This window comes from Rathayibacter sp. Leaf296 (assembly GCF_001423045.1).
GTDB lineage: Bacteria > Actinomycetota > Actinomycetes > Actinomycetales > Microbacteriaceae > Rathayibacter > Rathayibacter caricis.
In genome coordinates this window covers 1-102,581 of the sequence record NZ_LMNR01000002.1, presented here as the reverse complement: position 1 = coordinate 102,581, position 102,581 = coordinate 1, and the positions used below count along the sequence as shown (strand labels likewise).

Below are 102,581 nucleotides of genomic sequence, written 5' to 3'. Positions count from 1 at the left end.
GACGTTCCCGCGACGGCCGCGTTCACCTCGCCGTCACCTCCGCGGGTGATCCTCGAGGGCATGTCGATGGCAGAGCCGTTCCTCCCGTCCTCCCGACCCGCCCGCGACGCCGAGCAGGCCGAGCGCGATCTCGACGTCGAGGCCGCCCCCGAGACCGCCGAGCCCGAGGTCGAGCTCCCGCCCGCCGGGCCGTTCCGGACGCCCGCTCCCGGCGACCGGCTGAGCGCGGACGAGCTCGCGGCCGAGATCGGCGACGGCGAGCCCGCCGACTGCGACTGAGTCAGGAGCGCGTGCCGACCGCCACCGCGACGGCGAGAGCGGCCGCGACGGCACGGATGCTGTTCCACGCCGTCCAGGTGCGGGCGTACGAGGTCCAGGAGCCGGGTTCGCGCTCGAGTCGCCGATTCAGCGGCACGTTCACCGTCACCGTGATCGCGGTGCTCGCGAGGGACGCGGCGGCGACCGCTCCGTCGGCGGGGTCGGAGCGGACGAGCGCCGAGACTCCGAGCGCTGCCGCGGCGACGGCCGCCCCGCCGAAGAGCATCAGGAACGGACCGCGCTCGGCGACCCGGTTGATCCCGACCATGAGGGCGGCGGCCTCGCGCGGGCCCTGGCGGCGCAGCGCGGGGATCACCATCGTGCTGAAGGCGGTGTAGACGCCGGCGAGCAGTCCTGCTCCGACGACGGCGGTGGTGGCGAGGGCGTGAGCGGTTGCGGTCATGTCCCCATCCCATCGCGGCGGTCATGGACGGAGAAGGGGCGCGACACTCGCATCCCTCGGTGATCGTCTACGGTGAGGCCGTGGATCCGCTCGATCACCTCCTCGCCGGCCCTCGCGCGTCTCGGGCGTTCGCCCTGCTCGTGCAGATGGGATCGCCGTGGGCGCTCGACGTCCGCGACGGTTCGGCCCTGACCGTGATCGCCGTGACGGCGGGAGCGGCGCGGATCGACGGCCGACTGCTCGAGGCCGGTGACGTCGCCCTCGTGATCGGGCCCGAGCCGTACATCGTCAGCGACGCGGACGGCAGCGCTCCCACCGTCGTCATCGAGCCCGGCCAGCTCTGCCGCAGCCTCGACGGCCGCGACCTCACCGACGAGCTGCGGCGCGGGATCCGCCGCTGGGGCAATCGGGTCGACGGCGGGACGACGGTGCTGGTGGGTGCGTACGACCGGGCGGACGATCTCGGCGGACTCGTCCTGCGAGCACTGCCGCGACTGGTCGTGGTGCCCTGCGCCGACGACGCGGTCGTCCCTCTGCTCGCCCGCGAGCTGCAAGGCAGCGGAGCCGCGGCCGGGGTCGTCGTCGACCGGCTGCTCGACGTCCTGGTGGTCTCGACGGTCCGCCGCTGGGCGGCGGAGGCCGACGTCGACGCCTGGCTCTCGTGCCGCGATCCGGTCGTCGCCGCCGCACTCGAGCTCCTGCACGCGGAACCTGCGGCACCGTGGACGGTCGCCGAGCTGGCCCGGCGCGTGAGCGTCTCGCGCGCGTCCCTCGCCGCCCGCTTCCGCACTGCGGCGGGGACGCCTCCGATGACCTACCTCACGCGCTGGCGGTTGACGCTCGCGGGGGATCTGCTGCTGGATCCGACCACGACGGTGGCGGAGGTGGCGCGGGCCGTCGGCTACGAGGATCCGTTCGCCTTCAGCTCGGCGTTCCGGCGCCGCACGGGAGCGACACCCACCGAGTACCGCAGGCGCACGCCCCGGCTCGTGTGAGGAACGGCGGGCGCGTCAGCCGTCGATCCGCTCGGCCAGGGCGACGATGATCCCCTCGGGACCCCGGACGTAGGCCATCCGCCAGACGCCCTCGTGCTCGCCGACACCGCCGACGAGCCCGAAGCCGTCGGCGGCGAGACGCGAGAGCACCGCCGCCAGGTCCTCGACCACGAACGCGAGGCTCCGGAGCCCGGGCTCGGTCGCCCCGACCGGCGGAGGCACAGGAGGCGACGGGGGCCGGACGAAGCGCGAGAGCTCGACGGCCGTCCCGCCTCCCGGAGGCCGGAGCATCACGATCTCGGTTCGCGCGCCGGTCAGGCCGATGACCGTGTCGAGGAACTCGCCCTCGACGGGGGTGCTGCCCTCGATCTCGAGGCCGAGCCCGACGAAGAACGCCGTCGCCGCCTCGAGATCGACGACCGTCACTCCGATGTGGTCGAACCCCGTGATTCCCGCCATGAGCGCCTCCTCGCTTCGGATCCAGTCAGGCACCGCCGCGGGGCCGTGTCAACGCACGGGGTCCCGCACTCCTGCGGCGGCACGGCTCGCCGGAGCGAGCCCTCCTCCGGCGGCGTCCGATCGTGCTTGTCCGCGGCGCTCGACCGCGGCTACGGTCGTCGCACACCGCCGACGACGAGGACTGCGAGGCGCCCCTTGGGACAGCTCATCTACTCCATGATCACCTCGCTCGACGGCTACGCCATCGACGCCGAGGGCGGCTCCGACTTCCTCGACGTCGGGAAGGAGGCGCACGACTTCTTCGCCGAGCAGCTCCGCTCCGTCGGCACCTTCCTCTACGGCCGCCGCATGTACGAGACGATGCTGTTCTGGGAGACGGCGCACCTGGATCCGGACCACCCGGAGTTCGTCGTCGACTTCGCCCGTGCCTGGCAGGCGGCCGACAAGGTCGTCTACTCGACGACGCTGCAGGAGGTGTCGAGCGAGCGGACACGGATCGAGCGCTCCTTCGATCCCGCCGCGGTCCGCGCGCTCAAGGACGCGTCGACGCGCGACCTCACCGTCGACGGCCCCGAGCTCGCCTCGCACGCCGTGTGCGCCGGGCTGGTCGACGAGTACCAGCCGATCCTCGGTCCTGTGGCGGTCGGCGGAGGCACGCCGTTCTTCCCGCCGGGGAGACGGCTGGACCTGCGGCTGCTCGACCAGCACCGCTTCTCCTCCGGTGGCCTGTGGCTGCGCTACGCCGCGGCACCGCCCCCGTCCTGACCCCGCGCCGCTCGGGCGGCCGACGAGCCCCGGTCTCCTGCTCGCTGGGCAGGCTCACACGCGTCCGGCGTGCGCCGTCGCGCGCCGCCGCCCCCGCGCGACGAGCCAGAACAGGTACGCCCCGCCGACCGCTCCGGTCACCAGGCCGACCGGCAGCTGGAGCGGAGCGAGCACCCGCTGCGCCAGCACGTCCGACGCCAGCAGGAGGGTCGCCCCGATCGCCGCCGACGCGGTCAGCGGGATCCCCGCCGAGCCCGTCGCGCGGCGGGCGAGCTGCGGCGCCGCGAGCGCGACGAAGCCGATCGGACCGCTGACCGCGGTCGCCGTCCCGGTCAGCCCCGCGGCGAGCAGGAGCAGCACCAGCCGGGTCCGCCGCACCGGCACCCCGAGCCCCGTCGCCAGCTCGTCGCCCAGCTCGAGCAGCCGCAGCCGCTCGCGCTGCGTCGCGAGCAGCAGTGCGAGCACTCCGCCGGCGACCGCGAGCAGCGCTGTGTCTCCCCAGTCGGTCGCCGAGAGCGACCCGAAGAGCCAGATCGTCGCCGAGCGCGCCACCTCGGTCGGCGCGCGGGTGAGGAGGAACTCGTTCGCCGCCGAGAGCAGGGCCGCGAGGGCGATCCCCGCCAGGATCGTCCGCTCGCTCGCCAGGCCCGCTCCGCGGGTGAGGAAGAGGACGACGAGCACCGCGCCGACCCCGCCGGCCCACGCGCCGAGGGCCGGGTCGGCGGGCGGGGTCAGCAGCACCAGGCAGACCAGGGCGCCCGAGGCGGAGCCGGCGCTGAAGCCCACGATGTCGGGACTGCCGAGCGGGTTCCGCGAGAGCGTCTGGAAGACGGCGCCCGCGACTCCGAGGGCTGCTCCGACGAGGAGTCCGGCGAGGACGCGGGGGAGGCGCAGGTCGACGACGATCAGGCTGGTCCGCGCCGACGCCGTGCCGAGGACGGCGTCGCGCACGTCGGCGAGCGTCGTCTCGTAGGAGCCTCCGACGATCCCCGCGACGGCCGCCGCGAGCGCCAGCACCGCGGTGACGGCGAGCACACGGCTGCGGCGCGCCGACCGGCGCTCGGCGAGCGTCATCGCGCGTTCCTCCGAGTCGCCAGGTGGAACAGGAGCGGCGCTCCCAGCAGGGCAGTCACGATGCCGACCTCCACCTCGCCCGGAGCGGCGATCAGCCGGCCGAGCACGTCGCCGACGACGACCAGGACGGCCCCGCCGAGGACCGCCAGCGGGAGTCCCGAGCGCAGATCCGGCCCGGCGAGGCGCAGCACGAGGTGCGCGACGAGGAGCCCCACGAAGGCGAGCGGTCCGGCGGCGGCGGTCGCCGCTCCGCAGAGCAGGGTGATCGCGGCGCCCGCGCCGAGGATCACGGCGCCGGGGCGCACCCCGAGGGAGCGCGCGACGTCGTGCCCGAGCGCCAGCTGGTTCAACCCCGGCGCGACGAGCGCGGCGACGACGAGCCCGAGCGCGACGAACGGAGCGAGCTGCGCCGCGGTGCCGAGCTCGCGCCGCTCGAGGGAGCCCACGACCCAGAACCGGTACGACTCGAACGTCTCGGTGTCGAGCAGCGTGACGATGCCTACCAGCGCGCTCAGGCACGCGCCCAGCGCGACTCCGGCGAGCACGGTGCCGATCGGGTCGCGGCCGTCGCCGCCGCCGACGAGGTGCACGAGCACCGCGGCGACCGCCGCACCGCCGAAGGCGAACCAGACGTAGTCGCCCGCGCTCGAGACGCCGAGGAACCCGATGGCGACGACGACCGCCGCGGAGGCGCCCGCGTTCACTCCGAGCAGCCCCGGGTCGGCGAGGCGGTTGCGCGTCACCGCCTGCATCAGCAGCCCGGCCGCTCCGAGTGCGGCGCCGACGAGCAGGCCGGTGGCGGTGCGGGGGATCCGCAGCTCCCGCACGATCAACGCGTCGGCGGTGGCGCCGCCGTGCAGCAGCGCGTCCAGCGCGGCCCCGACCGGGACGGGTCGGGAGCCGACCGCGAGACTCGCCGTGCAGGCGAGCAGGAGCAGCACGGCGAGCAGCAGTCCCGCGCCGAGCGTCCGCCCGAGCGGTCGCCGAGGGGCGAGGGGACCCGCGGCGGGCTCCGGAGGCGCGGAAGGCGCAGGGGTGCGGTCGATCATTCAGGCAAGGCTATCCTTACCGGCGTGAACTCCTCGACCCGCACCGTCCCCGTCCGTCCGTCCCGCCTCCTCGCCGTGCCGGCGCTCGCCGGAGCAGCCCTGCTCGCCCTGGCCGGCTGCTCGGGCTCCGCCTCGACCGCCGAGCTGCCCGACGCCGAGGCCGCCGCCGTCGGCGACTGGACCGTCTCGCGCACGATGGGCGAGGGCATGGGCGCCCCGGAGGAGGACGGCGTGTTCCCGCGCACCGTGGCGCACTACGCCGGGTCGACCGAGCTCGCCGCGGCTCCGGAGCGGGTCGCCGTCGTCTCGACCGGCCAGCTCGACGCGCTGCTCGCGCTCGACGTCGTGCCCGCCGCCGCCACCCGCGCCGAGAACAGCGGCCTCGTGCCCGAGTACCTCGCCGACCGCGTCGGCTCCGGCGCCGGGATCGCCGACATCGGCGAGCGCACCGAGCCCGACGTCGAGGCGATCGCCCAGGCCGATCCCGACCTCATCCTGATCAACTCCGTCCGCGGAGCCGAGCTCTACGACCAGCTCAGCGCGATCGCCCCCACCGTGGTGACGCTCGGCAACGGCGTGAACTGGAAGAGCGACCTCCTCCTGCTCGCCGACGCGCTGGGCCGCGAGGGCGACGCGCAGGAGATGCTCGACGCGCTGCACGAGGACGCCGACGCGTTCGCCGCGACGCTGCCCGATCCGGCGCCGACGGTCTCGTTCCTCCAGTCCACCGGCGACCGCACCCGCATCCAGGGCGTTCCGTCCTTCGTCGGCGGTCTCGCCGAGGATCTCGGCCTCGACCGGCCCGAGTCCCAGCGCTTCGACGACACCGCCCAGGAGATCAGCGCGGAGCAGCTCGAGCTCGCCGACGCCGACTTCGTGTTCTACGCCGGGCTCGGCGACGGCCTCGCGCTGATCGAGGACGCGGCGCTCTGGCCCACGCTGACGGCGGTCGAGGGAGGCACGGCCGTCGAGGTCCCGATGGAGCCGTTCTTCCTGAACGCCGGACCCCTCGCCGCGCGCCTCGTCGTCGACTCCGTCACCTCGACGATCGGCTGACACCGCACCGCTCTCCCTCGGCGGGCTCCGGTAGGCTGGAGCGCTTCGCAGTCGAGAGTGGAGCGGTCGCGGAGGAACCATGGGCAAGAAGCGCAATCAGGGACGATCCGGCGGCGGCCGTTCGGGTGGTCAGGGCGGATCCGGCGGCGGGCGCACCGCCGAGACGGCGATGATGGTGCGGTTCCGCAGCTGGTACCGCGCGCACCTCGCCGAGGTCGGCGTCCTGCACGAGCACCTCGACGTCGACGAGGCCGTCGAGGTCCTCACCGACCTCTTCGCCATGACGCGCGACCTGCGCCCCCGCGGCTCCTTCGCCCAGCCCGACGCCGAGCTCCTCGAGGCGGTCTTCGACCAGATCGAGACCGACCTGTCGGGGGAGGAGAGCGAGGCCGATCTCGACGACACGCTCTTCACCGTCGCCGAGGTCATCGAGCACTTCCTCGACTTCCTGACCGACGAGGACCTCTGGACGGGCACCGACGAGGAGCTCGACGACTGCCAGGCGGTCCTCGACGAGGTCCTCGACCTCGCCGGCTCGTTCGTCGAGGCCGTCCTCGAGGATCTGACCGCCGTCGAGGACGTCCCCGCCCCCGAGCAGCTCTCGGCCGTGCGGGCCACCGCTCTCGTGCACGCGGCGGACGTCGTGGTCGAGCACCTCGCCGGCGCCGACGACGCGTCCCTCTCCGAGCGCGCGGCGCGCGAGATCGCGGTCGAGGCCGGCATCCCCTCCGCCGGGTCGACGCCGAGCGACGACGCCGTGCGGATCCCTGTCTCGGCCTGGTGGGACGCGCTCGTCGCCTCCTCCGTCCTCGAGACCGAGGGGTCCGTCGCGGTCCTCGGCGAGGCGGCTCCGCTCTGGCGCAGCTCCGACGCCCTCGAAGCCGCCGCCGAGCGCGTCGCGTACGTGGCCCGCTTCCTCGAGCAGTGGATCGTGAGCGCGCAGGCCGCGCTCGCCTCCTCCGACACCGAGAACGGGGCGTTCTCGCCGCGCGAGCGCGCCGTCACCACGACCGACGCGGTGCTCCTGCGCATCGCCGTCGCCTGCCAGTCGCAGATCCACCCCGGTCTCGTCGTCGGCGAGCTCGTCGACGAGCTCGCGGCCGACTCCGACGTCGCCCTCGAGGAGGCGCTCGACGAGCGCGAGCGCATGGTGGGCGCGGCCGAGCGGATGCTCGACGACGCCGCCGAGCTCGGACTGCTCCTGCACTCGCCCGAGTTCGGCTACGTGGTGCCCGAGGGTCTGCAGCCGGTGCTCGCCTCGGTCGTCCGCGCGAGCATCGTGCTGCTCGGCGAGCGCGACGCGTCGCGCCTCGAGATCCTCGACGAGGCGACGCAGGACACCGCCTCGGCCTACACCCTGAAGGTGGCGCTGCTGGGCACCAAGCCCGTGGTCTGGCGCCGCCTCGAACTGTCGTCGGAGTCGTCGCTGCGCGATCTGCATCTCGCGCTCCAGCTCTCGCTGGGCTGGACCGACGCGCAGCCGCACTACTTCAGCGTCGGCGTGCCCGACGAGGACGGCACCCGCATCGGCTCGCCCGCCGACGCCGAGGAGCTCGGGGCCGATCTGGTCGACGAGGCCTCCGTCGCGCTGGCCGAGGTGCTCGAGAACGTCCAGGACGAGCTGTTCTACGTCTACGACCTCGAGGACGAGTGGCGCCACGTCATCCGGCTCGAGGCGGTGTCGCCGCTCGGGGCGGCGCTGCCGCGCTGCACCGGGGCGCGCGGCGCGGCTCCGATCGACGCGCCCGGCGGCCCGGCGGCCTGGGCCGACACGGTCCGCGCCGCCACCGACCCGTCCTCGGCGGACTACGCCGAGGCGCTCGAGGCGCTCGGCCTCGCGGAGGGCGCCTCGTTCGACCCGGCCTCGGTCGACGTCGACGGCATCAACCGCTCGCTCGGGCTGCTCCGCTCGGGAGTCTGAGCCCGGGTTCCCTGCATCGGCCGGGAGTGCCCGTCAGCCGCGACGACCGCTGACGGGTGCTCCAGGCCGAGGTTCTGCGCGTCGCCGACCGGTCACGGCGTGAGCAGCAGCTTGCCGATGTGGCCCGACGCGCGCATCCGCTCGTGCGCCCGCTCGGCCTCGGCCAGGGGCACGACCTCGTCGATCACCGGGCGGATGCCGCCGTCGGCGACCAGGGGCCAGAGCTTCTCGCGCACCTGCGCGATGATCGCCCGCCGCTCCTCGAGCGGCCTCGCCCGCAGTGTGGTCGCGTGCACCGCGCCGCGCTTGCGCATCAGCAGCCCGATGTCGAGCGCGCCCTCCGTCCCGGACTGGTTGCCGATGAACACGATGCGCCCGCCCGTCGCCAGAGCCTCCACGTCGCGCGCGAGGTAGTCGCCGCCGATCGGATCCAGGACCACGTCGACCCCGCGGCCGTCGGTCTCCTCGCGGATCCGGGCGACGAAGTCCTCCTCGCGGTAGTCGATCAGGATGTCCGCTCCCAGCGCGCGGCACGCGTCGAGCTTGCGCGGGCTCCCGGCCGTCACCGCGACCCGCGCGCCGACCGCGAGCGCGATCTGGATCGCCGCGGTGCCGATGCCGCTCCCTCCGCCGTGGATCAGGACCGTCTCTCCCGCCCGCAGGCCCGCCACCATCACGAGGTTCGACCACACCGTCGCCATCGCCTCGGGCAGCGCCGCCGCCGAGACGAGCCCGACCGAGGCGGGGACCGGCAGCAGCAGTCCCGCGTCGACCGCCACGTACTCGGCGTAGCCCCCGCCCGACAGCAGCGCGCAGACCTCGTCGCCCACCGTGACGCCCGAGACGCCGGGCCCCACCTCGACGACCGAACCCGACACCTCCATCCCGAGGATCTCGGAGGCACCGGGCGGCGGCGGGTACACCCCGGCCCGCTGGCCGAGATCGGCGCGGTTCACTCCGGCGGCCGCCACGTGCAGCAGCACCTCGCCCTCGCGGGGAGTCGGGGTCGGCACCTCCTCGAGCACGAGACGGGAGTCGGGTCCTGGTGCGACGACGCGGAGGGCATGCATGGCGCGATGCTACGCCTGCACCCCGCGAGCGGTCAGGGGTGCTCCGCGAGGAACGCGAGCACCGCCTCCTTGAACGCGCGGGCGGGCACCGTGCTCGTGTGATCGCGGCCGGGCACCTCGACGAAGCGGGCGCCGGCCGCGGCGGCGAGCCGGGCGCCGTCGGGGGCGATCGGATCGGCTCCGCCCGTCACGAGGAGCAGCGGGGCCGCCGGGTGCTCGCCTGCCACGGGGTGCGCGCCGCCGCGCACGCCGTCGGCCACGGCGACGAGCGCCGCGAGGTCGTTGCCGGCGACGCCCTCGGCCATGCCGATGAACGCGCGGGTGAAGCGGTCGTCGATCTCCCCTCCGCTCGCCACGCGCGCCCGGGCCGCCCCGGCGTCGAAGCGGGTGAGCGGCTCGCCGACGGTGAGCCCGCCGAGACTGAGCGTCGCGACGAGCCCGGGGTGCCGGAGGCCCAGGACCCAGCTCATCCGCGACCCCAGCGAGTAGCCGAGCACGTGGGGTGCGACCAGGTCGTACGACTCGATCACCCGGACGAGGTCCTCGACCATGACGTCGACCCCGTACGCGCCGGTGCGGTGCGGCTTCTCGCTCGCGCCGTGCCCGCGCTGGTCGAGCGCGACGACCCGGTACCCGGCACGGACGAGCGTGCGGAGCCAGCCCGCCGTCTCCCAGTTGAGGACGGCGTTCGACGCGAAGCCGTGCACAGCGAGAACGGTCGGCGCGCCCTCGTCGCCGATGGAGTAGGTGGCCAGTCGGGTGCCGTCGTCCGCGACGACGAAGACGGGGGAGGGGAACGCGATCGGGGTCACCGCTCCACCCTGCCGCATCCGCTGCCGAGCTCAGCGCAGCGGGCGGGAGGAGCGGACGAACGGCACCGCGATCGGCAGGCGCACCGCCTTGCCGCGTCCGGAGCGGATCCCGAGCACGATGCACAGCACGAGGTTGAGCACCGCGAGCGCGAGGATCGCCGTGATCGTGACGACCGGCCAGTCGGCGCTGAGGGTGTCGCGCACCGAGACCAGCGCCAGGTGGAGGGGCACCAGCATCAGCTGCAGGGCGAGGTAGGTGAGCTGCCAGTTCACGGCGACGACGCCGTTGCGGTCGCTGAGGCCGCCGATCCGCCGCTTCGCCCCCCAGGTCATCACCGTCGCGGTGAGCGAGATCAGCGGAGAGAGGAGCACGAAGCCGGCGATCGCGCTCAGCCCGGCGAACCAGACGGCGCGGGCACCGCGGTTGTCGCGGGTCCGGTGCCGGATCTCGTCGTCGGTCATCGGTCACCGCCTCCTTGCGCGCCCGGCGGAGCGCCGGTCGTCCCAGTCTCGCACCCGCCCCCTCCCGCGAGCGGGGGCTTCCCCCCGTCGGCGGGGGGTTCACCGGATGGGGCGGCGCGAGCCGCCTCCGTAGCGTGGAGGCATCGCCGGAGACACCGGCCCACCCACGACGACCAGGAGCATCAGCCATGTCCAGCGACGAGACCACCCCCCTCAGCAGCACCGCCTCCGAGCAGCCGACCGAGGACCTCGGGATGCGCGCCACCGCGGTGCTCCCGGACCCGGTGGTCGAGGAGCGCGACACGCTCCGCATCGAAGGGTCGTCGCAGCGCGACGAGCAGGTGCGCCCCGAGCAGGTGCGTGCCGAGCAGGTGCGTGCCGAGGACGCGCGCGCGTCCTACCCCGCGCCGTACGGGACCCCGAGCGTCCCGCCGCACACCGTCGCCGCCGCTCCGTCGACGCCGTTCTCACTCACCAGCCTGATCCTCGGCGTCACCTCGGTCTTCTTCGGCCTGACGGTGATCGCCCCCGTCGCCGGCCTCGTCTTCGGCCTCCTGGGGCTCCGTCGCGAGCCCACCGGGCGCACGCTGGCCATCTGGGGGATCGTCCTCAACGCGGTGATGATCGGGCTCGTCGGCCTGTTCGTCGCGTTCCTGATCTTCGCCGGGCTGCTGCTGCCGCTCGTCGCGGTCGCGACCGGCGACTACCGCTGACCCGGCGGCGCCGACCGGTCGTCTGACGGGTCCCTGACCGGTCCCGAAGCCCGGTTCGCGTCCACTCGCCGCGCGACTCCGCCGCGAGTGGACCCGAGCCGGGCCTCGGCGTGTCCGCGGGGCCCGTTCCGCGCCGACTCGCGGCGCCCGGCGTCGGCCGCGGGGCTACGCCTGCGGGGGCATCGGATGCGGCGGGTCGTTCTCGAAGACGGTCCCGTTCTCCGATCCCACGCTGGTCACGGTGTAGGGATCGAGGTTCAGAGTGTCCCCGGCGAAGAGCGTCGCCGCACCGTTGCGCCGGACTTGGTTGAGAGCGGTGAAGTAGTCGACGTGGAGGCAGAACCGCTCGGCGACCACGGTCCACACGTCGTCGGGGGCGACGAGGTAGGCGACCGGTCGGCCGGCGTCGTCGAGGACCGCGTCCCCGCTCGCGTGCTCGACCGGGCCCTGATCGACCGGGATCCGCATCCGACTGCTTCCGAGCGTGGCCACGATCGGAGTCGCGGGCGACCACGGCTCGTACAGCTCGATGGGGGAGCAGGCCGCGACAGTGGGAGCGGGCGAGGCCGATCCGTCCGCTTCGGTGGAGGCGCGGGGCGTGCCCGCCGCGGTCGGCGCTGACGCGGACGGTCCGGTGCTGGCGCCGGCTGCGGAGCCCGGCGAACCGGAGGGCGAACTCGACAACGTCTCGGGCGTGCAGCCTGCGAGGGCGATCGCCAGGACGAGTGCGGGAGCGACGAGTCGCGCGATCCGGCTGGTCATGAGGCGAGCGTACCCATCCGTCGTCCGGCGGCTCAGCGCTCGGCCGCGCGGTCGCGGTGCTCGCGGGCCGCGGCGACGAGGCCGCGGAAGAGGCGGTCGTCGGCGGAGTCCTCCTCCGGGTGCCACTGCACGCCGAGGGCGAAGCGCCGGGCCGGCAGCTCGACGGCCTCGATCGTGCCGTCGGCCGTCCGCGCGGTGACGACGAGCCCCTCCGCCACCCGGTCGACCGCCTGGTGGTGGTGCACCTTCGCGATGAGGGACCGGACGCCGAGCAGATGCTCCAGTCGGGACCGGGGAGCGATGGCGACGTCGACGTGCGAGAAGACGCCGCCGGCCGCCTGGTAGCGGGTGTCGCCGACGACCTCGGGCAGGTGCTGGTGCAGGGTGCCGCCGAGGGCGACGTTGAGCAGCTGCGCTCCGCGGCAGACCCCCAGCAGGGGCAGGTCGGCCTCGAGGGCGGCCGTCAGCAGGGCGTCCTCCCACGCGTCGCGGTCCGGGCGGGGGAGGTCGGTCTCGGGATGCGGCTCCTGATCGTAGAGGGCCGGATCGATGTCGAGACCGCCCGTGATCACCAGGGCGTCGAGGCGGTCGACGACGGCCCGGGCCACGTCGGGGGAGGCGGGCTGCGGCGGCAGGAGCAGCGCGACTCCGCCGGCCCGGGTGACGGAGTCGAGGTAGCTCGCGGGGAGGTACGGCGCCTCGAGGTCCCAGACGTCCGACACGATGCGCTCGCGGTAGGTGGTCAGGCCGATCATCGGGCCGGGCGCGGTCGTCTGCTGCATGGGATCCTCCGATCGCGGCTCCCGTCGCGGCCGTGCGGAAGCCCTGGCGACGATGAAACCACGGCGCGGCAGCGGAAGACGGACTCTTCCCGCGCTCTCCGCCGCCGCGGGCGGACCGCGCGGGCCCCTGCAGATCGTGCGCGCCGCCGCCGCCGCTCCGCTCCTGCAGCCCCGACCCGCCTCCGGCGTAGGCTGGCGGCGCAGACCGCGGACCCCCTGCACCCCCGGGGCCGCACGACGACAGCAACGGAGCTGACGTGACCCTCTCATCGAGCACCCTCCCCGAGAGCGACCAGGAAGGACCCGCCGTGACCCGCACCGAGAGCGACTCCCTCGGCTCGCTCGAGATCCCGGACGACGCCTACTGGGGCATCCACACCGCCCGGGCCCTCGAGAACTTCCCGATCTCGAAGCGCCCGATCTCGATCTACCCGGATCTGGTCAGGGCGCTGGCGACGGTCAAGCTCGCCGCGGCGCGCGCGAACACCGAGCTCGGCACCCTCCCCGCGCACAAGGCGGAGTTGATCGAGGCCGCGTGCCGCCGGATCATCGACGGCGAGTTCCACGACCAGTTCGTGGTCGGAGTGATCCAGGGCGGCGCCGGCACGTCCACCAACATGAACGCGAACGAGGTCGTCGCGAACGTGGCGCTCGAGATCGCCGGGCGCCCCAAGGGCGACTACGGCACCCTCCATCCGCTCGACGACGTCAACCGGAGCCAGTCGACCAACGACGTGTACCCGACGGCGATCAAGATGGCCATGACCTGGTCGCTGCGCCGACTGCTGGACGAGCTGGCGCTGCTCCGCGGGTCGTTCTCGCAGAAGGCGGTCGAGTTCGGCGGCGTGCTGAAGGTCGGGCGCACCCAGCTGCAGGACGCGGTGCCGATGACGCTCGGCCAGGAGTTCCACGGCTTCGCCACGACCCTCGGCGAGGACCACGCTCGGCTGTCCGAGACGATCTGGCTGCTCGCCGAGGTGAACATCGGAGCGACCGCCATCGGCACCGGCATCACCGCCGATCCCCGCTACGGCGCCGCGGCGGTGCGCCACCTGAACGACATCACCGACCTCGACCTCGAGATGGCGCAGGACCTCGTCGAGGCGACGAGCGACACCGGAGTCTTCATGTCGTTCTCGAGCGCGCTGAAGCGCTCGGCGATCAAGCTGTCGAAGATCTGCAACGACCTGCGCCTGCTCTCCTCCGGGCCTCAGGCGGGCTTCGGGGAGATCAACCTGCCGCCGCGGCAGGCCGGCTCGAGCATCATGCCCGGCAAGGTGAACCCCGTGATCCCCGAGGTGGTGAACCAGGTCGCGTACTCGGTCGCGGGAGCGGACGTCACGGTGACCATGGCGGCCGAGGCGGGGCAGCTGCAGCTCAACGCCTTCGAGCCGGTGATCGCGCACTCGCTCCTGCAGAGCATCACCTGGATGACCCAGGCCTGCCTCACCCTCCGCGTCAACTGCATCGACGGCATCACCGCGAACACTGCCCGGCTCGAGGCGATGGTGGCGTCGAGCGTCGGCGTCGTGACCGCGCTCACGCCGAGCATCGGCTACACGGCGTCGGCGGCGATCGCCAAGGCGGCCCTCGCGACCGGGCGCAACGTCGCCGATCTCGTCGTCGAGGCGGGGCTGATGTCGCGGGAGGAGGTGCTGCGGCTGATCTCGCCCGCGCGCCTCTCCGGCATCGAGGCGATGACGGCGGCCCTGCCGATCATCCCGCCCGCCGCGAACCAGTAGCTCGCGGCGAACCCGCGGCCGCGCGCCGCAGGTGCTCCCCGGCGTAGCTGCGCCAGGGGGCCCAGCGGCGTCCGGCCGCGGCGAGCACGAGGGGAGCACCGCCGAGCCCGATCGCGATCGCTCCGCGTCGCACGCCCCTGTCCCCGGTCTGCAGGACGTCGGGGTCGCCGGTCACGCGCATCGCCACGGCCACCGCGGTCCGGGCCGAGACGCCCGGGACCGCGAGCAGTCGCTCCGACAGCTCCTCGCGGCTCGCGCCGGCGTCGAGCCCCAGAGAACCGTCGGCGAGCAGGGCGCAGACCCGGCGGACGGTCTCGGCCGACCGACCCAGCACCGCGTCTCCGTCGGCCGCGATCACGGCGGGGGAGGGGAAGGTGCGCGAGACGCCCGCGCCGGCGAGGGCCGGGGGCAGCGGATCGCCGAGCAGCGCGACCAGCCGGGCCAGTACGGCGGGGCGCCCGTCGAGCAGGGCCCGCACGAGGGTCTCGGCGGGGTCGACGGAGCCGGGCAGTCGGATTCCCGGGGTCGCCGCGACGAGCGGGGCGAGCACCGGATCCGCGCAGAGCGCCTCGTCGATCGCCCGCGCGTCGGCGTCGAGGTCGAGCAGTCGGCGCACCCGCGAGACGAGCGGCGCGATGTCGGCGACGGAGGCGAGGGCCGTCGTGCAGCGCACCGCGGCTCCGTCGACCTCGAGGCGGACGACGGCCGGCCCGCCCGGCAGCAGGAGCGAGCGCGTGTGACGGCCGCGGCCCCCCTCTTCCAGCCCCGGGATCGCCGACGCCGCGAGCGCGTCGAGGACGCCGGAGTCGAACGGCGCGCGCACGGGCAGCCGCAGCTCGAGCGTCGTCGCGCCGGGCTGCACGGCGACCCCGGTGCGGCCGCCGCGGGCCGAGGCTCGCAGCTCGCTCGGCGTCCGCTCGTACACCTCGGCGATCGTCGCGTTGAACTGGCGGATGCTCGCGAAGCCGGCCGCGAAGGCCACCTCCGACACGGGAAGCTCCGTCCCGGTGAGCAGCAGGCGCGCGGTCTGCGCGCGCTGGGCGCGGGCGAGGGCGAGCGGTGGCGCGCCCAGCTCCTCGCGCAGGATCCGGCCGAGGTGGCGCGCTCCGTAGCCGAGTCGCGACGCCAGGCCCTCGACACCCTCCCGGTCGACGACGCCGTCGGCGATGAGGCGCATGGCGCGGGCGGCCGTGTCGTCGCGCAGGTTCCACTCCGGCGACCCGGGCACGGCGTCGGGCAGGCAGCGCTTGCAGGCGCGCAGCCCGGCCTCGTGCGCCGCGGCGGCCGTGGGGTAGAAGCGCACGTTCGCGGCGCGGGGCGTCGTGGCGGGGCAGCTCGGCCGGCAGTAGATGCCGGTCGAGTGCACGCCGGTGATGAAGCGGCCGTCGAAGCGGGCGTCGCGGGAGGCGACGGCGCGGTAGCGCTCCTCGAAGAGCGGATCGGAGACGGGCACGACTCGAGCCTGTCACGCCGACGGCTTCCGCGGTCGCGGGAATCGGACACGGCTGGCCCGTGCCGTCCTGTCAACCGCCGGAGGCGCTCGCCGCCCGTGCCCTACTGTCGGTCCCCATGAGCGCCTATCCGCCGCCGGCTCCCGCCCGCCCCTCGATCGTCCCGACCGTGCTCGGCGCCCTCGGGGTCGCTCTGCTGGGGGTCCTGCTGCTGCTCGTGCTCGCCTACGTGGTGCTGGGGCTCGGAGTGAGCGCCGCGGCGGTCTGCGCGGTCGTCGCGCTCGTGCCGCTGCTCGTCGTGCTCTCGGGAGTGCGCTGGGTCGACCGCTGGGAGCCGGAGGCCCCGCTGGGGCTGTGGTTCGCGTTCCTGTGGGGCGCGGCGGGATCGGTCGCGATCTCGCTGCTGGTCGACCTGGGCGTGCAGATCGCGGTCTACGCCTCGGGGGAGCAGCCGAGCGGATCCGACTTCGTCGGCGCTGTGATCCAGGCGCCGCTCGTCGAGGAGAGCGCCAAGGGCCTCGGCGTGCTGCTGATCCTGCTGATCTGGCGCCGCACCTTCGACGGACCCGTCGACGGCATCGTCTACGCGGCGGTCGTGGCCTCGGGCTTCGCCTTCGTCGAGAACATCCTCTACTTCGGCAGCGCCCTCGTGGAGGGCGGGCTCGGCTCGCTCGCGGTCACGTTCTTCCTCCGCGGGGTGCTCTCGCCGTTCGCCCACGTGCTCTTCACCTCGTGCACCGGAGCGGCGCTGGGCTTCGCCGTGTCGCGGCGCGCGGGTGCGGCCGTGCCGATCGCGCTGCTCGGCCTCGCCGCGGCCGTGTTCCTGCACGCGCTCTGGAACGGCTCGTCGTTCCTGGTCGCCGACTGGTTCGGCTTCTACGGAGTGGTGCAGGTGCCGCTGTTCGTCGTCGCGGTCGTGGTGGTCGTGCTGCTGCGGCGGCAGGAGCGCCGGGTCACCCTCGAGCGCCTCGGCGACTACGCAGCGGCCGGCTGGCTCTCGCCCGCCGAGGTCCGCATGATCGGCACGGCGGAGGGGCGCCGGACGGCGATGCGCTGGGCGCGGACCGCGGGCGGCGACCGGCCGCGGGCGATGAGCGCGTTCCTCCGCTCGGCCACCCGCCTGGCCCACCTGCGTCAGCAGCAGGTGGCGGGGCGCGGCGGTCGCACCGGCGCGGTCGACGAGCGCGTGCTGCTCGAGGAGCTCGTCGTGCGGCGGACGGCGCTCACCGGCCGCTAGGCGCACACCGACCGCCAGGCGCTCACCACGCCCTAGGCGCTCGCGGGCCGCACCGCGATCCGGCGCCGTCGCAGATCCAGCAGGGCGACCACTCCGGCCGCCACGCACAGCAGGGCGACCACGGGGGCGACGAGATCCAGAGCGAGCTCGAGTCCCAGCGACGTCGCCAGCGCTCCGGCGGCGACCGCCGTGACGGCCTGGCCGAGGTAGCTGACGAGGTACACCGCCGAGATCATCGAGCCGCGGTGCTCGGCCGGCGCCGCCCGGCCGACGAGCGAGAGCCCGCCCGAGAAGCTCAGGGAGTAGCCGACTCCGCTGACGACGCTGAAGGCGAGGAAGAGGGCGAAGGAGCCGCTGGACGCGGCCCACTCCATCAGTGCGAGCCCGGCGATCGCCGAGCCGGCGCCGGTGACGATCAGCGTGTGCGCCGGGACGCGCTGGATCGCGAGGGCCGTCACTCCGATCACGACCGAGGACAGGGCGAGGGCCGAGCCGATCACGAGCAGGTCGGTCGCGCCGGTCAGCTCACGGGCCATCTGCGCGCCCAGCGAGAGCACGAGAGCCCCCGTGGCGTAGGCGACCGAGACGGCGAGCGTCGCGCCGACGTAGACCGTGCCCAGCCCCGGAGCGACGTGCGGGAGCCGCGGGCGCCAGCGGCCCGCGCCCTCGGGGCGGTCGTCGCGGCTGAGGGCGAGCATCACGATCGTGAGGAGTCCGACCGGGGCGAGCACCCAGTAGCTCAACTGCAGGGGCAGCGGCGCGTACTGCGCCAGCGCGCCCGAGACCAGGAGCGAGAGGGTGAGTCCCGTGGAGGTCGAGACGGTGGTCAGCGAGGACGGCAGCCGCGGGTTCGCCGAGACGTTGTTGTCGACGAGGGAGGCGCTCGCCGCGCTCAGGGCGAGGGCCGTGCCGACGCCCTGCAGCGCCCGGCCGACGTAGAGCAGTGCGACTCCGCCCGCCAGCGAGAAGACGATCGCCGAGACCGCGATCAGCGCGATCCCCAGCAGCATCGTGCGCCGGCGGCCGATGACGTCCGACAGGTCGCCGACGACCAGGAGGCTCAGGAGAAGCGCCGCGGGGTACGCCGCGAAGACCGAGGTGACGACGACCGACGACAGGCCCCACTCCTGCGCGTACGTCGGGTAGAGCACCGACGGGGCGCCGCTGGACCAGAGGCACAGCGCCAGCACCAGGGTGGACACCCAGAAGCTGCCGCGACGGCCGAAGCGGCTCATCGGAGCGCGCGATGTCGCGGGCGGCTCATGCGGCGGCCGCGCGCAGCACCCGGCGCTCGCCGGCGGTCACCGGCACGCCGAGCCGGTTCTGCGCCGGCGGCAGCGGGCAGTTGTAGTGCGGCGAGAAGCCGCAGGGCGGGATGTACGCGCGGTTGAAGTCGAGCAGGACCGGGCCGGGCGTGCCGGCGTCCGCCGCGCCGCCCAGGCGCTGCACCACGAGGAACCGGCCCACGGGGTAGCTCTGCAGGTCCGGGTCGTCCGAGCGGTTCGTCGGATCGCCGAACGGCACCAGCAGCGTGCCTCCGTCGTCGAACGCGGCGACGGTGTACTCGTGGGCGCGGCCGTCGTCGACCAGCGAGAAGGTGATGTCGCCGGGCACGACGAGCTCGCGGGTCGCCCCGTTGTCGCGCAGATGCTCGAACGGGATCGTCCGCTCCCCGTCGACCGGCTCGAACCAGGCCTCGAGCACCCAGGCGGCGTCGAAGGGGAAGGTCTCGATGGCGTCGAACGTGCGGACGCCCTCCGAGGCGGCGTCCCAGACGCGGTAGCCGTACTCCTCCTCGCCGGTCTCGAGGTTCGGGCGGCGCATCCGCGAGAGGGTCGCGGTGGGTCCGTACCCGGCGAGCGCCGTCTCGTCGTCGACGCTCTCGCCGGGCTCGAGCCAGCGGGTCTCGACCAGGGCGAGGTCGCCGCGGGGGCCGGTGACGCGCTCGGCGCGGCGCGCGAGCCACGACTCCCAGCCGGCTCGCGCCGACTCGGTGGTGTCGATCGAGGCGCGGGAGGGGGCGGTGGTGCTGCTGCTCGTCGAAGGCATGCAGCGTGCAACGCGGGAGGCGTCCGAACTGTTCCCGGCGAGGAGCGCGCAGATGAGACGCCTCTCATCCTCGTCTCACACCCGCCTTACGCCGCGTCACGAGGCTGTGAGCACGGGTCGAGGATCCGCCGCGGCCCCGGCCGCGACCGCCGCTGAGGGGAACGCCATGGTCATCCGCATCGCCCTGTACTCGCACGACTCCGTGGGGCTGGGACACGTCCGGCGCAACGTCGCTCTCGCGCACGCCCTGAACACCGCGCTGCCCGAGCTTCTCGGCGAGGAGGTGACCGGCCTCCTCGTGACGGGTCAGTCCTCGGCCACCGCGTTCGCCGCTCCGGACGGCTGGGACTGGCTCGCGCTGCCGGGCGTCACCACCGGCGAGCAGGGCTACCGCTCGCGGCACCTCGACGTCGAGCTGCGCACCCTGACGAGCCTGCGCGGAGGAGTGGTCCGGGCCGGACTCGCGGCCTTCGCCCCCGACATGGTGATCGTCGACCGGCACGCGTTCGGCGTGCACGGCGAGCTCGAGCCGGCGCTGCGGGCGGTCCGCGCGGCGAACCCCGCCGCCGTCGTGGTGCTCGGGCTGCGCGACGTGCTCGACCGCCGCTCGGCGACCACGGCCGAGTGGAAGGCCGTCGGGGGAGCGGCCGCCGTCCGCGAGCTCTACGACGCGGTCTGGGTCTACGGCGACCCGGGCGTCCACGACCTCGCGGCCACGGGGGAGATCCCGCCCGGGCTGCACGACCTCGTGGCCCACACCGGCTTCCTCGCGAACGGGCGCCTGGGCACCGGCCACTCCGTCGTCGACGAGCCCTTCGTGCTCACCACGGTCGGTGGAGGGTCGGACGGGCGCGCGATCGCCGAGGCGGCCGTCGCGGCCGAGGTGCCGACCGGCTACCGCCACGTCGTCGTGACCGGCCCGCAGATGCCCGCCGAGCACCGGCGCGCCATCCGCGCCGCCGCCGGCCCCGCGACCACCGTCGTCCGCTCGGTGCCGGATGCGCTCGCGCTGCTGCGCCGCGCCTCCGCCGTCGTCAGCATGGGCGGCTACAACACGGTCTGCGAGGTGATGAGCACCACCGTCCCCTCGCTCGTCGTGCCCCGCACGCACCGCCGCCAGGAGCAGCGGCTGCGCGCCGACGCGCTCGCCGCCCGCGGAGCCGTCGAAGTGCTCGACCCCGCCGACGTCACCGCCGAGCGGCTCGGCGCCTGGTTCGCCGCGAGTGTCGGCACCGAGGTGCACCGCACGGGGATCGACCTCGACGGCCTCGCCGCCGTCGGCCCGCTCGCCGCCCGCCTCGTCGCCGCGGCCCGCGGCACCGCTCAGGAGGAGGCCGACCGTGCCGTCTGACCCGTCCCCGTCCGAGACCCCGCCCACCGGAGGAATCCCGATGCCCCGCACCGCCTACGTCCTGAAGGTCTACCCCCGCTTCTCCGAGACCTTCGTCGTCTCCGAGATCCTGGCCCGCGAGGCCGCGGGCGAGGACCTCGTGATCTTCTCGCTCCGAGCGCCCGACGACCCCCGCTTCCACCCCGAGCTCGCCCGGGTGAGGGCGCCCGTGCGCTACCTCGACAAGCCGCTGAAGGCGTCCGCTCTCTGGCAGGGCCTGCGGACCGCCGAGCAGTCGCCGGAGCTCCTGGCCGCGGTCGGCCGCCTGCTGCCCGAGCTGCTGCGCGCGAGCCCCGAGGACGCCGTGCAGGCCGTGCAGCTGGCCGCCGCCGTGCAGCGCGAAGGAGTGACGCACCTGCACGCGCACTTCGCCTCCAGCGCCACGACCGTCGCCCGGCTCGCGTCGCTGCTGACCGGGGTGCCCTACTCCTTCACCGCCCACGCGAAGGACCTGTTCCACGAGTCGGTCGACTCCGCCGACCTGGCCCGCAAGCTCTCCGATGCGAGCTTCGCCGCGACCGTCAGCGACTACAACGTGCTGCACCTCGCGGCGCGCTTCCCCGAGGCCTCCGACCGTGTCCGCCGCGTCTACAACGGGCTCGAGCTGGAACGGTTCGCCTTCTCGGCGCGTCCCGAGCGCGCGAGAGTGCTGCGCGTCGCCGCCGTCGGCCGTCTCGTCGAGAAGAAGGGCTTCGCGCTGCTCGTCGACGCGGTCGCGATGCTCGCCGCGGGCGGCCAGGACGTCGAGGTCGAGATCGCGGGCGGCGGGGAGCTGCACGGCTCCCTCGCCGGGCGGATCCGCGCCGCGGGGCTGGAGTCGAGCATCCGGCTCCTCGGGCCGGTGCCGCAGAACGAGGTGGCCGCTCTGCTGCGCCGCTCCGACGTCTTCGTCGCACCCTGCGTCGTCGGTGCCGACGGCAACGCGGACGGGCTGCCGACCGTGCTGCTGGAGGCCATGGCCACCGGGGTGCCGTGCATCTCGACGGCCGTCACGGGGATCCCGGAGGTGGTCCGCGACGGCGACACCGGTCTGCTCTGCCGGCCGGGCCGCGTCGACGACCTGGCCCGAGCGCTCCAGCGCCTGGCCGACCCGGCCTTCGACACCGCAGGAGTCACCGCCCGCGCCCGCGCCCTCGTCGAGCGCGAGTTCGATTCCCGCGTGCAGGCGCGGACCCTCGCGGCGCTGACCCGCGAGGCCGCCCGGACGGCGGTGGCGTGATGCGCGTCGCCGTCGTCTGCGCCGATCCCGGGGTCCCCGTCTTCGGGAGCAAGGGCTCCTCCGTCCACGTCCAGGAGATCCTCCGGGCCCTCCGCTCCCGCGGTGACGAGGTCCGCGTCTACTGCGCCCGTGCCGGCGACAGCGTCCCGGCCGATCTCGCCGATGTCCCGGTGCTCGAGCACCGCACGCGCGTGCAGGACCCGGCCGAGCGCGAGCGCGCGATCGCCGAGGCCGCCGTGCACCTCGCCGAGGCCGTGGTGCTCGACGGCTGCGACCTCGTCTACGAGCGCTACTCCCTCTTCAGCCGCGCCTCCGCTCTCGTCTCGCGCGCCCTCGGCGTGCCCGCGGTGCTCGAGGTGAACTCGCCGCTCGTCGAGGAGCAGCGCGAGCATCGCGTGCTCCTCGACGAGGAGGGCGCGCTCGACGCGACCCGCGCGGTCCTGTCCTCGGCCGCGGTCGTCGCGTGCGTCTCCGCTCCCGTCGCGCGCTGGGCGTCGGAGCACGGCGCGGTCGCTCCGCTCGTCGTGCCCAACGGGGTCAACACCCGCCGCATCGTGCCGGGACCCGTTCGCGGCGACGGCACGCTCACCGTCGGCTTCGTCGGCACCCTGAAGCCCTGGCACGGAGTCGGCGCCCTGCTCGACGCGGTCGCCCGGCTGGATCCGGCCCTCGTCCGGCTGCTCGTGGTGGGCGACGGACCGGAGGGCCCCGCGCTCCGCGAGCAGGCGCGGCGCCTCGGCCTCGACGTCGAGTTCACCGGTGCCGTAGCGCCCGAGGACATGCCCGCGCAGCTCGCCCGCCTCGACATCGGAGTCGCCCCCTACCCGGCGCGCGCCGCCGAGGACTACTTCTCACCGTTGAAGGTCTACGAGTACCTGGCCGCGGGGCTCCCGGTCGTCGCGACGGGCGTCGGGCAGATCCCGTCGATCCTCCGCCACGGCGTCACCGGCCTCGTCATCGAACCGGGTCGGCCGGAGGCGCTCGCCGCGGCGATCGCGTCCCTCGCCGACGATCCCGCCCGCCGTCGCGCGATGGGGCGGGCAGCCCGGTCCGCCGCTGTGGCCGAGCACGACTGGTCTCAGGTGCTCGAGCGGATCCTCGCGGCGCTGCCCCGCACCGAGGAGGCCGCCGCGTGAGCCGCACCAGCCGCACCACCCCCGACCCCGGAGCCCTGCGCCGCAGCCTCCACATCGTCCGCCCGCACCTGCGCGAGCACCGGACGCTGATGCTCGGCGGTCTCGTCGCCCTGCTGGCCGAGGTGATCCTCCGCGTCCTCGAGCCGTGGCCGCTCAAGATCGTGATCGACAGCGTCAGCGCGAGCCTGGGCGCCACCGCGGGTGCGAACGCCGGCACCCCGCCGGCGACCATCGGCCTGCTCGTGGCGTGCGGCGCGATCCTGCTGGGCCTCGTGGGCCTGCGCGCGATCACCGCCTACCTCTCCACGATCGCCTTCGCCCTGGTCGGCTCACGGGTCGCGACCTCGCTCCGGGCCCGGGTCTTCGCCCACGTGCAGGCCCTGTCGCTGCGGTACCACACGGTGTCCTCGGCGGGCGACACGGTGCAGCGCCTGGTCGGCGACATCGGCCGACTGCAGGAGGTCGCGGTCACGGCGGGCCTGCCGCTGGTCGGCAACATCATCACCCTGGTCGTGCTGACCGTCGTGATGCTGTGGCTGGATCCGCTGCTCACGCTGGTCGTGGTCGCCGCCGCGGTCGTCTACCTCGTCTCGTCCCGGCGCAGCTCGACCTCGATCACGAGCGCCTCGCGCTCCACCCGCAAGGGCGAGGGCGCCCTGGCCGACACCGCCCAGCAGACCCTCGGCGCGATCCGCGTCGTGCAGGCCTACGGACTCGAGAAGGAGGTCGGCGGAGCGTTCGACCGCGGCAACGCGACCGCCCTGCACCAGGGTGTGAAGGCCCGGCGCCTCGCCGCCGCGCTCGAGCGCCGCACCGACGTCATCGTCGGAGCCGCGACCGCGCTGGTGCTCGTCGGCGGCGGCTGGCGCGTACTCGAGGGCGTCATGACTCCCGGCGACCTCGTCGTCTTCACGATGTACCTCAAGATCGCCATGCGCCCGCTGAAGGACCTGGCGAAGTACACCGGCCGCATCGCGCGCGCGGCCGCCTCGGGCGAGCGCGTCGCCGATCTGCTCGACGAGCGGATCGAGGTGCAGGACCGCCCGGACGCGCGCGACCTCGTCACGACGGTCGGCGCGGTCTCGTTCCGGTCGATCGGAGTCGACGACGGCTACGGCCGTCCCCTCTTCTCCGGTCTCTCGCTGGAGATCCGCGGGGGCGAGAACGTCTGCCTCCTGGGTGCGTCCGGCGCGGGCAAGTCGACGCTCGTGAGCCTGCTCGTGCGCGCCTCCGATCCGCGCAGCGGCTCCCTCGCGATCGACGGCACGGATCTGCGCGACGCCACCCTGTCGAGCCTGCGCTCGAGCATCTCGCTGCTGCTGCAGGACTCGGTGCTCTTCGCGACGAGCGTGCGCGAGAACATCCGCTACGGCCGGCTCGACGCGACCGACGCCGAGGTCGAGGAGGCGGCGCGCCGCGCGAACGCGCTCGAGTTCGTCGTCGCGCTGCCCGAGGGCTTCGAGACGGTGCTCGGCGAGCGCGGCGGCACCCTCTCGGGCGGCCAGCGCCAGCGCATCGCCATCGCCCGCGCTCTCCTGCGCAACGCCCCGGTCGTCGTGCTCGACGAGGCGACGACGGGGCTCGACCCGGAGGCGCGTGCGCAGGTAGCGCAGTCGCTCGCCGAGCTCACCCGCGGGCGCACCACGATCTCGATCACGCACGATCCCGCCGCGATCGCGGGTGCCGACCGCCTGCTCTGGCTCGAGGACGGCCGCATCGTCGAGGACGGCAGCCCCCAGGAGCTGCTGGGCAGCGACTCCCGCGTCGCCGCCTGGTTCCGCCGGGCGGAGGTCTCCTCGACCGTGGGGGAGGTGCGCGCATGACCCCCGCCACCTCGGCCGCCGTCGCCGATCTCGTCCGCCGCGATCCGTCGCTCCCCGCGCTCGCCGACCTCCTCGACCCCACGCGGCTCGCCGAGGCGCTCGGCCACCCCGCCCTCGTGACCCGCCGCCGCTGGAAGCGCGGAGCGGACGTGGTCGTCGCCTTCGACGCGCCCGACGGCCCGTCCTGGATCGCCGCCTACGCCGATCCGGCCAAGCTCGAGAAGACCCGCGAGCGCGCCGCCCGCATCGGAGTCGTCCTGCGCGAGCACCCCGGGCTCGGCGCGCTCAGCGGTCCCGTGCGCGCCGACCGCGAGCTCTCGCCGACCCTCCGCCGGCTCGCCCGCCGCGAGCCGGCCCTGCTCGACGACGCCCGCGTGCTCCGGCACAACCCGCACCGCCGACTGGTGCTGGCCGACGGCTCCCGCGTCGTCAAGATCGTGGCTCCCGGAGCCGCGTCCCGCGTCGAGGACGTCGCCCGCATGCAGGCCGCCCTGGCCGCGCACGGCGTGCCGGTCCTCGTTCCGACGGTGATTCGCGCCGGAGCGTCCGCCACCGCCTGGTGGGGCGACGGCGACCTCGCCGAGCGCCCCTCCGAGAGCGCCGCGGCGGCCGCCGGAGCCGCGCTCGCCCGGCTCCACTCCGTGCACGGCGTGCCCGTGCCGGACGGCCCGGACGACGAGACGGCCGTCGCGGTCCGCGCGCTCGCCGACCTCGTCCCTGCCCTCGCGGCGCGCCTCGAGCGCCTCGCCGCGGCGCTCCCGGCGGACGGACGGCGCCGCTGCGTCGTGCACGGCGACTTCTCCGCCGATCAGGTCCTCGTCGGCGACGGCATCCGCCTGATCGACTTCGACCGCGTCAGGATCGACGAGCCCGAGCGCGACCTCGGCGGCCTCCTCGCCGCCGAGCCCCGCGGATCCGCCCTCGGCCCCGCGCTGCTCGACGCCTACCGCCGCGCCGGGGGAGCCGTCGACCCCGAGGCCCTCCGCCGCCGCACCGTTTCGAGCCTGCTGCTGCGCGCCGTCGAGCCCTTCCGCACCGCCCGGCCCGACTGGCGCGAGAGCGTCGAGGCCGCCGTCGCCCGCGCCGAAGGGGTGCTCGCATGCTGAGCGGCGTGCCGTCAGCGGTGATCGAGGACGGAGTGACGTGGACCGTCTCGCGCGCGTGGCCCGCTCCCGACGGCGCCGATCTCGAGGCGTCCGCCGAGGGGTCCTCCGATGTCCGCGGGGGTCACTGGAGCGCCGACCGCGGAGTGGAGCTGCTGCCCGCGGGGACCGACCGCCGCCTCCCCGCCCTCGCGCACGCCCGCCTCGAGGGAGCGGTCGTCGTGCACCGACCGCGGCGGCGCGCGGTGATCCGGGCGGCCGACGGTGGCAGCTTCCTGAAGGTGCTCCGACCGCACGCCGCTCCCGCGGTCGTGGCGGCCCACGCGAGCGCCGAGGCGTTCGCCGCCGGCTTCGACCTGCCCCGGGTGCTGCACCGCGACGACGACCCGGAGGGTCTCGTCCGCTTCTCGGCGCTGCCCGGCCGCACCGTGCTCGAGGTCGGCGCCGACCCCCGCACCGCCCCGGAGCAGTGGCGCGCGGTCTGGGAGCGCTGGGCCGAGGGCTGGGCGCTCCTGCCGGAGGCCGGCTCCGATCTGCCGGTGCACGGCCCCGAGGCGGAGGCCGCGGTCGTCGCGACGTGGGCGGCCCACGCCGCGACCCTCCTCCCGCCCCAGCGCCGGGCCGACGTCCTCGCCGCCGCCGACCGCGCCGCCGGCGCCCTCCTCTCCGGCCCCGCCGAGCCGCTGGTCCTCGCGCACCGCGACCTGCACGACAAGCAGCTGCTCGCCTCCGACGACGGGCGACTGGCGCTGCTCGACCTCGACACCGCGGCGCGGGCCGAGGCCGCCCTCGACCTCGGCAACCTGCGCGCGCATCTGCGACTGCGGACCGCCCAGGGGCTGCTGCCCGCCGTGTCCGCCGCGGCGGCGACCGCCGTCGTCGACCGCGCCGCCGAGCGCGCCGGAGTGCCTGCGCACCGCCTCGAGGCGTACGAGAGCGCCGCGCGGCTCCGCCTCGCCTGCCTCTACCTCTTCCGGCCGGCGTGGCGCTCGCTCGCCGCCCGGTCGCTCGCCCGCACCACCGAGAGGATCCTCGCCCCGTGAGACGATCGATCACGTCCCTGTTCCGTCCGACGACCGACACCGGCCCCACCGGTCAGGAGAAGCCCATGACCCGACGCGGTCCCGTCCTGCTCGCCGTCGGCGCGGCCGTCTGCCTCGCCGCGATCGCCGGGGGCGTCGTGACGGTCGCCGGCGCGATGCAGCAGCCGCAGCAGGTGACCGAGATCGGCTCGACGCCGGTCGTCGGCCCGAGCCGCGCGCCCGGCGCGGAGGAGACCCCCGGGAGCACGGCGCCCGCCACGGACCCGGCGGCCACGGATCCCGCAGCGCCGACCGCCCCCACCGAGCAGGTCCCGCCGGCCGAGCAGAGCGGAGGCACCGCGCCCGTCCCGGTGGTCCCCGTCCCGGCGCCCGCGCCCGCCGACCCCGACGACGACGGGGACGACGAGGACACCGACGACCCGGACGACGACGTCGACGACGACCTCGACGACTAGGGCCGGACCCCCCCTCAGCCCACCATCCGGTAGCCCATGCCGCGCACCGTCTCGATCCGGTCGGCGCCGATCTTGCCGCGCAGGTAGCGCACGTACACGTCGACGACGTTCGAGCCCGGGTCGAAGTCGTACCCCCACACGCGGCTGAGCAGCTGCTCGCGGCTGAGCACCTGCTCGGGGTGGCGGAGGAACTCCTCGGCCAGGGCGAACTCGCGCGCCGAGAGGTCCACGGTCCCGCCCTCCACGGTGGCGCGGCGCGAGCGCAGGTCCAGCGCCACTCCGCCGTGCACGAGGATGCCGTCGTCCGCACCGGACCCTGCCGCGGCGGACTCGCGGAGCCGCAGCCGGATGCGCGCGAGCAGCTCGTCGAAGCGGAACGGCTTCGCGAGGTAGTCGTTGGCGCCGAGATCGAGCCCCTCGACCGTGTCGGTCACCGAGCTCCGCGCCGTCAGCATGATCACGGGGAGCGACTCCCCTTCGGCGCGGAGCGCCCGCAGCACCGCGAAGCCGTCCATCCCCGGCAGGCCCACGTCCAGCAGCACCAGATCGAAGCCGCCGCTGCGGAGGTAGGCGAGCGCGTCGTCGCCGCGGGTGGCGCGCGTGGTGGTGTAGCCCGCGGAGCGCAGGCCCTTCTCGACGAAGGCGGCGATGCGCTCCTCGTCCTCGGCGATGAGGATGGTGCTCACTCGGCGCCTCCTGTCCTGTCGTGGTCGTCGGTGTCGTCGTGCGTGGGGGGCCGGAGGGGGAGCGAGAGGGCGAAGCGGGTGCCGCGGCCGGGGACGGAGTCGAGCTCCACCCGTCCGCCGTGCGCCCGGGCGATGGCCGAGACGATCGCGAGCCCGAGCCCGGAGCCGCGGATCCCGCGCCCGTCGTCGACCCGCCCGAAGCGCTCGAAGATCCGCTCCCGCGCCGCGGCCGGGATCCCCGGGCCCTCGTCGGTGACGAACAGCTCCACCCGGTCGCCGCGCCGCTCGCTGCCCACGACGATGCGGGACCCCTCCGGGCTGTACTTCGCCGCGTTGTCGGCGAGCTGCAGCCAGGCCTGGGTGAGCCGGGCCGGATCCGCGTGCACCCGGACCTCGGCCACCGGCCCCGCCTGCCACTCGCGCCCCGGGATCACGGACACCTTGGCGAGCACCTGGCGCGTGAGCTCGCCGATCTCCGTCGGCTGCGGGTCGAGGCGGTCCTCGCGCTCCGCCTCCGACAGCTCGGCGATGTCGCCCAGCAGGTGCCCCATGCGGTCCAGCTCGTCGAGGGCGATCGTGCGCGTCGACTCGACGTCGGCGGCGTCGTGCGGATCGACGAGCTCGAGGTGCCCGCGCACGATCGTGATCGGCGTGCCGAGCTCGTGCCGCACGTCGGCCAGCAGCCGTCGCTGGGCCTCGAACGAGCCCTCCAGCCGGCCGATCATGTCGTTCACCGTGCGGGTGAGATCCGAGACGTCGTCGTCGCCGCCGACCGGGATCCGCTCACCGAGGTCCGTCGCCGTGATCCGCGAGGCCGTCCGCCGCAGCTCGCGGATGGGAGCGAGGAGGCGGCCGGCGACGAACCAGCCGACGAGCCCGGTCGCCGCCAGGGCCACCAGCGCGATCACCGCGTAGCTGAGCGACACGTCGCCGAGGTCCGCGAGGCGGGCATCGGTGTCGATCGCGGTCACGTACACGCCCTCGGCGTCCGAGCCTTCGACGCGGAGGGGCACCGCGGCGTAGCGGAGGGTGCCGTCGTCGGTCTCGCCCCAGCCCAGCACCGTCGCTCCGGCGCCGGTCTCCTCCGACACCCGCGTCAGGAACTCGGGGTCGTCGTCCAGCAGGAAGCTGAGCGCGTACGGCTGCGGCTCCCACCGGGCCACGCCGTCGACGAGCCCGACGGTGCTGCCGTCCAGCCGGGGGAGCACCTGACCGAGCACCGTCCGCAGCAGCGCGTCGATGTCCGAGAATCCGGAGCCGTCGGTCGGAGCCGCGGTGAGCGGGGCGCCGTCCGGTTCCACGATCGCCGCTTCCCCGGGCGACTCGACGATCGTGCGCACGCTCTCGACCTGCTGCCGCAGCTCTTCGTCGATCGACGCCAGGATGCGGTCGCGCTGGAGGAGGAACGACGCGCCGCCCGAGACGAGCAGCCCCAGCGCCGTCACGACCAGGATCGCCGCGAGGATCCGCACCCGCACCGAGCGCAGCCGCCGCACGGGCGCGGAGGCGGGCGTCGGAGTCATGGGGCTCCCGGAGGACGGGGCCGATCGACGGCCGGTCGGGCGGGAGCGCGGCTGGTCCCTCCGCCATCATCGCAGGAGCGCGCCGGGCGGTTCCTGGAGGGCGGGGCTCCTGCCGGGCCCGGACAGAGATCGACCCCCGACGGCAGGGGCGGGGCCGCCTGCTCGGACCGGGGGTCGAACTCTTCTTGGGCAGAAGCCTCCTCCCGGAGGCGCCGTTCGTCAAGACCCCCGGGATCGCCGCCCGCGCCGACCGGACCCTGCGCGGTCGTTAGACTGGACCGCCTGTTTTTCTGCGGCCCCCGGAGTGCGATCCGCCTCCCGGCCGCGACGGCGATGCACGGGAAGGGCGCACGATGACGGACCAGAACACGATCCTCGAGTCCGAGCTCTCGCGCGAGCGCGAGTACGTGGCAGGGCTCTACGCCCGGCTGGACGAGCTGGTCGCGCAGGCGCGCGAGGCGCTCGACCGGGTCCGGATCCAGAGCGTGGGCGGCAACCACCAGAGCCGCTCCGAGCGCGACGCGTACGCCCGGCTCTACGAGGACCGCATCCAGACGCTCTCCGGAGCCGACGACCGTCTCGCCTTCGGGCGGCTCACCCTCGCCGATCAGGAGGCGGAGCACCGCTACATCGGCCGCATCGGCCTCCGCGACGAGGAGCAGGACACCCTGCTGCTCGACTGGCGCGCCCCGCAGTCCGCCGCCTTCTACCAGGCGACCGCGGCCCGCCCGATGGGCACGCGCGCCCGCCGCCACCTCACCACCCGCGGCCGCGAGGTCGTCCGCTTCGAGGACGAGGTCTTCGACGAGGAACTGCTGCGCGAGGGCACGGCGCTCCAGGGCGAGGGGGCGCTGATGGCGGCGCTGGGCGCCGAGCGCACGGGCCGGATGCACGACATCGTCGCGACGATCCAGGGCGAGCAGGACCGCATCATCCGCTCCGACCTCCGCGGGGTCCTCGTCGTGCAGGGCGGTCCCGGCACCGGCAAGACGGCGGTGGCGCTGCACCGCGCCGCCTACCTCCTCTACTCCTACCGCGATCGCATCGCCTCGTCCGGTGTGCTGGTCGTCGGCCCGTCCCGCTCGTTCCTGCGCTACATCGAGGCGGTCCTGCCCTCCCTCGGCGAGACGGGCGTCGTGCTCTCGACCCTCGGGCAGCTCTACCCGGGCCTCGACCTCGTCGACGAGGACGACCCGGCCGTCGCCCGCGTGAAGGGCTCCGCTCGCATGGCGGAGCTGCTGCGCCGGGCCGTCCGCTCGCGCCAGATCGTGCCGGCCGAGACGCAGATCCTCGACGTCAACGGCGAGAAGCTCCGCCTCGAGCCGCACGACGTCGAGCGCGCGATCACCCGTGCCCGCGAGTCGCGCAAGCCGCACAACGAGGCGCGCGTGGGCTTCGTGAAGACCATGATCCGCGACCTCACGAAGCAGCTCGCCGATCAGCTGCGCAGCCACGGCAACACGGTCGACGAGGCCGACGAGGCGGTGCTCCGCGAGGACGTCCGCACCGCGAACGACGTGCGCATCGCCCTCAACACCGCGTGGATCCCGCTCACCCCCGAGAAGCTGATCCAGGACCTCTACGCCCGGCCGAACTGGTTCGCCACCCTCACCCCGCGCTGGACGCCCGAGCAGCGTGCGCTGCTGCGCCGGGGCCGCGACGAGCCCTTCACGGTCTCGGACGTGCCGCTGCTCGACGAGGCTGCCGAGCTCCTCGGCGCCTACGACGACCACGCCGACGCGCAGAAGAAGGCCGAGAAGGAGCAGCGCCGCCGCGACGTCGAGAACGCCGAGCAGGCCATCCGCAACATGGGCGTCGACGGCCTCGTCAACGCGAAGGACCTCGCCGCCGGATTCGCGGAGCGCACGAGCCAGGGCACGACGGCCGAGCGCGCCGCCGCCGATCGCTCGTGGACCTACGGCCACGTCGTGGTCGACGAGGCGCAGGAGCTCTCGCCGATGCAGTGGCGCGTGCTGATCCGCCGCTGCCCGATGCGCTCGTTCACGATCGTGGGCGACACCGCGCAGGCGTCCGGAGCCTCGGCCGCGTCGAGCTGGGACGCCGCGCTGCGCGACGCCTTCGGCCGCCAGGGCCGGGACGGCGAGCCGCCGGTGTGGCGCATCGAGGAGCTGACCGTCAACTACCGCACTCCCGCGCAGATCGTGGCGTTCGCCGAGCGGACGGCGCGCGGTAACGGACTCGAGATCACCCCGAGCCGCTCGGTCCGGTCGACGGAGTGGCCCGTCCGCACGATCCGCGACCGCGGCGACGCGGCGCTGCCCGAGCGCGTGCTCGGCGCGATCCGCGAGGACCGCGCGATCTCGACGGAGGGAACCCTCGCCGTCATCGCGCCCGACGCCGATCTCGACGCCGTCACCGCGCGGCTCGAGGACGAGTTCGGCCGCGCCGTCGGCCGAGGCTCCACGGGCCTCGACCGCGCGATCGCCGTCCTCTCGACCACCGAGGCCAAGGGCCTCGAGTTCGACTCCGTCGTCATCGCCCGCCCCCGCCTGATCGCCGCCGCCGGCGAGCGCGGCGCCGCCGCCCTCTACGTCGCCATGACCCGCCCCACCCAGCGCCTCACCCTCGTCGAGTGACCACCGAGGGAACCCCGACCCGTCGAGGGCGCCGGCAGCACCGGGCTCCCTCGACGCCCCCGGGTTCCCTCACCCACCCACGCCCACCTTGCTGATCGAGTAGCCCGCGCAGCGGGCGTCTCGAGATCCACCGTCTCCCGGCCCACCCCCTGCGCACACCCCGCTCCCGGCCGCCCCGCTCTAAGATCGATGACCATGAGCAGCGAGAACCTGACCAAGCCCGAGGTCGACGCCCCCGACGGCCCGGCCCCCGACTCCCTCGTCGTCGAGGACGTCGTCGTCGGCGACGGCGCCGAGGCGCAGCCCGGCTCGACCGTCGAGGTGCACTACCTCGGCGTCGAGTACGACACCGGCGAGGAGTTCGACTCCTCGTGGAGCCGCAACCAGTCGATCAACTTCCCCCTGAACAACCTGATCCGCGCCTGGCAGCAGGGCATCCCCGGCATGAAGGTCGGCGGCCGCCGCAAGCTGATCTGCCCGCCGGCTCTGGCCTACGGTCCCGCGGGCGGCGGGCACCCGCTGTCCGGCAAGACCCTGATCTTCGTGATCGACCTGCTCGGCACGAAGTAGTCCCTCCGCACCGACGACGAAGGCGCAGCACCCGTGAGGGGCTGCGCCTTCGTCGTGTCCGGGGTCGGAGAGTCAGCTCGGCTGCGCCTTGCGCACCCGATCGACCAGCTCCCGCCAGGCCCCGTCGAGCTCGGTCTCGCCGAGCCGCACGTGGTGGGTCTGCACCTGGATCTCGTACACGAAGCGATCCGGGCGACCCGGGGCGGCGGGGGAGGCGGAGGCCTGCGGTTCGTCGTCCGCCTCCCACGGCAGGGACCCCAGCAGCTCCCGCCACGCGCGCTCGTCCGGCTGCTCCTCCACGTCGACCCGCCACACGCGCCGGAGTCCGGCGAATCCTCCGCTGCGCGACACGATGACGTCCATGCGCGCGATGGTACTCGCCCGCCCTCCGAGGGGGAGGGGCCGGCGCCCGCTCAGGCGGGCAGCTCGACTCCGACCGTGCTCCAGCCGGTGCGCACCGCCGTCTCGACGTCCGACCCGGCACCGTAGCGCTCGGCCGCCGCGGCGATCGTGAGCCCCGCGAACCCCGTGAAGTCGGCGGTCGCGGTGAGCACCCCGCCGGTCAGCACGTCGTACCAGACCTGGCCTGCGCGCTCCCACGCCTTCCCGCCGAGCTCGATCGCGGCCACCGCGAAGGCCCGGTTCGGGATCCCGGAGTTGATGTGCACGCCGCCGTTGTCGTCCTCGGTGTCGACGTAGTCGTCCATCGAGCCGGGCTGCGGGTCCTTCCCGAGCACGTCGTCGTCGTAGGCGGTGCCGGGCGCGATCATCGAGCGCAGGGCCGTGCCCTCCACCTCGTCGGTGAAGAGCCCCTCGCCGATCAGCCAGCTCGCCTCCTCGGCGCTCTGCCCGGCGCCGAACTGCTCGAGCAGCGCTCCGAAGACGTCCGAGATCGACTCGTTGAGCGCGCCCGACTGCCCCCGGTAGACGAGGTTCGCGGTGTACTCGGTCATCCCGTGCGCGAGCTCGTGCCCGATCACGCTCGGCGAGATCGTGAAGCGGCGGAACACCTGCCCGTCGCCGTCGCCGAAGACCATCCGGGAGCCGTCCCAGAACGCGTTGTCGTAGTCGTCGCCGAAGTGCACGGTCGCGTCCAGCGGCAGCCAGGCGTCGTCGATGGAGTCGCGGCCGTACGCCTGCTGGAGGAACGCGGACATCGCTCCCAGCCCGTCGTACGCCTCGTCCACCGCGATGTCGCCGTTCGAGGGCTGCCCCTCGGTGCGCACGGTGACACCGGGGAGCGTCTCGGTCGTCTGCGCGTCCGAGATGGTGCGCTGCAGGGCGGCGACCCGGTTGCGGGGCGTCGGAGTGGCGGTGGCGGTCGGGCCCGGCGTCCTGCGGCCGGGAGACGGCTCGCCCGGGCGCACGCGCCGGAACGGCACGTCCTGCTCGAGGGAGCGGCTCGCGGCCCGGGCGGCCCGCGCGAACGCGGGATCGTCGAGTCGGGCGATGCGGACGAGGAGGTACGGCGGCACGACGGTTCGTCTCATGCGCCGATCCTCGCACTCACCGCCGACACCGGCTCGGGCTCGCCCGAGTGCCCGCGATGGAGTAGCGCCGCGCCGCCGCGATAGCCTGACGATCGACGAGCGGTTTCCACCGAGCCGGGGCGCTGCCCCGAGGACGACGAGGGCGGACATGGGCATCATCACGCGGGGCTTCTTCGGCAAGCGCGCCGAGAATCCGGACATCCCGCCCGGGCAGTACCTCGAGACCGGCTTCCCCGTCCTCTCCATCGGGCCGACGCCGAACATCCACGAGTGGAGCTTCTCGATCGACGCGGGCCCCGCCGGCGTCCGGAGCTGGACCTGGGACGAGTTCCAGGCCCTGCCGCAGGAGGACGTGCACACCGACATCCACTGCGTCACCCGCTGGTCGAAGCTCGGCACGACCTGGCGCGGCGTCTCGGTCGACACCCTCCTCGAGGGGGTCGAGAGCGACGCCGGCTACGTCATGGCGCAGAGCTTCGGCGGCTACACCACCAACCTGCCGCTGGCCGAGATCCGCGGAGGCAAGGCCTGGGTGGCCACCACGTTCGAGGGCGAGCCCCTCGCCGCCGAGCACGGCGGACCTGCGCGACTGCTGGTGCCGCACCTCTACTTCTGGAAGAGCGCCAAGTGGGTGAGGAGCCTCCGCTTGATGCCCGGCGACGAGCCCGGCTTCTGGGAGCAGAACGGCTACCACATGCACGGCGACCCGTGGAAAGAGGAGCGCTACCGGTGATCTGGCAGGAGTCGACCGCCGAGGCGGTCGCCCCGCTCACTCCGACGTCCCGGCTGATCACCCTGCGCGTGCCCGGCTGGCCCGGTCACCTCGCCGGGCAGCACCTCGACGTCCGGCTCACGGCCCCCGACGGCTACCAGGCCAGCCGCTCCTACTCGATCGGCGCGCCCGCCGACGGCGAGCACGGCGAGCACGTCGAGCTGGCCGTCGAGCGGCTGGAGGACGGCGAGGTGTCGCCGTACCTCGTCGAGGGCCTCGAGGCGGGGGACAGCCTCGAAGTGCGCGGTCCCATCGGCGGCTGGTTCGTCTGGCGGCCTGCGCAGACCGAGCCCGTGCAGCTGATCGCGGGCGGCAGCGGTCTCGTCCCGCTGATGGCGATGGCGCGCGAGCACGGCCGGGTCGGCAGCGCGGCTCCGATGCGCCTGCTCTACTCGGTGCGCTCGCCCGTCTTCGCCTACTACCGCGACGATCTGCGGCGGCTGGCCGAGCTGCCGGCCGAGCAGGGCGGAGTCGCGACGGAGATGGTCTACACCCGCGTCGCCCCGCCCGGTGCTGCTCGCCCGGCCGGCCGGCTCACTCCGGAGCTGCTCGCCGAGACGGCTCTGCCGCCCTCGACCGAGCCCACGGTCTACGTCTGCGGCCCGACCGCCTTCGTCGAAGCCGTCGCGACCGCCCTGGTCGCCCAGGGCCACGCCCCCGAGCGCGTCCGCACCGAGCGCTTCGGCGGCCCCTGACCCCGTCACTCCGCCGCGAGATGCCACTTCGGTACGCGACACGCCGAACGAGGCGTACCGGAGTGGCATCTCGCGGAGGACGACGGCAGGCGCGTCTACTCGAACGAGACGGTGCGGTTCTCACCCACGTCCGGCTGCCCGCCCCTGACCGCGGCGGTCAGCACCTTGAACAGCACGACGGGCCCGGGCTCGTCCGACGCCCACAGCTCCACCGTCTCGGCGTCGACGCGGATCAGGGCGACGGTCGGGTCGTCCTTGCCGTCGGGGAACCAGCCCGAGACGGAGGGGCTCCACAGCTCGTCGATCTTCGCCCGGTCGTGGACGACGCTCGCCGATCCGGCCACCGACAGGTAGCCCTTCTTCGACTCGAACGCCACGTTCACGCTCGGGTTCGCGCGGATGTCCTCGACCTTGGGCGAGGGGTCCTGGGTGAAGAACCAGAGCACGCCGTCGAAGTCGGTGTCCTGGGCGGCGAGCGGACGGCTGACGAGCTGGCCCGTGGCGTTCACGGTCGTGAGCAGCCCGATCTTCGCGCTCTTCACGAGCTCGGCGATCTGGGCGACGTCGTCGGAGTCGGCGGGGGTGATGTCGGTGTCGGTCATGGAGGCGACGCTACGCGCCCACCCGGGCGCCGCAAGGGGTGGCGAGCGCCCCGCGGGCGTGCCTACCGTCGAGGCATGGACACCACCACGTACACGGCCATCCTCGACAGCGGCGCCGAGCAGGAGAGCATCCGACTCGAGCTCGTCGACGGAGCCCCGCAGCCCACCCTGACCCGCGTCGCCGACATCGACGGCGAGGAGGTCGAGGTCGTCTGGGAGCTGGAGGACGACGACGAGGGCTTCCACGTCTACCGCCCCACGCGGGTCGGGGGCCGCGACGACGACAGCGGCGCCGTGTCGGACGAGAACCTCACCGACGGCGGCGGCACGAGCGACTTCGCGGGGGAGTGACTCCGGGTCCGCCGCGCCGACCGCGCGCGGCGGGTCCGCTCACGCCGTCGGATGCAGCGCGTCGTAGCCGCGGAAGGCGGGCCGCGTCCGCAGCACCGCGCCGAGGATCGCGATGATCGCGAGCCCTCCGGCCAGCGGTGGCAGCCAGAGCAGCGCCAGCGAGGCCAGCAGACCCGTGTAGAGGTCTCCGACGCGCGGACCGCCGGTCACCACCACGATGAACACGCCCTGCAGTCGGCCGCGCATGTTGTCGGGGACCGCGGTCTGCAGCATCGTCTGCCGGAAGATCGAGCTGATGTTGTCCGCCGCCCCGGCTCCGGCCAGGGCGACCGACGCGAGAGCGATGAGCGCGAGGTCCGGCGCGGCGTCCTCGTGCCCGACGAGCGCGGCGGCCAGCAGCACCGCGCCGAACGCGGCGATGAACCCGCCGTAGACCTGGATCGACCGCCCGATCGCGAGCCCCTGGCGGCGCACCCCCGTGAGCCGGCCCGAGAAGACTCCGCTCAGCAGCGCCCCGACCGCGAAGGCGGCCGTCAGGATCCCGACCGTGACCGCGCCTCCGCCCAGCAGGAGCGCCGCCGCCGCGGGGAAGACCACCCTCGGCTGCCCGAACGTCATCGCGACGATGTCGACGAGGAACGACAGGTGGATGTTCGGCGCGCCGCGCAGGAACCGCATCCCGAACCGCAGCGACTCGAGTCCCGGCCGCTGCCGCTCGCCCTCGGGCACCAGCGCCGGGAGACCCACGATCCCCAGGAACGCCGCGAGGAACAGCACCACGTCGATCGTGTAGGTCGCCGGGAAGCCGACCCCGGCCACCAGCACACCGGCCAGCGCCGGTCCCACGGTCACCTCGACACCGCTCGCGATCCCGCCGAGCGCGGCGGCCGCGGGCACGAGCTCCGGTCGGAGCAGCCGCGGGGCGAGCGTCATCCGGGTGGCCACGATCACGGTGGTCGCGACGGCGTTGAGCGCGGTGAGCAGGTACAGGGTCAGCGGAGTCTCGGCGCCGAGCCAGGCGAGCGCCGCGATCCCCGCGGTCGATCCCCACGCCACGATCGCCGAGAGGAGGAGGACCAGCCGCCGGTCGAACGCGTCGGCGAGCATCCCGCCGTAGAGCCCGGCGATCACGGTCGGCACGAGCGCGACGACCCCCACCATCGCGACCGCGAGCGTCGAGCCGGTGAGCTCGTAGATGTGCAGGCCCACGGCGACGATCGTCATCTGCCCGCCGATGCCCGAGATCACGTTGCCGGCCCAGAGCCGGGCGAAGGCGGGCGACTCCCGCAGCGGCGAGACATCGATGACGTGGCTGCGCCGGGGCGCGCGGGGGACCTGACTCACCCGCCCCATTCTGCTCGCCGGGCGGCGCGGTGCCCGGACGGACCCGCGGAGCCGACCCTCTAGGGTGGTGGGATGAGCACGTCTCCCGACGGCGCGCCCCGACGTCCGGCAGCCCCCGCGTCGCGCGCAGCCGGATCCGCTTCCCCGCGCCGCTCGGCCCGCGGCGCCTCGCCCTCGTACCGCCCGCGGAACGCCGCCCGCCCGTCCTCCTCCGGCAGCCGCGCCTCCGGCTGGTGGCGTCGCTACGGACCCGCGCTGGCCGGCTCGGCCATCGCCGTGATCACGGTGCCGATCTCGTTCTTCGTCTGGTACTCGCTGATCTCGCTCGGGGCCTACCCGGGCGATCGCGCGATGAGCGACCTGATCGTCGGAGTCCTCTACACCGCTCTCATCCACGCGCTGCTGCTCGTGGGCGTCCTGCTCGGCGTCTCCTCCATCCGCGCCCGCCGCCGCGAGAAGCGTCCGCCGATCGCCGGGTGGATCGCCGTCGTCCTGAACGTGCTCGTCCTCGTCTACTGGGAGCTGCTCGTGTCGCCGTGGCTCGTCGTGCTCTGGAACAGGGCCGTCGGCGCCTAGGCCGTGCTTGCTGGAACCGAGCCTTGCTAGAACCGAGCCTTGCTGGAACCGAGCCCCACACCGCTCCACCCTCTGGTAAGCTCGTGCAGTTGCCGTTCGACGGCCGCGGATCAAGAGAGCCCACGCATCAGGCGCCGGGCACCGCGCAACGAGAGAGAGGGGATCCACCTATGGCACTCGAAGCAGATGTCAAGAAGGCGATCATCGAAGAGTACGCGACCCACCCCGGTGACACCGGATCCCCCGAGGTCCAGGTGGCCGTCCTGACCCGTCGGATCAAGGACCTCACCGAGCACCTCAAGGAGCACAAGCACGACCACCACTCGCGTCGTGGTCTGCTGCTGCTCGTGGGTCAGCGTCGCCGACTCCTCGGCTACCTGTCGGACGTGGACATCAACCGCTACCGCGCGCTGATCGAGCGTCTCGGCCTCCGCCGCTAGTTCCTCACGGAGCGAGCGCGGAGTCTCGATGACACCGCGAACTTCTTGCCGAACGGGCCGTCCTCCTCGCGGAGGGCGGCCCGTTCCGCGTTCCCGGTGCGGCTCACGGGATCCGATGCGGTCGCTCCGCACCGCCCCAGGAGTAGCCGCCCGCCGCCGCGAACCACCCCTCCGCCGCCCGCGCACGGGCCCGATCGTGCTCCAGCCGGTCCGGATCGCGGACCGCCGCCACGAGCGCGGGCAGCCGCCAGCCGTCCGCGAGCGCGCGTGATCCCGCGGCGCGCCACGCACGGGCGCATCCCGCCGTCGAGGCGGCCCGCTCGAGTGCGGCCGTCGAGGCGATCTCCCACCCGGAGGCGACCCCGCTCAGCGCGACGGCGCAGGTGAGTGCGGCCGATCGCAGCACCGCTCGGGGCGCCCGCGGGGGCAGGGTCGCCTCGGCCGCGTCCTGCGCGTCGACGATCGCTGTCAGGGCCAGGTGCAGTCTCGTCGCCTCCCGATCCGGCCGGGGAGCGATGCGGCCGGATCCGGCGGAGACGGAGGCGGAGGCGCCCGGAGCGAGCAGCAGTCCCCGTCCGGAGCGCGACGCGTGGGAGCTGAGCAGTCCGCTGACGCCTCCCGCCTGATCGACGACGCCCGTCACCGACGGATCCCCGATCGCCCAGACCACCGGGGTGCGGTTGTGGATCGTGAGCCGGCGGTGGTCCTCGTCGACGCAGGCGATCAGGTGCCCGGGGTCGGCGCCCTCGAGTCCCGGCGCGGAGGCCAGCAGTTCGCGGGAGTCCGCGCACTGCGACGGCGCTCCGGCAGCGGAGGAGGGGAGCGAGGCGAGCGGAGCGATCGCCGCGAGCGCGAGGGCGAGGACGGCCGAGGCCGCCGCCGTCGCGGCTGTCGATCCGATCAGGCCGTGGGGCCGCGGAGCAGCCCGCCGCGAGCCCGACGCGGGTCCGGGTGTGCTGCGTCGCACCATCCGCCACTCCCTCTCGGCGCGAGCGTAACCCCGGAAACGCACGCTGAACAGGGCGTTCCCGGGCTCGCGGGCACCTCGTACGAGATTTCTCGGAGAAATCCGCCACGAGGTGCATCCGTCGAGGGGGTTCGTCCGGAAGTAGTCCGTGAAGGCCCTTCTCGAGTACCCACCGACCCGCTCCGGGTCCCATCGTGAAAGAGGAACACCGTGACCACCTCCAGCTTCTCCCGCCGTCTCCTGACCGGTGCCTGCGTCGGCACCCTCGCCGTCGTCGGCCTCTCCGCCGCTCCCGCGAGCGCCGCCGACGCCGACTCCGCCGACCTGTACGTCCTGCACGCCGTCCCGGACACCACCGTGGACGTGTACGTGAACGGAGCACTGACGCTCGACGACTTCACTCCCGGCACCCTCGCGGGTCCGCTCGACCTGCCCACCGGCACCTACTCCGTCGCGATCACCGCCGCCGACGCGGCCGATGCGAGCGCTCCCGTCATCGGCCCGATCGACCTCGCGCTGGAGGCGGGCAAGAGCTACACCGCCGCCGCGCACCTGAAGGCCGACAACACCCCCACGGCGACGCTCTTCACGAACGACATCTCGACCACCGCCGCGGGGGAGGGACGGCTCACCGTCCGCCACGTCGCCGCCGCGCCCGCGGTCGACATCCTCGCCGGCGGCTCGCCCGTCCTGACGAACGTCACCAACCCGAACGAGGGCGTGCTGAACCTCGCTCCGGCGACGATCTCGACGGTCGTCGCGGCGACCGGCACCACGACTCCGGTCATCGGCCCGGCCGACGTCCAGGTCCAGGAGGGCGTCAACACGATCGTGTACGCCTGGGGCAGCCTCGAGAAGGGCAACCTCGCCCTCGCGACGCAGACCATCGACGGCCTGCACTCGACCCCGTCCGGCGTCCCCGCCGGTGAGGCCGGACTCGCCGCCGACAACCGCACCGACGCCGCCGCGGGCTGGTGGGGCGCTGCCGCCCTCGCGGCTCTCGGTCTCGCCGGAGCGACCCTGTTCGGCCGTCGCAAGGCCGCTGCGGGCCGCTGACCCGCGGACGCACCACCGGCTCGGGCGTGCTGGAGCGCGCCCGGGCCGGTCACCCGATCACGACCCAGGAGGACGCTGTGAGCCGGAACCCCTTCCCTCTGCGCGTCCTCGTCGTGATCGGGTCGATCGCGGTCGGCGCGGGTCTCGCCGGATGCTCCGCTCAGGCGGCAGGGGTCGTGCCCTCGCCCGACGCGAGCCTCTCGGTGCAGCAGCCCCCACCCGTGCCGTCCGCGGTCCCCTCCACCGCTGTGCCCGCCGTGCCCCTCGCGGATGCGCGGCTGGGAGCAACCCCGGCGCCCCGCGTCATCGCCCCCACGCGGATCGTGGTCGACGGGCTGCCGGTCGACATGCCGCTCGAGCCGGTCGGAGTGGCCGACGACGGCACCATGGAGCTCGTCCCGGACACCGCGACGGCCGGCTGGTACCGGTTCGGAGCAGGGCTCGACGAGCCCGACGGCACCATCGTCATCGCCGCCCACGTCGACTCCCTCGCGTACGGCCTCGGCCCGTTCGTCGAGCTGAAGTCGGCGCAGCCCGGCCAGATCGTCCGCCTCACGGGCGACGACGGAGCCGAGCGCTCCTTCACCGTGACGACGGTCGAGACCACCGAGAAGACCTCCGTCGATCTCCCCGCCGTGTTCACCCGCGACGGCGCGCCCCGGCTGGTCCTCATCACCTGCGGCGGCGACTTCGACTACGACACCCGCCACTACCTCAGCAACGTGGTCGTCACGGCGGTGCCGTCCCCGTGACTCCGCCCCTCCGATCGCCGCGCGTACGATGAGCGCAGCGACCGCCGCAGCGCAGCCCGACGCCAGGGTTCAGCGCCGTCCCCAGCTCAGGAGCATCCCACTGTCCGACGCCCTTCCCAGCGCACCCCTCGACGGGCCCGAGGACGAGCGCGCCGTCGTGCGCCGTCTCGGGCTCCGTTTCGCCGCGGGCGACGAGTCCTCGCTCGCGGAGGCCTACGCGCGGTGGTCCCCGCTGCTGTTCACCCTGGCTCTGCGCTCTCTGGGCGACCGGGGCGACGCGGAGGACGTGGTCCAGCGCGTCTTCGTCTCGGCCTGGACCGGCCGGCAGAACTTCGATCCTGACCGCGCCGCTCTGGGGGCCTGGCTGGTGGGCATCTCCCGCAACCGCATCGCCGACGCGCACGAGAACCGCTCACGGGAGCGCCGGCTCACCCAGGCGCTCGTCGCCGTCGCTCCGATCGAGGAGGGGGAGACCCCGGTCGACCTGGAGGCGAAGGTCCTGGTCGCCGACGAGCTCGCCCGCCTCGACCCCGTGCCCCGCCGGGTGATGAGCCTCGCCTTCTACGACGACCTCACCCACACCGAGATCGCCGCTCGGACCGGGCTGCCGCTCGGTACCGTCAAGAGCCACATCCGCCGCAGCCTCGACAGACTCCGCTCCCGATTGGAGGTGAGCAGCACATGACCCACCTGGATCCCGACGAGATCGCGCTGCTCGCGCTCGGCGAGGAGTCGAGCGGAGAGGCCGACGCGCACCTGGCCGAGTGCCCGGAGTGCGCGCAGCAGCTCGTCGAGCTCGGCCACGTCGCCGAGGTCGGCCGCGACAGCCGCGGAGTCGTCCTCGAGACGCCGTCCGCCGCGGTCTGGGACCGCATCCGCGACGAGCTCGGTCTCGCGGAGCGCTCCGCGTCTCCCGTGCTCGCCCCCGTCCCGGAGCGACCGGACACCGCTCCCGTCCCGGTCGCGCGGCCCGGCTCCTCCGGTCGGCACCGTCCCGAGCGCCGTCGTCGGCGCACCGGCCGCGTCGTGCTCACCTCGCTCGCCGCCTTCTCCGCCCTCGTGGTCGGAGTGGCGGGCGGAGCCTGGTGGCAGGCGTCGCAGACCGAGGACGTGGTCGTCGTGGCGCGGGCCGAGCTCCAGGCGTTCCCCGACTGGCAGGGCGCGACCGGCTCCGCCGAGCTCGAGGACGTCGACGGCGGTCGCGAGCTGATCGTGCGGCTCGACGCGGAGGGTGGCGACGGCGCCTACCGCGAGGTCTGGCTGATCGCCGCCGACGCGTCCGGCCTCGTGCCGCTCGGAGCCCTCGACGGCACCGAGGGCCGCTTCGCCGTCCCGGCCGGCCTCGACCTCTCGGAGTACTCGCTGGTCGACGTGTCGGAGGAGCCGCTCGACGGCGACCCCGCGCACTCCGGCGACTCGATCGTCCGCGGCCCCCTCCTCGAGGGCTGAGGGAGGGTCGTCAGACCCCCCGTCGCTCCCTCAGGAGCGCGGTCAGCGCCTCGACCGCGGCGGAGGGCCGCGGAGAGGTGCCGACCGAGAGCTCCCACTCGAGCCCCGGCCAGTCCAGCGTGATCGAGCGCACGCCCTCGAGCGACGCCACGCCCGCCCGCGGCACGACCGCCACGCCGAGGCCGGCCTGCACGAACCTCGGGATCCCGGGCAGATCCGCGACCTCCGTCGCCACGCGCCGGGGGACGCCCTCGGCGAGGAACGCGCGGTCCACGCTGACCCGGTTGCCGAAGCCGGCCGGAGTGTCCACGAACGTCTCGCCCGCGAGGTCCTTCGGCTGGGGAGCGGTCGCGTCGGCGAGCGGGTGGTCGTCCGGCACCAGGAGCACGTAGTCGCTGCGCGCGAGCGGCGTGACGGCGAGATCCGGCATCCCGTCCGCGGGGAGCGCGAGCAGCGCGACGTCGAGTCGTCCGCGGCGCAGATCCTCGGCCAGGCCCGTCGATCCGGTCGCCGAGGTGCGCAGAAGCAGGTCCACGAGCGGGTGCCGGCGCCGGTAGGCGCCGAGCGCCCCGGGCAGGTCGATCAGGTCCATGCCCGAGAACGTGCCCACTCGCACCCGTCCGCGCAGTCCCGCGGCGTCCTCGGCGGCGAGCGTGCGCATCCGGTCGAGCCCGTCGATCGCCCGGCGTGCCTCCGGCAGCAGCGCCTCGCCCACCGCGGTGAGGGCGACCCGGCGCGTCGAGCGCTCGAACAGCGCCGCTCCGAGCTCGTGCTCGAGGGCGCGGATGCTGGCGGACAGTGTCGACTGCACCACGAACAGCCGCGCGGCCGCCCGGGTGAAGTGGAGCTCCTCCGCGACCGCGACGAACGCGGCGAGTTGTCGATCGTCCATCCCGCCATCATCCACCGGAATCGATGAATGCCACCGAGATCCTCCGTTGGACACGCTCAGTCCGGGGGAGGAGCCTGATCCCGTGACCACTCCGGACCTCGACCACCGCCCCTCGCGGCCCGCGCCCGCGGGCCCGGCCTCCCGCCGACCCGAGCTGCCGCACGGCCCCGGCTTCTGGGTCATCGCCGCGGCGTTCCTCGCGGTCATGGCGTTCTCGACCGTGCCGACCCCGCTCTACGCGATCTACCAGGCCCGTGACGGCTTCCCCGCGTTCGTCGTCACCGTCGTGTTCGCCGCCTACGCGGTCGGAGTGGTGGCGAGCCTCTTCCTCGCCGGCCACGTCAGCGACTGGCTCGGCCGCCGCCGCATCCTGCTCGCGTCGATCCTCGTCGAGGTCCTCGCCGCGATCGTCTTCCTGCTCTGGCCCGAGGTCCCCGGCCTGCTGATCGCCCGCCTGCTGACCGGGCTCGGCGTCGGCGCCCTGACCGCCACCGCGACCGCGCACCTCTCGGAGCTGCGCGCCGTCGCCCGCCCCGAGGAGGGGCCGGGCACCTCGCGAGCGGTCTCGACGCTCGTGAACATGGGTGGTCTGGCGCTGGGCCCGCTCGTCGGAGGCGTCCTCGCCGTGACCGTCGACCGCCCGCTGGTCGTGCCCTACGAGGTCTTCCTCGTGCTGCTCGTCGTCCTCGGCCTCGGAGGCGCCCTCGTACCCGAGACCGTCGAGCGGCGCGAGGTCCTGCCCGCCTACCGCCCGCAGCGGCTCGCCGTGCCCGCCGAGTCGCGCGGTGCCTTCCTCTCGGCCGCGGTCGGCGCGTTCGCCGGCTTCGCCGTCTTCGGCCTCTTCACCTCGCTCGCTCCGACCTTCCTGGCCGGCCGCTTCGGCGAGACCTCCCACCTGGTCGCCGGCGCCGTGTCGTTCGGAGTCTTCGCCGCCGGCGCCGTGGCGCAGCTCGTCTCGGCCCGCCTCGCCGCCCGCCCCGCGCTCCTGCTGTCGGCCGCCGCCCTGGCCGTCGGACTCGTGCTGGTCGCCGTCGGCGCCGTGACGGCCGTCCTCTGGCCGTTCGTCGCCGGGGGAGTGCTCGCCGGTGCCGGAGTCGGGCTGCTGTTCCGCCTGTCCCTCGCGGTCGCCGGCTCGCTCGCCTCGGACGCCGCGCGGGGCGAGGTGCTCGCCGGCATGTTCCTGGCCGCCTACCTCGGCCTCGCCGTCCCCGTCCTCGCGATCGGAGCGGCCCTCGCGCTCCTTCCCGCCGTGCCCGTCCTCCTGGGCTTCGTCGCCGTCGTGCTGCTGCTGGTCCTCGCGGCGATCGCGCGGATGCTCCGCTCCTCCCGCTCCTGATCGAGCCCCGGGGCCGCGCCTCCGCTCGCGAGAGCGGTCCCGGTCGCCCCGCCCGTCACAATGGGGGCATGAAGCTCTTCTCCTTCGGACGCGGACGCGACGACCAGAACCCCCTCCCCGCGAACGACCGCGGATCGGGGAAGCTCGACGACTACGACTACGACCTGCTGCCGAAGTCCCGGCGCGGGGAGACGCTGCTCGGCATCGCCGACAGCGCCTCGCACCAGGACGAGCTCGCCCGGGTCCTGGCGCTCGGCGAGGACGAGATCACGGCGGTGATCCCGCGCCGCACCCTCGAGGAGGAGCGGGTGGACGCCCCCATGCCGGTCCGCCTCTTCGCGAACCACCGCCCCTCCGACCTCGTCGGCTACGTGCCCCGCGGTCTCGAGAACGTCGTCGACGCGGCGCTCTCGCGGCTGTCGGAGGCGGGCAAGCAGCCGCGTGTTCCGGCGCGCATCGTCACGGTGAAGGGCGCGCTCCGGGTGCAGCTGCTGATGCACGAGACCCGGGGCTGAGTGCTGCGCTCGTCGCTTCTCCAGCAGCCGACCCGGAGCGTCCCACCGCCCATTCCTGGCCGTCCGGCACCCGTGCTGATAGCATGAACCGGTTCCGAATCCGCAGCGGCCGCCGGCCGTCACCGGATTCGAACCACGGAGCAGGCCGGCAGGAAGCTGGTCCTCGGTGGTGGAGTCCCGGTTCACAGGTGCGGCGTCGTCGCACAGGAGGCGACCCGGAGCTTTTCTACTGGTGGCCAGCACGAACGCCCTCCACACGACGGCACGGCGCGACGCCCTGCCGTGGAATCGTCTCGATTCCTGACCGGAACTCTGCTCCGACGAACGCCGGCGCCCAGAACGGGCGCCGCTGCATACGTTGAAGGAGACAGAACCTCTTGGAAGGTCCTGAAATCACATTCGCCGAAGCCGTTCTCGACAACGGCTCGTACGGCACCCGCACCGTCCGCTTCGAGACCGGCCGCCTCGCGCAGCAGGCTCAGGGAGCGGTCGCCGCGTACCTCGACGAGGACACGATGATCCTCTCGGCCACCTCGGCGTCGAAGAACCCGAAGGACAACTTCGACTTCTTCCCGCTGACCGTCGACGTCGAGGAGCGCTCCTACGCCGCCGGCAAGATCCCCGGCTCGTTCTTCCGCCGCGAGGGCCGCCCCTCCACCGAGGCGATCCTCGTCTGCCGTCTGATCGACCGGCCGCTGCGCCCCTCGTTCGTCGAGGGCCTGCGCAACGAGGTCCAGATCGTCATCACGGTCCTGAGCATCGCTCCGGACGAGTTCTACGACGCCCTCGCGATCAACGCCGCGAGCGCCTCGACCCAGATCTCCGGTCTGCCCTTCTCGGGCCCGATCGCCGGTGTGCGCCTCGCGCTCATGTCCGACGGCTCGGGCAACGACCAGTGGATCGCGTTCCCCAAGGCCTCGCAGCTCGAGAACGCCGTCTTCGACCTCACCGTCGCGGGCCGCGTCGTCACCAACGAGGACGGCTCCTCCGACGTCGCCATCATGATGGTCGAGGCCGAGGCGACCGAGGGCTCCTGGAACCTCATCAAGGCCGGCGCCACCAAGCCCGACGAGACCGTCGTGGCCCAGGGCCTCGAGGCCTCCAAGCCCTTCATCCGCGCGCTCGTCGAGGCGCAGGCGAAGATGGCCGCGAACACCGCCAAGCCCGTCAAGGACTACCCGGTGTTCCTGCCCTACGCGCAGGAGACCTACGACAACGTCGCCGAGCTCAGCTACGACGAGCTCGTCCGCATCTACTCGATCGCCGACAAGGTCGAGCGCCAGGACGCCGACGACGCCCTCAAGGCGAAGGTCAAGGAGCAGATCGCCGAGCGCATCGCGGCCGGTCAGCTCTCGGCCGAGGCCTACAGCCAGGTCGGAGCGGCGTACAAGTCGGTCACGAAGGTCGTCGTCCGCGGACGCATCCTCCGCGACGGCGTGCGCATCGACGGTCGCGGCCTGGCCGACATCCGTCCGCTCGACGCCGAGGTGCAGGTCATCCCGCGCGTCCACGGCTCGGCGATCTTCCAGCGCGGCGAGACCCAGATCCTGGGCGTCACCACGCTGAACATGCTCAAGATGGAGCAGCAGATCGACTCGCTGTCGCCCGTCACCAAGAAGCGCTACCTGCATCACTACAACTTCCCGCCCTACTCGACCGGTGAGACCGGTCGCGTCGGGTCGCCGAAGCGTCGCGAGATCGGGCACGGCTTCCTCGCCGAGCGCGCCCTCGTGCCGGTGCTGCCCTCCCGCGAGGAGTTCCCCTACGCGATCCGCCAGGTCTCCGAGGCGCTGAGCTCCAACGGCTCGACCTCGATGGGCTCGGTCTGCGCCTCGACCCTGTCGCTCCTCAACGCCGGTGTGCCGCTGCGCGCCCCGGTCGCGGGCATCGCGATGGGCCTCGTGTCCGACGTCGTCGACGGCCAGACCCGCTACGCGGCGCTGACCGACATCCTGGGCGCCGAGGACGCGCTCGGCGACATGGACTTCAAGGTCGCCGGAACCTCCGAGTTCGTCACCGCGATCCAGCTCGACACGAAGCTCGACGGCATCCCGTCGTCGGTCCTCGACGCCGCGCTCAAGCAGGCGAAGGACGCGCGCAGCACGATCCTCGCCGTGCTCACGGCCGCGATCGACCAGCCCGACGAGATGGCCCCGACCGCGCCCCGCGTGATCTCGGTGCAGATCCCCGTCGACAAGATCGGCGAGCTGATCGGCCCCAAGGGCAAGACGATCAACGCGATCCAGGACGAGACCGGCGCCGACATCTCCATCGAGGAGGACGGCACCGTCTACATCGGCGCCGTCGACGGCCCGTCGGCCGAGGCCGCCCGCGCCCAGGTCAACGCGATCGCGAACCCGACGAACCCCGAGGTCGGCGAGCAGTTCCTCGGAACCGTCGTCAAGCTCGCGACGTTCGGCGCGTTCGTCTCGCTGCTCCCGGGCAAGGACGGACTGCTGCACATCAGCGAGGTCCGCAAGCTCGCCGGTGGCAAGCGCGTCGAGAACGTCGAGGACGTCCTCGGAGTCGGCCAGAAGCTGCTCGTTTCGATCACCAAGATCGACGACCGCGGCAAGCTGTCCCTCGCGCCCGTCGTGGCCGAGGAGGCCGGCGCCGAGGCGCCGGTCGAGGCTCCCGTCGAGAGCTGATCCCTCCCGCACGTCGTGACGCCCGTCCCACTCCGGTGGGGCGGGCGTCCGTCGTTCTGCGGCCGATGGGGTAGCGTGGCCGGACCGCGCCGTCGCACCGCCCCGACCGGAGGAACACCGTGATCGACCCGACGCCCCTGGCCACCGAGCCGGAGACGCCCGCCGCTCCCCAGCGCACCCTCGGTCGCACCGGCCTCCCCGTGCATCCGCTCGCTCTCGACGGCTCCGTCTTCGGCTGGGCCGCCGGGATCGACGACACGACCGAGGCGCTCGACGCCTTCGCGGCGCTCGGCGGCACCCTGATCTCGACCGCCGACCACTACGCGACCGGTCGCAGCGAGTACATGATCGGCCGCTGGCTCGAGGCGAGCGGCGCGCGCGAGCGGATGCTCGTCGCCACCAAGGTCGGCCGCCACCCCGATGCCCCGGGCCTCGCGCCGAGCGACGTCCGGGCGGCCGTCGAAGGCAGCCTCGAGCGCCTGGGCACCCGGATCGACCTCCTGTCCTTCGACAGCGAGGACCCGGAGGTGCCGATCGAGGAGAGCCTCGCGGCCGTCGCCCCGTTCCTCGCGAACGGCTCCGTCGGAGCGCTGGGCGCCGCCCACTTCAGCGGCGAGGCGCTCGCCCGCGCCGCGGAGGCCGCGACCCTGCACGGGCTGCCCGTCTTCTCGGTCGTGGTGGCCGAGTACAACCTGATGGAGCGCAAGGACTACGAGTCCGACGTCGCCCCCGAGGTGATCCGGCAGGAGCTCGGCACTCTGGCGCGCCTCCCGCTCGCGAGCGGCTATCTCACGGGCGCGCTGCGCCACCGCTCGGACGAGCCGCAGTCGGTCATGTTCGAGGCCGCACTCGACTACGTGGGGCGCCACGGCAGCAAGGTGCTCGCCGCGCTCGACGAGATCGCCCAGGCGCACGGCACCAACCCCGGCACGGTCGCCCTCGCGTGGGTGCTCTCGCACCAGGAGGTGTCCGCCGCCGTCGTCCGCGCCCGCGGCGCAGAGGAGCTCGAGTCGGTCTTCGGCGCCGCCGCCCTCCCGCTGACCCGGAGCGACCTGGCGCAGCTCGACCGCGCCTCCGCCTGACCGGTCGGACGGCTCCCGGGTGATCGACCGGGCCGTCGGCACGCGGTCCGGTGCAGGGCCCGTCGCCCGGGCCCCGCATCCGATCAGCGGCGCAGGACTCGCGCCTCCCACGGCGCGAGCGTCGTCCCGGTCGCTCCCGCCACGTTGCCCAGCACCGTCTCGGCGCCCGCCCACTCCGCGAGCAGTGCGACCTCGAGCGGCTCGCCCGACACGTTGCCCACGGCGAGCAGCTCGCTCGCCCCGGTGCGGGTGAACGCGAAGAGCGTCGGGTGCTCGGGCTCCAGGAGCCGGAACCGGCCCAGCTGCACGGTCTCGTCGGCGTGCCGCAGCGCGATCAGTGCCCGGTAGTACTCGAACACCGAGCGCTCCGACGCCCGATCGGCCGCCACGTTCAGCTCGGTCGAGTTCGGATTGACCGGGATCCACGGCTCCCCGGTCGTGAAGCCGGCGTGCTCGCCGCCGTCCCACTGCACGGGTGTGCGCGCGTTGTCGCGGCTCTGCGCCCGCAGACCCGCCAGGACCTCCTCCGGATCCTCCCCGCGGTCGCCGACCGCCTCCGCGTAGTAGTTCAGCGACTCGACGTCCCGGAAGTCCTCGATGCCCGAGAAGGGCACGTTCGTCATGCCGATCTCCTCGCCCTGGTAGATGTAGGGCGTGCCGCGCTGCAGATGCAGGAGGGTCGCCCAGAGCGTCGCCGATTCGTAGCGGTAGCGGCCGTCGTCGCCGAAGCGCGAGACCAGCCGCGGCTGGTCGTGGTTGTTGAGGTAGAGCGAGTTCCAGCCGCGCTCGGCGAGGCCGTCCTGCCAGCGGGCGAGGTTCGCCTTGAGTGCGACGAGGTCCAACGGCACCGGGTGGAACTTGTCGACGCCGTGGTCGATGCCCACGTGCTCGAACTGGAACACCATGTCGAGCTCCCGGCGCTGGGGATCGGTGACCAGCGCGGCCTCCTCCAGGGTCACTCCGGGCATCTCGCCGACGGTGAGGTAGGCGCCGTCGCGCCCCGCGAACACGGCCTCGTTCATCTCGCGGAGGTACTCGTGCAGCCGCGGACCCACTCCGCCGACGATGCCCGTGCCGCCGCCCTCGCCGTCGACCTCGTCGAGATTCTTCGACACGAGGTTGATGACGTCCATCCGGAACCCGTCGACACCGCGGTCGAGCCAGCGGTTCATCATCGCGTGAACTGCGCGCCGGACCTCGGGGTTCTCCCAGTTGAGGTCGGGCTGCTGCACCGCGAACAGGTGGAGGAAGTACTCGTCGGTCGCGGAGTCCCGGGTCCACGCCGGCCCGGAGAAGTACGAGCGCCAGCCGTTGGGCTCGGCGACGTCGAGCCCCGCGTCGTCGGCCGCCTCGAGCTCGGGCGAGGTGCCGGCGGCGGCGCGGCCCTTCCGCCACCAGTACCAGTCGCGCTTCGGGTTCTCGATCGAGGAGCGGGACTCGACGAACCACGCGTGCTCGTCGCTCGTGTGGTTCACCACGAGGTCCATCACGATGCGGATGCCGCGCTCGTGCGCCTCCGCCAGCAGCAGATCGAACTCCGCGAGGTCGCCGAAGAGCGGATCGATGTCCTCGTAGTCCGAGATGTCGTAGCCGTTGTCGTGCTGCGGTGACGGGTAGATCGGCGACAGCCAGACGACGTCCACTCCGAGGTCGGCGAGATGGTCGAGCCGCGAGCGGATCCCGCCGAGGTCGCCGATGCCGTCGCCGTTCCAGTCCGCGAACGAGCGGGGGTAGATCTGGTAGACGACGGCACTGGTCCACCAGGGCGTCGACGGGGGCGGGGTGAGGGGCTCCATGAGGCCGAATCTAGCCGCGACCCGGTGCCGCTGAGGGGTCGCCGCACCGCGTCCTGGGGAGAGCGGAGCGGGTTCGCGGCGGGGGAGGAGGCCTCCGTGTAACGATCTGATGAACCGTTCCGCACCGCCTCCGGAGCGGCGCTCGGCGCTCGACTACTCTCGGTCCTGGCGGGACCCGACCCGCCGCAGGGAGTGTGGTGGCGTGCCGAGGCTGAAGGCCCGCGCGACCGTGAAGGCGACGCGTCACGGATCCCTCGGAGCGCTCCCGGAAGCGGCTTCCCCGGGCGACACCGGACCGGTCGTCGCCCATACGCTGCGCCGCTCGCTCGGCGACTCCGCGCAGTCCCTCTTCCCCCTCCTGCTCGACGCCGCCGTCCTCGGCCGCCGCGGCCACGACGCCGGTCCGGAGCTCCTCGAGCGGTACGCGGCCTGGGGCGGCAACGGCGTCCTCGTCACCGACACCGCGGCCTCCGCCGCCGGCGAGGAGACGGTGGGCCGCTGGCTCGCGGGCCACCGGGATCGCGACCGCTTCCTCCTCCTCGGGCGCCTGGGTCCGACCGCCGACGCCTCGCCGTCCCCCCGCGCCCTGGTGGCGCGCGTCGACGAGTCGCTCCGGCGCCTGCGCACCGACCATCTGGACGTCCTTGCAGTGCGGCCCGACAGCGCCGGGAGGCTCGACGAGCTGCTCAGCGCCGTCGAGGTCCTGCTCGCGCGCGGGAAGGTCCGGGCGGTCCTCGCCTCGGGATTCGCGGCCGAGGAGCTCTTCGAGGCGCGGGTGCTCGCCGGTCACGGTCTGCCGCGCTTCTCCGGGGTGGAGCTGCGCTACAGCCTGCTCGAGGGCTCGGACGCCGAGGGCGACCTCGGGCTCGTCGCGCGGGGCCAGGGGCTCTCCGTCGTGGCCACCGTGCCTCTCGCGCACGGCTTCCTGCACGGAGCGGCGCGCTCGAGGCGCGAACTGCGGGCCCTTCCCGACGGGGCGCTCGCGTCGGTGCATCTCGGCCGGCGCGGACGGCGGGTGCTCGCGGCGCTCGACGCGATCGGCGCCGAGCTGTCCGCGACCACGGCCGCCGTCGCCCTCGCCTGGCTCCTGGCCCGGCCGGGTGTCGCCGCAGCGACCGTCGAGCCCGCATCGTGCGCCGAGATCGACACCCTGGTCCGCGCCGTCTCGCTCGAGCTCGACGCCGGTCACCTCCACGCCCTCGAGCGCGCTCGGCGCTGACGCCGAGTCCTGCACGGATGACCGCGGGCCGGGACAGCGCGCGCGGGTGACCTAGTGTGGGTCGGATGAACCACGGCGTCGCACTCCCTCTCGACCAGCCGGAGACGACGATCCGGGCCGCCGGTGGCGCGCTCGTCCGCCGCTCCGTCCTCTCCAGCGGTGTCCGCATCCTGAGCGAGGCCGTCCCCGGCGCCCGCAGCGCCACCGTCGGATTCTGGGTCGCCGCCGGCTCGCGCGACGAGCAGCCCGCGGGTCCCGCCGAGGGCGGACGTCCGGCGACCCCGTCGAACTTCGGCTCCACCCACTTCCTCGAGCACCTGCTCTTCAAGGGCACCCGGTCGCGCTCGGCTCTCGACATCGCCGTCTCCTTCGACTCCGTGGGCGGTGAGCACAACGCGCTCACCGCGAAGGAGTACACCTGCTACTACGCCAAGGTGCAGGACCGCGATCTCCCGATGGCCGTCGAGGTCATCGGCGACATGGTGACCTCCAGCCTCCTGGACCCCGACGAGTTCGAGACCGAGCGCGGCGTGATCCTCGAGGAGCTCGCCATGGCCGACGACGATCCGGCCGATGTGGCGAGCGAGCGCCTGTTCGAGTCCGTCTTCGGCGACCACCCGCTCGGGCGCCCGATCGGCGGCAGCCCGCAGACCATCGGCGAGGCCACCCGCGACGCCGTCTGGGCCCACTACCGGGCGGCATACAGCCCGCGCGACCTCGTCGTCTCCGTCGCCGGCGCCGTCGAGCACGAGTCGCTGGTCGCGCTGCTCGAGCGCGTGCTCTCCTCCGACGGCTGGGACCTCTCCGTCCCTGCGGCTCCCGTGGCGCGCCGCGTGGGCCTCGAGGCGCACTACGAGCGGGGCAGCGCGCTCTCGATCGTGCACCGCCCGACCGAGCAGGCCAACATCCTGATCGGGTTCCCCGGTCTCGCCGCGGCCGACGACCGCCGCATGACGATGGGCGTGCTGAACTCGATCCTGGGCGGCGGGATGTCCTCGCGCCTCTTCCAGGAGATCCGCGAGAAGCGCGGCCTCGCCTACTCCGTCTACTCGTTCGCCCCGTCCTACTCGGACGCCGGCATCTTCGGCCTGTTTGCGGCGAGCACGCCCGCCAAAGCCGGCACCGTCGCCGAGCTCCTCGTCTCGGAGTTCCACCGCCTCGCCGAGGAGGGCGTCTCCGAGGACGAGATCGGACGCGCCCGAGGCCAGCTGTCCGGCGCCGCCGCCCTCGCGCTCGAGGACTCGGACACGCGGATGTCCCGGCTCGGCCGCGCCGAGCTGACCTTCGGCGAGTTCGTCGACCTGGATGAGAGCCTGCGCCGTCTTGCGCGCGTCGGCGCGGAGGACGTCCAGGCTCTCGCGGCAGACTTGGCGAGGGGGCCTTCGTCGATCTCGGCCGTCGGTGCGGTCGACGCATCGACGTTCGCCGGCATCGCCGAGATCGAGAGCGCTCCCACCGTCTGATCCGTTCTCGCGAACGACCGTTGACCGCGCACCGTCGCGCCGCACCCGGGGGAGCCCCACGTGTCCCATTACATCTACCTCGTCCGTCACGGCGAGCAGCAGGACGCCGAGCACGGCATGCCCGACGGGCCGCTGTCGGCACGAGGGGAGCGCCAGGCCCGCCTCATCGCCGAGCGGCTCGGCGGCGTCCCGTTCACGGGCGCGTGGCACTCGCCGCTGCGTCGGGCGGAGGAGACGGCCGCTCGGTTCCGCGCGGTCCTGCCCGGACTCGCGATCGAGCCCTCCTCGCTGCTGTTCGACTGCATCCCCTCCGGCCCCACACCCGACATGCCGCGCGCGTTCGAGCCGTTCTTCGGCAGCGTCACGCCGGCCGAGATCGAGGCGGGCCACGCGCAGATGCAGGACGCGGTGTCGGAGTTCCTGGCCCCGTCCCGCGAGGACCGGCACGACCTCCTCATCACGCACAACTTCGTGATCGGCTGGTTCGTGCGGCACGTCTTCGACGCCCCGGACTGGCGCTGGCTCGGGCTCAACCAGGCCAACTGCGGGCTGACGATCATCCGGGTCCGTTCGCGGAAGCCCCCGGTCCTCGTCGTGCACAACGACCTCGCCCACCTGCCCGTGGAGCTGCGCACCGGCCTGCCGGAGCCCCAGCCCTACTGAGCGGCCGCCGCCCGGGTGCGGCGCCCGCCCCCGCGGGCACCCGCGTTGTTACGCTGACGGAGTGACTACTTCCGTCGCCGTCGTCGGTGCGTCCGGCCGACTCGGCTCCCTGACCTGCTCGCTGATCGACGCCTCCGACGAGTTCGAGCTCGTCGCGCGACTGGGCTCCCGGAGCGATCCGGAGGAGATGCTGGCCGCCGACGTGGTCGTCGACATGACGGTCCCGGCGGTCAGCCAGGGCGTCGTCGACTTCGCGGTCGCCCACGGCCGGAAGGTCCTCGTGGGGACCTCCGGATGGACCGGCGACCGCATCGCGGCGCTGCGCCGCACTGTCGAGGCCCAGCCCGACGCGGGTGTCGTCATCGTCCCGAACTTCTCACTCGGCTCCGTCCTCGCGACCGCGCTCGCGACCGTGGCCGCCCGATTCTTCGACGCCGTCGAGATCGTCGAGACGCACGGCGCCCGCAAGGTCGACTCGCCGTCGGGCACCGCCGTCCGGACCGCCGAGCTGATCCTGCAGGCGCGGGCGGAGCTCGGACCGGTGCAGGCACCGCACACCGACCAGCGCGCCCGCGGGCAGCAGGTGGCGAGCATCCCTGTGCACAGTCTGCGGTTGCCCGGAGTCGAGGCCCGCCAGGAGGTCGTGTTCGGCGGCACCGGCGAGACCGTCACACTGCGCCACGACACCTCCTCGCCCGCCTCCTACGAGGCCGGGATCCTGAGGGCGCTGCACGCGGTGCGCTCGACGACGGGGGTCGTCGTCGGGCTCGACGCCCTCCTCGACCTGCGCGCGGCGTTCGACGCGGCGCCGCTGGCCGAGCGGGCTCCCGGCGAGCCGGCGCCGGTCGACGACGCGCCGTCCGGCCAGGCCGCGGCCGCGACGAGCGCACCGTGAGGACCCGCGTCGGCGTCGGGCTGATGGCGGTCCTGCTCGCCCTCTACCTCTTCGTCTGCCTGCAGTACTCCGTCGTCGCGTTCGCCGCGGGCACGGTTCCGGGCATCGTGATGGGGCTCGGACTGCTCATCCTCGGTGCCGTCGGCGTCTGGGGGCTCGTCCGCGAGCTCCTGTTCGGGCTCCGCGCCGAGCGCCTGGCCCGCCGGCTCGAATCCGAGGACGCGCTCCCGAAGGAGGTCCTCGACTCGCGCGCCAGCGGCCGCCCGCTCCGCGAGGAGGCCGACACGCTCTTCCCCGGCTACGCGGCCGACGTGGACGCCGATCCGCAGAGCTGGCGGGCGTGGTACCGCCTGGGGCTCGCCTACGACGCGAGCGGCGACCGCAAGCGCGCCCGGGGCGCGATCAGGACGTCGATCGCCCTCGAGAAGGACGCCCCCGCCTGAGCCGGAGGGGACGCCCGGCGTTCGTCAGGCCAGGACCCACTCCAGCGCCTGGGCGACCGTGCGGTGCCGGAAGACGAAGCCGTCCTCCAGCAGTCGCTGCGGCAGCATCCGCTGGCTCGAGAGCAGCAGCTCGTGACCCGCGTCCTGCAGCGCGAGCTCGATGATCCGGCCCGGCACCGGCACCTTGAAGGGCCGGTGCAGCTGCTCGGCGAGCGTCTTCATGATCTCGTTCGCGGTCGCCGGGACGGGCCCCGCGAGGTTGACGGGACCGGACAGCGTCGAGGTGAGGAGGTGGCGGATGGCCGCGGCCTCGTCGTAGAGGCTGATCCAGGGCCAGGCCTGCTCGCCGCCGCCGAGCGGACCGCTGAGTCCGAGCTTCGTCAGCGGAAGCAGCGGCTTGAGCGCTCCTCCGTCGCCGAGGACCAGCCCCGTGCGCAGGGTCGCGACGCGGGTGGACTCCGGCGCGAGGTGCGCGGCTTCCTCCCAGCGGGCGACGACATCGGCGAGGAAGCCCTCGCCGCGTGCGGAGTCCTCGGTGAGGTCCTCGCCCGGACGATCGCCGTAGAAGCCGACGGCGGAGGCGTTCAGGAGGATCGACGGGGGAGAGGTCGCCATCCGCATCGCGTCGGTGAGGGTGCGGGTCGCCTGGACCCGCGAGTCCAGGATCTCCCGCTTGTAGGAGGAGGTCCACGGGAGCCGGCTGATGGAGGCGCCCGACAGGTTCACGACCGCATCGACGCGGTCGAGCACGCTGAAGTCGAGCATGTGCGAGGTCGGCGCCCAGTGGAACTCGTCCGCGCTCGTGGGCGCGTGCCGCACCAGGCGGAGGATCTCGTGGCCGTCCGCGCGCAGCTGACGGCTCAGCTCCGTGCCGATCATTCCGCTCGCGCCCGAGATCAGCACGGTCAGCGGCGCCACGGGCTTCGCAGCGGGGACGGCCGGCTGCGTCTGCGCGGGCGGCAGGACCGAGGGGCGGGCGGTGCTCTCCCGAGCGGAGCGGCGGGACGGAGCGCCTGCGCCGTCCGAGTCGGTGCGCGGTGCGGACGAGTCGCTCATCTGTGCCTCCCGAGGCCCGTCGCGGGCGGCCCGCGAGGTGAGAACGAGCCTAGAGCCTCACGCCCGTGAGGCCGCCGAGCGCCCGAGGACCCCGGCGCGGACCAGCAGCAGGTAGAGCTCGCAGCCCAGGCACAGGCCGAACACCGCGTTCAGGAACGCGGCGAGGAACGCCAGCGACCCGGCGACCGGCACCGCGTACGGCACGCCCGCGATGTGCAGCACGACGCCGACGGCGGTCACCGCGAGTCCGACGAGCTGAGCGAAGCGCGGTGGTCGGGCGTCCTCCCACTCGGTCGGAGGAGCGAGACGGGGCCGGACCAGACGGCGGAAGACGACGGCCCAGGGACCGGAGCCGACCCCTCGCGCAGCCGACCAGGCGAAGAGAGCGGCGATCACTGCGAGCGCGAGGAAACCGGGCTGCACCAGGCGGGCCGGCAGATCGGCTCGGGCCGGAGCCGCGAGCGAGAGCCCCACCGCGACGAGCAGGAGGAGCGCGGTGACGGAGGCGGCGAAGCGCGGTCCGCGCGGGTCGACGCGGTTCGCGGGGGCGGGAGTGGTCACAGGGTCTCCAGGAGTCGGTCGAGCTCGTCCTGCACGACGCTGCGCGCCGGGGAGCCCGCGATGCGGCTGCGAGGGATCCCGTCGCGGTCGAGGACGAGCAGAGTGGGCGTCTGCAGCACGCGGAACCGATCGGCGAGGTCGGCGCGGTGGGTGAGGTCGACGTCGAGGTGCTCGACGCCGTCGCGCTCGCGGGCGAGGCCGTCGAGCATGCGGTGGACGGCCGGGCAGCGGGTGCAGTACTCGGTCGAGAACTGGACGATCGTCGCCGTCCGGCCCAGCGCCGCGCCGGGGACGAGCCCCGCGGGATCGATCCGGTCGCCCGCCTGCGCGGGCCGTGCGCGGACGCGCCCGAGCGAGCGCCGGTACACGAGACCGAGGCCTGTCGCGAGGGCGACGAGTCCGGCCAGCAGCACGGCGATCAGAAGAGGGTCCACGGAGGAAGGCTAGGCGCGGACCGTGCGTGCACGTCCGTTCATTGCGCGAGAAGTCGATCCGCACGGCCCGGGCGGCCGGACGGGCTGTGCTCTATCGTGATCCGGTGACCGAGCAGAAGAACGAGCCGAATCCCCCCGAGACCGGACCGTCGATCGAGTTCCGATCCGATGTCGTCGTGGAGCTCGTCCGCTCCAGCGCCCACGACTCCGACGTGCTCTTCGCCGCCCGCGTCTCGACCCAGGGCGAGCAGACCCTCGCCGGAGCGCTCGACGACGCCGACGAGGCCGACGCCGAGCTGCAGCGCAAGCGCGACCGCGGCCTCATCAACTACCTGATGCGCGACCGCCACGGCTCGCCCTTCGAGCACAACTCCATGACCTTCTACGTGCAGGCGCCCATCTTCGTCTTCCGCGAGTTCATGCGGCACCGCATCGCCTCCTACAACGAGGAGTCGGGTCGCTACCGCGAGCTGCGCCCCGTCTTCTACGTGCCCGGCCCCCAGCGGAACCTCGTCCAGGTCGGCAAGCCCGGCGCCTACTCCTTCGAGCCCGGCACCCCGGAGCAGACCGAGCTCGTCGTCGCCGAGACCCGCCGCGCCAGCGCTCAGGCCTTCGAGGCGTACCAGCGGATGCTCGGCGAGGGCGTCGCCCGGGAGGTCGCCCGCATCGTCCTGCCGTTGAACATCTACTCGTCGATGTACGTGACGCTGAACGCGCGCTCACTCATGAACTTCCTGTCGCTGCGCACCAAGCGCGAGGACTCGACCTTCCCGTCCTTCCCGCAGCGCGAGATCGAGATGGCCGCCGAGCAGATGGAGCAGCGCTTCGAGGAGCTCATGCCCCTCACCTACGCCGCCTTCAACGCCAACGGCCGCGTCGCCCCCTAGCGAGACCACCGGGACGGATCCCTCCGGCCGGTCGAGGTGAGGACAGGCCGCCCCTCCGATCCGTCGGCCCCCGCCTCCGGCGCGCCGCCGCCGACCCGCTACCCTGGCCTCGTGTCAACTCCGGAGAATCCTTTCGGCCAGGTCCTGGTCGCCCTGGTCACCCCGTTCACCGCCGACGGCGAGGTCGATTGGCCCGGCGTCGAGAAGCACATCGACGACTGCATCGCGGCGGGCGCCGACGGCATCGTCGTCACCGGCACGACGGGAGAGACGAGCACGCTCACCGACCCCGAGAAGATCCGCCTCGTCGAGGTCGGCAAGTCCGTCGCGGCGGGTCGCGCCAAGATCATCACGGGCGGAGGCTCGAACGAGACCGCGCACGCGATGCAGCTCGCGCGTCAGAGCGAGAAGGCCGGCGCCGACGGCAACATGATCGTCACGCCGTACTACAACAAGCCCACGCAGGCGGGCATCCTCACGCACTTCCGGATGATCGCGGACGCCACGGATCTGCCCGTCATCCTCTACGACATCCCGGGCCGCACCGGCGTCCCGATCCGCTACGAGACGATCCTGCGCGCGGCCAAGCACCCGAACATCCTCGCCGTGAAGGACGCCAAGGGCGATCTGTCCGAGGTGAGCCGGGTCCTGAACCAGACCGATCTCATGTACTTCTGCGGCGACGACGCCAACGTGCTCCCCGAGCTCGCCATCGGCGCCACCGGGCTCATCGGAGTGACCGCCAACGTCGCCTCCGCGCCCTACCGCACGATCGTCGACGCCGTGAACGCCGGCGACCTGCGCGCCGCGACCCTCGCGCACCAGCAGCTCGAGCCCCTCGTGCGCGCGCTCATGACCCACGTGCCCGGCACAGTCGCGGTGAAGTACATCCTGCACGGCCTCGGGCGCATCTCGTCGCCGCGCGTGCGGCTGCCGCTGGTCGGTCCGGAGGAGTCGGAGGCCGCGCTCATCGAGGACGAGCTCGGCCTCGTCCGCGACATCCCGGGCGTCGACTTCCGCAACTTCCGTCCCGACCGCAACGCGGCCGCGGGCGGCGCACTGCCGAAGGTCGCCGGCACCACCCGCTGACGCCGCTCGAGCGGCAGCGCCCGGCGGGAGACGAACGAAGAGGAGCACGCATGCCCAGTCCCGTGATCATCCCGCCGGCGCTCGCGGCCGGGACCCTGCGCATCATCCCTCTGGGCGGTCTCGGCGAGATCGGCCGCAACATGACGATCTTCGAGATCGACGGCAAGATCCTGATCGTCGACTGCGGCGTGCTCTTCCCGGAGGAGAACCAGCCGGGCGTCGACCTGATCCTCCCCGACTTCGGCCCGATCAAGGACCGCCTCGACGACGTCGTGGGCGTCGTGCTCACCCACGGCCACGAGGACCACATCGGCGCCGTCCCGTACCTTCTCAAGCTCAAGCGCGATCTCCCCCTGATCGGCTCGACCCTGACGCTCGCCCTCGTCGAGGCGAAGCTGAAGGAGCACCGCATCAAGCCGTACACGCTGGCCGTGAAGGAGGGGGACATCGAGAACCTCGGGCCGTTCGAGCTCGAGTTCGTCGCGGTGAACCACTCGATCCCGGATGCGCTCGCCGTCGCGATCATCACGGACGCCGGCTCGATGCTGCACACGGGCGACTTCAAGATGGACCAGCTGCCGCTGGACGGCCGCATCACCGATCTGCGCGCGTTCGCCCGCCTGGGCGAGGAGGGCATCGACCTGTTCCTGGTCGACTCCACGAACGCCGACGTGCCCGGTTTCACGCCGAACGAGCGCGACATCGGCCCCGTCATCGAGAGCGTGATGGCGAAGGCGACCCGGCGGGTCATCGTCGCGAGCTTCTCGAGCCACGTGCACCGCGTGCAGCAGGTGCTCGACGCCGCGCACGCCACGGGCCGTCGCGTGGCGCTGCTCGGCCGCTCCATGGTCCGCAACATGGGCATCGCCGCCGACCTGGGCTACCTGAAGGTCCCGCAGGGCGTGCTCATCGACGTCAAGAAGGCCGGCGACGTCCCCGAGGACCGCATCGTCTACATGTCCACCGGATCGCAGGGCGAGCCGATGGCGGTGCTCAGCCGCATGGCCAACCTCGACCACCAGATCCAGCCGGGCGAGGGCGACACCGTCATCCTCGCGTCGAGCCTCATCCCGGGCAACGAGAACGCCGTCTATCGCGTGATCAACGGACTCACCAAGCTGGGGGCGACCGTCGTGCACAAGGGCAACGCCAAGGTGCACGTCTCGGGCCACGCCGCCGCCGGTGAGTTGACCTACTGCTACAACATCCTCAAGCCGCTGAACGTGATGCCGGTCCACGGCGAGTACCGCCACCTGGTCGCGAACGCGAAGCTGGCGCGCGACACGGGCATCCCGGAGGAGAACACGATCATCGCCGAGGACGGCACCGTGATCGACCTGCTCGACGGGAAGGTCTCGGTGGTCGGGCAGCTCGACCTCGGCTTCGTCTACGTCGACGGCTCGACCGTCGGCGAGATCACCGACGCCGATCTGAAGGACCGCCGCATACTGAGCGAGGAGGGCTTCATCTCGATCATCGTCGTGGTCGAGGCCGGCACCGGGCGCATCGTGGTCGGTCCCGAGATCCACGCGAAGGGGTTCGCCGAGGACGACCGCGTCTTCGACGAGGTCAAGCCGCGCATCGCGAAGGCGCTCGAGGAGGCGGTGCAGAGCGGAGTGAACGACCAGCACGCGCTCTCGCAGACCATCCGCCGCGTCGTCGGGCGCTGGGTGAACACGAGCTACCGCCGCCGTCCGATGATCGTCCCGCTCGTCATCGAGGCCTGATCCGTCCGGACGGAGGCGGCCCCGCCTCCTCCGTCCGCCGTCCAGCACCCGGGGGGAGTGCGCACCGTCCGCGGGGGACCGCCGTTCGAGCAGCCAGGAGGCCGCACGTGGACCACACGATCCGCACCGCCCGGAGCGAGGACGCGCCCTTCCTCGCCGACATGCTCGTCGAGGCGGCGAACTGGAACTGGACGACCGCGCGCACGCGGATCGACGTCCTCGAGGAGGAGTCCACCAGGCGCTACGTCGCAGGCTGGCCGCGCCCGGGCGATCTCGGCTCCGTCGCCGAGACCGCAGAGGGAGAGCGGATCGGCGCCTGCTGGACGCGGCTGTTCACCTCGGCCGTCCCTGGTCGCGGCTTCGTCGCCCCGGGAGTGCCGGAGCTGACGCTCGGCGTGCGCCCGGTCTGGCGCGCCCAGGGGGTCGGCCGCGCCCTGCTGAAGGCCGCGCTCGCCCAGGCGCGCGCCGCCGGCTACGCGCGGGTGTCCCTGAACGTGGCCACCGACAACTTCGCCCGTCGGCTCTACCGGAGCGAGGGCTTCACCGCGGTGGACGACCGCGGCGATGCGGAGACGATGGTCGTCACCCTCCGCTGACGGCTCCGGTCGCGGCGCGGGTCCCCGGCGATGACGGGGGCGGCGGGTACGGTGGCCTCATGGCGACCAGTACCAAGACCACCTCCCGCGGGCGGGGGAGCGGCTCCACGCGCTCCGGCGCCCCGCGATCCGGACGGGGCTCGGCGCGAGGAGCGGCCGAGACGAAGGCCACCGTCGCCTTCGACTCCACCCCGCGCACGAACGTCCTGGTCCGCCTGTGGATGACGCTGGCGCACGTCGTCGGCGGAGCCGCGCGCGCGCTGGGCCCCGAGAGGCTCGCGAAGGAGGAGCGCCGCGACGGCGTCCCCTTCCTCCTGGTGCTGCTGGGCGTCGCCGGCGCGGTGGTCGAGTGGTTCCTCGCGGGTGATCCCGTCGCCGCGATCCTCGACGCCTGGAGCTTCGGCGCCCTCTTCGGACGGGTCGCCTACGTCCTCCCGGTCGTGCTCGTGCTGTTCGCGCTGTGGCTCTTCCGGCACCCGAGCTCCGTCGACGACAACGGCCGGATCGGCGTGGGCCTGTCGTTCCTGCTCATCGCCTCCGCGGGCATCTGCCACGCGCACCTCGGCACGCCGTACCCCGGCGACGGCATCCTCCCCATGGCGGCCGCCGGCGGCGTGCTCGGCTGGCTCGTCGGAGCGCCGCTCGTCGCGATCGCCCAGGTCCCCGGCGCGACGGTGATCCTCTCCGCGGTCATCCTGCTCTCGCTCTTCATCATCACCAAGACGCCGCCGAACCGCATCGGCGCGCGGTTCCGCGACCTCTACTCCTACCTGTTCGGCGCCCCCGTCCTCGACGACGAGGAGCGTGCGCGCCTGAAGGCCGAGAAGGCGGCGGCCAAGGCCGCCAAGGCCGAGGCCGAGTCCTCCGACGAGCAGGAGGAGGGCGGCGAGCTGCCCTGGTGGCGCCGCACCGAATCCGGTCGCGAGGACGAGCCCACCGTGCAGACGGAGCTCCCCATCGACTCGCTCACGGAGGTCATCGACGAGCCGAAGGGCCGTCGGGGCCGCTCGCGCACGAAGGGGTTCGACACCGCCCTCGAGGAGCACGACGAGCCGTCCGATCCGCCGACCCGTGCCTACGAGACGCAGGTGCTCTCCGACGTCGAGGATGCCGAGGCCGCGCTCGCGCGCTTCGAGCGCTCCGGCGCCGCGACCACTCCCGTCGGAGTCGTCGACGACGACGCGACCGGGGTCATCCGACTCGACGACCTCGACGTCTCGCCGGTCGTGCCGGTCCCGGCCGCGATCGGCACCGGGCCCACCGCTCCCGTGCCCTCAGAGGACTCGACGGCGGGCTTCGACTCCTCGTTCGAGGAGGACGCCCCCTACCGGCTGCCGTCCGCCGCGGCGCTCTCCACCGGCACGCCGTCGAAGGCGCGCTCGGCCGCGAACGATGAGATGGTCCGCGCGATCACCGAGGTGCTGCAGCAGTTCAACGTCGACGCGACGGTCACCGGATTCTCGCGCGGCCCCACCGTGACCCGCTACGAGATCGAGCTCGGTCCGGGCGTGAAGGTCGAGCGGGTCACCGCGCTGAGCAAGAACCTGTCCTACGCGGTCGCCAGCAACGAGGTCCGCATCCTCTCGCCGATCCCCGGCAAGAGCGCCATCGGCGTCGAGATCCCCAACACCGACCGCGAGATCGTCTCGCTGGGCGACGTGCTCCGCTCCGCCGCCTCGACCACCTCGACCCACCCGATGACGATCGGCGTCGGCAAGGACGTCGAGGGCGGCTACGTGGTCGCGAACCTCGCGAAGATGCCGCACCTCCTGGTCGCCGGCTCCACCGGCTCCGGCAAGTCCAGCTTCGTGAACTCGATGATCACAAGCCTCCTGATGCGCGCGCGTCCCCAGGACGTCCGCATGGTGCTGATCGACCCCAAGCGCGTCGAGCTGACGATCTACGGAGGCGTCCCGCACCTCATCACGCCCATCATCACGAACCCCAAGAAGGCGGCTGAGGCGCTGCAGTGGGTCGTGAAGGAGATGGACATGCGGTACGACGACCTCGCGTCGTTCGGCTACCGCCACATCGACGACTTCAACGCGGCGGTGCGCGGCGGCGAGATCGTCCTGCCGCCCGGCAGCAACCGGGTCCTCAAGCCCTATCCGTACCTGCTCGTCGTCGTCGACGAGCTCGCGGACCTCATGATGGTCGCGCCGCGCGATGTGGAGGACTCGATCGTCCGCATCACGCAGCTGGCTCGCGCCTCCGGTATACACCTCGTGCTGGCCACCCAGCGTCCGAGCGTCGACGTCGTGACCGGTCTGATCAAGGCCAACGTGCCGAGCCGTCTGGCCTTCGCGGTGACCAGCGTCACGGACTCCCGGGTCATCCTCGACCAGCCCGGCGCCGACAAGCTGATCGGCCAGGGCGACGGGCTCTTCCTGCCGATGGGCACGAACAAGCCGATGCGCGTGCAGGGCGCCTGGGTCCGCGAGGACGAGATCGCCAAGGTCGTCGAGCACGTCACGCGGCAGGCGCAGCCCGAGTACCGCCAGGACATCACGGTGCAGGCGCAGCGCAAGGAGGTCGACTCCGACATCGGCGACGACCTCGAGCTGCTGGTCGCCGCGGCCGAGCTGGTCGTCAGCACGCAGTTCGGCTCCACCTCGATGCTGCAGCGCAAGCTGCGCGTCGGCTTCGCGAAGGCGGGTCGCCTGATGGACCTCCTGGAGTCCCGCGAGGTCGTCGGCCCCTCCGAGGGGTCGAAGGCGCGCGACGTGCTCGTCACGGCCGAGCAGCTGCCCGGTGTGCTCGCGCGGATGCGCGGGGACCAGCCCGGAGACGCTCCGGCGGCTCCCTCCGCGGTGGCGCCCGACGCCTACGCCGACCCGCTCGCGGAGCCGTCCGGCCCCGTGGCGACCGACTACCACGACGACGACGAGGGCTCGGACGACGACGCCTGGCAGCTGACCGGCCGCTGAGCGATGCGCGGCACGCGGACGATCACGACGAACGCAGGAGAACGATGAGCAGTCCCGCCTCCGCCCCGGCGGCTCCGGTAAGCAATTGGAACCTCCCGAACGCCATCACCGTGGTGCGGATCCTGCTGGCTCCGCTGTTCTTCTGGATGCTGCTCGCCGACGCAGGAGCGGACGGCGGCCTGCGCATCGCCGCGGCGCTGCTGTTCATCGTCGCCATCGCGACCGACGGGATCGACGGCCACATCGCCCGCAGTCGCGGCCTCGTCACCGACCTGGGCAAGCTGCTCGACCCCATCGCCGACAAGGTGCTCACCGGAGCCGCTCTCGTCGGGCTCTCGATCCTCCTCGAGCTGCCCTGGTGGGTCACCGTCGTCGTGCTCGTTCGCGAGATCGGCATCACGTTGTTCCGGATGGCCGTGCTCTCGGACCGGGTGATCCCCGCGTCCCGCGGCGGCAAGCTCAAGACGATCGTCCAGTCGGTGGCTCTCTCCCTCGCTCTCCTGCCGCTGTGGAACCTGCTGGGCGAGTGGGTCCACTGGGTGAACGGCATCACGATGACCGCCGCGGTCGTGCTGACCGTCGCGACCGGCATCGACTACCTGGCGGATGCGGCCCGCCAGAGCCGCGCCGCTCGCCGGTCGTGATCGCCGAGCGCCTGGTCCGGACCCTCGAGTCCCGGGGCCTGCTCCTCGCCGTCGCCGAGTCGCTGACCGGTGGAGCACTGAGCTCCGCCGTCGTGGAGGTGCCCGGCGCCTCGGCGGTGCACCGCGGGGCCGTGGTGAGCTACGCCACGGAGCTCAAGCACCTCCTGCTCGGGGTCGACGCGGCCCTGCTCGACGCCGAGGGCCCGGTGCACCCCCAGGTCGCCCTGCAGATGGCCCGCGGAGTCGCAGAGCGTCTGGGTCCGGTCGGAGCGCGCACCGTCGGCATCGCGACGACGGGAGTGGCCGGCCCGGATCCGCAGGGCGGCCGCGCCGTCGGCACCGTGTTCGTGGCCGTCGTGGTCGACGACGTCGAGGCGGTGCGCGAGCACCTGTTCGCCGGCGACCGCGCCGCCGTCCGCGCCGCCGCCGTCCAAGCCGCTCTGTCCCTCGCCGAGGAGACGGTCGCAGGACTCCCCGGATCCCTTTCCTGACTGTTCCGGAATCCGCTCCGGAACAAGGAATGCGGTGCGTTTCGCCCCGGTTACATCTGACGTCGCTCACACGCAAAGTCCAGTCATCCGGTATTAGAGTCGACTCACACGAACCGGGTAGTGAACAGCTATCCGGTTCCTTCGTACACACCCCCTTCGATTCCTGCTCCGGCATCCTTCGACGAGACCGTGGACGAAGAAGCGGTTGACGTGGAGAAGGAGGGTCCAGTGGTTCTAGTTCGTCAGGAGATCGGCGATGTCCTCAGGGACTTTCGCCTGCAGAAAGGTCGCACGCTCCGCCAGGTGGCGAGCAAGGCGAGTGTCGCTCTGGGGTACCTGAGCGAAGTCGAGCGCGGTCAGAAGGAGGCGTCCTCCGAGATCCTCGCTTCGGTCGCCGATGCGCTCGACACCCCGATCTCGGTCATCATGCGCGAGGTCGGAGACCGACTCGCCGTGATCGAGGGGATCGACACCATTCCCGACACCATCCCGGCCGACATGGTCGCCGGATTCGACGCGGATCTCGTCACGCGGTAGAAAGCTCCGTCCTCATCATCCACCACCCCCATTCCACGCGAAGGGCGCTCCGGCTCCGGCCAGGGCGCCCTTCGGCGTTCCCGGTCGGGCGCGCCTGCGGTTAGCGTGGAGGCATGAGGTTGAGCGACTTCCGGCAACTGGTCGACGACGAGTTCGGGTCGGCCTACGCGCGCGTGCTGGTCTCGGACCTGGTCCTCACCGAGCTCGACGGCCGCACGGCCGACCGCGCCCTGCAGGACGGTGCGGAGCCCCGTGAAGTGTGGCTCGCGCTCTGCCGGGCGAACGACGTGCCCGAGTCGCGCTGGCACGGTAGCGATCCGGGGAAGCGGCGCCGCTGAGCGGTGCAGACTCGTCGTGCCCGAAGTCGTGTTCGACACGCCGGGACGCGATGATCGAAGTCCTGTTCGAACGGGGATAGGCTCCTCCACAGAAGCAGAAACGCCGCCGTCTCCACGGTGGTGCTCGTGTCCTCCACCGATGTCGGTGGTCGGGCATACCGTCGAGACAAGTCAACGGACCTGCTTCACCGCCTTGTCGCATCCGGCCGGCCCCGTCTTCGTACGGCGGCACCACCGGCACGACGCGACAGCCTGTAGGCGATACCACCCCGATACGAGAGCGAGACGGCCATGCCCAGTTCCTCAGACCGCGAGAAGTCCCTCGAGACCGCACTCGCGCAGATCGACCGCCAGTTCGGCAAGGGCGCCGTCATGCGTCTCGGCAGCGATGAGCGCGCCCCTGTCGAGGTGATCCAGACGGGCTCCATCGCGCTCGACGTCGCGCTCGGCATCGGCGGGCTCCCGCGCGGCCGCATCGTCGAGATCTACGGCCCCGAGTCCTCCGGAAAGACGACCCTCACCCTGCACGCGATCGCCAACGCCCAGCGCAACGGCGGCATCGCGGCCTTCATCGACGCCGAGCACGCGCTCGACCCGGAGTACGCGAAGAAGCTCGGCGTCGACATCGACTCCCTCCTCGTCTCGCAGCCCGACACGGGTGAGCAGGCCCTCGAGATCGCCGACATGCTCGTGCGCTCCGGTTCCATCGACCTGATCGTCATCGACTCCGTCGCGGCGCTCGTGCCCCGTGCCGAGATCGAGGGCGAGATGGGCGACTCGCACGTCGGCCTCCAGGCCCGACTCATGTCGCAGGCGCTCCGCAAGCTCACCGGTGGTCTGAACACGACGAACACCACCATGATCTTCATCAACCAGCTGCGCGAGAAGATCGGCGTCTTCTTCGGAAGCCCCGAGACCACCGCGGGCGGCAAGGCGCTCAAGTTCTACGCTTCCGTCCGACTCGACATCCGCCGCATCGAGACGCTGAAGGACGGCACCGACGCCGTCGGAAACCGCACCCGCGTCAAGGTCGTCAAGAACAAGATGGCCCCGCCCTTCAAGCAGGCCGAGTTCGACATCCTCTACGGCATCGGCATCTCGCGCGAGGGCAGCCTCATCGACTTCGGTGTCGAGCACGAGATCGTCCGCAAGTCCGGCGCCTGGTACACCTACGACGGTGATCAGCTCGGACAGGGCAAGGAGAAGGCGCGTCAGTTCCTCATCGACAACCCCGACATCGCGGCCGAGATCGAGAAGCGCATCCTGATCAAGCTGGGCGTGGTCGCCGACCCGAACGCGGTGAAGGACGCGGCTCCGGTCGCGATCGAGACGAAGCAGCCGGTCGCCAAGCAGCCCGTCCGCAAGGGCGCTTGAGCCCGGTGAGCGGGTCGGAAGGGTCGACGGGAGCGGGCCGTCCCGTCGCCTTCCTGCCCTGGGTGTCCGAGGGCGAGCGCGAGTCGGAGGCGTCCGCCTCCACTCCGGTCGTCGCTGAGGCGGGCGACGAGCGGACGGATCGGATCACCGAGCTGTCCGCGCACGTCGCCCGCCGCTCCGCGGAACCCGCCGAGGTCGCGGAGGTCCCGGAGGGCGCACCGGATTCCTGGGACGCCGACGAGGACGCCTCGGAGCTCCCGGAGGAGCCCGACCCCGAGCAGATCGCCGATCGCATCGTGCGCGGGCTCGCGCGGAAGAGCCTCTCGGTCGCAGAGGTGGAGGCTCGCCTCTACACCGAGGGAGTCGCCGAGAAGGACGCACTCGAGATCCTCGACCGGTTCGCCCGGTTCGGCTACCTCGACGATCACCGCATGGCCGAGCAGCTCGTCACGCAGCTGCGCGAGCGGAAGAAGCTCGGGCGGTCCTCGATCATGCAGGAGCTCCGGGCCCGCAAGCTCGACGCCGACGCGATCGCGACGGCCCTCGACGAGCTGGACGGCGACGACGAGTACCGCACGGCCGTGGAGCTCGCGCGCAAGCGCCTCCCGAGCCTGCGGTCGCTGTCGGACGAGGTCGCCGAGCGGCGGCTGACGGGCTTCCTCGCCCGCCGGGGCTACTCCGGTGCCCTCGTGCAGCGCGTGGTGCGCGAGACGGTGCGCAAGCCCGGTTCGAGCGTGCGCTTCCGCTGATCCGCCGCCCCGGGCGGGTCGCCGCGCCGCTCGGGAGGGTCTCCGGGCGGCGCGTAGAATCCGAGACCATGACTACGCTCATCCCCGCTCCGGTCCCCGCCGCCGGCATCCGTCCGAGGACCTACGAGGTCCGCACCTTCGGCTGCCAGATGAACGTCCACGACTCCGAGCGCCTGAGCGGCTCCCTCGAGGCGGCCGGCTACGTGCCGGCCGACGGTGCCGAGGCCGACGTGGTGGTCATCAACACCTGCGCCGTCCGCGAGAACGCGGACAACAAGCTGTACGGCAACCTCGGGCACCTCGCCTCGGTGAAGCGGCGGCACGAGGGCATGCAGATCGCCGTCGGCGGCTGTCTCGCCCAGAAGGACAAGAACGTCATCCTCGACAAGGCCCCGTGGGTCGACGTCGTCTTCGGCACGCACAACATGGGCGCGCTCCCCAGCCTGCTCGAGCGCGCGCGGCACAACGACGAAGCGCAGCTCGAGATCCTCGAGTCTCTCGACGTCTTCCCGTCGACCCTTCCCACCAAGCGGGACTCGACCTACAGCGGCTGGGTGTCCATCTCGGTCGGCTGCAACAACACCTGCACCTTCTGCATCGTCCCGTCCCTCCGCGGCAAGGAGAAGGACCGCCGTCCGGGCGACGTCCTCGCCGAGATCCAGGCGCTCGTCGACGACGGCGCGATCGAGGTGACTCTCCTCGGGCAGAACGTGAACTCGTACGGCGTCGAGTTCGGCGATCGGCAGGCGTTCTCGAAGCTCCTCCGCGCCGCGGGGACGATCGACGGCCTCGAGCGCATCCGCTTCACGAGCCCGCACCCCGCGGCCTTCACCGACGACGTCATCGACGCGATGGCCGAGACCTCTGCGGTCATGCCGCAGCTGCACATGCCGTTGCAGTCGGGGTCAGACCGGATCCTGAAGGCCATGCGCCGCTCCTACCGTTCCGAGCGCTTCCTCGGGATCCTCGAGCGCGTCCGCGCGCGCATCCCTCACGCGGCGATCAGCACCGACATCATCGTCGGCTTCCCGGGCGAGACGGAAGCCGATTTCGCCGAGACGCTGCGGGTCGTCGAGGAGGCGCGCTTCGCGTCCGCCTTCACCTTCCAGTACTCGATCCGCCCCGGCACCCCGGCCGCGACGATGCCCGACCAGGTGCCGAAGGAGGTCGTCCAGGAGCGCTACGAGCGGCTGGTCGCCCTCCAGGACGCGATCAGCGAGCAGGAGAACCGCGCCGTCGTCGGGCGCGAGGTGCACGTGCTCGTCGCCACGGGGGAGGGGCGTCGCGACGCCGCGACCCACCGGCTCAGCGGCCGCGCGGAGGACAGCCGCCTGGTGCACTTCGACGTGCCCGCGGGCTCGGAGCAGCCGCGTCCGGGAGACGTCGCCACGGTGCGGATCACCCGTGCGGCGCCGTTCTACCTCCTGGCGGACTCCGCGGACGGAGCGCCGCTGCGCATCCGCCGCACGCGGGCGGGCGACGCCTGGGACCGTTCGCAGACCGAGTCCTGCGGAGTCCCCCCGACGTCCGAGGGAGCCGCGCCGCGGGTCCCCCTCGGCCTGCCGTCGCTCCGCGTGCGCCCCGCGGCGCTCACGACTCCGATCTACGACGCCCTCGATGGCGAGCGCTGAGCCGCCCGCGCCGGAGGTGATCGCGGTCGTCGGAGCGACCGGCACGGGCAAGTCCGAGCTCGCCCTCGACCTCGCCGAATGGGTGCTCCGCTCCGGCCGTACGGCCGAGATCGTGAACGCCGACGCCATGCAGCTCTACCGCGGCATGGACATCGGCACGGCGAAGCTCGCGCCCGAGGAGCGGCGGGGCGTCCCGCACCACCTGCTCGACGTTCTCGACGTGACGGAGGAGGCGTCGGTCGCCCGCTATCAGGCCGAAGCGCGTCGTGTCATCGACGAGGTGCTGTCGCGCGGAGCCGTCCCGATCCTGGTCGGCGGCTCCGGACTCTACGTGTCCAGCGTCGTCTTCGAGTTCTCCTTCGCCGGCACCGATCCGGACGTGCGCCGCGCCCTCGAGGAGACGGCGGAGCTCGAAGGCCCGGCCGTGCTCTTCGAGCGGTTGCGCGCGATCGACGCGGATGTGGCCGGTCGGATCGGTCCGCACAACCTGCGCCGCATCGTCCGTGCACTCGAGATCGCCGAGCTGACCGGCTCGCCGCACAGCGCACTCATGTCGGACGAACCGCAGTCGTGGCGACCGGCCGCGCTCCTGTTCCTCGAGGCGCCCCGCGAGGTGCTCGTGCCACGGCTCGACGCCCGCGTCGAGCGGATGTGGGCGGCCGGGATGCTCGACGAGATCGACGCACTGATCCCGCTGGGGATCGAGCGAGGTGTGACCGCGAGCCGCGCCATCGGTTACGCGCAGGCGCTCGCACAACGGGCGGGCGAGTCGACGCAGGAGGAGGCGATCGCCTCCACGCAGGCGCTGACGCGCAGGTATGCGCGGCGTCAGAACAGCTGGTTCCGCCGGTACCGCGACGCCCACCGGCTGCCGTCGGGAGCCTCGGATCTGCTCGAGCGCGCGATCCCCGCCGCCCAGCTCGGCGGCCCGCCGTCTCGCTAGGCTGTCCGCCATGACCATCGAGCTGCACTTCACCAAGGGCCAGGGCACCGGCAACGACTTCGTGCTCTTCAGCGACCCGGACGGCGAGGTGGAGCTCACTCCCGCGCAGATCGCGATGATCTGCGACCGGCACTTCGGAGTCGGGGCCGACGGGCTCATCCGTGCCGTGCGCTCGAAGGCGATCGCCGAGGGAACCGCGTCGCTGTCCGAGGAGCCGGAGGCCGAGTGGTTCATGGACTACCGCAACGCCGACGGCTCGATCGCCGAGATGTGCGGCAACGGCATCCGCGTCTACGCCGCGTTCCTCCTCGCCGGCGGCCTGGCCGAGCTCGAGCCCGGCGACACGCTGCCGATCGGCACCCGGGCCGGTGTGCGCGACGTCACCCGCAGCGGAGCAGGGTTCCAGGTGGACCTCGGGCGCTGGCGGCTGGCGGGCGGCGAGCCCCTGGTGCGCGCGAAGGAACTGAAGGTCGCGCGTCCGGGCATCGGCATCGATCTCGGCAACCCGCACGTCGTCGTCGCGCTCAGCAACGACGAGGAGCTCGACTCCGCCGACCTGACCTACATCCCGCAGCTCGACCCCGAGCCCGTCGATGGGGCGAACGTCGAGTTCGTCGTGCCGGGGGAGCCGCTCATCCACGACGGCATCGGCCGCATCCGGATGCGCGTGCACGAGCGCGGCAGCGGCGAGACCCTGAGCTGCGGCACCGGCGCTGCTGCAGCGGCCCTGGCGGTCCGCTACTGGGCGGGGGAGCGCGCTCCGCAGTCCTGGCGCGTCGATGTGCCCGGCGGCACCCTCGGGGTGTCGATGTTCGCCACAGAGGAGGGTGAGCACGTGGGTCTCTCGGGGCCTGCCGATCTCGTCTACACCGGCACGATCCGGATCGACTGAGCCCGCTCCGTCAGATCCGTGTCGTCCGCAGCACGCGGAAGCCCTTCGAGACGGCGGTGCGCTCCACCTCCAGGCGATCGGCGAACGTCTCGGTCAGCCAGGTCTGGAGCGAGTCGGAGCCGAGGTTGCGCTGCACGACGAGCCAGGCGTCCGCTCCGGTCTCGAGGCGGGGGAGCCAGCGCTCGAGCAGAGCGTGGAGCTCGACCTTGCCGATCCGGATCGGCGGGTTGGACCAGACCGTGCGGAACCGCACGTCGTCGGGAACATCCTCGGGCAGCACGGCGTTGACATTGGTGACGCCGAGTTCCTCGCAGTTGCGACGGACCAGCTCGAGCGCCCGCTGGTTGACGTCGACCGCCCACACCCGGGCGTCCGGTGCGTCGAGGGCGAGCGCGAGGGCGATAGGGCCCCAGCCGCAGCCGAGGTCCAGCAGGTCCCCGCCGGCGGGAGGCTCGGGGACGGTGTCCAGCAGGACGCGCGTTCCCAGATCCACGTGGCCGGGGCTGAACACGCCTCCGGCGGTGGTGAGCTCGATGTCGCGGCCGGCGAGACGGGCCGTGATCCTGCGGGGCCGGATGTCGCCGTCGGGAGTGCTCGTGAAGTAGTGCTCGGCGGCCATGGGAAGTGAACTTATCAACAGCTGAGGAGTTAGTGTTATCCGGATGACGGAAGACCTGAACGAGACCGACACGACCGAGGCCGTGGACGTCGTCTCGAGGGTCCTGGCGAACGCGCAGTCGCGGTCGGCGGGATACTCGCGCTTCGTCGCGGGCGGCGCACAGGCGCTGCAGACCTCGGGCCACGAGGGCGAGGACTCGGACGGCGAGCAGTTCGACCGTGCCGACCGCCAAGCCCTGCGACGCGTCGCCGGTCTGTCCACCGAGCTCGAGGACGTCACGGAGGTCGAGTACCGGCAGCTCCGCCTCGAGAACGTCGTGCTGATCGGCGTGTACTCGCAGGGCTCGCTCGAGGACGCGGAGAACTCGCTGCACGAGCTCGCCGCCCTCGCCGAGACCGCGGGCGCGACCGTCCTCGACGGGCTGCTGCAGAGGCGTCCGCACCCCGACCCGAGCACCTACCTCGGCAAGGGCAAGGCCCAGGAGCTCGCGGGAGTCGTCGCAGCCCTCGGAGCCGACACGGTGGTCGCCGACACCGAGCTCGCACCGAGCCAGCGTCGCGCACTCGAGGACGTCGTGAAGGTGAAGGTGATCGACCGCACCGCGGTGATCCTCGACATCTTCAGCCAGCACGCCAAGAGCCGCGAGGGCAAGGCGCAGGTCGAGCTCGCTCAGCTCGAGTACCTCCTCCCGCGACTGCGCGGATGGGGTGAGTCCATGTCGCGCCAGGCCGGTGGCCAGGTGGGCGCGGGAGCCGGTATGGGCTCGCGCGGACCGGGTGAGACGAAGATCGAGCTCGACCGTCGCCGCATCCACACGCGCATGGCGCGGCTGCGCAAGCAGATCACCGCGATGAAGCCCGCGCGCGAGGCGAAGCGCGCGAACCGCAAGCGGAACGCCGTGCCCTCCGTCGCCATCGCCGGCTACACCAACGCCGGCAAGTCGAGCCTCCTGAACCGCATGACGCACGCCGGGGTCCTCGTCGAGAACTCGCTGTTCGCCACGCTGGACGCGACCGTCCGCAAGGCCCAGACGGCCGACGGCCGGCTGTACACGTTCGCCGACACGGTCGGCTTCGTGCGCGCACTGCCGCACCAGCTGGTCGAGGCGTTCCGCTCGACGCTGGAGGAGGTCGCCGATTCTGACATCATCGTCCACGTCGTCGACGGCTCGCACCCCGATCCCGCCGGGCAGATCGCGACCGTGCGCGACGTGATCGGCGAAGTCGGAGCGCGCGGGATCCCCGAGATCATCGCCTTCAACAAGTCCGACCTGGTCGACGAGGGCACGCGCCTCGTCCTCCGCGGGCTCGCTCCGGATGCCGTCTTCGTGTCCGCGCGGACCGGCGAGGGCATCGATGAGCTGCAGGCCAGGATCGCCGAGATCCTGCCCGAGCCAGACGTCGAGATCGACCTGCTCGTCCCCTACGACCGCGGCGACGTGGTGTCGCACCTGCACCGCAGCGGCCGCATCCTGGCGACCGAGTACGTCGACGGAGGGACCCGCGTCCAGGCGCTCGTCCACCAGGACCTGGCGGGCTCGCTGGCCGAGTTCGCCGCCCCCGCGGCGGCCGTCGAGGCCTGACCGCACGACGCGAGTGCCCGCACTCTCCGCTGAGGGGAGGCGGGCGCTCCGTCGTCTCCGGAGCCGCCGAGCGCCACCCCCGACGTCGCCCTCCGTGTCGCTCCTCGACGGCGCGGCACCGCCCTCCCCACGGTGGTCCCAGGAGGCCCGACGGTCCACGCGCCCTTTCCGGCGAGCCGGCTCCGGACCGACCCGGGCTGCGGCCCGAAGACTCGCGGCTGCGACGAGACCGTGGCGTCGCTGCGCACGAGGGTCGACACGGCCGTCGAGGCGTGGCGGGCTCCGGTGGAGGCCGTGGTCGAGAAGCGGAACGAGGAGGGGGCGGACGGCTCTCGGCCGTCCGCCCCCTCCTCCTGTCCTGACCGGGCTGCGTCGAGCGCGGTCGCAGCGGCTCAGACCGAGCGGAGCACGGCCACGATCTTCCCGAGCACCTCGGCCTCGTCGCCCAGGATGGGCTCGAAGTTGGAGTTGCGGGGGAGCAGCCAGGTGTGGCCGTCGCGCTGGCGGAGGACCTTCACCGTGGCCTCCCCGTCGAGCATGGCCGCGACGATCTCGCCGTTCTCGGCGGTGCGCTGCGAGCGGACGACGACCCAGTCCCCGTCGCAGATCGCCGCGTCGATCATCGACTCGCCGACGACCTTGAGCATGAAGAGCTCGCCCTTGCCGACGAGCTGGCGGGGGAGGGGGAACACCTCGTCGATCTGCTGGTCGGCGGTGATGGGGACGCCGGCCGCGATCCGGCCGACGAGCGGCACCATGGCGGCGTCGCCGACCGTGACGCTCGACTCGAACGACCCGTCGTCCTCGGTGGAGCTGGGGACGTCGATGAGGATCTCGAGCGCGCGCGGGCGGTTCGGGTCGCGCCGGAGGTATCCGCTGAGCTCGAGCTGGTTGAGCTGGTGCGTGACGCTCGAGAGCGAGGCGAGTCCGACGGCGTCGCCGATCTCGCGCATGCTCGGCGGATAGCCCCGGCTCGAGACGGAACGCTGGATCACGTCGAGGATCGCGAGCTGCTTCGCGCTCAGGTTCTTCCGGCGCCGTCCGGTGCCCTGCTTCGCCTTGGCGGTCTGCGCGTCGCTCACGTCGTCCTCTCTCGGCGCGCACCCCGCGTGCGCGCCCGCCCGGCTCCTCGGTCGATCACCGATGTCGGTGGTCGCTGCTGTACTACCAGCGGGCTCTCGAAACTGTATCCGCCGAGGGTTCCCGTTCGGAACATTCGTTCGAGTGTGTCGCGCGATCCGTCGACGGATACGACGCGACAGGCTCTTGCCTCTCGCTTTATTCGAAGATATATTCGGAACAGAGATTCGGGGCGGCCTCCCGGCCGAGGTCCGCCCCGAGTCCCTGCTGAAAGGAGCGATCCCCATGATCGACCAGCACATCGACCAGCATCGCGTCACCTCCGGCCCGGAGGCGCACGCTTCCGCCCTCGCGGCTCCTGCCGTCGCCTCGCCCGCCGTCGCTCGCGTGCGCCTGCGGATCACCCGCCGCGGTCGTGGCGTCCTCGCCGTGCTCGGCGCGCTCCCGATAGTGGCGGGCGCGTTCGCGTTCGGCCTCAACGGAGGGGGAGCGGTCGCGTCCGGCGAGTCCTCCGACGTGCGGTTCCAGTACGTGACGGTCCGCGCGGGCGAGTCCCTCTGGTCCCTCGCCGAGGACATCGCTCCGGGCTCCGACCCGCGCGACGTCGTCTCCGACCTCCTCTCGCTCAACCAGCTGTCCAGCGCCGGCCTCGAGCCCGGGCAGCGGCTCGCCGTTCCCTCCGAGTACGAGCTGGCACGCTGATGCCTCCGCTGCCCGCCCTCCGTTGAGACTCGGGCGGGCAGGCGGCAACGGGATCGTTCCGCCGGTCGCCGCTACCATTCCCTGGTGACGACTCTCGACGACCTCCCCCTCCGCGACGACCTCCGAGGGAAGCTGCCGTACGGCGCTCCGCAGAAGACCGTCCCCGTGGCCCTCAACGTCAACGAGAACACCCACCCGGTCCCCGACCAGGTCATCGCCGACATCGTCGAGCGGGTGTCGATCGCCCTGCGGACGGTCAACCGCTACCCCGATCGCGAGTTCCGGGAGCTGCGCGACTCGCTCGCCGCCTACCTCGGGCACGGTCTGACCGCCGACGGCGTCTGGGCGGCGAACGGCTCCAACGAGGTCCTGCAGCACATCCTCCAGGCCTTCGGCGGCCCGGGGCGGTCGGTGCTCGGATTCGCGCCCACCTACTCGATGTACTCGATCCTCGCCTCCGGCAGCGGCACCGAGTGGATCGGCGCTCCGCGACAGGACGACTTCGAGGTCGGTGCCGAGTACGCGGCCGAGCAGGTCCGACTCGCGCAGCCCGACCTCGTCTTCCTCTGCGCGCCCAACAACCCGACGGGCACGCCCCTGTCCCTCGAGACCGTCGAGGCGGTCTACGACGCCACGGACGGCATCGTCGTGGTCGACGAGGCGTACGCCGAGTTCGGGGGCTCCGGCGCGCCAACCGCGCTGAGCCTGCTCGCAGGACGGCCGCGCCTCCTCGTCTCCCGCACGATGAGCAAGGCGTTCGCCTTCGCGGGCGTGCGTCTGGGGTACCTCGCCGCCGACCCGGCCGTCGTCGACGCGCTGCGCCTCGTCCGCCTGCCCTACCACCTCTCCGCACTCACGCAGGCAGCCGCGACCGCCGCTCTGGCGCACTCCGACGAGATGCTGGCCATGGTGGGCGACATCATCGAGCAGCGCGACCGCATGGTCGTCGGTCTCCGCGAGCTCGGCTACACCCCGCACGCGAGCGGCAGCAACTTCGTGCTCTTCGGGGGAGTCGCGGATCCGGGCGCGACCTTCGAGGCGCTCCTCGCCCGGGGCGTCCTCATCCGCGACGTCGGCATCGCGAACCACTTGCGCGTGAGCGCCGGCACCGCGGAGGAGACGACGGCGTTCCTCGACGCCCTCGCGTCCCTGCCCGCCCTCGACGCCGACCCCGCCGCAGCACTCGCTCACGAGTAGCGCCCGGCCCGAGGGTGGCCGCGGAGCGGCGAATAGACTGGTCGCATGACCTCTCCGAGCGCCGCACCCGGGCGCACCGCCTCCCTCAGCCGTGCCACCAGCGAGTCGAGCATCGAGCTCTCGATCGACTTGGACGGCACCGGCACCGCGGACCTCGAGACCGGTGTGCCGTTCTTCGACCACCTGCTCACCGCCTTCGCCAAGCACTCGCTCACCGACCTCCGCGTCCGGGCGACGGGCGACATCGAGATCGACATCCACCACACGGCCGAGGACATCGGCATCGCGCTCGGCACCGCCATCCGTCAGGCCCTCGGCGACAAGTCGGGCATCTCGCGGTTCGGCGATGCGCTGGTTCCGCTCGACGAGGCCCTCGTGCAGGCCGTCGTCGACATCTCCGGACGCCCCTATCTGGTGCACAGCGGCGAGCCGGAGGGCTTCGCCCTCCACCTCATCGGCGGGCACTTCACCGGCTCCATGGTGCGCCACGTCTTCGAGGCGATCGCCTTCAACGCGGGTCTCACCGTGCACATCACCGTGCTCGGCGGACGCGACCCCCACCACATCGCGGAGGCCGAGTTCAAGGCCTTCGCTCGCGCGTTCCGTCAGGCCAAGGCGCTCGACCCGCTCGTCGTCGGCGTGCCCTCGACCAAGGGCGCCCTGTGAGCGGCCGCCCCTCGGTCGTCGTGTACGACTACGGATCCGGCAACGTCCACTCCGCCGTCAAGGCGCTCGAGCTCGCCGGCGCCGACGTCGAGCTGACGTCGGACCGCACGAAGGCGCTCGAGGCCGACGGACTCCTCGTTCCCGGCGTCGGCGCGTTCAGCGCGGTCATGGACGCCCTCACGAAGGCGCGCGGCGGCGAGATCATCGACAAGCGCCTGTCCGGCGGGCGCCCCGTGCTGGGCATCTGCGTCGGGATGCAGGTGCTGTTCGAGCGCGGCGTCGAGCGCGGAGTCGAGAGCGAGGGTCTGGGCGAGTGGCCCGGCACGGTCGACCTCCTGCCGGCCGACGTCGTTCCGCACATGGGCTGGAACACGGTCAGTGCGCCCGAGGGCTCGGTGCTCTTCGAGGGCATCGCCGATGAGCGCTTCTACTTCGTGCACTCCTACGGCGCCCGGGAGTGGTCGCTCGACGTCATGCCGCCGTTCCCCGCTCCGGCCGTCACCTGGGCCGATCACGGCGGCCCCTTCATCGCCGCCGTCGAGAACGGGCCGCTCTCGGCCACCCAGTTCCACCCCGAGAAGTCCGGCGCGGCGGGCCTGCGCCTGCTCTCGAATTGGCTGGGCGGGCTCCGCACGAACTAGGATCGGCCGGTGGTCGGCGCCGCTCCCCGTGAGCGCCGCCTCCGCACCAGGGCTCCCGAGACTGAGGATGACGATGAGCGAGTTCACCAAGGCCCCGGGCCTTGTCCTTCTCCCCGCGATCGATGTGGCGGGCGGCAAGGCCGTCCGGCTGACGCAGGGCGAGGCCGGGACCGAGACCAACTACGGTGACCCCATCGACGCCGCCGGCGACTGGGCGGATCAGGGTGCGGAGTGGATCCACCTCGTCGACCTCGACGCCGCGTTCGGCCGCGGCGACAACCACGGCATCATGAAGAAGGTGATCCGGCAGGTCAAGGGCGTCAACGTCGAGCTCTCCGGCGGAATCCGCGATGACCGCAGCCTCGAGTCCGCGCTGAGCGCCGGAGCGAAGCGCATCAACCTCGGCACCGCCGCCCTCGAGAACCCCGAGTGGGCCGCCAGCGTCATCGCGCAGTACGGCGATCAGATCGCCGTCGGTCTCGACGTGCGCGGCACCACCCTCGCGGCCCGCGGCTGGACGAAGGAGGGCGGCGACCTCTGGCAGGTCCTCGACCGCCTCGAGGCGGCCGGCTGCACCCGCTACGTCGTCACCGACGTCACCAAGGACGGCACCCTCAAGGGACCGAACCTCGAGCTGCTCGAGCAGGTCATGGCCCGCACCCGCCGCCCGGTGATCGCCTCCGGCGGGATCTCGAACCTCGACGACATCGCCGCCCTGCGTGATCTCGTCCCGCAGGGCCTCGAGGGCGCGATCGTGGGCAAGGCGCTCTACGCCGGTGCCTTCACGCTCGCGGAGGCGCTGGATGTCGCGTCCGAGTGACGGACGCGCTCTCCCCTCGCACCTGACCGACTCCGCCGGCACCCCCTGGGCGGGCCGCCACTTCGAGCCGAGTGCGGCCAGCGAGGACGATGGTCGGGCGCCGGAACCGCTCGTGAGCGCTCTCGCCGCCTTCGCCGACGGCTCGCGCGGTCCGGATGCGGTCGTCGACGCGCTGCGAGGGTCCCGTCTGCTGATTCCGCTCGTGGCGCACCTCGGCGAGGAGGGCGACGAGGTCGCCGGGCTCCGGACCGACAAGACGCAGGAGCTGTCGATCGTCACGGTGGCCGGCCCCGATGGTCGCGACGTCCTGCCGGTGTTCAGCAGCGTCGACGCGATGCGGCGCTGGGACCCCACGGCGCGCCCCGTGCCCGTCGACGGGCGCCGTGCCGCGCTCGCCGCCGTCGCAGAGTCGACCGAGGTGATGGTCCTCGACCCGGTGTCCGAGCACGAGTTCGCGGTGCGTCGGCCCGCGCTGTGGGCGATCGCCGAGGGAACGCCGTGGAGCAGTGCCGCGGAGGACTCCGAGGTGCTCCGCGCGCTGCGGGCGTCCGCGGAGCAGGAGCCGGTGGTCGTCTCGGTCGACGTCCGAGCCGGAGATCCGCGTCAGCGGCTGCAGGGTCCCGAGGTCGTCGTGGTGCTGGCACTCGCTCCCGGACTCGACCGCGAGGCACTCGGCGCACTCGTCTCCCGCCTGGGGGAGAGGTGGGCCGCCGACGGGATCATCGCCTCACGGGTCGACTCGCTCTCGGTCCGGCTGGCTCCGGCTCCCTGACTCAGGTGACCGGGCCCGTCCACTTCTCGCCCGGGCCTTTGCCGATCGGGTCGGCGATCGGCGAGGCCTCGCGGAACGCGAGCTGGAGGGTGCGCAGTCCGTCGCGCAGGCTGCGTGCGTGCATGTCGCTGATGTCCGGAGCGCCGGCGGTCACGAGGCCGGCGAGCGCGTTGATGAGCTTCCGTGCTTCGTCGAGGTCGACCTGGGCGCCCGGCTCGTCGGCGAGGCCGCACTTCACCGCGGCGGCGCTCATGAGGTGGACCGCCGCCGTCGTGATGATCTCCACCGCGGGCACCTCCGCGATGTCGCGGGCGGCCTCCACGTCGGAGGAGGCGTCGGCGTCGCCGAAGCGCCGCACGTAGTCGTCGTCGTACTGGGCCATGGGTCCTTCGTTCGGTGGATCGGGCCCGCGGAGGGGGCCTCGCGCTGCGGCGGCGAGAGGCGACCGCATCCGCTCTGTCGCTCGGGCCGGGATTCTGCTAAGGTGATGCGGGCTCCGAGGCATGTCCTCGGTTCGAAAGTGGAGATTCTCCCACCCGCGCTTGACCGCTTCATTAGGTTACCGGGTCTGAAGCACTCCGCCCTCGGTGACGAGGGCAGGGCTGCGGCACCCGAGCGAAACCTCGGAGGCCGGGTCGCAGGGTGCGAGCACGTGCACGAGCACGTCAGGAATCTCCTCTCTCGGGATGCGCCGGATCAGAATCCGGCAGCAGAGCAGCTACTCACCGAGATCAGAGGAGAAACGCAATCAGCGATCCCCGTACCAACGACCGAATCCGCGTCCCCGAGGTCCGCCTCGTGGGTCCCGCCGGAGAACAGGTCGGCGTCGTGAAAATCGAGGTCGCCCTGCGACTCGCGCAGGACGCAGACCTGGATCTGGTCGAGGTTGCTCCCAACTCCAAGCCTCCCGTCGCCAAGATCATGGACTACGGGAAGTTCAAGTACGAGCAGGCCCAGAAGCTCAAGGAAGCCCGTCGCAACCAGGCGAACACGATCCTCAAGGAGGTCCGTTTCCGCCTGAAGATCGACAAGCACGACTACGAGACCAAGCGCAAGCGCGCCGAGGGCTTCCTGAAGGCCGGCGACAAGGTCAAGGCCATGATCCTGTTCCGCGGTCGCGAGCAGTCCCGCCCCGAGATGGGCGTCCGACTCCTGCAGCGATTCGCGGAGGACGTGTCCGAATTCGGTCAGGTCGAGTCCACCCCGACCATCGACGGTCGCAACATGGTGATGGTCATCGGCCCGCTGAAGAACAAGTCCGAGGCGAAGGCCGAGGCGAACGCGGTCCGCGCGGCTCGCCGCGAGGCCAACACCCCTGAGGAATCGGCCGAGGCCGAATCCGTCTGATACTTCGCCGCCCCGGCCTCGGGGCCGGCGGACGCCCTGCTCGCGGGGCACCGGTTTCGCCCCGCTGACGCGGGTGCGACGTGACAAGGAGAGAACATGCCCAAGATGAAGACCCACTCGGGTGCCAAGAAGCGCTTCAAGGTGACCGGCTCCGGCAAGGTCATGAAGCAGCAGGCCGGTATGCGTCACAACCTGGAGTCCAAGTCCAGCGTCCGCACCCGCCGCCTGAACCAGGACCAGGTCCTCGCCCCGCAGGACGCCAAGGTCGCCAAGAAGCTTCTCGGTCTGTAGCCCACGGCCGGCGCAGTCCGCTGCGCCGCGTGGTCCGCTGCACACCGACCCGGATCGATAGGAAGAAAAAGCAATGGCAAGAGTCAAGAGGGCGGTCAACGCCCACAAGAAGCGTCGCGTCATCCTCGAGCGCGCGTCGGGCTACCGCGGCCAGCGTTCGCGCCTGTACCGCAAGGCGAAGGAGCAGGTCACCCACTCCCTCGTCTACTCGTACCGCGACCGTCGCGCCAAGAAGGGCGAGTTCCGCCGCCTCTGGATCCAGCGCATCAACGCCGCCTCCCGTGCGAACGGCCTGACCTACAACCGCTTCATCCAGGGCCTCGCCCTGGCCGGCGTCCAGGTCGACCGCCGCATCCTCGCGGACCTCGCGATCACCGAGCCCGCGACCTTCGCCGCCCTCGTGGCCACCGCGAAGAACGCGCTGCCTGCCGACACCTCGGCGCCCAAGGCCGCCGCGTAGTCCTCGCTGCTCCCGGAGGGGGTCACGACCACTGGTCGTGGCCCCCTCCGTCGTTCCCCGAGGAGGCTCGACCGCAGGCGACGTGTCGCCGTGGCCCCCGTCCGCGCCGCCGATAGGCTCGCCGCATGCTCGACAACCCCCGTTCCCCCCGTGTCCGCTCCGTGGCCAAGCTCACCCGGCGCCCGGCCCGGCAGGAGACGGGGCTCTTCCTCCTCGAGGGGCCGCAGGCCGTCTCGGAGGCGCTGCGCTACCGTCCGGAACTGCTCGTCGAGTCGTTCGCGACTCCGACCGCTCTGGAGCGCCACCCCGAGATCGTCGCCGCCGCCGAGGAGGCCGACGTCGAGATCGAGTACGTGACCGAGGACGTCCTCGACGCGATGGCCGACACGGTCACGCCCCAGGGCTTCGTCTCGGTCTGCCGGCAGTTCCCGACCTCGCTGAAGGACATCGTCGCTTCGGAGCCGCGCCTGGTCGCCGTGCTCGAAGAGGTGCGCGACCCGGGCAACCTCGGCACGATCGTCCGCGCCGCCGATGCGGCCGGCGCCGACGCGGTGATCCTCACGGGACGCTCGGTCGACCTCTACAACCCGAAGGTCGTGCGCTCGACCACCGGCTCCCTGTTCCACCTCCCCGTCGCGGTCGACGCCCAGCTCGCGGACGTGCTGCAGCGGCTCGGCTCGATCGGCCTGCGCTCGGTGGCCGCGGACGTGAAGGGGGAGGACCTGCTGGACGTCCGCGCTCGCGGTGATCTCGCCCAGCCGACCGTGTGGGTGTTCGGCAACGAGGCCCGCGGGCTGGAGGACGAGTCGCTCGAGCTCGTCGACAGCGTCGTCGCAGTGCCGATCTACGGGGCGGCCGAGTCGCTCAACCTCGCGACCGCCGCGTCCGTCTGCCTGTACGAGAGCGCCTTCGCCCTGCGTTCCTGAGCGCCAGGCGCGGACGCCTGAGTGCGAGCCGGGCGTTCGGCGCGGTTATTAACCTCTGATTAAGAAAACCCTCATGATTTGACCCACCCATTCGCGTGTGATTCTCTGGCCGAATGGAAGCACCTGTGCAGGACGATCGCTCGTCCGCTCCCGTCGGAGAACCCCTCGTCGTCCTCGACGGCGTGCAGAAGCACTACGGGGAGTTCCAGGCTCTGAAGGACATCGACCTCACCATCAACCGCGGTGAGGTCGTCGTCGTCCTCGGTCCCTCCGGCTCCGGCAAGTCGACGCTCTGCCGCACGATCAACCGCCTCGAGACCATCTCTGGTGGCACGATCTCGATCGACGGGCAGAAGCTGCCGGAGGAGGGCAAGGGCCTCGCCGCGTTGCGTGCGGACGTGGGCATGGTGTTCCAGTCCTTCAACCTCTTCGCGCACAAGACGATCCTCGAGAACGTGACGCTCGGGCCGATCAAGGTCCGCAAGCTCGCCCGGAAGGCCGCCGAGGCCGAGGCGCAGGCGCTGCTCGACCGTGTCGGGGTCGGGCACCAGGCGGGCAAGACCCCGGCCCAGCTCTCGGGCGGCCAGCAGCAGCGCGTGGCCATCGCCCGCGCACTCGCGATGAAGCCCAAGGTGATGCTCTTCGACGAGCCCACCTCGGCCCTCGACCCCGAGATGATCAACGAGGTGCTCGACGTGATGGTCGGCCTCGCCAAGGACGGCATGACCATGATCGTCGTCACCCACGAGATGGGCTTCGCCCGCAAGGCCGCCGACCGCGTCGTCTTCATGGCCGACGGCGAGATCCTCGAGGACACCGACCCCGAGTCGTTCTTCACTGCGCCGCGCACCGACCGCGCCAAGGACTTCCTCTCGAAGCTCATCACCCACTGACTCCTCCCGCACCAGGAGGTGCGAGGGTCCGCGTCCGCACAGCACGCAGGACGCGGGGCCCCGCACAGCATCCATCCGACGGATCGACCCCCACCATCCCGGGGAGCGATCGGACACCGCCCGCTCAGACGGGCCACACCCAGGAAGGACGACCATGCGCACCAAGCTCATGTTCATGACCGCCGGGATCGCAGCAGCGACCCTCGCCCTCGCCGGCTGCGCCGGCGGCGACTCCGGCACCGGCGACGCCGGCGCCGGATCCGAGGAGAGCGGAGCGGCCTACGAGGTCGCCACCGACGTGACCCTCGAGGGCAGCCCCACCTTCGACGCGATGACCTCGGCCGACCAGGTCACCATCGGAGTGAAGGAGGACCAGCCCGGACTGGGCTACCTCGACGCCGCGACCGGCGAGCGCTCGGGCTTCGACATCGAGATCGCGAAGTGGATCGCGGCCTCGCTCGGCTTCTCCGAGGACCAGATCGAGTACACGGCGATCCCGTCGGCCAACCGCGAGGCGTCGATCGTGAACGGCGACATCGACTACTACGTCGGCACCTACTCGATCACCGACAAGCGCAAGGAGCAGGTCGGCTTCGCCGGACCGTACTTCGAGACCGGCCAGCAGCTGCTGGTCGCCGCGGACAACGACTCCATCGAGGGTCCGGACGACCTCACCGCTGAGACCACCGTGTGCTCGGCGACCGGGTCCACCCCGATCCAGAACATCCGCACCAACTACCCCGACGTCCCGACCGAGGAGTTCGACACGTACTCGCAGTGCGTCGACGCCCTCAACGACGGACAGGTCGACGCCGTCACCACCGACGGCGCGATCCTGATCGGCTACGCGGCGCAGAACCCGGACGAGCTCAAGGTCGTCGGCGAGCCCTTCAGCACCGAGCTCTACGGAGTCGGCCTCGCGAAAGACGACACCGCGCTGCGCGGCTTCATCAACGACATGTTCACCGAGGGCGGTGACACCTGGACCGCGATCTACGACGAGACTCTCGGCGAGTCCGGCACCGAGGTCGAGCAGCCCGCGGTCGACGCGTACTAGCAGGTTCCCCGGGGCGGTGCCGAGCGCGCCGCCCCGGGGTCCCGCCTCTCCCACCCACCTCCCGATGAAAGGGCTCGCCGCATGGATGTTCTGCTGAACAACCTCGACGTGTTCGTCCCGGCCTTCGGCAACACCCTGTTGCTCTTCGCCGTCTCGCTCGTCTTCGCCCTCCTCATCGGCACCGTCGTCGGCGCCATGCGCGTCTCGCCCGTCCCGATCGCCCGCGCGGTCGGCACGGTGTACGTCAACACCATCAGGAACACGCCGCTGACGCTCCTGATGTTCTTCTTCGCCTTCGGCTACCCGAAGCTCGATCTGCCGGACCTCGACTACACGACGCTCGCGATCTTCGCCCTCAGCCTGTACACCGCAACGTACGTCGCCGAGGTGCTGCGCTCGGGCATCAACACCGTCCCGATCGGGCAGGCCGAGGCCGCCCGCGCCATCGGCCTCGATTTCGGCCTCACGATGACCCAGGTCGTCCTGCCGCAGGCCTTCCGGTCGGTGATCCCGCCGCTGATGAGCGTGCTGATCGCCCTCCTCAAGAACACCACCGTCGCCGCGGGCTTCTCCGTCGCCGAAGCCGGCACGATCGTCCGCGAGCTCAACGAGCGCGGCGAGAACAGCCTCATCGTGGTGCTCTGGGTCGCGCTCGTGTTCGTGGTCCTGGTCACCGTGCTCTCGCTCGTCCAACGCCAGCTCGAGAAGAAGTGGAGGGTCGCCCGATGAGCTCCGTCCTCTTCGACAACCCGGGCCCCCGCGCCATCGCCCGCAACCGCCTGATCGGGGCGGTCGTCGTCCTCCTCATCGCGGCATTCCTCGCCTTCGTGCTCTGGCGCTTCGCCGAGTCGGGGCAGTTCTCCGCCGAGAAGTGGCGTGCGTTCCAGTACCCGCTCGTCTGGCAGAGCATCGGAGCGGCGCTCGGGCAGACGCTCGCCGCCTTCGCCACCGCGGGAGTCGCCAGCATCGTGCTCGGCCTGGTCCTCGCCGTCGGCCGGCTCTCGGACCGCCGGTGGATCAACATCCCGGTCACGCTCTTCATCGAGCTGTTCCGCGCGATCCCCGTCCTCATCCTGATGATGCTGATGTACTACGGGCTGCCGTTCGCCGGGCTCAAGCTCAGCCCGTACCTCGCCGTCGTCATCGCCCTGACGCTCTACAACGGCTCCGTCTTCTCCGAGATCTTCCGCGCCGGCATCGAGGCGCTGCCCCGTGGGCAGAAGGAGGCGGGCTACGCGGTCGGCCTGAGCAAGGCCGGAGTCATGCGGCTGATCCTGTTCCCGCAGGCGATCCGCTCGATGCTGCCGGTCATCATCGCGCAACTCGTAGTGGCGCTGAAGGACACCGCACTCGGCTCGATCATCACGTACAACGAGCTCCTCTACTACGCGAAGTACCTCGGCAACCAGCCGAGCCTCGACAGCCCCATCATCCCCGCCGCCATCGTGATCGGAGCGATCTACATCGGCATCTGCCTCGCCCTCTCGGGTCTGGCGAAGTGGGTCGAGATCCGCACCAAGAACAGCGGACGCCGCGGGACCGGCCACCCCGCCGCCCGTGCCACCACCGACACGGCACTGATCGCGGCGCAGGACTGAGTCGTCTGGTCCTCCACGCCGTCGGCGTGAAGGACCGCGGTCGGCTGGGTGCGTGGTGCGATCCAGGGAGCGGGGTGCGTTCGGCTAGCGCGAATCGCTGGTACGCGATTCGCGCGTTCGCCTCCGGGGATGCGGCTGGTCGTCCGCGAGGGCCTCCTCCGCCCCCCTGCTGGTCGAGTACCCGCGCAGCGGCGTATCGAGACCCACGTCTCTGAGCGCTGTCCTTCCCCCCTCTGGTCGAGTAGCCGCGAAGCGGCGTATCGATACCGACGCACTCCCGGCCTCGTGCCGTTCCGCTCGGTCCGGACGGGGACGAGGACGAGCCGCACCACGGAGCCCGCGGGAAGCCGCGCGCGACCCCTCGCCTACACTGGGGGATCGTGTCCGACAGCAACCCGATCACCGACGAGGCCGTCTCCTCAGCCGTCGCGGAGGCGCTCACCGCGATCAGCGCGGCCGGCGACTCCGCCGCCCTGAAAGCGGCCCGCTCCGCCCACCTCGGCGAGGGCTCCGCCCTCGCCCGACTGAACGCGCAGATGCGCTCCGTGCCCCCCGAGGCCAAGGCCGCCTCCGGCAAGCTCGTCGGATCCGCCCGCAAGCAGGTGGGCGACGCCTACACCGCCCGCGAGGCCGAGCTCGTCGCCGCGGAGGAGTCCGCCGCCCTCGACGCCGAGAGCGTCGACGTCACCGCCGGCGCGTCCTTCCGCCGCGTCGGTGCTCGGCACCCGCTCTCGCTCCTCCAGGAGACCATCGCGGACGTCTTCGTCGGCATGGGCTGGGAGATCGCGGAGGGCCCCGAGCTCGAGAACGAGTGGTTCAACTTCGACGCCCTGAACTTCGACGAGGACCACCCGGCCCGCGCCATGCAGGACACGTTCTTCGTCGATCCGGTCGACTCGCACCTGGTGCTGCGCACGCACACCTCGCCTGTGCAGATCCGCTCCATGCTCGAGCGCGACCTGCCCGTCTACGTCATCGCACCCGGACGCGTGTACCGCACCGACGAGCTCGACGCGACGCACACCCCTGTCTTCACGCAGTTCGAGGGCCTGGCCGTCGACCGCGGTCTGACCATGGCGCACCTGCGCGGCACGCTCGAGCACGTCGCACGACTCCTGTTCGGCGACGAGGCCCGCATCCGCCTGCGCCCCAACTACTTCCCCTTCACCGAGCCCAGCGCAGAACTCGACATCTGGCACCCGACGTTCGTCGGCGGCGCCCGGTGGATCGAGTGGGGAGGCTGCGGCATGATCAACCCGAACGTGCTGCGTGCGGCCGGAATCGACCCGGAGGAGTACTCCGGCTTCGCCTTCGGCATGGGCATCGAGCGCACGCTGATGTTCCGCAACGACGTGAAGGACATGCGCGACATGGTCGAGGGCGACGTCCGCTTCAGCGAGCAGTACGGGATGGTGATCTGATGCGCATCCCGCTGAGCTGGCTGGGCGAGTACGTCGACCTGGAGCCGGGCACGAGCACCGAGTCGGTGCACGCCGCCCTCGTCTCGGTCGGTCTCGAGGAGGAGGACGTCCACCGCTTCGACGTCTCCGGACCCGTCGTGGTCGGGCAGGTGCTCGAGTTCACGCCCGAGCCGCAGAAGAACGGCAAGACCATCAACTGGTGCTCCGTCCGCGTCGCCCCCGAGGGGCAGACGGCGGCCGACGGCGGCGAGGACGTCCGCGGCATCGTCTGCGGCGCGCACAACTTCGTCGCGGGCGACAAGGTCGTGGTCTCCCTCCCGGGTGCCGTCCTGCCCGGTCCGTTCCCCATCTCCGCGCGGAAGACGTACGGCCACGTCTCGGACGGCATGATCGCGTCGAGCCGCGAGCTCGGCCTCGGTGACGATCACGACGGCATCCTGCGCCTGGCGACCCTCGGCATCGACCCCGAGGTCGGCACCGACGCGATCGGACTGCTCGGCCTCGACGACGAGGCGGTCGAGGTCAACGTGACCCCCGATCGCGGCTACGCGTTCTCCCTCCGCGGCATCGCCCGCGAGTACGCGCACGCCACGGGTGCCGCTTTCCGCGACCCCGCCCTCGCGGTCACCGGCGTCGAGCTCTCCGAGCACGCCCCCGTGTTCCCCGTCTCGATCGAGGACGGCGCGCCGATCCGGGGCCGCGCCGGCGCCTCGGTCTTCGTGACCCGCGTCGTCCGCGGCGTCGACACCGCTCGCCCGACCCCGCCGTGGATGGTCGCGCGTCTGCGCCTCGCCGGCGTGCGGTCGATCTCGCTCGTGGTCGACATCACCAACTACGTCATGTTCGAGCTCGGCCAGCCCCTGCACGGCTACGACCTCGACGCCCTCCAGGGCGGCATCGTCGTGCGCCGGGCACAGCCGGGGGAGACCCTCGAGACGCTCGACGGGCAGACCCGCCGGCTCCACGCGGAGGACCTGGTCATCGCCGACGACGGCGGTGCGATCGGTCTCGCCGGCGTCATGGGCGGGGCCCGCACCGAGATCGGCGCGGCGACCCGGGACGTCCTGATCGAGGCCGCGAACTTCGATCCGGTGTCCGTCGCGCGCACCGCCCGCCGACACAAGCTGCCGAGCGAGGCCTCCCGCCGTTTCGAGCGCGGAGTCGATCCGCTGGTCGCCCCGATCGCCGCGGCCAGGGCCGTGCAGCTGCTCGTCGAGCTCGCCGGCGGCACTGCGGACGAGCTCGGCTCCTCCCTGACCGGCTCGGTCTCACCGCCCGTCCTGGAGCTGCCCGACGGTTACGTGTCCGCCCTCATCGGGGTCGACTACACGCCGGAGGAGATCCGGGGCTCGCTCGTCGAGATCGGCGCGAGTGTCGAGACCGGCGGCACAGGCCTCCTCGTCACTCCGCCGAGCTGGCGTCCCGACCTCACCGACAAGGCGACGCTCGCGGAGGAGGTCGCCCGGATCACCGGCTACGACCGCATCCCGTCGATCCTGCCCGTCGCTCCGCCCGGACGCGGTCTAACGACCGGGCAGCGCCTGCGCCGCACGATCGCGCAGACGCTCGCTGCTCAGGGGCTCGTCGAGGTGCTCTCGTACCCGTTCCTGTCGCGATCGATCAACGACCGGCTCGGCTCGCCGACCGGCGATCCGGTGCAGCAGGTCACCCTGGCGAACCCGCTCGATGCGACCGCGGCGCAGCTGCGCGTCACGCTGCTGCCCGGCCTCGTGCAGGTCGCCGCGCGCAACCGCTCGCGTGGGCTGACCGACCTGGCCGTCTACGAGACCGGCACCGTGTTCCTCCCGGAGGCCGACGCTCCGTTCGGCTCGGCCGTGCTGCCGCGCGGCGCCGAACGGCCCTCGGCCGAGGTCGAGCGGGCGCTCAACGCGGGCATCCCTCCGCAGCCGCTGCACGTGGCCGCGCTGCTGACCGGAGCCGCGCTGGAGCGACAGCCCGGTGTCGCGCAGCGCGACGTCGACTGGCGCGACGCGCTCGACGTCGTCCGTGCGGTCGGTGCGGCCGCCGGAGTCGAGCTCGAGATCCGCCAGGGCTCCCACGCGGCTCTGCACCCGGGTCGCACCGCCGAGGTCCTGCTCGCCGGCGCCGTCGTCGGCTACGCGGGGGAGCTGCTGCCGTCGCTGGCGGAGGAGCTCGACCTGCCGCGCCGGGTCGCCGTCGTCGAGATCGACCTCGATCCCGTCCTCGCCCGCGCGGGTGCCGTCGTCGTCGCGCGTCCTGTCGGGGCGCTGCCCGCCGCGACGCAGGACCTGTCGCTCGTCGTCCCCGTGGAGGTGCCGGCGGGCGAGGTCCGCTCGGCCGTCGCCGAGGGTGCCGGGATGCTTCTGGAGTCGCTGCGACTCGTCGACGACTACCGGGGTGCGGGCCTGGAGCAGGGGACGAAGTCGCTGACCTTCGCGCTGCGCTTCCGCGCCGCCGATCGCACTCTGACGGCCGCCGAGGCGACCGCGTCGAAGGAGAGCGGAGTCGCTCTCGCGGCCGAGCGCTTCGGCGCCCGCCTGCGCGACTGAGCGGTCCGGCCGTCCGACCCTGCGGGGCAGGCGGCCGGACCGATCGCGTCGCCCGCACGGACTAGGCTGTCGGGCATGACTTTTTCCGTGGCGGTGGCCGGTGCGAGCGGATACGCGGGCGGCGAGCTGCTGCGCCTGCTCGCCGATCACCCCGAGTTCGAGGTGCGCACAGTCACGGCGCACGCGAACGCCGGCCAGCCTCTGATCGCTCTCCAGCCGCACCTCCGGTCGCTGCGTCACCTGACGCTGGTCGACACCACGACCGAGAACCTCAGCGGTCACGACGTCGTGTTCCTCGCCCTGCCGCACGGCCGGTCGGGAGAGATCACCGCCACGCTGCCCGAGGACGTGCTCGTGGTGGACTGCGGCGCCGACCACCGGCTGAGCGACGAGCAGGACTGGGCCGACTACTACGGCGGCGAGTTCGCCGGTGCGTGGCCGTACGGACTCCCCGAGCTACTGATCGGCGGCGGCGGACGCAAGCAGCGCGAGCTCCTCGAGGGTGTGCGGCGGATCGCGGTGCCCGGCTGCAACGTCACCGCCGTCACCCTCGGTCTCGCTCCCGGTCTGCACGCCGGCGTGATCGAGCCCGGCGATCTCGTCTCCGTGCTGGCGGTCGGCCCCTCCGGCGCGGGCAAGACCCTGCGGACGGATCTGCTCGCGAGCGAGCTCCTCGGCTCCGCCCACGCCTACGGGCTCGGCGGCGCTCACCGCCACAACCCCGAGATCCGGCAGAACCTCGTGCTCGCGGGCGCCGGCCCCGTGTCGATCTCCTTCACCCCGGTGCTCGTGCCGATGTCCCGGGGCATCCTCGCCACGTCGACGGCGCGGCTCGCACCCGGGGTGTCCGCGCACGACGTGCGCGCCGCCTGGGAGGCGGCCTACGCGGACGAGACCTTCGTCCAGCTGCTGCCCGAGGGCGTGTTCCCGCGGACGGCCGACGTCGTCGGGGCGAACACCGCCCTGGTCGGCATCGGCGTCGACGAGCGCGCCCGCAGGGTGGTCGCGGTGACCGCGATCGACAACCTCGTGAAGGGCACCGCGGGCGCGGCGATCCAGTCCACCAACATCGCCCTGGGCCTCCCGGAGTCCCTGGGCCTCAGCGTGAACGGAGTCGCTCCGTGAGCGTCACAGCAGCAGCGGGTTTCGAGGCGGCCGGCGTCGTCGCGGGGCTCAAGTCGACCGGAGCGCGCGACATCGCGCTCGTCCGCAACCTCGGGCCGCTGCAGAGCGCGGCCGCCGTCTTCACGAGCAACCGGTGCAAGGCGAACCCCGTGCTCTGGAGCGAGCAGGTGATGCGAGACGGAGTCGTGTCCGCGATCGTGCTCAACTCCGGCGGCGCCAACTGCTACACCGGGTCGCAGGGCTTCCAGGTGACGCACCGCACGGCCGAGCTCGTCGGCGAGCTGCTCGAGGTCGCGGCGGGTGACGTCCTGGTCTGCTCGACCGGGCTGATCGGCGATCAGCTCGACCTCGCGAAGATCACCGGCGGAGTAACGGACGCGGCGGCGGTCCTCGCCGGTGCGACCGGCGCCGAGGCGGGCGAGGACGCCGCCCGCGCCATCATGACCACCGACACCGTGCCCAAGCAGTCGACGGTCCGCTCGGACGACGGCTGGAGCATCGGCGGCATGGCCAAGGGCGCCGGCATGCTGGCTCCGGGCCTCGCGACGATGCTCGTGGTGATCACGACCGACGCCGTCCTCGACTCCGCCGAACTCGACGCGGCACTGCGATCGTCCACGCGGGTGACCTTCGACCGGCTCGACTCCGACGGCTGCATGTCGACGAACGACACCGTCGCTCTGCTCGCCAGCGGAGCGAGCGGGGTGCGCCCCGCCGTCGACGTGTTCGCCGCCGCCCTCACCGAGGTCTGCCGCGACCTGACGCTCCAGCTCCAGGCCGATGCGGAGGGAGCCGCGCACGACGTGGCGATCCGCGTGCTGAACGCCGCGAGCGAGGACGAGGCCGTGGTCGTCGCCCGCGCGGTCTCCCGCAGCAATCTCTTCAAGGCCGCGATCTTCGGCAACGACCCGAACTGGGGCCGCGTCCTGGCGGCTGTCGGAACGACCGACGCCGAGTTCGACCCGTACGGCATCGACGTCGCGATCAACGGGGTGCAGGTCTGCCGCGCCGGCGAGCCCTTCGAGAGCCGCGACCTGGTCGATCTCGCTCCGCGGGCGGTCTCGGTCGACATCGACCTGCATGCGGGAGTGGCCACCGCGACCATCTGGACGAACGATCTCACGCACGACTACGTGCACGAGAACTCGGCCTACTCGAGCTGAGGCGGACATGGACCACGACACGCACACCGAGGCGGAGGGCATCGCCCTGCGCGCCGACGCGGGCGCGAAGGCGGGCACGCTCATCGAGGCGCTGCCCTGGCTGAAGCGCTTCCACGGCCGCACGATGGTGATCAAGTTCGGCGGCAACGCCATGGTGTCGGAGGAGCTGCAGCGCGCCTTCGCGCAGGACATCGTCTACCTGCGCTACGCCGGCATCCGGCCGGTCGTCGTGCACGGGGGAGGACCCCAGATCACGCGGATGCTGGACAGGCTCGGCATCACGAGCGAATTCCGGGGCGGGTACCGCGTGACGAGCCCCGAGGCGATGGAGGTCGTCCGGATGGTGCTCACCGGGCAGATCAGCCGCGACATCGTCCGCCGGATCAACGAGCACGGACCGCTGGCCGCCGGGATATCCGGAGAGGACGCCGGGCTGTTCCTCGGCCGCAGGCGCGGTGTCGTCCTCGACGGTGTCGAGCACGACCTGGGGCTCGTGGGCGATGTGGTCGCGGTCGACCCGGCCGCCGTGCTCGCGCAGCTCGAGGCCGGCCGCATCCCCGTGGTGTCCTCGATCGCGCCCGACTCCGATGACCCGACTCAATCGCTGAACGTCAACGCCGATGCGGCCGCTGCCGCGCTCGCGGTGGCTCTGGGCGCCGAGAAGCTGGTGATCCTGACGGACGTCCCCGGCCTCTACTCCGACTGGCCGAACCGCGACTCCCTCGTCTCGCAGATCTCCTCCGACGAGCTCATCGCCCTGCTGCCGTCGCTCGAGTCAGGCATGATCCCCAAGATGACGGCGTGCCTGGACGCGGTGCAGGGCGGCGTCCCCAAGGCGGCGATCATCGACGGCCGTCTGCCCCACTCCGTGCTCCTCGAGGTGTTCACGAGCGAGGGCGTCGGCACCGAGGTCGTCGCCTCCCCGCCGGCGGACGACCGGGAGCGAACGTCGGGCCGCTGACCTCTCAGCGGCCCCGGCTCCGAGCGCCCATCCATCCGGATCCGCGCACCGACGGCCCCCTCGGCCGGTCCGCTCGCTCAGAAAGGCTCGCCATGTCCTCCGACTCCGTTCTCACCGACTCCCGCACCGACCAGGCGCGCGACCGCTATGCCGCGGCGATGATGCGCACCTTCGCCGCTCCGCTCGCCGTCCTCGAGCGGGGCGAGGGCTGCCGCGTCTGGGACGTCGACGGGCGCGAGTACCTCGACTTCCTCGGTGGGATCGCGGTGAACTCGCTCGGCCACGCCCATCCGGTGTTCGTCGAGGCGGTGGCCCGTCAGGCGGGCGCGATCGCCCACGTCTCCAACTACTTCGCCACCGCCCCGCAGATCGCGCTCGCCGAGAAGCTCCGCGAGCTGAGCGGAGCGGGGGAAGCGGGCCGTGTCTACTTCGCCAACTCCGGAACGGAGGCGAACGAGGCCGCGTTCAAGCTCGCCCGGTTGAACGTCCAGGGCGGCCCCCGCCCGCGGATCCTCGCACTTCACGGCGCGTTCCACGGCCGCACCATGGGCGCACTGGCGCTGACGGCGAAGGCGTCCATGCGGGCGCCGTTCGAGCCGATGCCGTCCGGAGTCGAGCACATCGACGCCACGGTCGAGGCGCTCGGGCAGGCGATCGACGGCTCGGTCGCCGCGCTCGTCGTCGAGCCGATCCAGGGGGAGGCGGGGGTCGTCCCGCTCCCGGACGGCTTCCTGGAGCGGGCTCGCGAGCTCACCCTGCAGCACGGCGCTCTCCTGATCGTCGACGAGATCCAGACCGGAGTGGGGCGGACCGGCCACTGGTTCGCCTTCCAGCGAGCCGGGATCGTCCCCGATGCGATCACGCTCGCGAAGGGACTCGGCGGCGGCTTCCCCGTCGGCGCGCTGGTCACCTTCGGTCGGGCGTCCGAGCTGTTCCAGAAGGGGCATCACGGCAGCACCTTCGGCGGCAACCCGCTGGCCACCGCGGTGGCGGGAGCCGTGATCGGCGAGATCGAGCGGGCCGGTCTGCTCGACAACGCCCGGCAGCGCGGGGCGCAGATCGTGCGCGCCGTCGAGGCCCTCGGCTCGCCCCTGATCGGCGGCGTCCGCGGAGCGGGGCTGCTCCTCGGGATCGCACTGACCGAGCCCGTCGCGGCCGAGCTCGCCGCCGCGGCCCTCGCCGAGGGCCTGATCGTCAACGCGGCGAACGAGACCAGCATCCGCCTCGCGCCTCCCCTCATCATCACCGCCGACGACGTCGACGACTTCGCCGCCCGCTTCGGCCGCGCTGTCGCGGCGATCACCTCCGACCATTCCTCCACCGAAAGCGACCCGCGCCCGTGACCCGCCACTTCCTCCGCGACGACGACATCACCCCCGCCGAGCAGGCCGAGATCCTCGACCTCGCCCTCGAGCTCAAGCGCGACCGGTGGTCGCGCACGCCGTTGCAGGGCCCGCAGACCGTCGCCGTGATCTTCGACAAGTCCTCGACGCGCACCCGGGTGTCCTTCGCCGTCGGCATCGCCGACCTCGGCGGGTCGCCGCTGATCATCTCGACGGCGAGCAGCCAGCTCGGCGGCAAGGAGACCGCGTCGGACACCGCGCGCGTCCTCGAACGGCAGGTGGCCGCGATCGTCTGGCGCACCTACGCGCAGTCCGGTCTCGAGGAGATGGCGCGCGGCACGCGGGTCCCCGTCGTCAACGCGCTGTCCGACGAGTTCCACCCGTGCCAGCTGCTCGCGGATCTGCTGACCATCCGCGAGCACCGCGGGCGCCTGGCCGGGCTCACCCTGACCTTCTTCGGCGACGGAGCGAGCAACATGGCGCACTCCTACCTGCTCGCGGGGGCCACGGCCGGCATGCACGTGCGCATCGTGTCTCCCGAGAGCTACTCTCCCGACCCCGCCGTGCTGGCCGACGCTCAGCGCATCGCCGCGGGCACGGGCGGCTCGGCGACCACGACGACCGATCCGGCCGAGGGAGCCGCCGGCTCCGACATCGTGATCACCGACACCTGGGTGTCGATGGGCAAGGAGGAGGAGAAGGCGGAGCGCGTCGCGACGTTCGGCGCCTACCGGGTCGACGCGGGCACCATGGCCGCCGCCGCCCCCGACGCCCTCTTCCTGCACTGCCTCCCGGCCGACCGCGGCTACGAGGTCACCTCCGAGGTGATCGACGGGCCGCAGAGCGTGATCTGGGACGAGGCCGAGAACCGGCTCCACGCGCAGAAGGCCCTCCTCGTCTGGCTCCTCGAGCGCGCGGGCGAGCCCGCCGCCGCTCAGTAGACTCGACAGCCGACCCCGAGGAGAACCATGACGGAACGACCCTCCGCCCGCGCGGGCGAGGCCGGCGCTCTCTGGGGCGGCCGGTTCGCCGGCGGCCCGTCGCCCGAGCTCGCCGCTCTCTCGAAGTCGACGCACTTCGACTGGCAGCTGGCCGCGTACGACCTCGCCGGCTCCCGCGCCCACGCGCGAGCACTCGCGGCCGCGGGCTACCTCGACGAGGCCGAGCTCTCCGGGATGCTGGCCGCACTCGAGCGCCTCGGCGCCGCCGTCGCCGAGGGCCGCTTCGTCGCGGAGGACTCCGACGAGGACGTGCACGGCGCGCTCGAGCGGGGCCTGATGCTCGAAGCGGGGCCCGAGCTCGGCGGCAAGCTGCGCGCGGGCCGCTCCCGCAACGACCAGATCGCGACCTTCGTGCGGATGTACCTCCGCGATCACGCCGCCGTCATCGCCGAGCAGGTGGTCCAGCTGATCGACGCGATCGCCGCCCAGGCCTCGGCCCACCCCGGCGCGATCATGCCCGGGCGCACGCACCTCCAGCACGCGCAGCCCGTGCTGCTCGCGCACCATCTGCTCGCTCATGCGTGGGCGCTGCTGCGCGATCTGGAGCGACTGCGCGACTGGGGCGTCCGCGCCGACGTCTCGCCCTACGGTTCCGGAGCCCTCGCGGGCTCGACCCTCGGTCTCGACGCCGAGGCGGTGGCGCTCGAGCTCGGCTTCGCCGCGAGCGTCCCCAACTCGATCGACGGCACGGCGAGCCGCGACCTCGTCGCCGAGTTCGCCTTCGTCGCCGCGATGATCGGAGTCGACGTCTCGCGGATCGCGGAGGAGATCATCCTCTGGAACACCCGCGAGTTCGCGTTCGTCACCCTCGACGACGGCTACTCGACCGGGTCCTCGATCATGCCGCAGAAGAAGAACCCCGACATCGCCGAGCTCGCGCGCGGCAAGGCGGGCCGTCTGCTCGGCAACCTGACGGGTCTGCTCGCGACGCTCAAGGCGCTGCCGCTCGCGTACAACCGCGATCTGCAGGAGGACAAGGAGCCGGTCTTCGACTCGGTCACGACCCTCGAGGTCCTGCTGCCCGCGTTCAGCGGGATGATCGCGACGCTGACCTTCCACACCGAGCGCATGGCGGAGCTCGCACCGCAGGGCTACTCGCTCGCCACCGATGTCGCCGAATGGCTGGTCAAGAAGCACGTCCCGTTCCGCGACGCGCACGAGATCACGGGCGAGCTCGTGAAGGCGGCGGAGCAACGCGGCCTCGGTCTCGACGAGCTCGACGACGAGGCCCTCTCGGCCGTGTCGCCGCTGCTCACGCCCGACGTGCGCTCCGTGCTCTCGCTCGAGGGCTCCGTCGCGAGCCGTGACGGCGTCGGCGGAACGGCGCCGGACCGGGTCGCGGAGCAGCTCGCCCGGCTGACCGAGCGCGTGCGCGTGGTGCGCTCGTCGCTCCGGGGGGAGCGCTGATGACCTTGCGTCGCGACGACGACGACGACGATCAGCGTCGGACGCTGCGCCCCTGGCAGCAGCGCACGCTCGTCGTCGTGGCGTCGGTGATCATCGTGGCCGTCGTCCTCATCACGGTGATGACCGGCCAGAGCTTCTTCTAGAGCGTGCTGCCGCCGATCGATCTGGGCCGCTCCGCGCTGGACGTCGCGCCGGATCTGCTCGGCTGCACCCTCGTGCACCGCACCGTCGAGGGGGCGGTGGCGGTCCGTCTCACGGAGGTCGAGGCGTACCTCGGCGTGGGGGAGGACCCCGGCTCGCACGCCTACCGGCGGCGCACCGACCGGACCGCGCCCATGTTCGGCCCTCCCGGCACCGTGTACGCGTACTTCACCTACGGCATGCACACCTGCGTCAACATCGTCTGCGCTCCCGAGGGAACCGCGTCCGCCGTGCTGCTGCGCGCGGGCGAGATCGTGGAGGGTGTCGCGCTCGCGCGAACGCGGCGGGGCACCGCGACGGATCGGGATCTCGCGCGAGGACCGGCCCGACTCGCGCAGGCGCTCGGGGTCCTGCTGTCGGAGTCGGGCGATCCCCTCGAGGCGTCGTTCGAGCTGCGTCCGCGATCCGTTCCGGTGGTGGTGCTGGCCACGCCGCGGACAGGGGTGGCGGGACCCGGAGGCGGTCCCGAGTTCCCGTGGCGGTTCTCGATCGCCGAGGAGCCGACGGTCTCGCCGTACCGGCCCGCGGTGCCGCGTCGGCGACCGGGCGGGACTCAGCCCGCCAGGTAGATCCGCCCCAGCGTGCCCAGCGCCGCCGCCCACGCCAGGCTCGCGAGTGTGCCGATGATGAACCGCTCGCGCGCCTCCGGCGAGGCGAGCTCGCTGAACCGCCCGACGCCCTTCACGGCGACCACGACGGCCACTCCCTCGGGGATGCCGCTCATCAAAGCGCCCGCGGTGGCGAGGCGTTCGAGGAGACCGATGGTGATGCCTCCGCGCAGGACCTCGATGGGCTGGCCGATGGCGGTCGGAGCAGCGGTCGCCGGGCGCGGAGCGGCGATCATGATGCCGCCGTGGACGCCCGCCCGCGCATCGGCGGTCGCGAGATCGAGGGTCAGCAGCACGGCGGGTCCGCCGCCGAGGACCGCGAGGGCGAAGGCGAGCGTGGCGACGAGGAGCGCGACGGGCGCGGGGGCGGCCGCCGCGCCCAGACCCGTCAGCAGGAACGCCGCGGCGACTCCTCCGAGGGGGATCCACGCGAGAGCGGGTCGTCGCAACTGCAGGGCGAGGACGGTCCCGACGAGCGCCGCGACGAGGACGAGGACGACCCCGGTCGTGGCGGCGGCCTGCACCGTGGCGGCCACGGTGTCGCTCAGTGCTGTGCGGGGCGGGATCATCGCTCGGTCCTTCCGTCGGTGGGGTCGAGCGTACGGTCGACCACCGTCAGCAGTCGGACGAGGGCATCCGCGGCGGGTCCGTCGACCCGAGCGCTCGCCGCGCGGACCCGGAGGCTCACCGCCTGCGGAGTCACGGAGAGCTGTGCGGCGGCCTCCTTCTGGCTGCTCCCGGCTGCGAGGAGGTCGATGATCTCCCATCCGGCGTCCGATCGCGCATCGCGCAGGTGCAGCAGCGGATCGAAGAGCGCCTGGGCGTCGGGGACCGACGGGAAGGACCCGCTTCTCGCATCCGGATCGAGCGCGAAGCGCGCGGGCCTGGTCTTGGCGCTCTCGACCGCGCGCCGGGCCGCGAAGAAGGCGTCGCCGGTCGCGGCTCTGATGGTGCGGGGGAGGGGGCGCTCGACGGAGCCGATCCCCAGGCCGATGCTCCAATGACCGCTGCGGTGGAGCGCGAGCACGAGGGGGACGACCGCGCTCGCCGATTCGAGGACGCACTGGAACTCGTCGCCGGCGGTGCGCTCCGGAGGCAGCACCAGGTCGTCGGGTCTGTCGGCGGTCAGCCGCGCGATCGCGTCGTCGACGCGGTCCGAGTCGTGGCGGCTGTCGCGCTGGTCGGCTGTGATGACGAACATGAGGACCTCCGCTATCAAGTATCCACGCTTGATTCGTGGAGATCAAGCCCCCACGCTTGATCCACCCCGCGGTGGGCGCCCGACCGACGGTACCCTTGACCGGTGATCGATCAGGCACCCACCGGCTCCGCTTCGCACCCCCTGCTGGACCCGAGCTTCGACAACGTCTGGGACGAGATCGTCTGGCGCGGTTCGGTGCACGTCTCGACCGATCGAGAGGCGCTCCGGGAGCTCCTCGCCGGCGACCCGATCACCTACTACTGCGGTTTCGATCCCACGGCGCCGAGCCTGCATCTCGGCAACCTCGTCCAGCTGATCCTGATGAGGCGCTTCCAGCTCGCGGGGCACCGCCCCCTCGGTCTCGTCGGCGGGTCCACGGGGCTGATCGGAGACCCCCGCCCCACGGCGGAGCGGACGCTCAACACCCGGGAGACCGTGTCCGAGTGGGTCGAGAAGCTCCAGCGGCAGGTGTCCCGGTTCCTGTCGACCGACGGGGACAGCGCTCTGCGCCTCGTGAACAACCTGGACTGGACGGCGCCGCTGTCGGCGATCGACTTCCTGCGCGAGATCGGGAAGCACTTCCGGGTCGGCACGATGATCAAGAAGGACGCCGTCAGCGCGCGTCTCAACTCGGACGCCGGCATCAGCTACACCGAGTTCAGCTACCAGATCCTGCAGGGCCTGGACTTCCTCGAGCTCCACCGCCAGTACGGCTGCGTCCTGCAGACCGGCGGGAGCGACCAGTGGGGCAACCTGACGAGCGGCACCGATCTGATCCACCGCACCGAGGGGGTCTCGGTGCACGCGATCGGCACCCCGCTGGTGATGAACTCCGACGGCACCAAGTTCGGGAAGAGCGAGGGCAACGCCGTGTGGCTCGATCCCGAGTTGACGAGCCCGTACGCGTTCCACCAGTTCTGGCTCAATGTCGACGACAGCGACGTGGTGGACCGGCTCAAGGTGTTCACGTTCCTCCCCAGGACCGAGATCGAGCGCCTCGCAGAGGCGACCGCGACGGCCCCGTTCAAGCGCGAGGCGCAGCGCGCCCTCGCGTGGGAGGTCACGTCTCTCGTGCACGGCGAGGACGTGACGCGCGCGGTCGAGGCCGCCGCCTCCGCCCTGTTCGGTCGCGGCTCTCTGGACAGGATCGACCCCGGGATCCTCCGGGGGGCGCTCGCCGCCGTGCGCACCATCGAGGCGGACCCCTCCACCCCCGTGATCCAGGCGGTGGTCGAGGCGGGACTCGCGACGAGCCTCGGTGAGGCCCGTCGGGGCATCGCCCAGGGAGGGATCTCGGTGAACAACACCGTGGTGACCCAGGACTCCGCCCTGCTGGGCGACCTCCCTCTGATCGACGGGATCGCCGTGCTGCGCCGGGGCAAGAAGAGCTTCGCCGGCGCGTTCGTGGCACCGGAGGCCTGAGGCGACACGCCCGGGCTGCGAACGATTTGCGGCCCTGCGAAACATCGACGTAATGTAACTCCTCGTCACCCCAAAGGAGCGGCGAGCGAGAGTCGGACGCAGAGCGTCGAGACCAGTTCGTCGGCCTCAAGCGGGGACCATCCCCTCACTCCACCGCCTGTTAGAGATTCGTCTCTTGAAGGCTTCGGATCGTGAGCGTAAGATGTACAGCCTCTGCAGGACTTCGGTCCCGGCTTCGAAGCGACATCGTCACCGGCAACGGAGACGACGAGCGGATGAAGGCTTCGGAAGGCGATCGTGACGATCGTCGTGCTCCTCGTGAACACGGCAGTCGAACCGAGAGCTCGTCGGCGCCGACATCACGAAGAAGCCGATTTGACACGGCCTGCGGATGTGCTAAGTTAGTCGAGTTGCCACGGGGGCGATCGGAACTGCGGTTCTGATAAGCCTAACCGGTCTCGGCACTGGAAACAAATCGAAGGCCTCCGGGTCTTCGCGAATACTTCGATCACTCTCGTTGTGAAGCTCCTTTGTGGGGTGGAGGCGGGGTGTGTCCGAT

The 102,581-nt window shown here is 72.6% G+C and carries 104 protein-coding genes; 75 read left to right on the top strand and 29 right to left on the bottom strand.

From position 1 onward, the window contains the following. Nucleotides 1-279 (top strand): hypothetical protein (locus tag ASF46_RS10755; RefSeq protein WP_056867627.1); only part of this gene is annotated, 279 nt, incomplete at its 5' end. 1 nt (nucleotide 280) lies between these two features. Here the strand turns inward: ASF46_RS10755 and ASF46_RS10750 are convergent. Next, nucleotides 281-721, bottom strand: a complete 441-nt coding sequence (locus ASF46_RS10750; RefSeq protein ID WP_056867626.1) for an anthrone oxygenase family protein — start codon at nucleotides 719-721, stop codon at nucleotides 281-283. Between the two features lie 80 nt (nucleotides 722-801). Here ASF46_RS10750 and ASF46_RS10745 point away from each other — a divergent pair, with 80 nt between their 5' ends. Beyond that, complete coding sequence (locus tag ASF46_RS10745) at nucleotides 802-1,716, top strand: helix-turn-helix transcriptional regulator (protein ID WP_082485573.1); 915 nt, start codon at nucleotides 802-804, stop codon at nucleotides 1,714-1,716. Between the two features lie 15 nt (nucleotides 1,717-1,731). Here ASF46_RS10745 and ASF46_RS10740 read toward each other — a convergent pair whose 3' ends face one another. Then, nucleotides 1,732-2,175, bottom strand: coding sequence for a VOC family protein (locus tag ASF46_RS10740; RefSeq protein ID WP_056867624.1), 444 nt, complete (start codon nucleotides 2,173-2,175; stop codon nucleotides 1,732-1,734). 195 nt (nucleotides 2,176-2,370) lie between these two features. Between ASF46_RS10740 and ASF46_RS10735 the strand changes: the two genes are divergently transcribed. Continuing rightward, nucleotides 2,371-2,940 (top strand): dihydrofolate reductase family protein, encoded by a 570-nt coding sequence (locus ASF46_RS10735; protein ID WP_056867623.1) that lies wholly within the window; start codon nucleotides 2,371-2,373, stop codon nucleotides 2,938-2,940. A gap of 54 nt (nucleotides 2,941-2,994) precedes the next feature. Here ASF46_RS10735 and ASF46_RS10730 read toward each other — a convergent pair whose 3' ends face one another. Both ASF46_RS10730 and ASF46_RS10725 read right to left on the bottom strand, forming a co-directional pair. Beyond that, nucleotides 2,995-4,014: a FecCD family ABC transporter permease gene (locus tag ASF46_RS10730; RefSeq protein WP_056867622.1), complete on the bottom strand. Its 1,020-nt coding sequence runs from the start codon at nucleotides 4,012-4,014 to the stop codon at nucleotides 2,995-2,997. Further along, nucleotides 4,011-5,063: a FecCD family ABC transporter permease gene (locus tag ASF46_RS10725; RefSeq protein ID WP_082485436.1), complete on the bottom strand. Its 1,053-nt coding sequence runs from the start codon at nucleotides 5,061-5,063 to the stop codon at nucleotides 4,011-4,013. Before ASF46_RS10725 ends, ASF46_RS10730 begins: the two co-directional genes overlap by 4 nt. 24 nt (nucleotides 5,064-5,087) lie before the next feature. On the opposite strand from ASF46_RS10725, the gene ASF46_RS10720 reads away from it, so the two are divergent. After that, nucleotides 5,088-6,119 (top strand): iron-siderophore ABC transporter substrate-binding protein, encoded by a 1,032-nt coding sequence (locus tag ASF46_RS10720; protein ID WP_235576923.1) that lies wholly within the window; start codon nucleotides 5,088-5,090, stop codon nucleotides 6,117-6,119. 79 nt (nucleotides 6,120-6,198) lie between these two features. Further along, nucleotides 6,199-8,040, top strand: coding sequence for a plasmid pRiA4b ORF-3 family protein (locus tag ASF46_RS10715; RefSeq protein ID WP_056867621.1), 1,842 nt, complete (start codon nucleotides 6,199-6,201; stop codon nucleotides 8,038-8,040). 92 nt (nucleotides 8,041-8,132) lie between these two features. Here the strand turns inward: ASF46_RS10715 and ASF46_RS10710 are convergent, their stop codons facing one another. Genes ASF46_RS10710 through ASF46_RS10700 form a run of 3 tightly spaced genes read right to left on the bottom strand, consistent with a single transcriptional unit; the run spans nucleotide 8,133 to nucleotide 10,384 of the window. Further along, nucleotides 8,133-9,110, bottom strand: a complete 978-nt coding sequence (locus ASF46_RS10710; protein WP_056867620.1) for an NAD(P)H-quinone oxidoreductase — start codon at nucleotides 9,108-9,110, stop codon at nucleotides 8,133-8,135. A 32-nt stretch (nucleotides 9,111-9,142) separates the two neighbouring features. Further along, on the bottom strand, nucleotides 9,143-9,922 hold the full coding sequence (locus ASF46_RS10705; protein ID WP_056867619.1) for an alpha/beta fold hydrolase: 780 nt from the start codon (nucleotides 9,920-9,922) through the stop codon (nucleotides 9,143-9,145). 30 nt (nucleotides 9,923-9,952) lie between these two features. Further along, entirely contained in the window at nucleotides 9,953-10,384 is a 432-nt protein-coding gene (locus ASF46_RS10700) for a DUF4870 domain-containing protein (RefSeq protein WP_056867618.1), read from the bottom strand. A gap of 188 nt (nucleotides 10,385-10,572) precedes the next feature. Between ASF46_RS10700 and ASF46_RS10695 the strand changes: the two genes are divergently transcribed. After that, nucleotides 10,573-11,097: a DUF4190 domain-containing protein gene (locus ASF46_RS10695; protein WP_056867617.1), complete on the top strand. Its 525-nt coding sequence runs from the start codon at nucleotides 10,573-10,575 to the stop codon at nucleotides 11,095-11,097. 165 nt (nucleotides 11,098-11,262) lie between these two features. On the opposite strand, the gene ASF46_RS10690 is transcribed toward ASF46_RS10695, so the two are convergent. Beyond that, complete coding sequence (locus ASF46_RS10690; protein ID WP_056867616.1) at nucleotides 11,263-11,859, bottom strand: hypothetical protein; 597 nt, start codon at nucleotides 11,857-11,859, stop codon at nucleotides 11,263-11,265. Between the two features lie 32 nt (nucleotides 11,860-11,891). Continuing rightward, a complete protein-coding gene (locus ASF46_RS10685) occupies nucleotides 11,892-12,641 on the bottom strand; it encodes a gamma-glutamyl-gamma-aminobutyrate hydrolase family protein (RefSeq protein ID WP_235576922.1) in 750 nt (249 codons plus the stop codon). A 257-nt stretch (nucleotides 12,642-12,898) separates the two neighbouring features. Between ASF46_RS10685 and ASF46_RS10680 the strand changes: the two genes are divergently transcribed. Further along, on the top strand, nucleotides 12,899-14,383 hold the full coding sequence (locus ASF46_RS10680) for an aspartate ammonia-lyase (RefSeq protein WP_056867615.1): 1,485 nt from the start codon (nucleotides 12,899-12,901) through the stop codon (nucleotides 14,381-14,383). Here ASF46_RS10680 and ASF46_RS10675 read toward each other — a convergent pair. Then, entirely contained in the window at nucleotides 14,358-15,836 is a 1,479-nt protein-coding gene (locus ASF46_RS10675; RefSeq protein ID WP_056867614.1) for a DNA-3-methyladenine glycosylase 2 family protein, read from the bottom strand. The two genes, ASF46_RS10680 and ASF46_RS10675, sit on opposite strands and share 26 nt — an antisense overlap. Nucleotides 15,837-15,952: 116 nt before the next feature. Between ASF46_RS10675 and ASF46_RS10670 the strand changes: the two genes are divergently transcribed. Continuing rightward, complete coding sequence (locus ASF46_RS10670) at nucleotides 15,953-17,071, top strand: PrsW family intramembrane metalloprotease (protein ID WP_056867613.1); 1,119 nt, start codon at nucleotides 15,953-15,955, stop codon at nucleotides 17,069-17,071. Between the two features lie 32 nt (nucleotides 17,072-17,103). Here ASF46_RS10670 and ASF46_RS10665 read toward each other — a convergent pair whose 3' ends face one another. Both ASF46_RS10665 and ASF46_RS10660 read right to left on the bottom strand, forming a co-directional pair. Next, nucleotides 17,104-18,306, bottom strand: a complete 1,203-nt coding sequence (locus ASF46_RS10665; RefSeq protein ID WP_056867612.1) for an MFS transporter — start codon at nucleotides 18,304-18,306, stop codon at nucleotides 17,104-17,106. Nucleotides 18,307-18,331: 25 nt separating this feature from the next. Continuing rightward, nucleotides 18,332-19,120 carry a DUF1684 domain-containing protein gene (locus ASF46_RS10660; RefSeq protein ID WP_056867611.1) on the bottom strand — a complete coding sequence of 263 codons (789 nt, stop codon included), beginning with the start codon at nucleotides 19,118-19,120 and terminating at the stop codon, nucleotides 18,332-18,334. A 166-nt stretch (nucleotides 19,121-19,286) separates the two neighbouring features. On the opposite strand from ASF46_RS10660, the gene ASF46_RS10655 reads away from it, so the two are divergent. The 7 genes from ASF46_RS10655 to ASF46_RS10625 are packed head-to-tail and all read left to right on the top strand — an operon-like array spanning nucleotide 19,287 to nucleotide 27,289. Then, nucleotides 19,287-20,471, top strand: a complete 1,185-nt coding sequence (locus ASF46_RS10655) for a glycosyltransferase family protein (protein WP_056867610.1) — start codon at nucleotides 19,287-19,289, stop codon at nucleotides 20,469-20,471. A gap of 40 nt (nucleotides 20,472-20,511) precedes the next feature. Beyond that, nucleotides 20,512-21,729 carry a glycosyltransferase gene (locus ASF46_RS10650; protein ID WP_056867609.1) on the top strand — a complete coding sequence of 406 codons (1,218 nt, stop codon included), beginning with the start codon at nucleotides 20,512-20,514 and terminating at the stop codon, nucleotides 21,727-21,729. Beyond that, a complete protein-coding gene (locus ASF46_RS10645; RefSeq protein ID WP_056867608.1) occupies nucleotides 21,729-22,865 on the top strand; it encodes a glycosyltransferase family 4 protein in 1,137 nt (378 codons plus the stop codon). The genes ASF46_RS10650 and ASF46_RS10645 overlap by 1 nt, the downstream gene beginning before the upstream one ends. Further along, nucleotides 22,862-24,688 (top strand): ABC transporter ATP-binding protein, encoded by a 1,827-nt coding sequence (locus ASF46_RS10640; protein WP_056867607.1) that lies wholly within the window; start codon nucleotides 22,862-22,864, stop codon nucleotides 24,686-24,688. Before ASF46_RS10645 ends, ASF46_RS10640 begins: the two co-directional genes overlap by 4 nt. Beyond that, nucleotides 24,685-25,794: a phosphotransferase gene (locus ASF46_RS10635; protein ID WP_056867606.1), complete on the top strand. Its 1,110-nt coding sequence runs from the start codon at nucleotides 24,685-24,687 to the stop codon at nucleotides 25,792-25,794. The genes ASF46_RS10640 and ASF46_RS10635 overlap by 4 nt, the downstream gene beginning before the upstream one ends. Beyond that, nucleotides 25,788-26,834, top strand: a complete 1,047-nt coding sequence (locus ASF46_RS10630; RefSeq protein ID WP_056867605.1) for a hypothetical protein — start codon at nucleotides 25,788-25,790, stop codon at nucleotides 26,832-26,834. Before ASF46_RS10635 ends, ASF46_RS10630 begins: the two co-directional genes overlap by 7 nt. After that, nucleotides 26,831-27,289: a hypothetical protein gene (locus ASF46_RS10625; RefSeq protein ID WP_056867604.1), complete on the top strand. Its 459-nt coding sequence runs from the start codon at nucleotides 26,831-26,833 to the stop codon at nucleotides 27,287-27,289. Before ASF46_RS10630 ends, ASF46_RS10625 begins: the two co-directional genes overlap by 4 nt. 14 nt (nucleotides 27,290-27,303) lie before the next feature. Here ASF46_RS10625 and ASF46_RS10620 read toward each other — a convergent pair whose 3' ends face one another. Further along, on the bottom strand, nucleotides 27,304-27,975 hold the full coding sequence (locus tag ASF46_RS10620) for a response regulator transcription factor (protein ID WP_056867603.1): 672 nt from the start codon (nucleotides 27,973-27,975) through the stop codon (nucleotides 27,304-27,306). Next, a complete protein-coding gene (locus ASF46_RS10615; RefSeq protein WP_056867602.1) occupies nucleotides 27,972-29,498 on the bottom strand; it encodes a sensor histidine kinase in 1,527 nt (508 codons plus the stop codon). The genes ASF46_RS10620 and ASF46_RS10615 overlap by 4 nt, the downstream gene beginning before the upstream one ends. Nucleotides 29,499-29,851: 353 nt before the next feature. On the opposite strand from ASF46_RS10615, the gene ASF46_RS10610 reads away from it, so the two are divergent. Both ASF46_RS10610 and ASF46_RS10605 read left to right on the top strand, forming a co-directional pair. Beyond that, nucleotides 29,852-32,095: a HelD family protein gene (locus ASF46_RS10610; RefSeq protein ID WP_056867601.1), complete on the top strand. Its 2,244-nt coding sequence runs from the start codon at nucleotides 29,852-29,854 to the stop codon at nucleotides 32,093-32,095. A 195-nt stretch (nucleotides 32,096-32,290) separates the two neighbouring features. After that, entirely contained in the window at nucleotides 32,291-32,665 is a 375-nt protein-coding gene (locus tag ASF46_RS10605; protein ID WP_055793425.1) for an FKBP-type peptidyl-prolyl cis-trans isomerase, read from the top strand. Nucleotides 32,666-32,737: 72 nt separating this feature from the next. Here ASF46_RS10605 and ASF46_RS10600 read toward each other — a convergent pair whose 3' ends face one another. Next, on the bottom strand, nucleotides 32,738-33,028 hold the full coding sequence (locus ASF46_RS10600; RefSeq protein ID WP_056867600.1) for a protealysin inhibitor emfourin: 291 nt from the start codon (nucleotides 33,026-33,028) through the stop codon (nucleotides 32,738-32,740). A 50-nt stretch (nucleotides 33,029-33,078) separates the two neighbouring features. Next, nucleotides 33,079-34,155, bottom strand: coding sequence for a M4 family metallopeptidase (locus tag ASF46_RS10595; protein ID WP_056867599.1), 1,077 nt, complete (start codon nucleotides 34,153-34,155; stop codon nucleotides 33,079-33,081). Between the two features lie 148 nt (nucleotides 34,156-34,303). Between ASF46_RS10595 and ASF46_RS10590 the strand changes: the two genes are divergently transcribed. Both ASF46_RS10590 and ASF46_RS10585 read left to right on the top strand, forming a co-directional pair. Next, nucleotides 34,304-34,888 carry a sulfite oxidase-like oxidoreductase gene (locus tag ASF46_RS10590; protein ID WP_056867598.1) on the top strand — a complete coding sequence of 195 codons (585 nt, stop codon included), beginning with the start codon at nucleotides 34,304-34,306 and terminating at the stop codon, nucleotides 34,886-34,888. Next, nucleotides 34,885-35,622, top strand: coding sequence for a ferredoxin reductase (locus ASF46_RS10585; RefSeq protein ID WP_327205462.1), 738 nt, complete (start codon nucleotides 34,885-34,887; stop codon nucleotides 35,620-35,622). The genes ASF46_RS10590 and ASF46_RS10585 overlap by 4 nt, the downstream gene beginning before the upstream one ends. A gap of 95 nt (nucleotides 35,623-35,717) precedes the next feature. Here ASF46_RS10585 and ASF46_RS10580 read toward each other — a convergent pair whose 3' ends face one another. Beyond that, a complete protein-coding gene (locus ASF46_RS10580) occupies nucleotides 35,718-36,224 on the bottom strand; it encodes a pyridoxamine 5'-phosphate oxidase family protein (protein WP_056867596.1) in 507 nt (168 codons plus the stop codon). Between the two features lie 75 nt (nucleotides 36,225-36,299). On the opposite strand from ASF46_RS10580, the gene ASF46_RS10575 reads away from it, so the two are divergent. After that, nucleotides 36,300-36,575 carry a hypothetical protein gene (locus ASF46_RS10575; RefSeq protein WP_056867595.1) on the top strand — a complete coding sequence of 92 codons (276 nt, stop codon included), beginning with the start codon at nucleotides 36,300-36,302 and terminating at the stop codon, nucleotides 36,573-36,575. Between the two features lie 39 nt (nucleotides 36,576-36,614). On the opposite strand, the gene ASF46_RS10570 is transcribed toward ASF46_RS10575, so the two are convergent. After that, nucleotides 36,615-37,928: an MFS transporter gene (locus ASF46_RS10570; protein WP_082485433.1), complete on the bottom strand. Its 1,314-nt coding sequence runs from the start codon at nucleotides 37,926-37,928 to the stop codon at nucleotides 36,615-36,617. A gap of 63 nt (nucleotides 37,929-37,991) precedes the next feature. Between ASF46_RS10570 and ASF46_RS10565 the strand changes: the two genes are divergently transcribed. Both ASF46_RS10565 and rpsO read left to right on the top strand, forming a co-directional pair. Next, nucleotides 37,992-38,495 (top strand): hypothetical protein, encoded by a 504-nt coding sequence (locus ASF46_RS10565; RefSeq protein ID WP_056867594.1) that lies wholly within the window; start codon nucleotides 37,992-37,994, stop codon nucleotides 38,493-38,495. A gap of 170 nt (nucleotides 38,496-38,665) precedes the next feature. Then, the gene (rpsO, locus tag ASF46_RS10560; RefSeq protein WP_055793401.1) at nucleotides 38,666-38,935 is read left to right on the top strand and encodes a 30S ribosomal protein S15; all 270 of its coding nucleotides are present in this window, start codon (nucleotides 38,666-38,668) and stop codon (nucleotides 38,933-38,935) included. 103 nt (nucleotides 38,936-39,038) lie between these two features. Here rpsO and ASF46_RS10555 read toward each other — a convergent pair whose 3' ends face one another. Continuing rightward, nucleotides 39,039-39,905 carry a hypothetical protein gene (locus ASF46_RS10555; protein ID WP_056867593.1) on the bottom strand — a complete coding sequence of 289 codons (867 nt, stop codon included), beginning with the start codon at nucleotides 39,903-39,905 and terminating at the stop codon, nucleotides 39,039-39,041. A gap of 207 nt (nucleotides 39,906-40,112) precedes the next feature. Between ASF46_RS10555 and ASF46_RS10550 the strand changes: the two genes are divergently transcribed. From ASF46_RS10550 to ASF46_RS10535, 4 genes are all read left to right on the top strand, one after another. Then, on the top strand, nucleotides 40,113-40,958 hold the full coding sequence (locus ASF46_RS10550) for a DUF4397 domain-containing protein (RefSeq protein WP_230674037.1): 846 nt from the start codon (nucleotides 40,113-40,115) through the stop codon (nucleotides 40,956-40,958). A gap of 77 nt (nucleotides 40,959-41,035) precedes the next feature. After that, a complete protein-coding gene (locus ASF46_RS10545; RefSeq protein WP_157602439.1) occupies nucleotides 41,036-41,710 on the top strand; it encodes a class F sortase in 675 nt (224 codons plus the stop codon). Between the two features lie 28 nt (nucleotides 41,711-41,738). Next, nucleotides 41,739-42,395 (top strand): RNA polymerase sigma factor, encoded by a 657-nt coding sequence (locus tag ASF46_RS10540; protein ID WP_082485432.1) that lies wholly within the window; start codon nucleotides 41,739-41,741, stop codon nucleotides 42,393-42,395. Then, nucleotides 42,392-43,159, top strand: coding sequence for an anti-sigma factor (locus ASF46_RS10535; protein WP_056867591.1), 768 nt, complete (start codon nucleotides 42,392-42,394; stop codon nucleotides 43,157-43,159). Before ASF46_RS10540 ends, ASF46_RS10535 begins: the two co-directional genes overlap by 4 nt. A 10-nt stretch (nucleotides 43,160-43,169) precedes the next feature. On the opposite strand, the gene ASF46_RS10530 is transcribed toward ASF46_RS10535, so the two are convergent. Beyond that, nucleotides 43,170-44,051 carry a LysR family transcriptional regulator gene (locus ASF46_RS10530; RefSeq protein ID WP_056867590.1) on the bottom strand — a complete coding sequence of 294 codons (882 nt, stop codon included), beginning with the start codon at nucleotides 44,049-44,051 and terminating at the stop codon, nucleotides 43,170-43,172. Nucleotides 44,052-44,133: 82 nt separating this feature from the next. Here ASF46_RS10530 and ASF46_RS10525 point away from each other — a divergent pair, with 82 nt between their 5' ends. The 4 genes from ASF46_RS10525 to ASF46_RS10510 all read left to right on the top strand — a co-directional run bounded on the left by ASF46_RS10525 (nucleotide 44,134) and on the right by ASF46_RS10510 (nucleotide 49,632). Then, a complete protein-coding gene (locus tag ASF46_RS10525) occupies nucleotides 44,134-45,387 on the top strand; it encodes an MFS transporter (protein ID WP_056867589.1) in 1,254 nt (417 codons plus the stop codon). 68 nt (nucleotides 45,388-45,455) lie between these two features. Next, on the top strand, nucleotides 45,456-45,902 hold the full coding sequence (locus tag ASF46_RS10520; RefSeq protein WP_055793381.1) for a hypothetical protein: 447 nt from the start codon (nucleotides 45,456-45,458) through the stop codon (nucleotides 45,900-45,902). A 377-nt stretch (nucleotides 45,903-46,279) separates the two neighbouring features. Next, nucleotides 46,280-48,550 carry a polyribonucleotide nucleotidyltransferase gene (locus tag ASF46_RS10515; RefSeq protein WP_056867588.1) on the top strand — a complete coding sequence of 757 codons (2,271 nt, stop codon included), beginning with the start codon at nucleotides 46,280-46,282 and terminating at the stop codon, nucleotides 48,548-48,550. Nucleotides 48,551-48,669: 119 nt separating this feature from the next. After that, nucleotides 48,670-49,632, top strand: a complete 963-nt coding sequence (locus tag ASF46_RS10510; RefSeq protein WP_082485430.1) for an aldo/keto reductase — start codon at nucleotides 48,670-48,672, stop codon at nucleotides 49,630-49,632. 83 nt (nucleotides 49,633-49,715) lie between these two features. Here the strand turns inward: ASF46_RS10510 and ASF46_RS10505 are convergent, their stop codons facing one another. Next, nucleotides 49,716-51,428, bottom strand: coding sequence for a glycoside hydrolase family 13 protein (locus ASF46_RS10505; RefSeq protein WP_056867587.1), 1,713 nt, complete (start codon nucleotides 51,426-51,428; stop codon nucleotides 49,716-49,718). A 202-nt stretch (nucleotides 51,429-51,630) separates the two neighbouring features. On the opposite strand from ASF46_RS10505, the gene ASF46_RS10500 reads away from it, so the two are divergent. The 5 genes from ASF46_RS10500 to ASF46_RS10480 all read left to right on the top strand — a co-directional run bounded on the left by ASF46_RS10500 (nucleotide 51,631) and on the right by ASF46_RS10480 (nucleotide 56,111). Then, nucleotides 51,631-52,647, top strand: coding sequence for an aldo/keto reductase (locus ASF46_RS10500; RefSeq protein ID WP_056867586.1), 1,017 nt, complete (start codon nucleotides 51,631-51,633; stop codon nucleotides 52,645-52,647). A 65-nt stretch (nucleotides 52,648-52,712) separates the two neighbouring features. Beyond that, entirely contained in the window at nucleotides 52,713-54,110 is a 1,398-nt protein-coding gene (locus ASF46_RS10495) for a M16 family metallopeptidase (RefSeq protein WP_056867585.1), read from the top strand. 60 nt (nucleotides 54,111-54,170) lie between these two features. Beyond that, nucleotides 54,171-54,773: a histidine phosphatase family protein gene (locus ASF46_RS10490; RefSeq protein ID WP_056867584.1), complete on the top strand. Its 603-nt coding sequence runs from the start codon at nucleotides 54,171-54,173 to the stop codon at nucleotides 54,771-54,773. Nucleotides 54,774-54,834: 61 nt separating this feature from the next. Further along, nucleotides 54,835-55,668 (top strand): 4-hydroxy-tetrahydrodipicolinate reductase, encoded by an 834-nt coding sequence (dapB, locus tag ASF46_RS10485; RefSeq protein ID WP_056867583.1) that lies wholly within the window; start codon nucleotides 54,835-54,837, stop codon nucleotides 55,666-55,668. Then, entirely contained in the window at nucleotides 55,665-56,111 is a 447-nt protein-coding gene (locus ASF46_RS10480; protein ID WP_056867582.1) for a hypothetical protein, read from the top strand. Before dapB ends, ASF46_RS10480 begins: the two co-directional genes overlap by 4 nt. Nucleotides 56,112-56,135: 24 nt before the next feature. On the opposite strand, the gene ASF46_RS10475 is transcribed toward ASF46_RS10480, so the two are convergent. From ASF46_RS10475 to ASF46_RS10465, 3 genes are read right to left on the bottom strand one after another with little or no spacing between them, the layout of a single operon-like run. Continuing rightward, on the bottom strand, nucleotides 56,136-57,167 hold the full coding sequence (locus ASF46_RS10475; RefSeq protein ID WP_082485428.1) for a TIGR01777 family oxidoreductase: 1,032 nt from the start codon (nucleotides 57,165-57,167) through the stop codon (nucleotides 56,136-56,138). Nucleotides 57,168-57,224: 57 nt separating this feature from the next. Further along, nucleotides 57,225-57,728: a DUF4395 domain-containing protein gene (locus ASF46_RS10470; RefSeq protein WP_056867581.1), complete on the bottom strand. Its 504-nt coding sequence runs from the start codon at nucleotides 57,726-57,728 to the stop codon at nucleotides 57,225-57,227. Then, the gene (locus tag ASF46_RS10465; RefSeq protein ID WP_056867580.1) at nucleotides 57,725-58,162 is read right to left on the bottom strand and encodes a TlpA family protein disulfide reductase; all 438 of its coding nucleotides are present in this window, start codon (nucleotides 58,160-58,162) and stop codon (nucleotides 57,725-57,727) included. Before ASF46_RS10465 ends, ASF46_RS10470 begins: the two co-directional genes overlap by 4 nt. 104 nt (nucleotides 58,163-58,266) lie before the next feature. Between ASF46_RS10465 and thyX the strand changes: the two genes are divergently transcribed. The 14 genes from thyX to dapF all read left to right on the top strand — a co-directional run bounded on the left by thyX (nucleotide 58,267) and on the right by dapF (nucleotide 72,987). Next, nucleotides 58,267-59,049, top strand: coding sequence for an FAD-dependent thymidylate synthase (gene thyX, locus ASF46_RS10460; RefSeq protein WP_056868533.1), 783 nt, complete (start codon nucleotides 58,267-58,269; stop codon nucleotides 59,047-59,049). 111 nt (nucleotides 59,050-59,160) lie between these two features. Continuing rightward, the gene (gene dapA / locus ASF46_RS10455; protein WP_055793351.1) at nucleotides 59,161-60,138 is read left to right on the top strand and encodes a 4-hydroxy-tetrahydrodipicolinate synthase; all 978 of its coding nucleotides are present in this window, start codon (nucleotides 59,161-59,163) and stop codon (nucleotides 60,136-60,138) included. 50 nt (nucleotides 60,139-60,188) lie between these two features. Further along, nucleotides 60,189-61,865: a ribonuclease J gene (locus ASF46_RS10450; RefSeq protein ID WP_056867579.1), complete on the top strand. Its 1,677-nt coding sequence runs from the start codon at nucleotides 60,189-60,191 to the stop codon at nucleotides 61,863-61,865. A 107-nt stretch (nucleotides 61,866-61,972) separates the two neighbouring features. Then, a complete protein-coding gene (locus ASF46_RS10445) occupies nucleotides 61,973-62,461 on the top strand; it encodes a GNAT family N-acetyltransferase (protein WP_327205461.1) in 489 nt (162 codons plus the stop codon). Between the two features lie 59 nt (nucleotides 62,462-62,520). After that, the gene (locus tag ASF46_RS10440; RefSeq protein ID WP_056867578.1) at nucleotides 62,521-65,388 is read left to right on the top strand and encodes an FtsK/SpoIIIE family DNA translocase; all 2,868 of its coding nucleotides are present in this window, start codon (nucleotides 62,521-62,523) and stop codon (nucleotides 65,386-65,388) included. Between the two features lie 44 nt (nucleotides 65,389-65,432). After that, entirely contained in the window at nucleotides 65,433-66,032 is a 600-nt protein-coding gene (pgsA, locus tag ASF46_RS10435) for a CDP-diacylglycerol--glycerol-3-phosphate 3-phosphatidyltransferase (protein ID WP_056867577.1), read from the top strand. Further along, complete coding sequence (locus ASF46_RS10430; RefSeq protein ID WP_056867576.1) at nucleotides 66,029-66,523, top strand: CinA family protein; 495 nt, start codon at nucleotides 66,029-66,031, stop codon at nucleotides 66,521-66,523. The genes pgsA and ASF46_RS10430 overlap by 4 nt, the downstream gene beginning before the upstream one ends. A 228-nt stretch (nucleotides 66,524-66,751) precedes the next feature. Beyond that, complete coding sequence (locus ASF46_RS10425) at nucleotides 66,752-67,060, top strand: helix-turn-helix domain-containing protein (protein WP_055793878.1); 309 nt, start codon at nucleotides 66,752-66,754, stop codon at nucleotides 67,058-67,060. 113 nt (nucleotides 67,061-67,173) lie between these two features. Further along, nucleotides 67,174-67,398: a DUF3046 domain-containing protein gene (locus tag ASF46_RS10420; protein WP_056867575.1), complete on the top strand. Its 225-nt coding sequence runs from the start codon at nucleotides 67,174-67,176 to the stop codon at nucleotides 67,396-67,398. A gap of 291 nt (nucleotides 67,399-67,689) precedes the next feature. Further along, nucleotides 67,690-68,772 carry a recombinase RecA gene (gene recA / locus ASF46_RS10415; RefSeq protein WP_055793336.1) on the top strand — a complete coding sequence of 361 codons (1,083 nt, stop codon included), beginning with the start codon at nucleotides 67,690-67,692 and terminating at the stop codon, nucleotides 68,770-68,772. 5 nt (nucleotides 68,773-68,777) lie between these two features. Continuing rightward, nucleotides 68,778-69,521: a regulatory protein RecX gene (locus ASF46_RS10410; RefSeq protein ID WP_056867574.1), complete on the top strand. Its 744-nt coding sequence runs from the start codon at nucleotides 68,778-68,780 to the stop codon at nucleotides 69,519-69,521. Between the two features lie 68 nt (nucleotides 69,522-69,589). Continuing rightward, nucleotides 69,590-71,152, top strand: coding sequence for a tRNA (N6-isopentenyl adenosine(37)-C2)-methylthiotransferase MiaB (gene miaB, locus ASF46_RS10405; RefSeq protein WP_056867573.1), 1,563 nt, complete (start codon nucleotides 69,590-69,592; stop codon nucleotides 71,150-71,152). Next, on the top strand, nucleotides 71,139-72,095 hold the full coding sequence (miaA, locus tag ASF46_RS10400; protein WP_056867572.1) for a tRNA (adenosine(37)-N6)-dimethylallyltransferase MiaA: 957 nt from the start codon (nucleotides 71,139-71,141) through the stop codon (nucleotides 72,093-72,095). Before miaB ends, miaA begins: the two co-directional genes overlap by 14 nt. A gap of 10 nt (nucleotides 72,096-72,105) precedes the next feature. Then, nucleotides 72,106-72,987 (top strand): diaminopimelate epimerase, encoded by an 882-nt coding sequence (gene dapF / locus ASF46_RS10395; RefSeq protein WP_056867571.1) that lies wholly within the window; start codon nucleotides 72,106-72,108, stop codon nucleotides 72,985-72,987. Between the two features lie 10 nt (nucleotides 72,988-72,997). Here dapF and ASF46_RS10390 read toward each other — a convergent pair whose 3' ends face one another. Further along, nucleotides 72,998-73,606: a class I SAM-dependent methyltransferase gene (locus ASF46_RS10390; RefSeq protein ID WP_056867570.1), complete on the bottom strand. Its 609-nt coding sequence runs from the start codon at nucleotides 73,604-73,606 to the stop codon at nucleotides 72,998-73,000. A 43-nt stretch (nucleotides 73,607-73,649) separates the two neighbouring features. On the opposite strand from ASF46_RS10390, the gene hflX reads away from it, so the two are divergent. Next, nucleotides 73,650-75,188, top strand: a complete 1,539-nt coding sequence (gene hflX / locus ASF46_RS10385) for a GTPase HflX (RefSeq protein WP_056867569.1) — start codon at nucleotides 73,650-73,652, stop codon at nucleotides 75,186-75,188. A 392-nt stretch (nucleotides 75,189-75,580) separates the two neighbouring features. On the opposite strand, the gene lexA is transcribed toward hflX, so the two are convergent. Continuing rightward, nucleotides 75,581-76,270, bottom strand: coding sequence for a transcriptional repressor LexA (gene lexA, locus ASF46_RS10380; RefSeq protein ID WP_055793315.1), 690 nt, complete (start codon nucleotides 76,268-76,270; stop codon nucleotides 75,581-75,583). 283 nt (nucleotides 76,271-76,553) lie between these two features. Here lexA and ASF46_RS10375 point away from each other — a divergent pair, with 283 nt between their 5' ends. The 6 genes from ASF46_RS10375 to ASF46_RS10350 all read left to right on the top strand — a co-directional run bounded on the left by ASF46_RS10375 (nucleotide 76,554) and on the right by ASF46_RS10350 (nucleotide 81,066). Further along, a complete protein-coding gene (locus ASF46_RS10375; protein WP_056867568.1) occupies nucleotides 76,554-76,970 on the top strand; it encodes a LysM peptidoglycan-binding domain-containing protein in 417 nt (138 codons plus the stop codon). 84 nt (nucleotides 76,971-77,054) lie between these two features. Then, a complete protein-coding gene (locus tag ASF46_RS10370; protein WP_056867567.1) occupies nucleotides 77,055-78,167 on the top strand; it encodes a histidinol-phosphate transaminase in 1,113 nt (370 codons plus the stop codon). 45 nt (nucleotides 78,168-78,212) lie between these two features. Beyond that, nucleotides 78,213-78,833, top strand: coding sequence for an imidazoleglycerol-phosphate dehydratase HisB (hisB, locus tag ASF46_RS10365; protein WP_056867566.1), 621 nt, complete (start codon nucleotides 78,213-78,215; stop codon nucleotides 78,831-78,833). Then, nucleotides 78,830-79,474, top strand: coding sequence for an imidazole glycerol phosphate synthase subunit HisH (hisH, locus tag ASF46_RS10360; protein ID WP_056867565.1), 645 nt, complete (start codon nucleotides 78,830-78,832; stop codon nucleotides 79,472-79,474). Before hisB ends, hisH begins: the two co-directional genes overlap by 4 nt. Nucleotides 79,475-79,547: 73 nt before the next feature. Beyond that, the gene (gene priA, locus ASF46_RS10355; RefSeq protein ID WP_056867564.1) at nucleotides 79,548-80,294 is read left to right on the top strand and encodes a bifunctional 1-(5-phosphoribosyl)-5-((5-phosphoribosylamino)methylideneamino)imidazole-4-carboxamide isomerase/phosphoribosylanthranilate isomerase PriA; all 747 of its coding nucleotides are present in this window, start codon (nucleotides 79,548-79,550) and stop codon (nucleotides 80,292-80,294) included. Beyond that, nucleotides 80,278-81,066 (top strand): SseB family protein, encoded by a 789-nt coding sequence (locus ASF46_RS10350; protein ID WP_056867563.1) that lies wholly within the window; start codon nucleotides 80,278-80,280, stop codon nucleotides 81,064-81,066. The genes priA and ASF46_RS10350 overlap by 17 nt, the downstream gene beginning before the upstream one ends. A 1-nt stretch (nucleotide 81,067) precedes the next feature. Here ASF46_RS10350 and ASF46_RS10345 read toward each other — a convergent pair whose 3' ends face one another. Further along, on the bottom strand, nucleotides 81,068-81,448 hold the full coding sequence (locus ASF46_RS10345; RefSeq protein WP_055793298.1) for a DUF1844 domain-containing protein: 381 nt from the start codon (nucleotides 81,446-81,448) through the stop codon (nucleotides 81,068-81,070). Nucleotides 81,449-81,813: 365 nt separating this feature from the next. On the opposite strand from ASF46_RS10345, the gene infC reads away from it, so the two are divergent. The 18 genes from infC (at nucleotide 81,814) to ASF46_RS10260 (ending at nucleotide 99,360) form a co-directional block, all read left to right on the top strand. Further along, the gene (gene infC / locus ASF46_RS10340; protein WP_077222490.1) at nucleotides 81,814-82,413 is read left to right on the top strand and encodes a translation initiation factor IF-3; all 600 of its coding nucleotides are present in this window, start codon (nucleotides 81,814-81,816) and stop codon (nucleotides 82,411-82,413) included. A 96-nt stretch (nucleotides 82,414-82,509) separates the two neighbouring features. Continuing rightward, on the top strand, nucleotides 82,510-82,704 hold the full coding sequence (gene rpmI, locus ASF46_RS10335) for a 50S ribosomal protein L35 (protein ID WP_055793295.1): 195 nt from the start codon (nucleotides 82,510-82,512) through the stop codon (nucleotides 82,702-82,704). A gap of 73 nt (nucleotides 82,705-82,777) precedes the next feature. Continuing rightward, nucleotides 82,778-83,164, top strand: coding sequence for a 50S ribosomal protein L20 (gene rplT / locus ASF46_RS10330; protein ID WP_055793292.1), 387 nt, complete (start codon nucleotides 82,778-82,780; stop codon nucleotides 83,162-83,164). A gap of 125 nt (nucleotides 83,165-83,289) precedes the next feature. Beyond that, complete coding sequence (locus tag ASF46_RS10325) at nucleotides 83,290-84,090, top strand: TrmH family RNA methyltransferase (protein WP_056867562.1); 801 nt, start codon at nucleotides 83,290-83,292, stop codon at nucleotides 84,088-84,090. A 125-nt stretch (nucleotides 84,091-84,215) separates the two neighbouring features. Beyond that, on the top strand, nucleotides 84,216-84,983 hold the full coding sequence (locus ASF46_RS10320) for an amino acid ABC transporter ATP-binding protein (protein WP_235576920.1): 768 nt from the start codon (nucleotides 84,216-84,218) through the stop codon (nucleotides 84,981-84,983). A gap of 154 nt (nucleotides 84,984-85,137) precedes the next feature. Further along, complete coding sequence (locus ASF46_RS10315) at nucleotides 85,138-86,040, top strand: glutamate ABC transporter substrate-binding protein (RefSeq protein WP_055793283.1); 903 nt, start codon at nucleotides 85,138-85,140, stop codon at nucleotides 86,038-86,040. An 81-nt stretch (nucleotides 86,041-86,121) separates the two neighbouring features. Next, entirely contained in the window at nucleotides 86,122-86,769 is a 648-nt protein-coding gene (locus ASF46_RS10310) for an amino acid ABC transporter permease (protein WP_055793280.1), read from the top strand. Beyond that, nucleotides 86,766-87,638: an amino acid ABC transporter permease gene (locus tag ASF46_RS10305; RefSeq protein WP_056868531.1), complete on the top strand. Its 873-nt coding sequence runs from the start codon at nucleotides 86,766-86,768 to the stop codon at nucleotides 87,636-87,638. Before ASF46_RS10310 ends, ASF46_RS10305 begins: the two co-directional genes overlap by 4 nt. 380 nt (nucleotides 87,639-88,018) lie before the next feature. After that, nucleotides 88,019-89,059, top strand: coding sequence for a phenylalanine--tRNA ligase subunit alpha (pheS, locus tag ASF46_RS10300; protein ID WP_056867560.1), 1,041 nt, complete (start codon nucleotides 88,019-88,021; stop codon nucleotides 89,057-89,059). Further along, nucleotides 89,059-91,590: a phenylalanine--tRNA ligase subunit beta gene (gene pheT, locus ASF46_RS10295; protein WP_056867559.1), complete on the top strand. Its 2,532-nt coding sequence runs from the start codon at nucleotides 89,059-89,061 to the stop codon at nucleotides 91,588-91,590. The genes pheS and pheT overlap by 1 nt, the downstream gene beginning before the upstream one ends. Before the next feature lie 75 nt (nucleotides 91,591-91,665). Continuing rightward, nucleotides 91,666-92,715 (top strand): N-acetyl-gamma-glutamyl-phosphate reductase, encoded by a 1,050-nt coding sequence (gene argC / locus ASF46_RS10290; protein ID WP_056867558.1) that lies wholly within the window; start codon nucleotides 91,666-91,668, stop codon nucleotides 92,713-92,715. Continuing rightward, the gene (gene argJ / locus ASF46_RS10285) at nucleotides 92,712-93,878 is read left to right on the top strand and encodes a bifunctional glutamate N-acetyltransferase/amino-acid acetyltransferase ArgJ (RefSeq protein WP_056867557.1); all 1,167 of its coding nucleotides are present in this window, start codon (nucleotides 92,712-92,714) and stop codon (nucleotides 93,876-93,878) included. The genes argC and argJ overlap by 4 nt, the downstream gene beginning before the upstream one ends. Nucleotides 93,879-93,885: 7 nt before the next feature. Further along, nucleotides 93,886-94,839 carry an acetylglutamate kinase gene (gene argB / locus ASF46_RS10280; protein ID WP_056867556.1) on the top strand — a complete coding sequence of 318 codons (954 nt, stop codon included), beginning with the start codon at nucleotides 93,886-93,888 and terminating at the stop codon, nucleotides 94,837-94,839. A 92-nt stretch (nucleotides 94,840-94,931) separates the two neighbouring features. After that, nucleotides 94,932-96,182 carry an acetylornithine transaminase gene (locus ASF46_RS10275; protein ID WP_082485427.1) on the top strand — a complete coding sequence of 417 codons (1,251 nt, stop codon included), beginning with the start codon at nucleotides 94,932-94,934 and terminating at the stop codon, nucleotides 96,180-96,182. Continuing rightward, nucleotides 96,179-97,123 carry an ornithine carbamoyltransferase gene (gene argF / locus ASF46_RS10270; protein WP_056867555.1) on the top strand — a complete coding sequence of 315 codons (945 nt, stop codon included), beginning with the start codon at nucleotides 96,179-96,181 and terminating at the stop codon, nucleotides 97,121-97,123. Before ASF46_RS10275 ends, argF begins: the two co-directional genes overlap by 4 nt. A gap of 27 nt (nucleotides 97,124-97,150) precedes the next feature. Beyond that, complete coding sequence (gene argH, locus ASF46_RS10265) at nucleotides 97,151-98,590, top strand: argininosuccinate lyase (RefSeq protein ID WP_056867554.1); 1,440 nt, start codon at nucleotides 97,151-97,153, stop codon at nucleotides 98,588-98,590. Next, complete coding sequence (locus tag ASF46_RS19145; protein ID WP_157602434.1) at nucleotides 98,590-98,733, top strand: hypothetical protein; 144 nt, start codon at nucleotides 98,590-98,592, stop codon at nucleotides 98,731-98,733. The genes argH and ASF46_RS19145 overlap by 1 nt, the downstream gene beginning before the upstream one ends. Before the next feature lie 3 nt (nucleotides 98,734-98,736). Continuing rightward, nucleotides 98,737-99,360 (top strand): DNA-3-methyladenine glycosylase, encoded by a 624-nt coding sequence (locus ASF46_RS10260; RefSeq protein WP_056867553.1) that lies wholly within the window; start codon nucleotides 98,737-98,739, stop codon nucleotides 99,358-99,360. Here ASF46_RS10260 and ASF46_RS10255 read toward each other — a convergent pair. Continuing rightward, the gene (locus ASF46_RS10255) at nucleotides 99,345-99,968 is read right to left on the bottom strand and encodes a hypothetical protein (protein ID WP_056867552.1); all 624 of its coding nucleotides are present in this window, start codon (nucleotides 99,966-99,968) and stop codon (nucleotides 99,345-99,347) included. The genes ASF46_RS10260 and ASF46_RS10255 overlap by 16 nt on opposite strands. Next, entirely contained in the window at nucleotides 99,965-100,600 is a 636-nt protein-coding gene (locus ASF46_RS10250; protein WP_056867551.1) for a hypothetical protein, read from the bottom strand. The genes ASF46_RS10255 and ASF46_RS10250 overlap by 4 nt, the downstream gene beginning before the upstream one ends. Nucleotides 100,601-100,702: 102 nt before the next feature. On the opposite strand from ASF46_RS10250, the gene tyrS reads away from it, so the two are divergent. Then, nucleotides 100,703-102,022 carry a tyrosine--tRNA ligase gene (gene tyrS / locus ASF46_RS10245; RefSeq protein WP_157602431.1) on the top strand — a complete coding sequence of 440 codons (1,320 nt, stop codon included), beginning with the start codon at nucleotides 100,703-100,705 and terminating at the stop codon, nucleotides 102,020-102,022. The last annotated feature ends 559 nt before the right edge of the window (nucleotides 102,023-102,581 follow it).

What these genes read in the sequence shown, in the direction of transcription:
- ASF46_RS10590 (WP_056867598.1), top strand. Translation starts at nt 34,304, where the DNA reads ATGGGCATCATCACGCGGGGCTTCTTCGGCAAGCGCGCCGAGAATCCG.
- ASF46_RS10700 (WP_056867618.1), bottom strand. Translation starts at nt 10,384, where the DNA reads ATGACCGACGACGAGATCCGGCACCGGACCCGCGACAACCGCGGTGCC.
- ASF46_RS10650 (WP_056867609.1), top strand. Translation starts at nt 20,512, where the DNA reads ATGCCCCGCACCGCCTACGTCCTGAAGGTCTACCCCCGCTTCTCCGAG.
- rpmI (WP_055793295.1), top strand. Translation starts at nt 82,510, where the DNA reads ATGCCCAAGATGAAGACCCACTCGGGTGCCAAGAAGCGCTTCAAGGTG.
- ASF46_RS10420 (WP_056867575.1), top strand. Translation starts at nt 67,174, where the DNA reads ATGAGGTTGAGCGACTTCCGGCAACTGGTCGACGACGAGTTCGGGTCG.
- ASF46_RS10660 (WP_056867611.1), bottom strand. Translation starts at nt 19,120, where the DNA reads ATGCCTTCGACGAGCAGCAGCACCACCGCCCCCTCCCGCGCCTCGATC.
- ASF46_RS10595 (WP_056867599.1), bottom strand. Translation starts at nt 34,155, where the DNA reads ATGAGACGAACCGTCGTGCCGCCGTACCTCCTCGTCCGCATCGCCCGA.
- rplT (WP_055793292.1), top strand. Translation starts at nt 82,778, where the DNA reads ATGGCAAGAGTCAAGAGGGCGGTCAACGCCCACAAGAAGCGTCGCGTC.
- ASF46_RS10475 (WP_082485428.1), bottom strand. Translation starts at nt 57,167, where the DNA reads ATGAGCGACTCGTCCGCACCGCGCACCGACTCGGACGGCGCAGGCGCT.
- ASF46_RS10345 (WP_055793298.1), bottom strand. Translation starts at nt 81,448, where the DNA reads ATGGCCCAGTACGACGACGACTACGTGCGGCGCTTCGGCGACGCCGAC.
- ASF46_RS10575 (WP_056867595.1), top strand. Translation starts at nt 36,300, where the DNA reads ATGGACACCACCACGTACACGGCCATCCTCGACAGCGGCGCCGAGCAG.
- ASF46_RS10275 (WP_082485427.1), top strand. Translation starts at nt 94,932, where the DNA reads ATGTCCTCCGACTCCGTTCTCACCGACTCCCGCACCGACCAGGCGCGC.
- ASF46_RS10580 (WP_056867596.1), bottom strand. Translation starts at nt 36,224, where the DNA reads ATGACCGACACCGACATCACCCCCGCCGACTCCGACGACGTCGCCCAG.
- ASF46_RS10565 (WP_056867594.1), top strand. Translation starts at nt 37,992, where the DNA reads ATGAGCACGTCTCCCGACGGCGCGCCCCGACGTCCGGCAGCCCCCGCG.
- pheT (WP_056867559.1), top strand. Translation starts at nt 89,059, where the DNA reads ATGCGCATCCCGCTGAGCTGGCTGGGCGAGTACGTCGACCTGGAGCCG.
- ASF46_RS10690 (WP_056867616.1), bottom strand. Translation starts at nt 11,859, where the DNA reads ATGACCAGCCGGATCGCGCGACTCGTCGCTCCCGCACTCGTCCTGGCG.
- ASF46_RS10610 (WP_056867601.1), top strand. Translation starts at nt 29,852, where the DNA reads ATGACGGACCAGAACACGATCCTCGAGTCCGAGCTCTCGCGCGAGCGC.
- ASF46_RS10305 (WP_056868531.1), top strand. Translation starts at nt 86,766, where the DNA reads ATGAGCTCCGTCCTCTTCGACAACCCGGGCCCCCGCGCCATCGCCCGC.
- ASF46_RS10375 (WP_056867568.1), top strand. Translation starts at nt 76,554, where the DNA reads ATGATCGACCAGCACATCGACCAGCATCGCGTCACCTCCGGCCCGGAG.
- ASF46_RS19145 (WP_157602434.1), top strand. Translation starts at nt 98,590, where the DNA reads ATGACCTTGCGTCGCGACGACGACGACGACGATCAGCGTCGGACGCTG.
- ASF46_RS10505 (WP_056867587.1), bottom strand. Translation starts at nt 51,428, where the DNA reads ATGGAGCCCCTCACCCCGCCCCCGTCGACGCCCTGGTGGACCAGTGCC.
- dapF (WP_056867571.1), top strand. Translation starts at nt 72,106, where the DNA reads ATGACCATCGAGCTGCACTTCACCAAGGGCCAGGGCACCGGCAACGAC.
- ASF46_RS10535 (WP_056867591.1), top strand. Translation starts at nt 42,392, where the DNA reads ATGACCCACCTGGATCCCGACGAGATCGCGCTGCTCGCGCTCGGCGAG.
- ASF46_RS10630 (WP_056867605.1), top strand. Translation starts at nt 25,788, where the DNA reads ATGCTGAGCGGCGTGCCGTCAGCGGTGATCGAGGACGGAGTGACGTGG.
- ASF46_RS10615 (WP_056867602.1), bottom strand. Translation starts at nt 29,498, where the DNA reads ATGACTCCGACGCCCGCCTCCGCGCCCGTGCGGCGGCTGCGCTCGGTG.
- argC (WP_056867558.1), top strand. Translation starts at nt 91,666, where the DNA reads ATGACTTTTTCCGTGGCGGTGGCCGGTGCGAGCGGATACGCGGGCGGC.
- ASF46_RS10605 (WP_055793425.1), top strand. Translation starts at nt 32,291, where the DNA reads ATGAGCAGCGAGAACCTGACCAAGCCCGAGGTCGACGCCCCCGACGGC.
- ASF46_RS10670 (WP_056867613.1), top strand. Translation starts at nt 15,953, where the DNA reads ATGAGCGCCTATCCGCCGCCGGCTCCCGCCCGCCCCTCGATCGTCCCG.
- ASF46_RS10250 (WP_056867551.1), bottom strand. Translation starts at nt 100,600, where the DNA reads ATGTTCGTCATCACAGCCGACCAGCGCGACAGCCGCCACGACTCGGAC.
- argB (WP_056867556.1), top strand. Translation starts at nt 93,886, where the DNA reads ATGGACCACGACACGCACACCGAGGCGGAGGGCATCGCCCTGCGCGCC.
- miaB (WP_056867573.1), top strand. Translation starts at nt 69,590, where the DNA reads ATGACTACGCTCATCCCCGCTCCGGTCCCCGCCGCCGGCATCCGTCCG.
- ASF46_RS10520 (WP_055793381.1), top strand. Translation starts at nt 45,456, where the DNA reads ATGAAGCTCTTCTCCTTCGGACGCGGACGCGACGACCAGAACCCCCTC.
- ASF46_RS10600 (WP_056867600.1), bottom strand. Translation starts at nt 33,028, where the DNA reads ATGGACGTCATCGTGTCGCGCAGCGGAGGATTCGCCGGACTCCGGCGC.
- ASF46_RS10750 (WP_056867626.1), bottom strand. Translation starts at nt 721, where the DNA reads ATGACCGCAACCGCTCACGCCCTCGCCACCACCGCCGTCGTCGGAGCA.
- ASF46_RS10570 (WP_082485433.1), bottom strand. Translation starts at nt 37,928, where the DNA reads ATGGGGCGGGTGAGTCAGGTCCCCCGCGCGCCCCGGCGCAGCCACGTC.
- ASF46_RS10730 (WP_056867622.1), bottom strand. Translation starts at nt 4,014, where the DNA reads ATGACGCTCGCCGAGCGCCGGTCGGCGCGCCGCAGCCGTGTGCTCGCC.
- ASF46_RS10635 (WP_056867606.1), top strand. Translation starts at nt 24,685, where the DNA reads ATGACCCCCGCCACCTCGGCCGCCGTCGCCGATCTCGTCCGCCGCGAT.
- ASF46_RS10390 (WP_056867570.1), bottom strand. Translation starts at nt 73,606, where the DNA reads ATGGCCGCCGAGCACTACTTCACGAGCACTCCCGACGGCGACATCCGG.
- ASF46_RS10715 (WP_056867621.1), top strand. Translation starts at nt 6,199, where the DNA reads ATGGGCAAGAAGCGCAATCAGGGACGATCCGGCGGCGGCCGTTCGGGT.
- argH (WP_056867554.1), top strand. Translation starts at nt 97,151, where the DNA reads ATGACGGAACGACCCTCCGCCCGCGCGGGCGAGGCCGGCGCTCTCTGG.
- ASF46_RS10645 (WP_056867608.1), top strand. Translation starts at nt 21,729, where the DNA reads ATGCGCGTCGCCGTCGTCTGCGCCGATCCCGGGGTCCCCGTCTTCGGG.
- miaA (WP_056867572.1), top strand. Translation starts at nt 71,139, where the DNA reads ATGGCGAGCGCTGAGCCGCCCGCGCCGGAGGTGATCGCGGTCGTCGGA.
- ASF46_RS10685 (WP_235576922.1), bottom strand. Translation starts at nt 12,641, where the DNA reads ATGCAGCAGACGACCGCGCCCGGCCCGATGATCGGCCTGACCACCTAC.
- ASF46_RS10495 (WP_056867585.1), top strand. Translation starts at nt 52,713, where the DNA reads ATGAACCACGGCGTCGCACTCCCTCTCGACCAGCCGGAGACGACGATC.
- pgsA (WP_056867577.1), top strand. Translation starts at nt 65,433, where the DNA reads ATGAGCAGTCCCGCCTCCGCCCCGGCGGCTCCGGTAAGCAATTGGAAC.
- ASF46_RS10450 (WP_056867579.1), top strand. Translation starts at nt 60,189, where the DNA reads ATGCCCAGTCCCGTGATCATCCCGCCGGCGCTCGCGGCCGGGACCCTG.
- ASF46_RS10350 (WP_056867563.1), top strand. Translation starts at nt 80,278, where the DNA reads ATGTCGCGTCCGAGTGACGGACGCGCTCTCCCCTCGCACCTGACCGAC.
- ASF46_RS10530 (WP_056867590.1), bottom strand. Translation starts at nt 44,051, where the DNA reads ATGGACGATCGACAACTCGCCGCGTTCGTCGCGGTCGCGGAGGAGCTC.
- ASF46_RS10325 (WP_056867562.1), top strand. Translation starts at nt 83,290, where the DNA reads ATGCTCGACAACCCCCGTTCCCCCCGTGTCCGCTCCGTGGCCAAGCTC.
- priA (WP_056867564.1), top strand. Translation starts at nt 79,548, where the DNA reads ATGAGCGAGTTCACCAAGGCCCCGGGCCTTGTCCTTCTCCCCGCGATC.
- ASF46_RS10695 (WP_056867617.1), top strand. Translation starts at nt 10,573, where the DNA reads ATGTCCAGCGACGAGACCACCCCCCTCAGCAGCACCGCCTCCGAGCAG.
- hflX (WP_056867569.1), top strand. Translation starts at nt 73,650, where the DNA reads ATGACGGAAGACCTGAACGAGACCGACACGACCGAGGCCGTGGACGTC.
- ASF46_RS10655 (WP_056867610.1), top strand. Translation starts at nt 19,287, where the DNA reads ATGGTCATCCGCATCGCCCTGTACTCGCACGACTCCGTGGGGCTGGGA.
- hisB (WP_056867566.1), top strand. Translation starts at nt 78,213, where the DNA reads ATGACCTCTCCGAGCGCCGCACCCGGGCGCACCGCCTCCCTCAGCCGT.
- recA (WP_055793336.1), top strand. Translation starts at nt 67,690, where the DNA reads ATGCCCAGTTCCTCAGACCGCGAGAAGTCCCTCGAGACCGCACTCGCG.
- ASF46_RS10710 (WP_056867620.1), bottom strand. Translation starts at nt 9,110, where the DNA reads ATGCATGCCCTCCGCGTCGTCGCACCAGGACCCGACTCCCGTCTCGTG.
- ASF46_RS10255 (WP_056867552.1), bottom strand. Translation starts at nt 99,968, where the DNA reads ATGATCCCGCCCCGCACAGCACTGAGCGACACCGTGGCCGCCACGGTG.
- ASF46_RS10740 (WP_056867624.1), bottom strand. Translation starts at nt 2,175, where the DNA reads ATGGCGGGAATCACGGGGTTCGACCACATCGGAGTGACGGTCGTCGAT.
- rpsO (WP_055793401.1), top strand. Translation starts at nt 38,666, where the DNA reads ATGGCACTCGAAGCAGATGTCAAGAAGGCGATCATCGAAGAGTACGCG.
- ASF46_RS10315 (WP_055793283.1), top strand. Translation starts at nt 85,138, where the DNA reads ATGCGCACCAAGCTCATGTTCATGACCGCCGGGATCGCAGCAGCGACC.
- ASF46_RS10540 (WP_082485432.1), top strand. Translation starts at nt 41,739, where the DNA reads ATGAGCGCAGCGACCGCCGCAGCGCAGCCCGACGCCAGGGTTCAGCGC.
- ASF46_RS10555 (WP_056867593.1), bottom strand. Translation starts at nt 39,905, where the DNA reads ATGGTGCGACGCAGCACACCCGGACCCGCGTCGGGCTCGCGGCGGGCT.
- ASF46_RS10310 (WP_055793280.1), top strand. Translation starts at nt 86,122, where the DNA reads ATGGATGTTCTGCTGAACAACCTCGACGTGTTCGTCCCGGCCTTCGGC.
- ASF46_RS10440 (WP_056867578.1), top strand. Translation starts at nt 62,521, where the DNA reads ATGGCGACCAGTACCAAGACCACCTCCCGCGGGCGGGGGAGCGGCTCC.
- ASF46_RS10725 (WP_082485436.1), bottom strand. Translation starts at nt 5,063, where the DNA reads ATGATCGACCGCACCCCTGCGCCTTCCGCGCCTCCGGAGCCCGCCGCG.
- ASF46_RS10665 (WP_056867612.1), bottom strand. Translation starts at nt 18,306, where the DNA reads ATGAGCCGCTTCGGCCGTCGCGGCAGCTTCTGGGTGTCCACCCTGGTG.